Source organism: Nonomuraea wenchangensis, from assembly GCF_900111685.1.
Taxonomy (GTDB): domain Bacteria; phylum Actinomycetota; class Actinomycetes; order Streptosporangiales; family Streptosporangiaceae; genus Nonomuraea; species Nonomuraea wenchangensis.
In genome coordinates this window covers 1-112,988 of record NZ_FOHX01000009.1, presented here as the reverse complement: position 1 = coordinate 112,988, position 112,988 = coordinate 1, and the positions used below count along the sequence as shown (strand labels likewise).

The window sequence follows — 112,988 nt, the reverse complement described above, 5'->3', positions numbered from 1 at the left end:
GCCGAGGAGGGCGGGGAGCGGGGGCGGCGCGGTGGTGGGTGGCCGCGGTTGGCGCCCGTGGCGCCGGACGTGCCCGCCCCGGCGCACCGTGCCCCCGAGCGGCCCATCGCCCCCGCGGCGCACCGCGCTCCCGAACTGCCCGCTGCCCCTGCGGCGCACCGTGCTCCCGAACTGCCCCTCGCCCCGGCGGCGCACCGCGGGCCCGAGCTGCCCGCCGCCCCCGCGGCGCACCGCGGGCCCGAGCTGCCCGCCGCCCCCGCGGCGCACCGCGGGCCCGAGCGGCCGGTCGCGCCGCTCAGGGGGCGCCCGGGCGCGCCGGCGGACGGGCGGTCGGGTGATCTGGTGGCGCCCGTGCCGGGGCCGCGGCCCGGGGAGGGCCGGGTGCGGCGGGTGGAGTCCGTGGTCGGCCGGGACTCCGGAGGGTGGCGGCGGATCGCGCAGGTCGTGGTCGGCGGCTCCTCGGTACGCACCGACGGCTCCGAGATCGACGAGGCCCGCGCGAGGGCGGTGTTCGGCGGCAGCCGCAGGATCCTGGTCCTCGGCTGCACCGGCGGCGCGGGCCAGAGCACCACGGCCCTCATGCTGGGCCACACCTTCGCCCAATACCGTGACGACAGGGTCGTCGCCGTGGACGCCAACACCGGCGGCGACACCCTGACCAGCAGGATCGAACCCGAGACCCCCGAGACGCTCACCTCGCTGCTGTCCGGCCTCGACCGGGTCAGCGGCTATCTGACGATGCGCGGCTACACCACGAGGACGGCCTCCGGCCTTGAGGTGATCAGCGCCGACACCGACGCGGGCGCCGAGCAGCGCCTGGCGGACCGGTCGCTCTTCTCCGACCACCGCCTGGGCGAGTCCATGAGGCTGCTCGACCGCCACTACAAGCTGGCCGTCATCGACCCGGCCGCCGCGCTGGCGGCCCGCCTCCTGCCGTACGCCGACCAGCTCGTCCTGGTGGTCCCGGCGAGCGAGGAGGCGTCGGAGGCGGTGGCGATGACGTACGAGTGGCTCGACGGGCACGGCTGCGCGGAGCTGCGCAGGCGTGCGGTGATGGTCGTGAACGGCGTGAGCAGGCGTTCCATGGCCGACGTCGAGCAGGCTGAGTCGGTGGCCAGGGGCAGGTGCCGGGCCATCGTCAGGGTCCCCTGGGAGGACGACCTCGCCCCGGGCGGGGCGGAGGTCGTCGATCCCGGGCAGTTGCGCGCGGCCGGGCGACGGGCCTACCTCGCCCTCGCGGGCGTGGTGGTCGCGGGCTTCGCCGCCCAGTCGGCCCAGACGGCGCGGACAGCGCAGTCGGCGCAGAGCGTACGACCGAGCGATGAGGAGTTGGCGAGTGACCCCCCGGGCACGAGAATCGGTGAGCGTTAAGTGAACAAGCGAGCAGGTCTGGCCCGTTCATGCGCCGAGGGGGCGGCATGAGCAGGGCGTCCCGAGCGCACCAGCGCCTCGCGGTCCGCTACTTCGACGACCGCATCCTGCTCACAGACACCTGCGCATGGGCGTATTTCCGCCTTCCGACGGTCAGCTACGAGTTCGTCACTCCCGAGGAACGGGAGGCGCTGGCCACCAACATCACGATCGCGCTGGCCGCGATCCGGATGCCCGACGCCGAGGTCCATCTGCGGGTGGCGCACCGCACCTACCCGGCGGCCGAGTGGGCGATGGCGCTCAACGCCACCTCGGACGAGGGTCCGGGCTGGCGCGACTACCTGGAGGAGATGTACCGCCACGTCTGGGCGAAGGACTTCTGGACGAAGGAGGTCTATCTCGGCGTACGCCTGGGCCCGCGCGGCAAGCAGCTCGGCAGCGGCGTGCTCGCCCAGCTCCTCGGCTTCTACCAGAAGACCGAGAAGTCGCTCGGCATGACGGACGACCACGTTCCCGACAGCGAGATCGGCCGCTGGACCGAGCAGGCGGAGCGCCTCGGCCGGGCGCTCGCGTCGAGCGCCCTCTACGCCCGCCACGCCACCTCCGTCGAGGTGGCGTGGCTGTTCCAGCACGCGGCGGCGGGCGCGTCTGGCGACGCGCCGCCGTCGGCGAGCCCGCGCAGGCGGTGGGGGCGGGGCGAGATCGAGACGCTGGTCGAGGGCGAGATCCACAACGGCAGGAGCCTGCTGCGGATCGTGCAGCCGCAGGGCGACTCGTACGTGGCCAACCTGTCGTTCGCCCGCTTCCCCGACCTGATGCCGTTCCCCGACGGCGAGCCGTGGATGCACTTCGCCGACCAGCTCCCGTTCCCGGTGGAGATCTCCTCCAGGATGCGGCTGATCCCGCCGGTGAAGGCGTCGAAGGACGTGGCGCGCAAGCTGGCGCACGCCCGCGACATGGACCACCACATCCGTGAGGCGGGCGCGGAGGCCCCGCTGGCGCTGGCCGAGCAGATCGACGCGGCCCGCATGCTGGAGCACGGCATCACCAAGGAGCGCCTGCCCTTCGTGTACGGCTGGCACCGGCTGATCGTCTCGGCCCCGACCGAGGACATCTGCGTGCAGCGGGTGGAGGCGGTGGTCGAGCACTACCGGGACATGGGCATCGACGTGGTCAACTCGACCGGCGACCAGTTCTCGCTGTTCTGCGAGTCGCTGCCGGGCGAGAAGGTACGCGTCAACGCCTACGCCCAGCGCCAGCCGCTGCGCACGATCGCGGGCGGCATGGCCACGGCCACCGTCGATCTCGGCGACCGGCTGGGGGAGGGCAGCGAGGGCTGGCTGGGCCCGTACATCGGGGAGACCGTCGGCAGGGCCCGCAGCATCGTGCACTTCGACCCGCTGGTGGCGGCCACCCGCAACCGGCCGACGGCCATCGCGATCACCGGCGAGCCGGGCGGCGGCAAGACCACGCTCGCGCTGCTGATGATCTACCAGATGGCGCTGCGCGGGGTCACTGTCGCGGTGATCGACCCCAAGGGCGACGCCGAGTCGCTGGTGCGGCTGCTGGACAAGCGCGGGCGCAAGGCCCGGGTCATCCCGCTGGGCTCGGCGGCGCCGGGCCTGCTGGACCCGTTCTCGTTCGGGGACGACATCGCGGCGAAGAAGACGATGGCCACCGAGACGCTGCGGCTGCTGCTGCCGCGCATGTCGGAGGAGCGCGAGTCGGCGATGATCCAGGCGGTCGCCGCGATCTCCAACCAGCCCGACCCGTCGCTCGGCAAGGTCGTCGACCACCTGGAGCAGGCCGACGACCCGGCGTCGAAGAACCTGGGCGCGGTGCTGCGCTCGATGTCGGAGATGCACCTGGCCCGGCTCTGCTTCGACCCCTCGGGCGGCGACCAGATCGACACCGAGGGGTGGACGACCGTCTTCACGCTGGGCGGCCTGACCCTCCCCGACGTGGCCACGACCAGGGAGGACTACTCGTACGAGCAGCGGCTGTCGGTGGCCCTGCTCTACCTGGTGTCGCAGTTCGCGCGCAGGCTGATGAACGGCCTCGACCGGCGCGCCCCCAAGGCGATCTTCCTGGACGAGGCGTGGGCGATCACCTCCACGCCCGAGGGCGCCAAGCTGGTGCCCGAGGTCAGCCGGATGGGCCGCTCCCGCAACACCGCGCTCGTGCTGGTCTCGCAGAACGCGGGGGACCTGCTGAACGAGCAGGTGACCAACTGCCTGTCGTCCGTGTTCGCGTTCCGGTCCACCGAACGGGTGGAGGTGACCCACGTGATGTCCCTCCTGGGGGTGGAGGCGTCGGAGGAGCACAAGGCCGTGCTGCGCTCGCTCGGCAACGGCGAATGCATTTTCCGCGATCTGGATGGCAGGGCCGGCCGTATCGGAGTAGACCTGGTTTCCGACGAGCTTCTTCGCTGGCTCGACACGAACCCGACACACGACAAACCCGATCGCGACGGGCATGATGATCTTCAAGGGGGCGTGGGCAGGCCGCAGGAGGTACGGTCATGAAGATCCGGCTATCCCGACGACTGGCGCTGGCGCTGGCGCTGGTCACCGGCATCCTCGTGGTGCCGCTGGTCGTGGGCGGGCTGTCCGCGCCGGCCGCGGCGGCACCGTGCGACCTTTCCGGGCCGCTCACCCCCGAGGTGGTGGGCGGCGGCACCGACGGGCTCATCCAGGCCCCGACGCCGGCCGGCGCCCAGGCGGGCGCCCCGGTCACCAACTACGGCCAGTTCGGCATGAGCGGCCAGTTCTGGCACACGCACGAGCTGGGCTGCGGCGACTACGTCGCGGTGCTCGGCAACATGTGGGCCAACGGCATCTTCACCGCGGCCAAGGCCATCGACCGGCTGACGATCACCACTTACCAGGCGGCGGCCACCGAGGGACCGCTCCAGGCCATCAAGGACGTCGTCGACGACATCGTCACCAACCTGGCCAACGCCATGTACTGGCCGTTCCTTCGGCCGATCGTGATCCTCGGCGCGATCTGGCTCGCCTGGTACGGCCTGATCCGCAAGCGCGCCACCACGACCGCCGAGGGCGTCATCTGGATGGTGCTCGCGGTCACCGTCGCGACCTGGTTCTTCAGCCGTCCCGGCGACTTCACCGGCCTCGGCAAGGTCGTCACCGACAAGACCGGCGAGGTCGTCAACTCCGCCTTCTCCGGTCTGCCCGGCGCGGGCGGCGCGTCCTGCCTGCCGCCGCCCGGCCAGACGAGCGCCGAGCTCAAGCCCGGCGGCTACGGCCAGGTCGGCACGCCCGGCGTCGAGCAGAACGCCGACGCGCTGTGGTCCACGCTGGTCTGCAAGCCGTGGCTGGTGGGCCTGTTCGGCACCGCCGACCCGCAGCAGCCGATCGTGCGCGACTGGGGCCGCAAGGTCCTGGAGATGCAGTCGATCCCGCCCGCCGTGGCCGGGCAGGCGGCCCCCGACGTGGGGGCGCGCCAGCAGGAGTACGCCTCGCTGGCCGACAAGCTCAGGAACGACCCCCGCTACACGGTCTTCTCCGGCCGCGACTGGTCCAACCGGCTCGGCGTGGCGGTCGGCGCGTTCATCGCCGCCATCGTGGCGGGCCTGCTCATCTTCCTGGTGGCGGTCTCGCTGCTGGTGCTCAAGGTGGGCTTCCTGCTGCTGCTGATCATGGGGCCGGTGTTCCTGCTCATCGGCGTGCATCCGGGCAGCGGCCGGATCATCGCCATGCGCTGGGTGGAGATGCTCGTCGGCACGCTGCTCCGGCAGGCGGTGCTGACACTGGTGCTCGGCGTGCTCGTGTACGGCTACGCGCTGATCATCTCCACGACCATGCCTTGGGGCATGCAGGTGCTGTTCATGGCCCTGCTGACGATCGCGGTGTTCTTCTACCGGCGTCCGTTCCAGCATCTGTTCGCCTCGCTCAACGGTCACACGGTCGCCACCCGGATGCTCGGCGAGGCCGCCAGCTCGTCGGTGCTGGAGCGGTCGGCGGCCGTGCTGCCGCCGGTCGCCTCGGCCCGCATCGGCCGATGGGGGCTGCGCAAGGCCGAGCCCGCCATCCGCGCGGCCGCCGCGGCGAGCGGCGCGGGCGCGGGCGCGGCAGCGGTGGCCTCGACGGCGGGGCAGGCGCGCGTACGGGCTGAGGAGGGCGACGCCGCCGCGGCGGGCACCCGCATCCCGGCCACGGCCGCGCCGCTCGACACCGACGCCCAGGGCGGCAAGGCGGGCGCGCGGGCGCCGCTGGAGCCGCGCCGCGGCACCGCGCCGCCGCTCAACCTGGGCGGCGCGGCCCGCTCCGGCGGCGCCGCCGCGGGGCCGCGCGTGAGCGGCGCGGGCGGGCCCCGGGTGGGCGGCGCGAGCGGCCCGCCCAGAGCGGCCTCCGGGGCGCCCTCGGGCGGCTCAGGCGGCTCTTCGGGCGGCTCCGGCAGCTCGGGTGGCTCCGGCGGTGGCGGCTGGTTCGGCGGCGGGTCGGGCGGGGGCTGGGCCTCGCGCGGCGGCTCGTCAGGCGTACGCAACGGCTCCGCCCGCAGCTCCAGGTTCGGTGGCTCCGGCGGCTCCGGCTCCGGCGGCGCCCGGTCGCGCGGCTCCGGCGGCGGCCTCTTCGGCGGGTCAGGCGGATCGGGCGGATCAGGCGGGTCAGGCGGATCGCGCGGGTCGGGCGGCGGCTCGAACGGCGGGGGCGGCAGCCTGTTCGGCGGCGGCTCGCGCAACGGAGCCCGGCCGAGCGGCGGCTCACGCGGCTCCGGCGGCCCCGCCCGCCCCTCCGGCGGCTCGCGGATCTTCGGCGGCTCCGACGAGCCGGCCTCGCGCGCGTCCGAGGCCCCGCCTCTGTGGCTGCGCGGCAGCGGCCGCAACGGCGGTTCCGAGGAGACGTCCGTGCCGTTCTGGCTCAAGCCGAACAGCTCCGACAAGGACTAACAAGGACGGAACATGGCGCAGCCAGGTGACAGGCGGGGTGCCGCCTTCGCCGTCATCGTCGTGATCATCGCCGCGGTCGGCATCTACCTCATGTGGGCGGACTGGGGTGACCCGCCCGAGCAGCAGCCGCAGGCCGCACCGCCCACGCGGGTGGCGATCGTCACCCCGACGCCGCTGGCGACCGCGAGCAACGCGCCGTTCGACGTCTACGACTACCTGCCGATGAAGAAGGAGCAGCTCGCCGCGGCGGCGGACCTCGCCGAGCGCTTCACCGCCGTGTACGGCACCTTCCGCTACGACGAGGACGCGGCGGCCTACGCCGCCCGGCTGAAGGCGTACACGACGCCCGAGCTCGGCGCCCTGCTGACCCGCACGGTGACGTCGGCGGGCGCCGTCGAGCAGAACCGCGCCGACGAGCTCGTCTCCCGGGCGACGGCCAAGCTGAAGGAGATCAGGCAGGTCGGCAAGGGCTCGATCGTCTTCGTCGTGACCGGCAACCGCCAGGTCACGGCGAAGAGCGGCGACAAGCTGCTCACCGAGGAGTACGCGGTGACCGTGAGCGAGTCCGGCAGCGACTGGTGGGTCTTCGACATCATGCCCGCCGACGAGGGCCAGGACGGTGACACCGGGTGAACGTCTCGCGCACGCGCCTCGTCCTCCTGCTCGGGCTGGCCGGGGCGCTCCTGCTGGTGGCGGTCATCGTCTCGCCGATGCTGCTGATGTCGCTGCCCTCGTTCATCAGCGACGGCCGCACCTCGATCGACTGCACCGACGACGCCCAGGTCGAGGAGGTCTCCGACACCGCCACCTCGGACATCCCCGACGACTACCTGAAGCTCTACAAGGAGTACGGCAAGAAGATCGGTGTCCAGTGGAACATCCTGGCCGCCGTGGGCAAGCGTGAGACCGACCACGGCCGCTCCACGCTGCCCGGCGTCCGCAGCGGCACCAACTCGGCCGGCGCGGCCGGGCCCATGCAGTTCCTCATCTCCACCTGGGGCGGCAAGGCCAGGGTGCCGGTGGAGACGCCGTTCACCGGGTACGCCTCCGACGGCGACGGCGACGGCATCGGCGACGTCTACAACCCGGCCGACGCGATCCTCGGCGCGGCGCGCATGCTCAAGCGCAACGGCGCGCCGGAGAACGTGCGGCAGGCGCTGTTCGTCTACAACCGCGCCTGGTGGTACGTGGACCAGGTCGAGGAGATCGCCAGGAAATACGCCAAGTCCGGCGACGTGAAGGTGCCGCCGCAGGCGGAGGAGGAGTGCGACGAGCCGCTGATCGAGGCCGCGCCGACCACCGTGGTCGCCAAGATCCTGGCGTACGCGCTGGCGCAGCGCGGCAAGCCCTACCTGTGGGGCGGCACGGGGCCGGACGCCTTCGACTGCTCGGGGGTGATCTACGCGGCGTACCGGTCGGCGGGGCTGCAGATCCCGCGTACGACCTTCGGGCAGTGGCCGTTCGGCGTCCGCGTGTTAGAGGGCCAGGAGCAGCCCGGTGACCTGGTGTTCTTCAACGCCGGGCCGGGCACCTCGGCGAACAACCCGGGGCACGTCGGACTCGTCGTCTCGAAGGGCAAGATGCTGGAGGCCCGGTGCACGCTGTGCGGCCCCATCAAGGTGACCAGCTACTCCGCCCGCGGCAACCGCATCGGCTTCACCCGTCCGCTGCAGAACCCCGCCGTCCTCGACCAGCTCCAGAAGCTGCAGAATCCTGCCCTGTGAGGTACCTCAACGCATGAGCGTGATCGTGGTCGTGGCCGCCGTGATCGTCGACCCGGCCGGCCGGGTGCTGGCCGCCCAGCGGGCCGAGCCGCCGACGCTCGCCGGCGGGTGGGAGTTCCCCGGCGGGAAGGTGGACCCCGGCGAGGGCGAGGAGGAGGCGCTGGTCCGTGAGTGCCGTGAGGAGCTCGGCGTGGAGATCACGGTCGGTGAGCGCGTCGGCGGTGACTGGCCGCTCTCCCCTGGGTACGTGATGCGGGTCTGGCTGGCCACCCTCGCCTCCGGCACGCCCGAGCCGAGGGAGCACCTGGCGCTGCGCTGGCTGGCGCGGGACGAGTACTACGACGTCGAATGGCTCGGGGCGGACCTGCCCGTCATGAAGACCGTGGAGAGCATGCTCCCGGCTGATTGAGCCCTCTCTCTCTGTGACACAATGGTTACTAGGCGTGATTACGGGTCATGTGTCACAGCGGGGGAGTTGGGCGATGCGTCGTGGCTGGATGCTGGCCGGGGTGGTGATCCTGGCCGCCGCGCCCGCCGTGCCGGTGGCGGCGAGCGGGGTGTCGCTGGTGCTGGAACGGGTGGACGCGGTCCAGGACGGCGTGGGCAAGTGGATCCGTACGGGGGACACGCAGCGGTTCCGGGTCCGCGTCAACGGGATGTCCTTGGGCGGTGGGCGGGTAGCCGTGGCGGCCAGTCCCGTCGCGGCGCTGTCGGTCAGCTGCGGGAGTCTGCCGATCACGGAAAGTGACGCGCTCGCTCCGGCTCCGGCTCCGGGGGCGGGGTGGCTCGCCGACCGCGCGCTCACCTTGGCGGGGGTCAGCGAACGGGATGACGCGGCGGTGGTGCCCGCGGCGCGGGTGTGCCGGCTCGGGAACGCGACGGAGGCGCGTTCGGTGGACGTGACGGTGACGGCTCCGGAAGGGGTCGGGGAGGTGGTGGTGGCCGCCGTCGCCAAGGTGCGTCCTGAGGCGGCCGGCTCCGCCGCTGAGATGCTGGAGAAGACGGTCATCACGCCTGTCGTGAACGCTGATGGGTCGGGGGTTGGAGCGCCGGCGGCCGAGGGTGCGGCGCCGGGAGTGGCTGACGAGGGTCGCCGGAGCCTGTTGGTCCCGGCCGGTTCGGACCAGGTGGCGGTCGCCGCCGCCACTTCCCGATGCGCGCCGGCGGACCGCTGCCCGTCGCTCGGCCCCGACCAGCCCGCACAACCGAACGCCGAGCTCGCCACGGGCAATGCCGTGCCGGGCCGGCCGAGCGGTGAGCAGTCGCTGCTGCCGGGCGGAGAGCAAACGGTCAGCTCGGGGGCTGAGCAGCCGGTTCGGCCCGTGGTGGGGCGGCAGACGGCGCAGACCAGGCACACCAGGCAGGCGACGCGGAACGGGCGCGTCAGGCAGGCCAGGCAAGTGGGGCACGGGCAGCAAGTCAGCACGGAATCCCGCGCCCTCCCACAGGCGCAGGCCGGCTCGCTGGCGCTGGGTATCCCGCCTGCGCAGGCTGTCCCACCGGCGCAGGCTGTCCCGCCGGCGCAGGGTGTCCCATCCGCGCAGGCTGTCCCGCCCGCTGGGGCCGTGCCGCAAATTCGGACCGCGCCACAGAGGCGCACAGGGGCAAGAGGGCGGGCCGTTCAGTCCGCGCAGACGGCACCAGGAGCGCCGGCCGTGCCTTCCGTGGAGGCTGCCCCGAGAGCGCAGGCCGCGATTCCCGTGCAGGCCGTGCCGCCCGTGCAGGTGCCCGGAGCTCAGGGTGTAGGCGGGCTTGGAGGGGCGCAGCAGGTTCAGGGTGGGCAGGTGCCGCAGGGGTCTGGGCAGACGCTTTCTGGTCTGCGGTTGCCGGAGGTGGCAGGGGGCGACGCGATGTTGGACGTTCCGCCGGGCGTGGCCGGGGAGCTTCCCGGGGACGGCCCGTTCGTGCCGCCGGCGGGCGGCGGTGGGCTCGCGGCGCCTCTGCCCATCGAGGTACGAATGGCGCATGACCGGCCACAGCCGGTGGCCGCTGTGGTCAATCCGTTGAAGGGAAGCTTCGGACACGTGCTCGCCGTGACAGCTGTTGCTACTCTCCTAGCAGGGCTCTGGGGAATTGTCACGGTACAAAGGCGTAGCAAGCGCAAGATACTGCGGTAAAACGGGCTTTACTGTTACTTTGACCCGACTAGTATTCCCTTGACCATGGTTCCGGGACTACGCGGAGGGCACTGGTGGCACGCACGCGAGCGACAGCCGTCTCCGCCATCGTCTTGGCGCTCGGCCTCGCCGGGGTCGGCGCGACGCCGTTCATCGTGCAGAGCGCCAGCGCCTCCGTGGCGTTCGACCCGGTCGAGCCCTGCGACGCGGGCGACACCACGTGCCAGAACGACCCCCAGACCACGGTCACGGTGACCACCACGTTAGGCACGCCGGAGCCGACCGACGTGCCGGAGACGACGATCACCAAGACGGTGACGGCGTCCCCGACGAAGAAGACCACCGCCCCCACCAAGAAGCCCACGACGGCGCCCGCGACCACGCAGGCGCCGGAGCTGCCCACCCAGGCCGTCGCGCCCCCGACCACCACTCAGGCCGAAGAGCCGCCGGTGATGCCCACCGCGACCACCGCGACGGAGGAGTCCCCGGTCGCGATCCCGTCCGTCGCCCAGGACACGCCGACGACCGCGCCGAGCGAGACGCAGGTCGCCTCCTCGGAGGAGGTGCCGCTGGAGCTGCGGGCCGCCGCGCCGGAGTTCGATGAGAAGACGCTGACGCAGAAGCTCAGCATCCCGGCGCTGGTGCTGGTGCTGCTCGCGCTGTTCGCGGTGCTGATCTTCGAGGGGCGGCTGCGGCGGATGGCCCACGCGGCCGCCGTGCGCAAGGCGGGCCCGCCGACCGGCGCGGCCGGCTATCCGCCCCCGCCGGGCGGCCCTGGCTACCCGCCTCCGCCGGGTGGCCCCGGCTATCCGGCCGGCCCCGGGTACGCGACCGCGGGCTTCACCGCTCCCGGTTATCCGGGCGGTACGGCGTACGCGCCGATCATCAGTTTCGTGCCGGTGCAGACGTATTCGAGCGGCCCGGTGCAGTACGCCCCGGTGTACCAGGATCCCGGGCACCCCTACCCGCCGCAGGGCTACGAGCAGGAGCCGCCCGTGGCTCCGTCCGAGCCGCCGCCCGTGGTGCTGCACCCGGACGACTACAGCCACGAGCCCGTCCAGGAGACCCAGGAGGTCGAGGAGGCCGGGGCGGCGAAGGACTACCGCGACCCGTTCGAGCCGCTGGTCCCGCCCGCTCCGCCGGCGGACATCCCGCCGGGCGGGGGCGCCCCGGTGGACGACGGCCACGAGCACCCGCTCGGCCCGGCCGCGGCGGCCGAGTCCGGCGACTCCGAGCCGTGGCAGCAGGCGCCCGCCGGGTCGCTGTTCCAGCCGGCCCAACCGTACGTGCCCGCCGACGGGGAGACGACGATGGTCCAGCCGGAGCCGACCAGGGAGCTGCCGGAGGAGACGCGCAAGCGCTTCGGCCGCCACGCCAAGGACTGAACGCATGAAGAAGGGGGCCGGTGCGGAAACCGGCCCCCTTCTTCATGCGCGGGTCACGACTTGGCGCGACGGAAGATCTTGTCGCCCAGCCACACCAGCGGGTCGTACTTCCGGTCCACCACGCGCTCCTTCATCGGGATGAGCGCGTTGTCGGTGATCTTGATGTGCTCGGGGCAGACCTCGGTGCAGCACTTGGTGATGTTGCAGTAGCCGAGCCCGTGCTCGGACTGCGCCGCCTCCTGCCGGTCGGCCACGTCGTACGGGTGCATGTCCAGCTCGGCGATCCGCATGAGGAAACGCGGCCCGGAGAAGTTGGCCTTGTTCTCCTCGTGGTCACGGATGACGTGGCAGACGTTGTTGCACATGAAGCACTCGATGCACTTGCGGAACTCCTGGGACCGCTCGACGTCGACCTGCTTCATCCGGTATTCGCCCGGCCGTACGTCGGCGGGCGGCGTGAAGGAGGGGACCTCCCTGGCCTTCTGGTAGTTATAGGACACGTCGGTGACGAGGTCCTTGATGACCGGGAACGTCCGCATCGGCGTGACCGTGATGGTCTCGTCCTCCGAGAAGGTGGACATCCGGGTCATGCAGCCCAGCCGCGGCTTGCCGTTGATCTCCATGCTGCACGAGCCGCACTTGCCGGCCTTGCAGTTCCACCGTACGGCGAGGTCGGGCGCCTGCGTCGCCTGGAGGCGGTGGATGATGTCGAGGACGACCTCGCCCTCGTTGACCTCCACGGTGAAGTCCTCGAGTTTGCCTTCGCCGCCCTCACCGCGCCAGACCTTGAACTTTGCCTTGTAGCTCATGACTTCTTCGCTATCCCGTCGAACTCGGCCATCTCTTCGTCGGTGAGGTACTTCTTCAGCTCGTCCCGGTCGAACAGGGTGATCAGGTCGTCCCGCATGGGGGGCTGTTCCTTCTCGACCACCTGCACCGAGGAACCGTCCTCGCTGGAGCAGACGAGCAGCTTGCGCCGCCACTCCGGGCTCATGCCGGGGAAGTCGTCGCGGGTGTGCCCGCCGCGGCTCTCCTCGCGCAGCAGCGCGGCCCGCGCCACGCACTCCGACACGAGCACCATGTTGCGCAGGTCGAGCGCGAGGTGCCAGCCGGGGTTGTAGATGCGGGTCCCGCCCGCCCCGACCAGGCGTACGCGCTCCTTGAGCTTCTCCACGGTCTGCAGCGCCTCGGCGACCTCGTCGGCCTTGCGGATGATGCCGACCAGCTCGTTCATCGTCCGCTGCAGCTCGTGGTGCACCTCGTACGGGTTCTCGCCGCTGCGGCCCAGAGGGGCGAGCGCCTCCTCGCGGGCCGACTCGACGGCCTCCGGGCTGACCTTGGGCCGGGCGGGAAGCCCGTCCACGTACGCCGCCGCGCCCGCGCCCGCCCGCCGCCCGAACACCAGCAGGTCGGACAGCGAGTTGCCGCCCAGCCGGTTGGAGCCGTGCATGCCGCCGGACACCTCGCCGGCCGCGAACAGCCCGGGGACGTCGGCCGCGCCGGTGTCGGCGTCCACCTCGACGCCGCCCATGACGTAGTGGCAGGTCGGGCCCACCTGCATGGGCTCGGCGGTGATGTCGACGTCGGCCAGCTCCTTGAACTGGTGGTGCATCGACGGCAGCCGCTTCTTGATCTCCTCGGCGGGCAGCCGGGTGGACACGTCGAGGAACACGCCGCCCTGCGGTGACCCGCGACCGGCCTTGACCTCGGCGTTGATCGCGCGGGCCACCTCGTCACGGGGCAGCAGCTCGGGCGGGCGCCGGTTGTTGGCCTGGTCGGTGTACCAGCGGTCGCCCTCCTCCTCGGAGGTCGCGTACTTGTCCTTGAAGACGTCGGGGATGTAGTCGAACATGAAGCGCTTGCCCTCGGAGTTGCGCAGCACGCCGCCGTCGCCACGGACGGATTCGGTGACGAGGATGCCGCGCACGGACGGCGGCCAGACCATCCCCGTGGGGTGGAACTGGATGAACTCCATGTTGATGAGCTTCGCGCCGGCCAGCAGGGCCAGGGCGTGCCCGTCGCCGGTGTACTCCCAGGAGTTGGAGGTGACGACGTACGACTTGCCGATGCCGCCGGTGGCGAGGACCACGGCCGGGGTGTCGAAGAGGACGAGGTTGCCGGTCTCGCGCCAGTAGCCGAACGCGCCGGAGATGCGCTCGCCGTCCTTGAGCAGCCGGGTGACCGTGCACTCGGCGAAGACCTTGATGTAGGCCTCGTAGTCGCCGTGGTTCTCGTAGTCCTCCTGCTGCAGCGCCACCACGCGCTGCTGGAGGGTGCGGATCAGCTCCAGGCCGGTACGGTCGCCCACGTGTGCGAGCCGCGGGTACTCGTGACCGCCGAAGTTCCGCTGGCTGATCTTGCCGTCCTTGGTGCGGTCGAACAGCGCGCCCCAGGCCTCCAGCTCCCAGACCCGGTCCGGAGCCTCCTTGGCGTGCAGTTCGGCCATGCGCCAGTTGTTGAGGAACTTGCCGCCGCGCATGGTGTCGCGGAAGTGCACCATCCAGTTGTCGTCCGGGTTGACGTTGCCCATCGCGGCGGCGGCGCCGCCCTCGGCCATGACGGTGTGCGCCTTGCCGAACAGCGACTTGCAGACGATCGCCGTCCTCTTGCCCTGCTGCCGGGCCTCGATCGCGGCGCGCAGGCCCGCTCCGCCCGCGCCGATGACGACGACGTCGTATTCGTGACGTTCGATTTCCACTGGTTGATCCTTTTAGGCGAACGGGAAGGCGATGATGCCCTTGGCGACCATGCGGACGTAGAAGTCCGCGATCATGACCGAGAACATCGAGGCCCATGCGAGCTGCTGGTGCTTGGCGTTGAGCTTGGAGACGAACGTCCAGGCCCGGTAGCGCAGCGGATGACGGGAGAAGTGGTTGAGCCTGCCCGCGGTGATGTGCCGGCACGAGTGGCACGACAGCGTGTAGGTGTTGATGAGGACCGCGTTGATGACCAGGATCCAGGTGCCGAGGCCGAGAGGCTTGTGGACGAGCGCCAGCACGGCGTCGTAGGCCAGGACGAGGCCGATCAGGATGGCCGCGTAGAAGAAGTAGCGGTGGATGTTCTGCAGGATCAGCGGGAAGCGGCGCTCACCGGTGTACTTGCCGTGCGGCTCCTGCACCGCGCACGCGGGAGGCGACAACCAGAACGAGCGGTAGTACGACTTGCGGTAGTAGTAGCAGGTGAGCCGGAACCCGCCGGGCAGCCCGAGGATGAGCAGGCCGGGCGGCAGGGTGTACCAGTCACCGATCGGCGCCCACCCGAACAGCCGCGCGCCCTCGACACAGGAGGACGACAGGCAGGGTGAGGCGAACGGTGCGATGTACGGATCGACGAAATAGCTGTTGTCGATGATCGCCCATACACCGTAGACAAGAAACGAGCTGAGCCCGAGAAATGTGAGCAGTGGGGCCAGCCACCATCTGTCGGTGCGCAGGGTGCGCACCTTGACTTGCGCACGCTGCCTTCTGACCGGTGCTTCGGGCGTCGTCTGGGTCATCGCGGACCTCTCCACCTCCCGCGGACCCGTCGCGCTGGGGGGTCCGTGGTTCGTTTCACTGGGCGCGCGTGCCGGCGGTGCTCGCCGCTCCAGGCGCGCATTGGTGGGGGATACGTTACGACGGTCGCATCTCGATTTGTGAGCGGGGTCACTCACTTTTTCGATGACCGGCTGTGATTCCTGTCACGTAGCCCGTCAGGGCCGCTACCCGTGAGCCGGCAACTTAACCACAGTTACGAAAAAATCGTCTATCTGGCGCACAACCCGGATGAACTGGTCAAAATCGACAGGCTTGGTGACGTACGCGTTGGCGTGCAACCGGTAGCTGTGCAGGATGTCCTCCTCCGCCTCCGACGTGGTCAGGACCACCACCGGGATCGTGGCCAGCACCGGGTCCGCCTTGATCTCGCTCAGCACCTCCAGCCCGCTCATCCGCGGCAGGTTGAGGTCGAGCAGGATGAGGTCGGGGCACGGCACGTCCGCGTAGCTCCCCTCCCGCCGCAGGAACGCGACCGCCTGCTCGCCGTCGTTGACCACGTGCAGCCGGTTGCGCACCTTGTTGAGGTCGAACGCCTCGCGGGTCAGCAGGATGTCGCCCTGGTCGTCCTCGACCAGCAGCACCTCGATCGCGCGTCCTTCACTCATCGGGCCTCACTCATCGGGGCCTCCCGCCGGCGGCAGCGTCCATCGGAACGTCGAGCCCCCGCTCTCCCCGGCCGCGTCCAGCCAGAGCTGCCCGCCGTGGAACTCGACGATCTTGCGGCAAAGCGCCAGCCCGATGCCGGTGCCCGGGTACACGTCGCGGGCGTGCAGGCGCTGGAAGATCAGGAAGATGCGGTCGGCGTACTTGGGCTCGACGCCGATGCCGTTGTCGGCGCAGCTGAACTCCCACATCCCGCCGTCCCGCCGGGCCTCGATGTGCACCCGCGGCGGCTCCTCGGAGCGGAACTTCACCGCGTTCTCGACGAGGTTCTGGAAGAGCTGGGTGAGCTGCACCCGGTTGCCGTGGATCGCGGGCAGCTCGCCCCTCGTCACCGTGGCACCGGTGTCCTCGATCGCCGCCGAGAGGTTGTCCAGCGCCTGGTCGAGGGCCGCGCCGGAGTCGACGGTGGTGCGCGACCCTGTGACCCGGCCGACCCGGGAGAAGTCCAGCAGGTCGTTGATCAGGAGCTGCATGCGCTTGGCGCCGTCCACGGCGTAGTGGATGTATTGGCGGGCCCGGTCGTCGAGCTGCGGGCCGTAGCGCTGCTCCAGCATCTGCGTGAAGCTCGCGACCTTGCGCAGCGGCTCCTGGAGGTCGTGGCTGGCCACGTACGCGAACTGCTCCAGCTCGCCGTTGGAGCGGCGCAGCTCCTCCGCCTGGTCGCTGGCCGTCCGCCAGGCCGAGACGATGCGCCCGCGCATGGCGTCGACATGGCTGGACAGCTCCGCCAGCTCGGCCGGGCGGTCCACGTGCAGGGCGTGGTCGAAGTCGCCGGCCGCCACCGTACGCACCTGCTCGGTGAGCTGGCGGATCGGCTTCAGCACGGCATAACGCACCATGAACGCGAGCCCCACCCCGCAGGCCAGCAGCACTGCGAACAGCACGATCAGCGCCACGTTGAGCCGCTGGACCTGGGCGTCCACCTCGGGACTCGCGGACAGGGCCCGGGTGTCGGCGATCAGCACCATGGTGGCCCCGACGCCGGCGGCGAAGGCCGTGCCCGCCACCGCGCCGGTGAACAGGAACCAGCGGGAGAGCGGCAGCCGGCCGAGCCCGGTCGGCTCCCTGGGCGGCGGCAGAGGATTGATGATCATGTGGCTCTCCTGCTCACGACGACGACGGCGAGGTCGTCGCTCAGCGTGCCCGCGTGCCGGATCAGCCGGTCGAGGTCGACCGCGCCGTGCTCGCGTACGAGGCCGACCAGGCCGTCCACCCCCAGCAGCTCGTCGCGGTCGCCCACGGCCGCCTCGATCAGGCCGTCCGTGTAGAACATGATCGACCACTTGTCGCCCAGCGGCACGTCGAGCACCGACCACTCGGCGTCGGGGAAGATACCGAGCGGCGGCCCGGACGGCCCGCCCTCCAGCGCCTCGACCGTGCCGTCGCGCACCAGCACCGGCGGCGGGTGCCCGACCACCCGCATCCGCGCGCTGCGCAGGTCGGGGGCGATCGTCGCGGTGCACAGCGTGGTGAAGATCTCCGGCGCCTTGCGCTCGGCCCGCAGCAGCGTGTCGAGCGTGCGCAGCAGCGTGTCGCCGGTCTGCCCGGCCAGCACCAGCGTGCGCCAGGCGATGCGCAGGGCCACGCCCAGCGCCGCCTCGTCGGGGCCGTGCCCGCACACGTCGCCCACCACCACGTGGAACGCGCCGTCCGGCGTCTGCACCGCGTCGAGGAAGTCGCCCGCCAGCGTGCCGCCGCTGCCCGGCAGATAGCGCGTCAGGTGCTCGATCGCGTCGGACGCGATCAGGGGGCTCGGCAGCAGGCCGCGCTGCGTGCGGGCGTTCTCCTTGGCGATCAGCTCCGTCTGCACCAGCCTGAGCTGGGTCTGGTCGGCGCGTTTGCGCTCCATCGCGTAGCGGATGGCGCGGGTCAGCAGGGGCGCGTCTATGTCCTGCTTGACCAGGTAGTCCTGGGCGCCCGCCGAGACGGCGGCGACGCCGACGTGCGCGTCGCGCAGCCCCGTGAGGACCAGCACGGCGGCGTGCGGCGCCATGGCCAGGACCTCCTCAAGCGCCTCCAGCCGGGTGGCGTCGGGGAGCGACAGGTCGACCAGCACGCACTGGATCCCGGGTGTCAGCTTCGCCCGCGCCTCCTGAAGACTGCGCGCACGGAAGATCCGCGGCGGCGCCGCGGCCTCCTGGAGCAGCTCCTCGACGAGGAAGGCGTCGCCGTCGTCGTCCTCCACGAGGAGCAGCGTCAGCGTCTCGCTGAGATGTGCCGTCAACCTTCCGCCTCACCGCGCGATCGGGATCGTTGCTGCTCATTCTGCGATGAGCTCCACCCCTTGCGGAAGCGTGCCCTCGACCCCGGCCTCCACCACGAACGACAGCAGCACGCCGCGGAACGCCTGCGCCGCCGTGGTCGGCTCGACGTCCTTGCGGTGCGCGAGCGCGATCGTCCTGCTGAGGCCCGGTGGCGCGAGCGGGGTGCCGGCCAGCCCCGGCCGGCCGTCGAGCACCATGGACGGCACCACGGCCACCCCCAGCCCCGCCTCCACGAACCGCAGCACGGCGTCCATCTCGCCGCCCTGCACCGCGAAGCGCGGCTCGAAGCCCGCGTGCCGGCAGGCGGCCAGCGTCGCCTCGCGCAGGTCGTAGCCGCGCCGGAACATCACCATCGGCCGCCCGCGCAGCTCGCCGATCTCCATGTAAGGCCGCCTCGTCGGCTCGTGCGAGGGCGAGACGACCACGAGGTTCTCCCGCAGGATCTCTTCGGTCACGAGGGCCGGGTCGTCGCTCTGCAACGGCATGATGATCAGCGACAGGTCGAGCTGCCCGCGGGCCAGCGCCCGCACCAGGTCGCGCGAGCCGCCCTCCTCGACCAGCAGCTCGATCCCCGGATAGGCCCGGTGGAAGCGGGCCAGCGCGTCGGCGAGCAGCCCGGCGCAGAGCGACGGCGTGGCCCCGAGCCGCACCCGGCCCCGGCGCAGCCCGGCGAGCTGGGCGACCTCCTGCCGGGCGGTGTCGGCGTCGGCGAGCATGCGGCGGGCGAGCGGCAGCAGCGCCTCGCCTGCCGGGGTGAGCGTGACGTTGCCCCGGGCGCGGGAGAACAGCGGCGCGCCGAGGTCGGTCTCCAGGGCCTTGATCTGCTTGCTGAGTGAGGGCTGGGCGACTCGCATGCGCTCGGCGGCCTGGGTGAAGTGCCTGGTCTCGGCGACGGCCACGAAGTAGGCGAGTTGTTGCAACTGCATGTGATTTTCCTCGCACCGGCCGACCGTATGGTGATGAAAAGACCGGCCTTACCAGCATCATAGCTGACGGCTATCGAAACCAGATCGTTGATGACTTGGACGGATCGTACCTGCGTACCTACCGTTCGAAAGTGTGACTGCCACGATTGAGCGCGGCGCAGCCACCGCGCCAGTACCCGCTCCCAAGAGCACTCCAACGCGTAAGCGGCCCGGAGGGTTCCTCCGCTCGTCGAACGGCAAGAAAGTCGTCATGGCCGTCACGGGCGCCGTGATGGTGCTGTTCCTCGTCGCCCACATGGCGGGGAACCTCAAGATCTTCCTCGGCAAGGACTCCTTCAACGAGTACGCGCACGCGCTGCGCACGCTGTTCGAGCCGCTGCTGCCGTACCGGACCGCGCTGACCATCCTCGAGATCGTGCTGGTCGTCTCGGTCCTCGCGCACATGTGGGCGGCGATCTCGCTGGCCCGCCGCGCCGGCCACGCGCGGCCCGTCAAGTACGTCGCCAAGAAGTCGCAGGCGAACGGCTACGCCACGCACATCATGCGCTTCGGCGGCCTGACCATCGCGCTCTTCGTCGTCTGGCACCTGCTCGACCTCACCTTCGGCGTCGTCAACCCCAAGGGCTTCGACTCCGCGCCCGCAGACCGCATGGTCGCCGGGTTCGACCCGTCGCGCTGGTGGGTGACGCTCATCTACATCGTGGCCGTCGTCATGGTCGGCCTGCACCTGCGGCACGGCATCTGGAGCGCCGTGCAGACGCTCGGCTGGGCCAACCGCGCCCGCTACAAGGCGCTCAAGGGCACCGCCGCGCTGGTCTCCGTCGTCCTGGTGATCGGTTTCCTGGCCCCGCCCCTCGCGATCACGTTCGGAGTTGTGAAGTGAAGTACACCGAAGGCGCGCCGATCCAGGACACCAAGGCGCCCGCCGGGCCCATCGAGGAGCGGTGGGAGAAGCGCAAGTTCTCCGCCCGCCTGGTCAACCCGGCCAACAAGCGCAAGCTCGACGTGATCGTGGTCGGCACCGGCCTGGCCGGCGGCTCGGCCGCCGCGACGCTGGGCGAGCTCGGCTACAACGTCACGTCCTTCTGCTACCAGGACTCCCCGCGCCGCGCCCACTCCATCGCCGCCCAGGGCGGCATCAACGCCGCCAAGAACTACCGCGGCGACGGCGACTCGATCTACCGGCTCTTCTACGACACGGTGAAGGGCGGCGACTTCCGCGCCCGCGAGTCCAACGTCTACCGCCTCGCCCAGGTCTCGGTGAACATCATCGACCAGGCGGTGGCGCAGGGCGTGCCGTTCGCCCGCGAGTACGGCGGCCTGCTCGACACCCGCTCCTTCGGCGGCGCGCAGGTCTCCCGTACGTTCTACGCCCGCGGCCAGACGGGCCAGCAGCTCCTGCTGGGCGCCTACCAGGCGCTGGAGCGGCAGATCGCGGCCGGCACGGTGACCATGCACACCCGGCACGAGATGCTCGACGTGATCGTCTCCGAGGGGCGGGCGCGCGGCGTCATCGTGCGCGACATGGTGACCGGCGAGATCGAGCGGCACCTGGCCGACGCCGTGGTGCTCGCCACCGGCGGCTACGGCAACGTGTTCTTCCTGTCCACGAACGCCAAGGGCTGCAACACCACCGCCATCTGGCGGGCGCACGAGCGGGGCGCGTACTTCGCCAACCCCTGCTACACGCAGATCCACCCGACCTGCATCCCGGTCTCCGGCGACTACCAGTCGAAGCTGACCCTGATGTCGGAGTCGCTGCGCAACGACGGCCGCGTCTGGGTGCCGCTGCGCAAGAACGACGAGCGCGCCCCCGGCGACATCCCCGAGGACGAGCGCGACTACTACCTGGAGCGCATCTACCCGGCGTTCGGCAACCTGGTGCCCCGCGACATCGCCTCCCGGGCCGCCAAGAACGTCTGCGACGAGGGCCGCGGCGTCGGCCCCGGTGGCCTCGGCGTCTACCTGGACTTCCGTGACGCCATCGACCGCCTCGGCCGCGACGCCGTCGAGAAGAAGTACGGCAACCTCTTCGAGATGTACGAGCGCATCACCGGCGAGAACCCGTACGACGTGCCGATGCGCATCTACCCCGCCGTGCACTACACGATGGGCGGCCTGTGGGTGGACTACGACCTGCAGTCCACGATCCCCGGCCTGTTCGTCATCGGCGAGGCCAACTTCTCCGACCACGGCGCGAACCGCCTCGGCGCCTCGGCCCTCATGCAGGGCCTGGCCGACGGCTACTTCGTGCTGCCGACCACCATCGGCGACTACCTGGCCGACGGCCCGTTCGGCGAGGTGGACGAGGAGGCGGTCGCCGAGGCGGAGATCAAGGTCCGCTCGAAGATCGACCGGCTGCTGGCCGTGAACGGCACCCGCACGCCCGACTCCTTCCACCGCGAGCTCGGCAAGCTCATGTGGGACTACTGCGGCATGGAGCGCACCGAGGAGTCGCTGCGCAAGGCCCTGGAGCGCATCCCCGAGCTGCGCCAGGAGTTCTGGGAGAACGTCAAGGTCAGCGGCACCGCAGAGGAGCTGAACCAGGTGCTGGAGCGGGCCGGCCGGGTGGCCGACTTCTTCGACCTGGCCGAGCTCATGTGCCTGGACGCCCTGGTCCGCACCGAGTCCTGTGGCGGCCACTTCCGCGCCGAGTCGCAGGACGCCGACGGCGAGGCCCTGCGCGACGACGAGAAGTTCGCGCACGTCTCGGCGTGGGAGCGCACCCCGGACGGCCCGGTGCTGCACAAGGAACCGCTCGAGTACGAGTACGTCAAGATGACCCAGCGGAGCTACAAGTGAACCTGACCCTCAAGGTCTGGCGTCAGAGCGGTCCCCAGGACAAGGGACGGATGGTGACGTACCGGGTGGAGGACATCTCCCCGGACATGTCCTTCCTGGAGATGCTCGACGTCCTCAACGAGCGCCTGATCCTGGAGGGCGACGACCCGATCGCCTTCGACCACGACTGCCGCGAGGGCATCTGCGGCATGTGCGGCATGGTGATCAACGGTGTCGCCCACGGCGAGCAGCGCGCGACCACCACGTGCCAGCTCCACATGCGCCACTTCGAGGACGGCGCCGAGATCACCATCGAGCCGTGGCGGGCGGCCCCGTTCCCGGTCGTCAAGGACCTGGTCGTGGACCGCAGCTCCTTCGACCGCATCATCCAGGCGGGCGGCTTCGTCTCGGTGCCGGCCGGCTCGGCCCCGGACGCGCACAGCGTCCCGGTGCGCAAGGAGGACGCCGACTCCGCCTTCGACGCGGCCACCTGCATCGGCTGCGGCGCCTGCGTGGCCGCCTGCCCGAACGGCTCGGCCTCGCTCTTCACCGCCGCCAAGATCACCCACCTGAGCCTGCTGCCCCAGGGCCAGCCCGAGCGGCTGAACCGCGCCAAGGCCATGGTGGACCAGATGGACAGCGAGGGCTTCGGCGGCTGCACGAACACCGGCGAGTGCACCGCGGTCTGTCCGAAGGGCATCCCGCTGGACACGATCGCCCAGATGAACGCGGACTACCTGAAGGCCAACTCCAAGTAGTCGGGCGGCCTTTGATAGCTGCAACTATGATAGTTGCAGCTATCATTCTCGTCCGCCCTTGGAGAGCGCGTGCTGCCGAAGCCTGATCGTCTCTTCCGTCGTGACCCCGAGTGGGAAGAGCTCGCCGACTTCGCCACCAACCCGGCTAACGGCGCCACGCTGGGTCTCGTCTACGGGCGCCGTCGCCAGGGCAAGACCCTCATGCTCGAACTGCTCGCCGAGGCGACCGGCGGCATGATGTACGCGGCCACCCAGCAGAGCGAGGCCCAGAACCTGGCCGACCTCGGCTCCGCGTACGCCGCCTACCGCGGGCTGCGGCAGCCGGTGACGTTCCGGGACTGGCGCGAAGGGCTGGAGGAGCTGCTGCGGCTGGGCGAGGAGCGGGCGACACCGGTCATCATCGACGAGTTCCCCTACCTGGTCTCCTCGACCCCCGCGCTGCCGTCCTACCTGCAGCACGCGTTGAGCCCGACGGGACACGCGAAGGAACGCACCCGTACCCGGCTGATCCTTTGCGGCAGTGCCCTGACCACGATGGCTCAGCTGCTCGGCGGCGGCGCGCCCCTGCGCGGCCGGGCCGTGCTCGAACTGGTCGTACGGCCCTTCGGCTTTCGCGACGCCGCGTCCTTCTGGAATCTGACGGACGATCCGGAGCTGGCCTTCCGGGTCCACGCGCTGGTCGGCGGCACCCCTGCCTATCTCGAGATGTGCGGCGGATCGGGTCCCGCCGCCCGCGACGACTTCGACCGCTGGGTGCGGCGACGACTGCTCAACCCCGCCTCGGCGATGTTCCGGGAGGGCGGCCTTCTCCTGCGGGAAGAGCCGTCGATCTCCGATCCCACGTCCTACACCGCCGTGCTGAGCGCCATCAGCGCGGGCAGTCACCGGCGTTCCGAGATCGCCGCCGCACTCGGCCGCCCTTCCGGCGGGCTGGCGCACCTGTTGCAGGGTCTTCGCGACATCGGCCTGGTCGAGCAGGTCGATGACGCGCTCCGGGACAAGCGGAGCGTCTTCAAGGTCGCCGAGCCGATCGTCCGCCTCCACCAGCTCATCCTTCAGCGCCGTGAGCCTGAGCTCGTCGCCGGCCGGGCGGAGCGGGTCTGGCGGACCAGCGCCGACACGGTGGCCTCCAGGATCTACGGCCCGCACTTCGAGGACCTCGCCCGCGAGTGGTGCTTCCTGCACGCCTCCAGCGAGACGCTGGGCGGCATCGCCACCGCCGTACGTCCCAGCGACATCCCCTGCCGCGCCCATCGTCAGGGCCACGAGCTGGACCTGGTGATCACCGAGTCGGACTCCTTCGCCGCCGATCGGATCATCGCGATCGGCGAGGCCAAGGCGACGTCCGGGCCCATGGACGCCGGGCAGCTCCACCGTCTGGAGCATCTGCGGGCGCTGCTCCCCGACGCCAGGATCGGGCGGCAGCCCAAGCTGCTGCTGTTCGCCCGCTCGGGCTTCACCGCCGAACTGACGGACTTGGCCCGCGGACGGCCGGACGTGGAACTGGTCGACCTGGCCCGTATGTACACGGGGGAGTAGGCGGCGTACCGTGACTATTTAGTACGTCGCCCGGCATACTAATTAGGTGACATCCGTCCCCGTCGAAGCGGCGGCGAGGGGCCCGGTGTGCTCGTGATCGACGAGCTGCCGTACTGGATGGCCCACTCGCCGGAGCTGCCCGGCCTGCTGCAGCTTCTCTACGACCGGTCCCAGACCGAGGAGGGTGCGCCCGGCGGCCGCGTCATCGTCTGCGGATCGGCCATGTCCGTGATGAACGAACTGCTGTCCGGGACGAAGGCACTGCGCGGGCGGGCAGCGATCGACCTTCGCCTGCACCCGTTCGACCTGAGCACGACGGCGCGGCACTGGGAGATCGGCGACCCGGCGGCGGCCCTGCGGGTGCACGCCATCCTCGGCGGCGCGCCGGGCTACCGCAATCTCGCCAATGTCGATCCGCCACAGAGCGCGGCCGAGGTGGACGTCTGGGCTCCGGCCACTGTGCTGGACCCGCGGCAGGCGTTGTTCTCCGGCAGCGAGGCGGAGTACCTCCTGCGGGAGGACCCCAAGTTCACCGGCAGCGCTCTGCACTACGCCATCATCAACGCGGTGGCGAACGGCGCCACCAGCCCCTCGAAGATCGGCGGGTTGCTGGAGCAGCAGCGCTCGTCACTGACACGTCCCCTGGAGGCGCTGACAAGCGCCGGCCACCTGCGTTACGACACCGACCCCCTGTGGGAACGGCGGCCGATGATCACTGTGGCCGACCCCGTCATCCGGTTCCACAACCTCATCACCGTGGCGCAGCGCGATCTCGTCGAGACCGGGCAGTCGGCGGAGGCCTGGCGCCGGTCCCGGCCCACGTTCGTCGCCCGCGTCCTGGGGCCGCACTTCGAGAGCTGCGCCAGATCCTGGCTCAGGGCGCGGGCCGATCCCGCCCTGCGGGGGCACGCCGGTCTGGTGACCTCGACCGTCGTGAACGACCGTAAGGGGCAGGCCAAACACGAGATCGACGTCGTCGCCCTCGACAAGCGGGCGGGGCGGGCCGAGATCGCCCTTGTGGGGGAGGCGAAGGCCACGCTGCTCCGCCGGAGCGTCGGGGACCTCGACCGGCTCGACCGGCTGAAGGCGCTGCTGGCCGAGCAGGGGCACGACGCTGGGAAGGCGCTGCTGGCGCTGTTCTCGATGGAGGGGTTCCAGCCGGACCTCGTGGACCTGGCGCGGCGCAGAGGAGACGTCCTGCTGGTCGATCTGGCCGCCGTCGCGGGCTGCGGTGACCCGGTTGTCGTGCCCGGCGTGACGGGCGGGGTGTAACAAAGGGGCCGTCCGGACCACTTCGTGGTGTCAGTGGAACGCATCCGAACGAAGGGGCTGGGCGGTGGCGGATGATGCGGACCGGTTCACCGGCATGTACGACGAATGCCGGCAACGCGTCTGGGCCTACGTGGTCAGCCGCGCGGGCCGGCAGGTGGCCGACGAGGTGGTGAGCGAGACGTTCGCGATCGCCTGGCGGCGGTTCGGCGACGTGCCGGAGCCGGCGTTGCCGTGGCTGCTCGGCGTGGCGAGGAACGTCCTGCGCGACAACGTACGGGCCGAGGCCCGCAGGGAGGCGCTGGCGGCCGAGCTGCGCTCCTGGGCCGAAGGGGACGTGGCCGAGCAGGTGACCGAGCGCCTGGGCGTGCTGCGGGCGCTGGCCGAGCTGTCCGACGACGACAGGGAGATCCTGCTGCTGGTGGCCTGGCAGGGGTTGTCGCCGAAGGAGGCGGCCCGGGTCGTGGGCTGCTCGTCGGCGGCCTTCCGGGTGCGCCTGCACCGGGCCCGAAAACGGCTGGAGCGTGCCGTCCAGCATCCCGCACCAGCGCCCCTGCCCCCCCGTACGGAACCTCAGTCAGGAGTGGTCATGAACCCGATCGACGAGCTCAGGGCCGCCCGGCCCGCCCATCTCGGCGACCGTCCGGTGGACGAGCGCACGCGGGCGGCCGAGCTGGCGTACGCGATGTCCCGGCCGCGCCAGGGGGAGCGGCGGCGACGCCCGGCCTTCCGCCCCGCGTGGGGGCTGGCGCTGGCCGGGGGAGCGGCGGCGGCCGTCACGGCGGCGGCGGTCGTCCTGCCGGGCGGCGGCGCGACCCCACCGCCGCGGGCGCCCGCCGTCGCGGAGACGGGGCACTCGCCGGCCGTCACGGAGAACGGGACCGCCGTGACGCGGAAGACGCACCTGTCGGCGCGGGAGGTGCTGCTCGCCGCCGCCGCGAACGCCGGCCGGCAGGCCGAGGCCACGGGCGACTGGTGGCACACCGCCACCGTGAGCCGCACCCTGTTCGCCGTGGCCGGCGGCGGCTACCGGGTCGAGTCGCGCAGCCGCGACGAGATGTGGACACCCCGGGCGCCGGGGGGCGAGCAGTGGAGCCGCGGCCGGTCACTCGGCGCCGCGCCCGCCACCGAGGCGGACCGTCAGGCGTGGGAGGCGGCCGGGTCGCCGGCCGAGTTCGAGATCAAGATGCCGGGCAAGCGGGGGTCGCTCTCGATGCCGGCCGCTCCGGGGAAGGTCAGGGCCGACCACAGTCCGCTCGTGGACGGGGACAAGGTGTTCTGGCTGGGCCGCAACGTCACGATGAAGGACCTGCGCGGGCTGCCGGACGAGCCGGAGGCGCTGCGCGCGTGGCTGCTGCGCTCGTACGAGGGGCACGACACCGAGTCGGCCGGCGTGCCGATGGCCTCGGACGTGTGGCTGTTCAAGGTCAGCGCCGGGCTGATCAACGACATGCCGGTGACGCCGCAGGTGCGCGGCGCGGCGTTCCGGATGCTGGCCGGGCTGGACACGGTCGAGGTCACCGAGGACGTCACGGACGCCGAGGGCCGCACCGGCACCGCCGTCTCGATCGAGGAACGGGTGAAGGGCGGCGCGGTGCTGCGCAACCGGCTGGTCTTCGACGAGGCGACCGGCCGCGGGCTCGCCAACGAGAACGTCGTGGTCGAGCCCGGCGGGCTCCAGGCGGGTCTGGAGCCCGGCTCGGTGTTCAGCTCGGTCGCCGTGCTTGAGGCGGGCTGGACGGACACCGCGCCGCGCCGCTGACCCTCACCCCCAGGCGATGAGGAACGTCCGCACGGCCGACTCGGCCAGCTCGCGCAGCTCGGCGTCCTCCAGGTCGCGGGTGCCGAGCCGGGTCCTGGCCTCCAGGGGCCCGAGCAGCAGGGACGTGAACTGCTCGGCGGCCAGGTCGGGATCGGCGGCGCGCAGCCGGCCGGCGAGCGTGAGCCTGGCCAGCCGGTCGGCGAGCGCCTGGTTGAGCCGGTCGGGGCCGTACTGGTCGGTGATCTCCAGCAGGTCGGGGAAGTGGGTGATCTCGGCGTAGAGGAGGCGGCGCAGCGCGCACCAGCGCCCGCCGGCGTGCAGGCGCAGCAGTGCGTGGCCGACGTCCGTCAGCACGGCGGCGAGGTCGTCCCCCGGCTGCGCCAGCGGCTCCAGCGCGGCCAGCCGCTCCTCCAGCGCCGTGCGGGCGCTCGCCTTCATCGCGTGCCTGAACAGCGTGGCCTTGTCGGTCAGGTGGTTGTAGACCGTCGGCTTGGCCACGCCCGCCTCGGCGGCGATCTCCTGGACGCAGGCCTGCGCGTAGCCCTGGCGGGCGAACACCGTGAACGCCCCCTCCAGGATCGCCTGCCGCTTGTCGATCCGGCCCCGCGTGGTGCTGCCCATAGCGCTGATTGTACTGCCCGGTTCAACTCAATGGACCGGGCTGTTGCATGCATACGCATTAGATCACTATGTTGAACCCATGAGTTCAAATTCTGCCGACCGCCTGGACGGCCGGCTGCTCGCCCTGATCGGCGTCGTGCTGCTCGGCGGCCTGCTGGGCATCCTCAACAGCACGATGGCCGCCGTCGCCACCGGCACTTTCGCGCGGATCTTCGGTACGTCGCTCAGCACGGTCGGCTGGACGTCCACCGGATTCCTGCTGGCGGTGACCGCGACGATCCCGTTCGCGACCTGGGCCGTCGACCGGTTCGGCGGGCGGAGGCTGTGGCTGGCCGGGCTGGCGCTGTTCGCGGCCGGCTCGCTCGGGGCCGGGCTGGCCTGGGACGTCGGCGCGCTGATCGCCTTCCGCGTGCTCCAGGGGTTCGGCGCCGGGCTGCTCGACCCGCTCGTGCTGATCCTGCTGGCCCGCGCCGCCGGACCGCACCGGGCCGGGCGGGTTATGGGGCTGATGGGCGTGGTCCTGTCCCTCGGTCCCGTCCTGGGGCCGATCGCGGGCGGAGTGGTGCTGGACGGGCTGTCGTGGCGGTGGATGTTCCTGCTCAGCGTGCTGCTGGCAGCGGTCGCGTACGTGCTGGCGCGGCGGGTGCTCCCCGCCGACGATGCTCAGTCGGGTGCGGCGGCGGGGCGGCTCGACGTGCTCGGGCTGGCGCTGCTCGCCCCGGGCTTCGCGGCGGTCGTGCTGGCGCTGTCGCAGACCGCCGAGCAGGGCGGCTTCGCGGCCTGGCAGGCGCTGCTGCCGCTCGCGCTCGGGGCCGCGCTGCTGCTCGGCTACGGGCTGCACGCCCGGCGGACGGCCGCGCCGCTGATCGAGTTGCGGTTGTTCGCCGGGCGGGGGTTCAGCGCGAGCGTCGCGATCATGGGGATCGGCGGTCTCGGCCTGTACGCCGCGCTGTTCGCCCTGCCGTTGTACTACCAGCAGGCCCACGGCCACGGCGTGCTCGCCGCCGGGCTGCTCATGACCCCGATCGGGCTCGGCGGCTCGCTCGCCATGCCGCTGGCCGGGCGGCTGTCCGACCGGATCGGCGCGCGCGGCCTGGCCACGGCCGGCGCGATTGGGGCCATGCTCAGCGCGTTCGCCCTCACCCAGGTCGGAGCGGACACTCCCGAGGTGTGGCCGGTGCTCGCGGCCTTCACGTTCGGCCTCGGGAGCGGCTGCTTCAGCGCGCCGACGATGGGCTCCCTCTACCGGACGCTGCCCGCGCCGCTCGTGGCGCAGGGCAGCTCCGTGCTCTACATGCTCAACCAGCTCGGCGCGGCCCTCGGCGTCGCCCTCGTCACGCTCGTCCTGCAGACCGCCGGCGACGCGATGACCGGCTTCCACCGCGTCGCCTGGCTCTCCGTCGTCATGATCGCACTCGTCCTGGCCGCCGTCCCGCTCCTGCCCGGCCGCCCTTCCGCCGTCCCCGCCGACGGTCAGCTCGTGTAGCCGCGCGCCGCGTAGTCGTAGGCGTCGTTGAAGCGGACGTACGCCTTCTTGCCGACCAGCGGCTCGAACGGGTCGGGCTGGAACTTCTTCTTGTTCTTCAGGAAGTAGTTGTCGTCAGGGCAGGTGCCGCGCGCCCAGAACGACGAGACCCGGTCCCGCCAGGGCTTCGTGAACTCGAACTTCTTGCAGTTCTTGGCCGAGGCGCGCCACGCCCCCATGGCGCCGCGCCAGTACTGGTGCTCGTACACGCAGTAGTAGCCCTTCGGGCAGGCCTTGACGGTCGCGCCGAGCACCACGCGCACGTCGCCGCCGTTCCAGACGATCTCGTTGCTGCTCACCCGCGTCCCGCCGGGCAGCGCGGCCATGTACGCGTCGACCGTGGCGCTGTCGGCGGTGGCCGCCTGGGCGGGCAGCGCGCCGAAAACGATGATCGCGGCGCCGGCGGCGACGCCGGCCGTCCTGAGTGCCGTGGCGAGGTGGCGGCGGTTCTTGTTCATGTCGGATCCTCTCGGCGTGGTGGACGAGAGGAACGTAGGCAGCCGGCTGTTGAGCCGGTGTTGAGTCCCTGTTGACCGCGGCTAATTCGGTTGCGGCGGGTATGGGATGTCTGGCCTGATAGATCGCGTTCCATGTTGGACCTGCGAGAGGAGGCGACACGATGACGTACCACGAGGTGACCGGGACCAAGCATCCGCTCAGGATGTGGGCGGAGCCAGAGGCCGTCGATCCCCAGGCGATGCAGCAGCTACGCAACGTCGCGAACCTCCCCTGGGTCCACGGTGTCGCCGTCATGCCCGACGTCCACCACGGCAAGGGCGCGACCGTCGGGTCGGTCATCGCCATGCGCGAGGCCGTCTCCCCGGCCGCCGTCGGCGTGGACATCGGCTGCGGGATGAGCGCGGTCAAGACCTCGTACAAGGCGTCGCGGCTCCCGGACAACCTCCCCTACCTGCGCGGGAAGCTGGAGCAGGCGGTGCCGGTCGGCTTCGCGCACCACAAGCGCCCGGTCGACCCCGGCAAGATCTTCGGGATGCGTACGGCCGGCTGGGCCGAGTTCTGGAAGAGCTTCGACGACCTCGCCCCGGCGGTGCGAGCCCGCCGCGAGCGGGCCGAGGCGCAGATGGGCACCCTCGGCGGCGGCAACCACTTCCTGGAGATCTGCGCCGACGACGAGGGCACCGTCTGGGTCGTCCTCCACTCCGGCTCCCGCAACATCGGCAAGGAGCTGGCCGAGCACCACATCGGCGTCGCCCGCGGCCTGTCGCACAACCAGGACCTGGTGGACCGCGACCTCGCGGTCTTCCTCGGCGGCACGCCGGAGATGGACGCCTACCGCCGCGACCTCTACTGGGCCCAGGACTACGCCCGCCGCAACCGGGCGCTCATGATGGGCCTGGTCTGCGACGTCCTCCGCCGCCACCTGCCCGGCATCACCTTCGACCAGCCGATCTCCTGCCACCACAACTACGTGGCGGAGGAGCGCTACGAGGGCGCGGACGTGCTCGTCACCCGCAAGGGCGCGATCCGGGCCGGCGCGGGCGACCTCGGCATCATCCCGGGCTCGATGGCCACCGGGACGTACATCGTCAAGGGACTGGGGAACGGGCTGGCGTACAACTCAGCCTCGCACGGGGCCGGCCGGAAGATGAGCAGGAACAAGGCGAAGAAGACGTTCACCCTGAAGGACCTGCAGGAGCAGACGTTCGGGGTGGAGTGCAGGAAGGACGCGGGGGTGCTGGACGAGATCCCGGGGGCTTACAAGGACCTGGAGTCGGTGATGGCGGCCCAGACCGACCTGGTCCAGGTCGTCGCCCACCTGCGCCAGCTCATCTGCATCAAGGGCTGACCCGGGCCGTCCTTCGTTTGAGAGAGCGCTCCCTCTAGGGGGTGGGCCGGTCGAGGGTCGCACCGCTGATGCGTGCGCGGTTTTCGGAAGGGTTAACCAGAACCTTGACAGCGGTCAAGTGGGCGAGCAGTCTTCGTGTCAAGGGAGCGCTCTCTCGAAGCGATCGCCGCCCACCCCCCAAGGGAGCCGCCATGCGTGTCACGCGACTGCTCGCCCTCCTGTCCGTGCTGCTCGCCACGTTCGCCGTCGCCCCGCGGCCGGCGGACGCGCAGGTCGTCCGGGTCGCGGAGTTCCTCGCCGACTGCCCGTTCAGCCATCGGCTGCCGGACGATCCGATCGTCTTCCCCGGGCTGCCCGGGGCCTCGCACATGCACAGCTTCTTCGGCAGCCGGGTCACCAACGCCTACACCACGCTCGCCGACCTGCAGAACGGCGGGACCAACTGCAACCCGGCCGTGGACAAGTCGTCGTACTGGGTGCCGACCTTCTACCGGGACGGAGCGCCGGTCGAGCCGGCCATCATCACGTTCTACTACCTGGGGGAGGGCGTCCGGGACGACATCGTCGCGCAGACGCAGCCCCTCCCGCTGGGGCTGCGGATCGTCGCCGGGAACGCCAAGGCGACCGGGCCGGGGGACGGGTCGTCCATCGCGCGGTGGTCGTGCCTGCACGCCGGGCAGGTGCCGCCGTCCAAGGACTTCGTGACGTGCCCGAGTGGGACGATGCTGGAGTCGTACCTGGACTTCCCGCAGTGCTGGAACGGGCGGGACCTCGACTCCGCCGACCACAAGAGCCACATGGCGTACCCGGTGGCGGGGGCGTGCCCGAGCACGCATCCGGTGCCGGTGCCGAAGTTGCGGCAGGTCATCCGCTATCCGGTCAGTGGCGACCCGTCGCACTTCCGGCTGGCTTCCGGCGGCGGGTACACGATGCACGGCGACTTCTTCAACGCCTGGCCGCAGGCGGAGATGGAGCGCCGGGTGCGTGACTGCATCCGTCCGGTCGTGAAGTGCGGCGCGGACGGGCGGCCGGTCTAGGTGCCGTGTTCCTCATGGTGAGGGCGTGGGTGTCGGTGGTGTGCGTGCTGTCGCTGCTGCTGGTCGGTGGCTGCGGCGCCACAGCCGGTACGGTGGCGAGCTCCGGCTCACCCTTCAACGCCACCGACCTCGCCTGGTTGCAGCTCGCCGAGGCGCTGCACACGCGGGCGTTGCCGATGCTCGCGCTCGCACCCGGCCGTTCCGCCGCTCCCGCGCTCGTGGAGCTGGCGGAACGGCTGGCGAAGGAGCACGAGGAGGGGCGGGAGCGGCTGCGGGCGCTGCTCGTGCGAACCGGAGCGGGTTCGGTGGAGAATCCGCATGCCGGGCATGACATGCCTGGTATGCCGACCGCCGACGATCTGAAGGCGCTGCGGGGGCTACGGGGTAAAGGGTTCGACCGGCGGTTCGTCCCGCTGGTGCGGGCGTACCTCGATCAGCTCGTGCTGGTCGCCGAGGGGGAGCGGCGTTCGGGGGCGTCCGAGGAGGTGCGGGGGCTGGCCACCACGATGGCCCGCGCGCACGAGGCCGAGCTGGCCCGGCTGGCCGCTGCGGGGTGAGAGGGGGTCACTCCGACCAGGCGGTGGTGGTGTCGAGGCGGTGGAGCCACAGTTTCTCGCCGTCGCCGCCCGGCTCCCATCGCGCGCAGAAGTCCAGCAGCGCCCGGCAGCGTGCCACCATGGCCGCCTGCCGCTCCGTCCAGTCGGGGACGAGCCCGTCGTAGGCGGCGAAGAAGTGCTCCAGCAGGGGCACGTGCTCGGGGTGGTGGCTGCGGATGATCCACTCGCACCAGGCGAGGTCCTCGACCGGCCGGCCCGGGTGCGCCCACTCCCAGTCGAGGATCGCGGTGGTGCGGAAGGTGGCCGGGTCGAAGAGCATGTTCTGGGGGCCGTAGTCGCCGTGCACGATCCCCAGGCGGTGGATGCCGCCGAGGATCCGGCCGCACTCGGTGAGCACCTCGACGGCGTGGCCGTCGTCCAGGAGGTCCTGGCCGTGCTCGCCGGAGACGAAGCGGGTGGTCAGGCTGTCGGCGGTGATCTTGTGAACGCGCGGGACCGGGATGCGGCCGCGCAGGCGGCGCAGGTATCTGCTCTCCGTGCTCAGCCTGAACGCCGCCTCGGGGCCCTGGTAGCACTTCACGACCAGGGCGCCGTCGCCGAATGTGCTGTTGGTGTACCCGTGCTTCACAAGGGACGATTCTGGCGTACCCGGACCCCTCCCGGGACCCGCGCCACGCTACCTCGCCCGGCTCCGATACACGATGTAAGGACGGAACAAATACCCCACAGGGGCGGAAAGTGCGTGGACCAAGCGGCTGAACGGGAAGAGTACGACCAGTCCCATCCCCACGACCGTGTGCAGTTTGTAAAGACCGTTCGCCCCACCCATCGCGGTCGTGTCGGGACGGAACGTGAGCACCCCGCGAAACCACGGCGCGACCGTCGTCCGGTAGCTCTCCTCGCTCGGCGCGTACCCCGCGACCGTCGTCACCACGCCGGTGACGATCGCCGCCGCGAGCACCACGTACATCGTTTTGTCGTTGGCCGTCGTCGCGAGGAACACCGGCCCCCGCGTACGCCGCCGGTAGATCAGCAGGACCAGCCCCACGAGCGTGGCCACCCCGGCGATCCCGCCCCAGACCAGGGCGTTCGCGTGATAGGTGGCGTTGCTCACGCCGATCGCGTCGGTCCAGGTCAGCGGGATGAGCAGGCCGGTGACGTGGCCGATGATCACGAAGATCAGCGCGTAGTGGAACAGCGGGCTCGCCACCCGGAGCAGCCGCCGCTCGTAGAGCTGGGAGGAGCGGGTGGTCCAGCCGAACTGGTCGTAGCGGTAGCGCCAGATCAGCCCGCCGATGAAGATCACCGCGGTGACGTAGGGCGCCACGATCCAGAGCAGGCTCTCGCCCCCGTTCATGTCTGCCTCCCGACGCTCTCGGCCGGCGGCCCGCCGGCCGCCAGCCGCCGCACCTCCGCCCGCTGCTCCGCGGTCGCGGGCGGCAGCGTGCCGCACACGGCCCCGACCACCAGCGCGTACGGCGACCCGCGCCGCTCCAGCGCCGCCCGCAGCAGCTCCAGCCCCACCCGGTGCTCCCGCAGCACCTCCGCCCCCGTCGCGTCGAGCGCGGCGAACTCCAGCACCACCGGCAGGAAGTCGGGCAGCTCGTCCTCCATCAGCTCCCACCCGGCGGCCCGGTAGCGGCGCTTCAGCGCGGCCAGCGACGCGCCCCGGCGGCGGGTGTCGCCGTCGGCGTAGTAGGTCAGGTAGCCGTGGCCGAGGTCGACGCGCTCCTGCCGCAGCACCTCGCGCACGGTCCTGGCGGTGGTGCGGGCGACCAGGCGGGTGGCCCCGGCGACCACGTACACCTTGCGCCGGGTGTAGACGGTCAGCGCCATCCCGGACAGCGGCACGGCCTCGTCGGGGGGCGCGGAGACCTGGCCGGCGGCGGCGGGGATGGCCAGCTCGGCGAGGGCGCCGGCCACGTCGGTGCTGGTGACCAGATGCTCGCTGGTGCGGCCGTCGAGCGTCAGCTTGATGGGGCGGGCGCGGCGCACCTCGATCGTGGCCCCGTCGGCGAGCGGCTGCTGGGCGGGCGGGCGCACCACGTCGCCGTAGCCGAGTGCCACGCCGGCGTCGCCGAGCGCGTCACGTACGGACGCGGCGAAGCTCCGGACCGCCGTCCGCTTGCCGTCCACGACCACGACCACGTCCTTGGCCATGGCCGAGGTGACCGCGATCGCCGCCACCACCGCGCCGCCCGCCAGGCACACAACGAACGTCCAGGGGGAGCGCCACGGGATCGGCGGGCGCGGCTTGCGCCTTCTGCCACGCACGTACCACCTCCGGTCACGCGCCACCTCCGCCTACTCGACGGAGAGTGACCGCCCGAACGCTAACGGTGGCGCCGCGCCGGTCTCCACCACTTCACCGAAAAATGGTCACCAGTCGCCGAAGACCTTGACTCCGTTGGCGTTGACGGCCGCGCAGAGGTCGGCGAGCGGGACTCCCTTGACCTCGGCCAGGCAGCGGAGGGTGAGCGGGATGAGGTAGGGGGCGTTGGGCTTGCCCCGGTGCGGGACCGGCGGCAGGTAGGGCGCGTCGGTCTCGACCAGCACGAGCTCCAGCGGCGCGGCGGCGGCGGCCGCGCGCAGGTGGTCGGCGTTCTTGTACGTCACCGGCCCGGAAAAAGACATGAAATATCCGGCGTCGGCGCACTTTTTCGCCATCTCGGCGTCACCGGAGTAGCTGTGGAAGACCACCTTGTCCGGCGCGCCCTCCTCCGCCAGCACCCTGAGCACGTCGTCGTGCGCGTTGCGATCGTGGATCACCAGGGCCTTGCCGGTGCGCTTGGCGATCTCGATGTGCGCGCGGAAGCTCGCGTGCTGGTCGTCCTTGCTGGCCCAGTCGCGGAAGTAGTCGAGCCCGGTCTCCCCCACGGCCCGCACCTCGGGCCGCCCGGCCAGCGCCTCGATCTCGGCCAGCGCCTCGGGCGTCGCGGCGTGCGCCTCGTTGGGGTGGATGGCGACGCCCGCGACGACGTCCTCGTGCTCGGCGGCCGTCCGGGCGCACCAGCGGGAGGAGGCGAGGTCGTAGCCGATCGTGACGAGCCGGGTGACGCCGACGGACCGGGCGTCCTCCAGAATGCTCCGCACGCTCGCCGAGGCCGCCTGCGCGGCCTGGGCGACGGGATCTCCGGAGGACGCCTGCCGGGTGCCCACCATGACGTCGAGATGGCAGTGGCTGTCGAAGACGGGCTCCGGCAGCGGCTCGGGCGGGGCGGGAAGCTTGCTCACGCCTCCTAAACTAGTGCGCCCCGCACGGTCAGCCCTCCAGCCGGGCCAGCTCCTCGTCCACGACCTTGGGGTCGAGCTTCTTGAACAGCGGCACCGGCGCGGTGAGCGGCGTGCCCGGCTTGATCGGGCGGTGCTCCCAGCGGGCCGCGCCGTCGTAGTCGCCGGTGATGACCGGGTAGGGGCGGCCGCCGTCCTCGTCGACCTCGCGGATCTCCGGCATGCCGGCCCAGACGCCCTCGCCGCCCAGCATGGCGTGGACCTTGTTGGAGGAGGACGGCAGGAACGGCGTGAGCATGGTCTTGGCGTCGTCGACGACCTGGAGCGCGACGTGCAGGATCGACTTCTGCCGCTCCGGGTCGTCCTTGAGCTTCCACGGCTCCTGCTCGGCGAGGTAGCGGTTGGCCTCGCGGACGACGTCGAACGCCTCGGTGATGGCGTTCTTGAAGCGGGACCTGTTGAGCTCCTGGCCCACCGGCCCGAACGCGCCCCGCGAGCGCTCCAGCAGCGCCCGGTCGGCGTCGGTCAGGTCGCCCGGCTCGGGGACGGCCCCGAAGTTTTTGGCCGCCATCGAGATGGACCGGTTGACCAGGTTGCCCCAGGCCGCGACCAGCTCGCCGTTGTTGCGGTTGACGAACTCCTGCCAGGTGAAGTCGGTGTCCTGGTTTTCCGGGCCGGCCACGGCGATGTAGTAGCGCAGCGCGTCGGCGTCGTAGCGCGCCAGGAAGTCGCGCACGTAGATGACGACCTGCCGGGAGGAGGAGAACTTGCGGCCCTCCATCGTCAGGAACTCGCTGGAGACCACCTCGGACGGCACGTCGAGCGCGCCCAGCGAGCCGGGCCGGCCGTCTCGGGCGCCCTGGCCGTTGTAGCCGAACAGCATCGCCGGCCAGATCTCGGCGTGGAAGACGATGTTGTCCTTGCCCATGAAGTAGTAGCCGCGGGCGTCGGGGTTCTGCCACCACTGGCGCCAGGCGTCGGGGTCGCCGGAGCGGCGGGCCCACTCGACGGAGGCCGACAGGTAGCCGATCACCGCGTCGAACCACACGTAGAGGCGCTTGTTGGGCTGGTCGCGCCAGCCGTCCAGCGGGATGGGCACGCCCCAGTCGAGGTCGCGGCTGATGGCCCGCGGCTGCAGGTCGCCGAGCAGGTTGAGGGCGAACTTCAGCACGTTGGGCCGCCACTCGCCCTGCTTGGACTGCAGGTAGCCGCCGAGCACCTCGGCGAAGGCGGGCAGGTCGAGCATGAAGTGCTCGGTCTCGACGAAGACCGGCGTCTCGCCGTTGATGCGGCTCTTGGGGTTGACGAGCTGGATCGGGTCGAGCTGGTTGCCGCAGTTGTCGCACTGGTCGCCGCGTGCCCCGTCGTAGCCGCAGATGGGGCAGGTGCCCTCGATGTAGCGGTCGGGCAGGGTGCGGCCGGTCGAGGGCGAGATGGCGCCCATCGTGGTCTTCGGGAAGATGTAGCCGTTGGCGTGCAGGCCCTTGAAGATCTCCTGCGTGATCGCGTAGTGGTTGTTGGTGGTGGTCCTGGTGAACAGGTCGTAGGACAGGCCGAGGCCGGTCAGGTCCTCGGCGATGACGCGGTTGTAGCGGTCGGCCAGCTCCCTGGCGGTGACGCCTTCCTTGTCGGCCTGCACCTGGATGGGCGTGCCGTGCTCGTCGGTGCCTGACACCATCAGCACCTTGTTGCCCGCCATCCGCTGGTAGCGGCTGAAGACGTCGGACGGCACGCCGAACCCGGAGACGTGCCCGATGTGGCGGGGGCCGTTCGCGTACGGCCACGCGACGGCGGTCAAGATGTGCTGGGACATGTTCCTAAGCCTACGGCGATCCCCGTCCGGCTCGGACCCGTTCCCCCGTCACAGCGCGACGCGCCGGGGCGGCCCGCCCCGGCGCGTCGTACGGCAAAAGAAAACTAGGCCGGGCTTTCCTCGCGGGTGACCGCTTGGGCGGCCTCCTCTGCCACGGCGGCGACGTGGTCGACCGGCGTCTCACGGGTGCGGCGGATGCCGAGGATGCTGACGAACAGCGCGGCGAAGATCGTCTGGAAGCTCATGATCAACGCGGTGGCGGACGGCACGACCAGGCGCAGCGACTCGCGCGGGTCGAGCTCGCCGAAGCTGCGCACCTGCCAGTGGACCAGCGACATGACCAGGCCGACCACACCGGCGAGCGCCAGCAGACCGCCGACCACGAGGCCCTTCTCCAGGGTCACGATGTCGATGATCCTGCGGATGCGCCGCGACTCGGGCAGGAAGCCCTCCTCGGCCGCGTAGACCTTCGTGAACAGCGCGAACAGCGCCGCCTGGAAGCCGATGACCACCAGCGCCGACGATCCGACCAGGGTGTCGACGTCGAAGGCCAGCTCGCCGATCTCGACAGGACCGAACGTCAGCAGAGTGCCCGCCACCAGACCGATGATCATCATCGCGACGCCGGGGTAGAAGAACAGCCACTTGGGGCTGTAGAGCAGCAGGAAGCGCAGGTGACGCCAGCCGTCGCGCCAGGAGCGCAGGTGCGGCGGGCGGGAGCGGCCGTCGGGCGAGAGCGTCGTCGGCACCTCGCGCACGTCGAGCCCGGACAGCGTGGCCCGCACCACCATCTCGGAGGCGAACTCCATGCCGCCTGTCTGCAGGTGCAGCTTCAGGATCGAGTCGCGGCGGAAACCGCGCAGGCCGCAGTGGAAGTCGCCGATGGCGGACGGGAAGAACAGCCGCCCGATGAACGACAGCACCGGGTTGCCGAGGTAGCGGTGGAGCGGTGGCATGGCTCCGGGGGCGATGCCGCCCTTGAACCGGTTGCCCATGACCAGATCGGCGCCGTCACGGAGCTGCTCCACGAACGGCAACAAGGCCGTGAAGTCGTAGGAGTCGTCAGCGTCGCCCATGATGACGAATTTGCCGCGGGCTGCCCTGATGCCGCCCATGAGGGCGTTGCCATAACCCTTGGCGTCGACGTGCACCACCCGCGCGCCGGCATCGCGGGCAAGCTGTTGCGAGCCGTCCGTGCTGCCGTTGTCGGCGATCAGCACCTCGCCCTCGATGCCGTGCTCCTCCATGCACGCCAGGGCTTTGCGCACACAGACTTCCACGGTCTCCGCCTCGTTGAGGCAGGGCATGACCACCGTCAGTTCCACGTGTCTACCCTTCAAGATAAGACTCATCCAGTGGACCATCATGCACTCTGCCCGAGCATGCTCGGGTCAAGTCCGAGAAACGACTGGCATTCTTTACAGCATGGTGAGCGTCGCGGAGATTACTCCTGTGAACCACTCCGCTCCAGGCCGGGCAGCGCGCCTGCTGTCCTTCGTGCGTCGGCATCGGGTGTTCGCCGCGGCTTTCGGCGTCGGCGCCGTGCTGCGGCTCATCACCATGCTCGGCTACGGGCCGGCGATGTGGTTCAACGACTCCTACGAGTACGTCTCGGTGGCGCTGCACCCGCGCCCGCACCCGATCAGGCCCGACGGCTACAGCTTCTGGCTGATGCTGCTCAAACCGTTCCACAGCTTCGCGTTGGTCACGTTCGCGCAGCATCTGATGGGGCTGGCCACGGCCTGCCTGATCTACGCCCTGCTGCGCATCAAGTTCCGGCTGCCGAAGTGGGGGGCGACGCTGGCCGCCGCGCCCGTGCTGTTCGACGCCTACCAGATCCAGCTCGAACAGCTCGTCATGTCCGACACGCAGTTCACGCTGCTCGTGGTGGGCGTCATCACGCTGGTGCTGTGGAAGCGGCGGCTGACGTGGCAGGCCGGGGCGGTGATCGGGTTCCTGCTCGCGCTGACCTGGCTGACGCGCTCGATCGGGCTGCCGATCCTGGCGCTGGTCGTGCTCTACCTGCTGGTCAAGCGGACGGGCTGGCGGCCGATCACGGCGCTGGTCACCGCGTGCGCGATCCCGGTGCTGGCTTACATGGGGTGGTTCGCCTCCGCGTACGGCAAGTTCGCGATGACCAACAGCGACGGCCTCATCCTCTACATGCGCACGGCGATCTTCGCCGACTGCGAGAAGATGACCTTCGACAAGTACAAAGAGGTCCAGCTCCTGCTGCTGTGCATCAACGACCCGGTCGACCAGCGCAAGGACTACGCGCAGTGGTACCTCTGGGGCCAGGGCAACGGCGACGGCCAGGGCACGGGCGAGGTCCTGCACCGCTGGGGCGTCAACAAGAAGTGGAGCGAGATCACCAACGACGCGGCCAGCGCCTTCGCCACCCGGGCGATCCTGTCGCAGCCGGGCGACTACCTCAAGGTCGTGGCGCGCGACTTCTTCCGCTCCTTCCACTGGTCGCGCCCGCGTTTCCCCGACGAGTCGACCTACAACATGTACCAGTTCAAGCCGTACGTCGAGCTCGACGAGAACGGCCAGCCGAAGCGGCTGCCGAAGTGGTCGTCGTACGCGGGCGGACGCACCGACACCGACGCCTTCAGCTACGAGCAGGGCCCGCCGGAGACCAGGATCACGCACCCGTGGGCCGACATCATGGCCGGCTACCAGAAGGTGTTCTACCTGCCCGGCATCGTGCTCGGCGGCGTCCTGCTGGTCGGCCTGTACGGCGTGGTGGTGCGCTGGCGCACGTTCGGCGGCCCGGTGGTGCTGCCGTGGCTGGGCGCGGTGGGCCTGCTGCTGGCCCCGGCGGCGACGGCGGAGTTCGACTACCGCTACGTCCTGCCGGCCGTCCCGCTGGCCTGCGTCGCGGCGGCGATCACGCTGCGCAAGGGCGTCACTTGGGGGCGGAGGTCACCCAGGAACGCATCAGCATCCGAGCCCACCACTCTGCGTGTGTGATCGTCTCGGCGGTCAGCACCGGTTGGAGCCACCAGAAGTTGATGAGCACGACGAGCGCGAACGCCCCGGCGACGGCGGCTCCGACGGCCCGCCGCGCGGGCGGCGCGTCCTCCCTGCCGAGCACGAGCCCGGCGGCCAGCGTGGCCGCCAGCACCATGAACGGCACCACGGGCAGCATGTAGAACAGGTACATCGTGCGGTCGTCGGCGATGGCGTAGTAGAACCACGGCAGCCAGCCGGCCGCCACGGCGAGCAGCACGGCGCCGGCCCGCCAGTCGCGGACGGCGGCATACCTGACGACCATGGCGAGGACGGCGAGGATGGCGCCGTACCAGAGCGCCGGGGTGCCGACGCCGAGCACGGCCTGCGAGCAGGCGCTCGCGCCGCAGGCCGACGGCGGCAGGCCGGCCGGATAGTGGAACGAGACCGGCCGTAACAGCAGCGGCCACGACCACGGCTCCGACATGTACGGGTGATAGTCGTCCAGCCCGCTGTGGAAGCCGAGCACCTGGCTCTGGTAGCCGAGCCAGGACCGTAACGAGGCCACGACGAAGTGGACCGGCCCGGCGGAGGTGGCCCCCTCCCAGTCGCGCCCCCAGCCGAGCGGGGACGCGAACCACCCGGTCCAGCTCGCCAGGAACACCACGGCGGGCAGCAGCCCCATCGCGGCCAGTCCTCCGGGCAGGTCGTACGTCAGCGTCCCCCGGTAGGCCCGCCGCGCCCCCGTCGCCCGCCTGGCCCCGGCGTCCCACACCAGCGACAGCACCGCGAACGCGATGAGGAAGAAGATCCCCGACCATTTGACCGCGCAGGCCGCCCCCAGGCAGGCCCCGGCCGCGAGCCGCCACGGCCGCGCGCCGAGCCGGGGGCCGACCTCGCCGAGCGGCCCGCGCTCGGCGTGGCCGGCCAGCAGCCCCCGCGTACGGTCACGGTCCACGACCAGGCAGGCGAACCCGGCGAGCACCCAGAAGGTGAGGAAGACGTCCAGCAGCGCCGTACGGGAGAAGACCAAGTGGAGGCCGTCGAGCGCGAGCAGCAGCCCGGCGAGGCAGCCGAGCAGGGTGGAGCGGGTCATCCGGCGCGCGAGCCTGGCGAGCACCAGGATCGACAGCGTGCCGGCCAGCGCCGCGGCGAACCGCCAGCCGAAGGGGTTCATCCCGAACAGCCACTCGCCGGCGGCGATCATCCACTTGCCGAGCGGCGGGTGGGCGACGAACGAGGCGCAGTCGGCCGGCTCGCCGCACTGGCGGAAGATGTCGAGGTTCCCCGCGATGATCCTGCGGTCGGCGACGGGGTTCTTGGCGTCGCCCAGCGTGGCCCGCTCGACCCCGAACCTGAGCAGCGAGTACGCGTCCTTCATGTAGTACGTCTCGTCGAAGACGACCGCGTGCGGCACGCCGAGCCGGACGAAGCGGAGCACTCCGCCGAAGACGGCGACGAGGAGCGGGCCGAGCCATCCCACGAGGGGGGAGCCCTGCATCGGCGGGACCAGCCGTTGCCGCGAGACACCCCAATTGCTCACGAAGCGCACTATAGGCGCTTGTGAACCAGGTCATACAGCTCGCGCTTCTGGACGCCCGCCTCCTTCGCGACCTCGGCGACGGCGAGCTTGCGCTGCGCGCCCTCGGCGACCCTGCGCTCGACCTCCGCGACCAGCTCGTCCGGGTCCGGCTCGACCGCGCCCGGCACGTGCCCGGCCACCACGACGGTGATCTCGCCCTTCACACCGCCCGCCGCCCACTCGGCCAGCTCGCCGAGCCCGCCGCGGCGGACCTCCTCGTAGGTCTTGGTCAGCTCGCGGCACACGGCGGCCGGCCGCTCGGCGCCGAACGCCTCCGCCATCGCCTTCAGCGACTCCGCCAGCCGGTGCGGCGCCTCGAAGAAGACCATCGTGCGCTCCTCGCGGGCCAGCGCGCCGAGACGGCGGGAACGCTCGCCGGACTTGCGCGGCGGGAAACCCTCGAAGCAGAACCGGTCGCTCGGCAGCCCGGACACGGCCAGGGCGGTCGTGACGGCGCTCGGCCCCGGCAGCGCGGTGACCGTGATGCCGGCCTCGACGGCGAGGCTGGTCAGGCGGTAGCCGGGATCGGAGACGCCGGGCATGCCGGCGTCGGTGATGACGACGACCGTGCGGCCCTCCTTCAGGCTCTCCAGCAGCTCCTGGGCCCGGCCGGCCTCGTTCTGGTCGTAGTAGGAGACCACCCGGCCGGTGATCTCCACCTCCAGCTCGGCCGCCAGCCGGCGCAGCCGCCGGGTGTCCTCGGCCGCCACGACGTCGGCCTCGCCGAGCAGGTCACGCAGCCGGGGCGAGACGTCGCCCGCCCTGCCGATGGGAGCTCCGGCCAGCACCAGCCTGCCTTCTTCAGTCACTCGACCATTGTGGCAGGGCATCCGTATTAGACCGTGTTTCTACGTACCTACCGGCTTGGGCCCCGTACGATGTCCGAATGGCGGTGACCGATTCCCCGTATCAGGCCTTCGACGAGCGGGAGGCCGGCGAGAGCCTTCCCGCGACGCGGTCCGTGCGCGATCGGATGATCCCTCCCATGCGCGGCAGCGTCATGTGGGGGTGGATCGGCCCGCTGCTGGTCACCCTCTTCGGCGGCATCCTGCGTTTCTGGGACCTCGCGCATCCCAAGGGCGTGGTGTTCGACGAGACCTATTACATGAAGGACGCCTTCTCGCTCATCACCTGGGGGGTCGAGCGGGTCGCGGTCAAGGACGCCGACAAGGCGATCCTGGCCGGGCGGACCGACATCTGGGAGAGCTGCGCCCCCGACGCGCTCGACAAGTGCGCCTCCTACGTCGTGCACCCGCCGCTCGGCAAGTGGATGATCGGCGCCGGCGAGTGGCTGTTCGGGCTCACGCCGTTCGGCTGGCGGTTCGCCGCGGCGCTGGTCGGCACGCTGTCGATCCTGGTGCTCGCCCGGGTGGCGCGGCGAATGACCCGCTCGACGCTGCTCGGCTGCTTCGCCGGGCTGCTGCTGGCGCTGGACGGCCTGCACTACGTGCTGTCGCGCACGGCGCTGCTCGACATCTTCCTCATGTTCTGGGTGCTCGCCGCGTTCGCCTGCCTGGTGGTCGACCGCGACCAGGCGCGGGAGCGGCTGGTCGCCTGGTACGAGAGCTCGCCGCTGTCCCCGTACGGGCCGCGGCTCGGCGCCCGGCCGTGGCGGCTCGCGGCCGGGGTGTGCCTGGCCTTCGCGATGTCGGTCAAGTGGTCGGGGATCTTCTTCCTGGCCGCGTTCGCGGTGCTGTCGCTGCTGTGGGACTTCGGGGCGCGGCGGGCGCTGGGGCTGCGGCAGCCGTACGTGGGGGCGTTCAACAAGGACGTGCCGCAGGGGATCCTGTCCTTCGCGGTGGTGCCGTTCGTGACCTACATGCTGACCTGGACCGGCTGGTTCGCCTCGGCCAACGGCTACGGGCGCAACTGGGCGCAGGCCACCTCGGCGGGCAATCCGCTGTTCTTCCTGTTCGACTCGATGCGCTCGTGGATCAAGTACCAGTGGCAGGTGTTCACCTTCCACAGCGGGCTGGAGAGCACGCACCCCTACATGTCGGAGCCGTGGTCGTGGCCGCTGCTGCTGCGCCCGGTCGCCTTCTGGTACGAGGGACGGCAGAACACCTGCGGCGTCAAGGACTGCTCGGAGGCGGTGCTCGGCGTCGGCACGCCGGTGATCTGGTTCGGCGCGCTGGCCGCGCTGGTGGCGCTCATCGCCTTCTACGTCTCCAGCCGGGACTGGCGGGCCGGGGCGGTGCTGCTGGCCTACGCGATGGGCTGGCTGCCGTGGTTCTACTTCGCCATCGCCGACAACCGGACGATGTTCCTGTTCTACGCGATCCCGATGGTGCCGTTCATGGTGCTGGCCATCACGCTCTGCGCCGGGCTGCTCATCGGCCCCGCCCGGCCGACCGCCACCGGCGCGACGCCGGTGCGCCGTACCGTGGGGGCCGCCGTCGTGGGGGCCTTCGCCCTGCTAGCGTTGATCAACTTCTGGTGGTTGCACCCGATTCTGTCCGCTGAGCTGCTGCCGTACACCGAGTGGAAGGCCCGTATGTTGTTCGAGAACCGATGGATCTGATCCGCTTACAGTCCGGTCAATAGCGCTTTTTTAGGGTAGTCACTGTGCAAGACCCAATACGCACCGGATTCGGCCATCGTCAGGCCAGGGGTCGATACGGCAAACTTCGAGGCATGAGTGCACCGGATGTCACCGCCCTGCTCGCCGAGTTGGAGCGCTCTGAGCCGGAGATCGCCGAGGAGGCCAGGACCGCCGTCGAATGGCTGACCGGCGGTGAGCCGCTGGAGAGCGTGACTCAGCTCGACGTTTGCGAGTTCCTCTGGTACACGTTGCCGCTCAAGGTGGGGCCGCTGCGCGCGGACGGCGACCACGAGCGGCTGGCCCGCTCGCTCGGCCGGCTGCTCCAGCTGGGCGGCTTGGAACGATACGCGGCGCTGTGCGTGTCGCCTACGACGGCCCAGATCCTGCGTACGTACGCGCGGGAGGGCGAGGACGCCGGCACCAGCGCCTACCAGAAGGCGCTCGAGTCCACGGGCGTGCTCCCGCCCGACGTGCCGGAGCTGCAGTGGAGCATGATCATGGGGCCGGAGGAGCTGGGCGCCCACCTCGCCTGCTCGGCCGCTCTAGAGCTGGCCATCCTGGCCGGCGAGCAGGTCGACCGGGTCGCGCTCACCCGCCGCTGGCTCACCGAGGCGCGGGCCGACCTGGGCGGCGACAGCTGGCTCAACCGGGTGCACGGCGAGCGGCTCAACCGCTGGGTGCTCGGACGCGGCCCGGCCCGGCGGGAGCTGGCCCAGCCGTTCGAGGTGCGCCTGCACGCGCCCGTGTCACCGCAGCCGCTGCCCGCGCTGCACAAGCTGCTCTCGCTGGCCGCGAGGGAGGGGACGCTGCCCCTGCGGCTCGCCCCGTCGCCGGCGGCGCTGCGCCTGCGGGAGCTGGCCGAGCGCGAGCTGGGCGCGATCCGGCGCGACGGCGCGCGCCTGGTCATCACCGACCACGGCCGGCGGTTGCTGGCCTCGCCCGAGGTCATGTGGACGGCGGTGACCCGGCTGCTGCTGGCCAAGGGCGATCACGAGTTCGAGGTGTCGGCCAGGGAGGCGGCGCTCATGCTGCTGGCCGACGGCACCCTGATGTCCCCCGCCAAGCTGCACGAGCGGGTGGCCGAGGTCGTCGGCGGCGAGGGGTGGCATCCGGCCACGGGCGTCGAGAACGTCGCCGGCCCGGTGAGCGACCTGGTCGCCCAGCTCACCGCGCTCGGCCTGGCCTACAGCGACGAGCTGGTGGTGCGCATGGACCGGCCCGGCCAGCTCGCCGCCCTGGCCGCGCTGCGGGCCCACGCCCTGCGCCCGCGCAAGTACGTCAGCTCGGGCCGCCCCGGCCTGACCCCTTAGAAACGCGACGAGCGCCCACCCTCTGGGAGGGCGGGCGCTCGACGCGATTGTGTACCGGTGTGCAGGTCGCCTCTCGGCGAAAGGCACAACACGGCTCCAGCCGAACGGTATTCCGTGAAGGCGATAGGTGAGGCCCGGGGACACTGGACACACCGGCCACGATCTATGTAACCACACCCACCCCCCATCCATTCCCCACCCGCGCCCACATTTTTCGCCAGGAGCCCGGGCCGGCTAGCCGCTCGTGAGCGCGCCGTGCAGGAACAGGTCCACCAGCTCGGCGGTGGTGAGCGCGCCGGGATGGCGGCCGGCCGACAGGACCAGCATCTGGAACGCGAGGGCGAGCCGGTCCGGGGGCAGCTTGAGCGCGTCGCGCTCCGGCTCGAACAGGCCCGCCAGCACCTCCTGGTGCGCGGCCATCGAGGCCTGCCGGGCGTCGGCGCCCCGGCGCAGGTGCTCCTCCCGGCTCTCGCCCTCCCTCGCGGCGGGGGCGGTCGGGTCGCCGCGCCGCAGTCCACCGGAGGCCGCCAGGGCCCCGGCGACGGCGCCCATCCTGGACAGATAGCCACGCATGGCCTCGGCCGCCTCGATCAGGCGCTCGGCGAGCGGCAGCTCCAGCGAGACGGACTCGATGTGGGCGAGGGTGTCGTCGGGGCGCAGCGCCTCGGCCATGCAGGCGTCGAGCAGGGCGTCCTTGTCGCCGAAGGCGCGGAAGACGGTGCCCTCGCCGATGCCGGCCGCGCGGGCGACCTGCGCGGTGGTGACGGAGGTGCCGTACTCCACGACGAGGGGGAGCGCGGCGCGGACGATCATCTCGCGGCGCTGCTCGGGGGTCATCGCCGGCGCTCGTCGCCGGCCTGTCTCGTTTGTCATGTCTTCGACAGTACGGAGTGAGGGCTCACTCCGTCAATAGGGAGTGAGAACTCACTCCGTGACCGGTCGCAGGCCTCCGGACAAGCCACCGGCCGGGAGCGCGATGCGCTCCCGGCCGGATTCATCCGACGGCACTCATGGCCGAAGGATGGGGAAGTGAATCGCTAGGCCCTGATGAGGGCGTAGTGCTTGACCCCGCCGACCTTCCTCGTGTCGCAGTAGTACCCGGGACCCGCGGCATTGGCGTCGGCGTTGCACCTCTGACCGCCCGAGGTGGTGAACGGGTAGAGCTTGACGAGCGCCGGCGTCGCGGAGGCGGGCGCCGGCGCGAGAATCAGGGCCAGGGAAGTAGCGGCGATGGCGGTCGACATTCCCAGAGATATGCGCTTCAGGGCGGTATTCATGCGCCAATCCTTTCGAGGTAGGAGCCGGTCCGGAATCAGTGACGCGCGACGTGCCTTCCGGTGGCTCTGTCCGTGGAACTGTGGTCGATCGTAGGAATCGGGTGCCTGATTTCCGCCTGTTTTCCGCACAGGGCAGGGGCCGGCGGCGTCGATCTTGTCGCGCCGCCGGCACTACACTCGTGCGGTGTCGGGGGGCCGGGGGGAGCGGGAGCCGTTGATGGGGAGTGAGGACGGCGCCGCGCCGGCGATGCTGTTCCGCCTCCTCGGTCCTGTTCAGCTGGAGGCGGGCGCCGAGCGGGTCACCTTCTCCGGCAAGCAGGGAGCCCTTCTCGCGGCCCTGCTGCTGGACGCCGATCGGGTGGTCTCGACGCAGCGGCTGGCGGAGGCGATCTGGGGTGACCCGTTGCCCAGCGGGTCGGCCTCCAGGGTCAGGATGCTGGTCTCCGAGGCGCGTCGTGCCTGCGCGGCGGTGGGCGCCCACGTCATCGACACGCAGCGGCCCGGCTACGTCCTGCGGCCGGCCCCCGGCAGGCTCGACCTCGTCTGTTTCAACTCCCGGGTGGCGCTGGCCCGTGAAGCCGTGGCCGAGGGCCGGTTCGAGGAGGCGCTCGGACGCTACGACGAGGCGCTGAGCTGGTGGCAGGGCGCCCCGCTCGCCGGGGTCACGGGCACGTTCGCCGAGGCGCAGGCCGAGTGGCTGGAGGGGCTGCGGCTCGACGCGCTGGAGGAGCGGCTGTCCGTGCTGCTGTCACTGGGCAGGAACACCGACGTCGTCACGGAGGCGCGCGCGCTGACCGGCGCGGCCCCGCTCAGGGAGCGCCTCCACGGGCAGCTCATGCGGGCACTGTACGAGCACGGAAGGCGCAGCGAGGCGCTGGAGGTCTACCGGCAGTTCCGGAGCCGGCTGGTGGACGAGCTGGGCCTGGAACCCACCAGCGAGCTCCAGCAGCTGCAGCAGCGGATCCTCGAGTCCGACGCGTTCTCCCCGCGGCCTGGCCGACCGGTGCCCGAGACGTTCCTGCCCGTGCCGAGCCAGCTTCCCGCCGCGCCCGCCTCGTTCACGAACAGGAGGGCCGAGCTGCGGGAACTCGACCGGCAGCTCGGCGCCGACAACGTCGGCGTCGCCGTGATCAGCGGACCCGGCGGCATCGGCAAGACCTGGCTGGCGCTTCATTGGGCGCACACCCACCGCGACCGCTATCCCGACGGACAGTTGTACGCGAACCTCCGCGGCTTCGACGACGCCGAGGAGCCGGTGCCGCCGGGCACCGTGCTTCGGCACTTCCTGGGAGCGCTGGGCGTGCCGCCGACGGTCATCCCCGTGGAGCAGGAGGCGCAGGCCGCGCTGTACCGGTCCGTCCTGGCGGACCGCCGGCTGCTCGTCATCCTCGACAACGCGAGGGACAGCGCCCAGGTGACGCCGCTCATCCCCGGGCGTCCGGGCTGCACCGTGCTGGTGACCAGCCGCAACCGCCTCGTGAGCCTGCATGCCACGCATTCAGCCCGGCTGCTGGAGGTCGGCGCCTTCTCCGACGAGGAGGCCCACCACATGCTCTCCCACCACTTCGGCCCGGAGACCATGGCCGCGGACCCCGCCTCCGTCGGCGTGCTGCTGGAGCACAGCGGCGGCCTGCCCTTGGCGCTGGGCGTGCTGGCCGCCCGCGTCAGCGCGCATCCGGGCTTTCCCCTGGCCGTTCTCGCGCAGGAGTTACGCGATCCGGCCACCAGGCTCGACGCGCTGCAGACCGGGGATCTCGGCGCGGGCCTGCGCGCCGTGTTCGCCTCGTCGTACGCGGCGCTGGACGCGCGGGCCGCGCGGCTGTTCCTCCTGCTCGGGACGGCTCCTGGGCCCGAGATCGGCCTGCCCGCCGCGACCGCGCTCGTCGGGTTGCCGCCCGCCGAGACCCGCGCCCTGATCTCCATGCTCGAGACCGCCAGCCTGGTCCGGCAGCTGTCTCCCGGCCGCTACTGGATGCACGACCTGGTCCGGCTCTACGCCGCCGAACGGGCCGAGGCCGACCTGCCCGGGGAGACCCGTCACCAGGCTCTCGTCCGCCTGCTCGAAACGTACACAGCCCTGGCCTTCTCCGCGGACCGGGCGCTCTACCCGCACCGCCCCGGCATCCCCGCCCCTTCCGGGCACGGGGACGTCCCCGGCTTCGAGGACGCCGGCGCCGCGCTGGCCTGGTTCGAGACCGAGCTGCCGTGCCTGCTGGCCGCCCAGCACCTGGCCCCCGAGCTGGGCATGGATGTGGCGGCCTGGCAGCTCGCCTGGAGTCTGAACACGTTCCTGCTGCGCCGCTCCTACACCCGGGAGCGGCTCGGCTGCTGGAAGATCGCGATCGCGGCCGCGGACCGGCTGGACGACCCGCACACCACCGCCGTCGTCCACTGGCACGCCGGGTCCGCGCACGCGGGGGCCGGCCAGATGGACGAGGCGACCGTACACCTCGACCGGGCGATGGAGCTGTTCGAGAAGGCGGCGGACCGGTCCTGGCTGGCCCAGGTCCACCACACGATCGGCTGGATGTGGAGCGTCCGCGGGCAGCCGCGGCGCGGGCTCGGCCACGCGCAGGCGGCGCTGCGCCTCCAGCGCGAGGCGGGCGACCCCATCTGGGAGGCCAACGCCCTCAGCGCCGTCGGCTGGATCCGCCTGCAGCTCGGCGAGTACGACGCGGCGCGCGACGCCTGCGAGCAGGCCCTCACGCTGTTCCGCCGCCACCACGACCGCGGCGGTGAGGCCGCCACGCTCGACAGCCTCGGCAAGCTCGCCTTCCACCAGGGCGAGTACGAGCGAGCGCTGGATCATTACGGGCACTGTCTCGACCTGCGCAAGGGCACCGGCAACGCCTGGCAGAGCGCCGACACCATGGTGGGCCTGGGCGACGCCCACCACGCCCTCGGCAACGACGCCGAGGCGAGAGCCGCCTGGCAGGACGCGCTGGCACTCTACGACTCCCAGCACCGCCGGGCCGAGGCCGAGCGGGTGCGGGAGAAATTGAAGCTCTAGCCGACCCGCGTCAGCGCCTCGGCCATGCGCCCGGACGCGAGCACGGCCACGAATGCGGCACCATCGAAGGCGTGCCATACGCGACCACCGACGGCGGAGTGAAGCTGTCCTACCAGGTCAGGGGCGACGGGCCGGCGCTCGTGCTGCTCCAGGGCCAGGCCAACGACCACCGCTGGTGGGATCCGGTCCGCGACGACTTCGCGGCCTCCCACCTCACCGTCACCCTCGACTGGCGGGGCACCGGCGACAGCGACAAGCCGGACGAGCCGTACACGACCCGGGGTTTCGCCACCGACGTCGTGACCGTGCTGGACGCGCTGGGCATCGGGCGGGCCCACGTGTACGGCACGTCCATGGGCGGCCGGGTGGCCCAGTGGCTCGCCGCCGACCATCCCGGACGGGTGGGCGGGCTGGTGATCGGCTGCAGCTCGCCCGGCGGCGCGCACGGCGTCGAGCGGAGCAACGAGGTCCGCAGGTCGCTCGCCCAACGGGACCGAGCGGCGGCGGAGCGGGCGCTGCTGGAGCTCATGTACACCCCGGCCTGGCTGGCGGCGCACCCCGGCCCCCATCACACGACCGGCGATCCCGGCATGCCCGCGCACGCCCGCCGCCGCCACCTGGCCGCGAGCGCCGGGCACGACGCCTGGGACGCGCTGCCCTCGATCACCGCCCCCACGCTCGTCGTGCACGGCACCGACGACGTGTTCAACCCGGCCGCCAACGCGCCGCTGCTGGCCGGGCGCATCCCGGGGGCGGAGCTGCGGCTGATCGAGGGGGCCAGGCACGCGTACTTCGAGGAGTTCCGCGAGATCGCGAGCCCGATGGTGCTGGAGTTCCTGGCCACGGCATGACTCAGCGCAGCAGCGGCAGCCGCCCGGTGAGCCGCTCCACGACGCCGCGCGGCCCGAACAGGCTGACCGCGTAGTACGACGGCTCCTCGGCGCGCGCGAGCGCGGCCAGGTAGTCGTTGTAGACGGAGGCCCGCTGGGCGAGGTCCGCCATGTCGGCCATGACGAGGTCCGGCTCGGCCGCCGCGTCGTCCCTGATGCGCCGGACGATCGCGGCGGGCGCGGCCAGCACGGTGCAGCCCGTCCAGGGCAGCCCCGCGTGCGCGGCCCCGGCCGCGTCCACCCCGCCCTCCCCCACGATGTCCGGCACCGCGACGCCCACGGACGCGGCCAGGCAGGCGGCGGCGTTCGCCTGCAGCCCGCGCGGCAGGTCGCGGTCCAGGACGATCACCCACTTGACCGGCAGCTCCCTGGTGGGCAGGTCGCCGCGGCGCTCCAGTCCGGCCGTCACGCTCATTCCCGATCCCCTCTCGCCGAAGTTCCGACAGCAGGCTCACATTGCTGCCGTCATTCCACCAAGCGAGAGAGCGGTTTTCCGAAGAAGATTCGGCGATCCGTGCCACGATGGACGGGTGGACGAACTTGATACGGCGATACTCGCCGAGCTGCAGCGCGACGGCCGCCAGACCAACCGCGAGCTGGCCGAGCGCATCGGCATCGCGCCCTCGACCTGCCTGGAGCGGGTGCGTTCGCTGCGCGCCACCGGCGTCATCGAGGGTTTCCACGCCGAGGTCAACCTGGACGCCGTCGGCCGGCCCGTGCAGGCGCTCATCAACGTGCGGCTGCATCCCAAGATCCGCGAGGCCGTCGAGGGCTTCCGCGACTACGTCGCCGCCCTGCCCGAGACGCTGGCCGTCTTCGTCGTCTCGGGCGGGGACGACTTCATCATCCAGGTGGGCGTGCGCGACGCCGGTCACCTGCGCGACTTCGTGCTCGACCACGTGGCGCGCCACCGCAACATCGCCGACGTACGCACCTCGCTGGTCTACGACCACATCCGCAAGACGTCGGTGGAGGTGCTGCCGCCGCAGGCGCCGTCCCGCCCGCGCACCGGGCGCAAACGGTGAACGACGTCCGCCGCCTCCTCTAGCGGCGGGAGGCGAAGGCGTCCTGGGCGGCGAACAGCTCCTTGCGCAGCGTCTCGCTGCCGGTGTGACCGGAGTCGTCCACGACGACCAGCCGGGCGTCGGGCCACGCCTGGGCCAGCTCCCAGGCGGTGTCGGCCGGGCCGCTCAGGTCGAGCCGGCCGTGGATGAGCACGGCGGGGATGCCGGCCAGCCGGTGCGCCTCGCGCAGCAGCACGCCCTCCTCCAGCCAGGCGGCGTTGGAGAAGTAGTGCGAGCAGATGCGGACGAGCGCCAGCTTGGCGTCGTCGGGGCGGTCGCTGTAGGCGTTGCGCTTGCCGTTGGGCTCGGCGGAGATGACCGCGTCCTCCCAGGCGCACCAGTCGAGGGTGGCCTTCTCGCGCACCTCGGGGTCGGGGTCGGCGACCAGCCGCGCATACGCCGCCAGCAGGTCGAACGTGTCGCCGCCGCGCTCGCTCTCCGGCACGCCCTGCCGGAAGCGCTCCAGCGCCTCGGGGAAGAAGCGGCCGGCGCCCCGGTAGAGCCAGTCGATCTCGTAGCGGCGGGTGGTGGTCACCGCGATGATGATCACCTCCGACACCCGCTCCGGGTACGCCTCGGCGTAGGCCAGCGTCAGCGTCGAGCCCCACGAGCCGCCGTACAGCAGCCACTTGTCCACACCCAGGTGCTCGCGCAACCGCTCCATGTCGGCGATCAGGTGGTGGGTGGTGTTGGCGCTCAGATCGGTCGCGGGGTCGGCGGCGTGCGGGCGGCTGCGACCGCAGTTGCGCTGGTCGAACAGGATGATCCGGTAACGCTCCGGGTCGAACGTGCGCCGCATGCCGACCGAGCAGCCGGAGCCGGGGCCGCCGTGCACCACGACGGCGGGCTTGCCCTCGGGGTTGCCGCAGACCTCCCAGTAGACGAGGTTGCCGTCGCCGACGTCCAGCATGCCGTGGTCGTACGGCTCGATCGGGGGATACAAGCGCGGCTCCTTCCGCTCAGAAATATAACAGCGCTTGTATATCAGCGCTGACCACAGCACTCCACCCGTTTTCGCCCCCGCGGTTAAAGAGCGTTAGAACCAACCATGAAGTAATTCAAACATCACTAAGGGTAATGATCACTGCGGATGATCGGATAAGCACTCGCAGGGAGCATCATGCACAAGCACGCCATCCTGGCACTCGCCGCCGCCTCGGGCCTCCTCATCGCCGCCGAGCCGGCCACGGCGGAGAGCCTGCCCGTCCAGGTCACGTACTGCGGGCGTGAGGACGCCATCAGGGTCGAGGTCCCGCCGCCGGCGGACGACATGACCATCGGGGAGCTCCGCGAGCGGCTGGTGGTGATGTCCGCCCGGAGCTTTGCGTCGCGCGGTCCGGCCGCCCCGGCCTCCGTTCAGGCCCCCGCGAACGCGCAGGCGCTGTCGGGGACGTCGCTCTACGCGATCCTGCTCGACGGCCTGCGCGCCTGCCGGGGCACCCGGACCGAGCAGAATGCCGCCGACGCGGTGGACACGACCGACGACGGCACGCAGGCGGCCGAGTTCGGCATGTTCGGCTCGCCCGACCTCGCGACGATGCTCGACGCCCTGGTCGCGGACCCGCCGGCCTGCTGGCCCACCGCCCAGGCGGAGACCGACGACGAGACGGACACCGAGGAGGAGACGGACGCCGACGACGAGACAGACGTGGACGAAGAGACGGACGTGGACGAAGAGACGGAGACCGAGGACGAGACGGACGCCGACGAGACAGAGGTCGACGAGGAGACGGGCGCCGACGACGAGACAGACGTCGACGAGACGGACGCCGACGAGCAGGCGGAGGCCAAGACCGCCGGGGCGCGCCAGGCGGCTCTGCTCGACGCGATCGGCCTGCGGCAGCTCCTGGACTCCGTGCTCGCCGGGCCGGTCACGTGCGCCCCCGGCACCGCGCCCACTACGCCCCTCTCCGCCGCGCCCAAGGCGTCGGGAGGCCCGGGAGCGCTGGAGGTCGCGTACGCGCCCTCCTTCATTGACAGGCTCGGGCTCAGCCACGCGCTCGACCGCGTCCTGGGCGGGTGAGCACGACCGGCAGGGTCGCCGGTCCAGGACAAACAGAGCAGGCCAGGCGCTGACACAATGGCCGCCATGACGACATCAGATCCGAAAACGGACCTCCATGACTACCTCAAGAGCGTGCGCGACACCCTGCTGTGGAAGCTCGACGGCCTGTCCGAGTACGACGTACGCCGTCCGCTCACCCCGACGGGCACCAACCTCCTCGGCCTGGTCAAGCACCTGGCCGGCATCGAGTACGGCTACTTCGGCGACACCTTCGGCCGCCCGCCCGCCGAGCAGCCGCCCGGGTTCGAGGAGGGCGCCGAGCCGAACGCCGACCTCTGGGCCACCCCCGAGGAGTCCCGCGAGGAGATCGTGGGCCTCTACCGCCGCGCCTCGGCGCACGCGGACGCCACGATCGAGGATTTGCCCCTCGACGCCGTCGGCCACGTCCCCTGGTGGCCGTCCGGCCGCGACGCCGTCTCGCTGCACCGCATCCTCGTCCACGTCATCGCCGAGACCAACCGGCACGCCGGCCACGCGGACATCGTGCGGGAGCTGATCGACGGCGCCGCGGGCCTGCGCCGCGACAACGACAACCTGTGGGGCGGGGACGAGTCCTGGTGGGCGGAGCACCACAAGCGGGTCGAGCAGGCCGCCCAGGAGGCCGGCAAGGGGTGACACTGGTACTCCGACGATCCAGGAGGAGGTCCGGTGTCCGACGAGGTGAGGTTCGAGAGGGTGGCGCCCGTGCTGCCGGTGCGGGACCTGGACGCGGCGCTCGACCGCTACCGCAGGCTCGGTTTCGCCGTCCGCGCCTACGCGGGCCCCGCCCGCTACGGGTACGCCGACCGCGGCGAGGTCTCGCTGCACCTGAGTGAATGGGACGAGCACGACCCGGCGCGCACCGGAGGGGTCGTCTACCTGTACGTCTCGGACGCCGACGCCCTGCACGCCGAGTGGACGGCGGCCGGCCTCCCGGGGCGCTTCCACCCGCCGCACGACACCGACTACGGGCTTCGCGAGTTCGCCTATGTCGATCCCGACGGCACCCTGCACCGCGTCGGCTCCCGCCTCACGTCATGAAAGCTTCCCTGGCACCGAAACATTTCAACCCGCTCACCAGCGAATAATCAACAGCGCCTCACAAGCATCCCGAAACATTTCTTGCTGTCGTTGACACGTTTCTGACCCGTCCCCACAATGACCGGAGGTGAGTCCGCCCCCAACGATCAAGGACACGACATGATCGACCGGAAACGCCGTCCCACCCTCCTCGCCGCGCTCCTCGCCGTCTGCCTGGCCACCGCCGTCACCACCGCGCTGGCCGCCGGCCGCGCCTTCGCCGCCGACTGCAGCGCGGGCTACGTCGGCCTGACCTACGACGACGGCCCCAACTCCGCCAACACCACGAACCTGCTCAACACGCTGCGCGCGAACGGCCTGCGCGCCACGATGTTCAACATCGGCCAGAACGCCCAGAACAACCAGGCCCTGGTCCGGGCGCAGCGCGACGCGGGCATGTGGATCGGCAACCACAGCTACACCCACCCGCACCTCACCCAGCTCGGCAGCTCCCAGATGCTCTCCGAGCTGCAGCGCACCCAGCAGGCGATCCAGGGGGCGACGGGGACCGCGCCCCGCCTGTTCCGGCCGCCGTACGGGGAGACCAACGCCACGCTGAAGTCCGTCGAGCAGCAGCTCGGCCTCACCGAGGTCATCTGGGACGTCGACTCCCAGGACTGGAACGGCGCGAGCACGGCGCAGATCGTCCAGGCCGCCGGCCGTCTGCAGAACGGCCAGGTCATCCTCATGCACGACCAGTACGCCACGACCGTGGCCGCCATCCCCCAGATCGCCGCGAACCTGCGCAGCCGCAACCTGTGCGCCGGCATGATCTCCCCCACCACGGGCCGCGCGGTCGCCCCTGACGGCGGCGGCGACCCCACGGGCGGGCCGACGACACCGCCGCCCGGCGGCGGCACCTGCACCGCCACCGTCCAGCAGGGCCAGCAGTGGAGCGACCGCTTCAACCTGTCGGTCACCGTCTCCGGCTCGTCCTCGTGGATCGTCACGGTCACCGTGACGCCGCCCCAGAAGGTGATCAACACCTGGAACGGCACCCCGTCCTGGGACTCCAGCGGCAACGTGATGACGATGCGCCCGAACGGCAGCGGCAACACCTTCGGCTTCACGATCCAGCACAACGGCAACTGGACCTGGCCGTCGGTCTCCTGCCGGACGAGCTGAGGCCGCCGCTCAGAAGCGGAACAGCTCGGCGAACCTCTCGAACAACGCGCGATCCCCCTCCACCCGTACGCTTCCGTCGCGCAGCACGTCGTCCACGGTCCTGGCGCCGCTCATCAGGTCGCGGACGGGCTGGCCCGCCAGGCGCTCGATCACCAGATCGGGCGCCGGGTGCGGCCCTCGGCCGACCGTCAGCCGCCCGTCATCGACCTGCGCGTGGAGGGTGAACTCGGCCAGGCGGACCTCGTAGCCCACGCTGACCCCGGACGCCGCCTCCGGCCGGAACGCCGTGCGGAAGGACATGGCGACCCCCTCGGCCGTGACGAGCTCGCCGGGGCGCGGCCCGCCCATCGTCCGGGCGCCCCAGCGGCCCAGCGCGACCAGCGCGGGTTCGAGGTCGCGTCCGTGGTCGGTCAGCTCGTAGACGACCGCCCGCTCGGGATGCGCCAGCGCGCGCCGGGTGGCCACGCCCTCCTGCTCAAGCTGCTTGAGCCGGGCCGACAGGATGTTGGTCGGGATGGCGGGCAGGCCCTTGCGCAGGTCGGTGAAGCGCTGGGGCCCGGCCAGCAGGTTGCGGACGATCAGCACGGTCCACCGCTCGCCGACGATCTCCAGGGCGCGGGCCAGGCCGCAGAACTGGCCGTACTCACGAGAAGTCACGGTTCGGATCGTAGCTCAAGATGCAGTTGACAAACCATGCTTGCAAAAACAAGCTGCTGTGCGCCGGGACAGTCCGCTCCGGCAGAACGGAGACCCCCACATGTCGTTCCAGGCGTACCTCGACAACATCGAGGAGAAGACCGGCCTGACCCCGCGCGCATTCATCGCCCTGGCGAAGGAGCGCGGCTTCGACGAGCCGTCCACCAAGGCCGGCGTGATCATCGACTGGCTGAAGCAGGACTACAGCCTCGGCCGCGGCCACGCGATGGCGCTCGTGCACGTCATCAAGAAGGGCCCGAAGATCGACGCCAAGCACGTCGGCAGCTCGGGTTCGCACCGTGACGAGAGCGACACCCTCTGGCTCGACGGCAAGGACAACCGCCCCTGAAACCGGACGATCGCCCCTGAACAGTCGCGTTGATCTTGCTCACTCCGCCCGTATCGCCATAATCGACAGTTGCCGAAACGGGTATGAGGAGAGCATTTTGGACGACGTGACCGAAACGGACGCAGCCGCCCCGTGGGCGCTGCCGTCGCCGTGGCGGGATGCGCGCGTCGCCGTCGTGGTGCCGACCTACAACGAGGCCGGCAACATCGGCGACCTGACGGCGCGCGTGCTCGCGCTCGACCTGCCCAACCTGCGCCTGGTCATCGCCGACGACGACTCCCCCGACGGCACCGGCCTGCTCGCCGACGACCTCGCCAAGCACGCGAACGAGGACGGCCGCGACCGCATGGTGGTGCTGCACCGTACGGTCAAGGAGGGCATCGGCCGGGCCCACATCGCCGGCATGAAGGAGGCGCTCGGCCGCGGCGACGAGTACGTCGTGCAGATGGACGGCGACCTCAGCCACCGCCCCGAGTACATCCCGCACCTGCTCGGCACCATCCTGGCCACCCGGGCGGGGCTGGTGATCGGCAGCAGGTACGTCGTCGGCGGCTCCCTGTCCACCCAGTGGGGCCGGCACCGGCGCCTGCTGAGCCGCTTCGCCGGCCGCTACGTCAACGCCATACTCAACCTGTCCGTACGCGACCCCACCGGCGGCTTCAAGATCTGGCGCCGCGAGGTGCTCGAAGGCATCGGCCTCGACGCGATCCGCAGCGACGGATACAGCTTCCAGGTCGAGATGAACTACCGGTGCAAGCAGCTCGGCCACGCGATCGTCGAGCTGCCCATCCACTTCGAGGAACGCGCCGCCGGCTCCAGCAAGATCAGCTTCGCCGTGCAGCTGGAGTCCATGCTCACCCCACTGGCTCTCCGCTTCGGCCGAGCCGGCCGACGATGAGCACCGCGACCGGGTACGCGATCAGCCCGCTGGCCAGGGCGAGAAGGAAGCCGAACCCCCACGCCCACAGCGGCAGCACCTCCACGACCAGCCAGATCACCACCAGCAGAGGCACGGCCACGGCCGCCACGGGCCAGGCGGGCCGCACGCCCACCAGCCGGAGCAGCGGCCAGGCCACCACGGCCGCGACCCAGCGCCCCACCTCCCACGCCTGCTGGAGGTAGCCGAGACATCCGGTGTACTCCCCGCACGAGTCGGAGTCGGGGAAGAGCGCGGTCATGGCCACCGCCCACGCGACAAGGGCGAGAGGCAGGATGATCCCGACCCCGCAGGCTAGAACGACGCGCTTGGCGATCATCTCCGTATGGTGACACGCGCTATACCCGCCTGTGGAGGGCCCGCGGGTACGTCCTGAGGCATGAAGACCATCAACGTCTGCTTCGGCGTCGACGTGGACGCCGTCGCCGGCTGGATCGGCTCGTACGGCGGCCAGGAGTCCCCGAACGACATCCAGCGCGGCGTGTTCGCCGCCGAGGTGGGCACCCCGCGCCTGCTGCGGCTGTTCGAGCGGGAGGGCATCCGGACGAGCTGGTTCCTGCCGGGGCACTCGGCGGAGTCGTTCCCGGAGCAGATGGGCATGGTCGTCGAGGCCGGGCACGACGTCGGCGCGCACGGCTACATGCACGAGAACCCGGTCGCGATGTCGGCCCAGCAGGAGGAGGACGTGCTGGCCCGCAGCCTGGAGGTGCTCGACCGGGTGCTGGGCGTGCGGCCACGCGGCTACGTCGCGCCCTGGTGGGAGATGTCGGAGCGGACGATCGACCTGCTGCTGCGCTACGGCTTCACCTACGACCATTCGCAGTCGTACCACGACTTCCTGCCCTTCTACGCGCGCAAGGGCGAGCAGTGGACCCGCATCGACTATGAGCAGGACGCCTCGACCTGGATGCGGCCGCTCGTCCACGGGCAGGAGGTGAACCTGGTGGAGTTCGCCGCGAGCTGGTATCTCGACGACCTGCCGCCGATGATGTTCATCAAGGCCTCGCCGAACAGCCACGGCTTCGTCAACCCGCGCGACCTCGAACAGCAGTGGCGCGACCAGTTCGACTGGGTCCACCGCGAGCTCGACTACGCGGTCTTCCCCATCACCCTGCACCCCGACGTGAGCGGCCGGCCCCAGGTGCTGCTGATGCTGGAACGGCTCATCGGGCACATCCGTGGCCACGAGGGCGTACGGTTCATGTCGCTGGCCGAGGCCGAGGACGACTTCCGCGCCCGTTTCCCCTTCGACGGCGAGGCCCGCCCGGCGGACGTGCGGTGACCTCCGGGCGCTGGCGGCCGCTGCTCGACGGCGCGCTCGCCGAGGCGGCCACGGTGCGGGGCGGGCGGGTCGTCTCGTACATCCCCGCGCTGGCCAGCGCCGATCCCGGCCTGCTGGCCGTGGCGATGGTCGCCCCGGACGGCGAGGCCGACGCCGCCGGCGACCGGAACGTCTTCTTCCCGCTGATGTCGGCGGCCAAGCCGTTCGTGTACGCGCTCGCGCTGGCCGAGCACGGCTTCGCGAAGGTGCAGGAGCACGTGGGGACCGAGCCCAGCGGAGCCCCGTTCGACTCCACGGTGGTGCGGGGCGGGTCGGGCACCCCGTTCAACGCGATGACCAACATCGGGGCCATCGTCACGACGTCGCTCGTCCGTGGCGGGGTGCTGGAGTTCCTGGGCCGCTGCGCCGGGCGTCCCCTGGAGGTGGACGCCGCCGTGCTCGACAGCCAGCGCCGCACCGGCGACCGCAACAAGGCCCTCGCCTACCTGGCGCACGGCCACGGCTCCCTGGTCGGCGATCCGGCCGAGGCCGTGGACCGCTACTTCACGCAGTGCGCGGCCCGCGTGACGGTGACGGACCTGGCCAGGATGGCCGCCACGCTGGCCGGCGGGGGAAAGCTCCCGGGCACCGGCGAGCGCCTGATCGAGGCGCGGGTGGCCCGTACGGTGCTGGCGGTGATGACGACCTGCGGGATGTACCAGGCGTCGGGGGCCTGGCTGGTGCACGCCGGGCTGCCGGCGAAGAGCGGCGTGTCCGGCTGCCTGGCCGCCGCGCTCCCGGGGCGGCTCGGCATCGCCGCCTACAGCCCGCCGGTGGACGAGCACGGCAACAGCGTGCGCGCGATGGCCGCCTGCGCGTACCTGGCCCAGCGGCTCGACCTCCACCTGCTCGACGTCCCCGGCTGATCAGGATTCGAGAAGCGGTGATCATCGACCGGCGCGTACCTTGAGATCGAAGTGGCGACCGGCTGGAGACCATATGTGCCATCCTTCGTGGACGCGGGCGCTCAACGAGGCGCACCGCCTCGGCGAGCTCGCGCGGCTGCGCCGGGTCCGGGACCGGATCGACCGTGAGTACGCGCGCCCCCTGGACGTCGAGGTGCTGGCCCGCGCGGCGGGCCTGCCGCCCGCGCAGCTCAGCCGCGGCTTCCGCCTCGCCTACGGCCGTTCGCCGGACGACTACCTGATGGCCCGCAGGGTCGACCACGCGGCGGCGCTGCTGCGCCAGGGCGACGTCAGCGTGGCCGAGGCGTGCCGCGCGGTCGGCTGCCCGTCCCCCGCCGCCTTCGCCGCCCGCTTCACCGAACGCCTCGGCGTGCCGCCGCACCGCTACCTGCTCCGGGCCGCGCCCACGGGCACGGGCTAGCGTGGCCGTATGGACCTCACCATTCACACGACCGTCCTGCCGCACGACGACCCGGACGCCTCCCTGGCCTTCTGGCGCGACACGCTCGGCTTCGAGGTGCGCACCGACGTCGGCCAGGGCAGGATGCGCTGGATCACGGTCGGCCCCGCGGGACAGCCCGGCACGTCCGTCCTGCTGGCGCCGCCCGGCGCCGACCCCGGCATCACCGACGACGAGCGCCGGACCATCGCCGAGATGATGGCCAAGGGCACCTACGGCTGGATCATGCTGGCCACCGCCGACCTCGACGGCACCTTCGCGAAGGTGCGGGACGGCGGCGCGGAGGTGGTCCAGGAGCCCACCGAGCAGCCGTACGGCGCCCGCGACTGCGCCTTCCGCGACCCCTCGGGCAACCTGGTCCGCATCCAGGAGCTGCGCTGACCGCCGCCCCCGCCATGCGGGTCACCACGGTCAGCGCCGCCGGGCACCCCGGCCGCCCGAACGAGGACTTCACCGGCGCCGTGCCGGGCGCGGCCGTCCTCATCGACGGCGCCGGCATCCCCGGCGCGGAGTCCGTCTGCCGCCACGGCGTCGCCTGGTACGCGCGCCGCCTCGGCGGCACGCTCCTCGCCCTCCTGACGCCCGAGCCGGGCCCCCCGCCCCTTCCCGCGCTCCTCGCCGAGGCCATCGGGCAGGTGACGGATGCCCACCGCGGCACCTGCGACGTCGCCGACCCCATCAGCCCGTCGGCGACGGTGGCCGTCCTGCGCCTGAACGGCGACCTCGCCGACTACCTGGTGCTCGGCGACTGCTTCCTCGCCCTCGACCTGGCCGGCGCCGCCCCGCTCGTCGTCACCGACCCCCGTGAGGTGGTCGTCAGCGGCTCGTACGAGCCCGCCCTGGAAGCCGCCGCCGACGCCGACGCGTACGGACGGATCCTGCGCGACCTGCGCGCCCGCCGCAACGCGCCCGGCGGCTTCTGGGTGGCCAAGGACGACCCAAGAGCGGCGGACGAGGCCGTCACCGGCAGCGTGCCGATCGCCGGGCTGACCGCCGCCGCCCTGCTCAGCAACGGAGCGGCCCGCTTCGTCGAGCGCTTCCGGCTCGCCGGCTGGCCGGAGGTCATGTCCGTCCTGGCGTCGGCCGGCCCCGCCGGCGTCATCCACGGCGTCCGCCGGGCCGAGGCGTCTCACGGCGTTCCTTCCGACGACGCCACCATCACCCACTGCACCGCCTTCGCAGCGCCCTGACCCCGCCGTCACGCCCGGGCGACAGCCCGCTCAGGCGTTCAGCGCCCTGCGCACGGCCGCCTCCACCAGCTCCCGCACCTCCTGCTCGGTGAAGATGTCCGGCAACGTCAGCCGCTCCACGATGAGCCAGTTCAGCGCCAGGTAGAGGAGCACCACCGAGGTCGAGTCGCCCGGCAGGCCCGAAGCGGCGCGGTAGGCGATGTTGGCGTCGATGTCCTCGCGGATGCGCTTGGTCAGCACTGCCCGCAGCTCAGGACGCCGGGTGGACTCCAGCCGGAGCTCCAGCAGGGCCAGGTAGCCGGAGTTGAAGGCGGAGATGCGGGCCACCAGCTCGTGCATGAGCTCGGCGTAGCGGGTCTCGTCCTGCACGCCCTCCCGGCCCCGGGCGATCGTGGCCTCGTCGGGCAGCAGGCGCTCGTAGATCCGGCCGCCGACCTGGGTGAACAGGTCGTCGCGGTTGGCGAAGTAGTTGGAGGCCGTCCCTGGGGGCACGGCCGCCTCCTTGTCGACGGCGCGGAAGGTCAGCCCCCGCGCTCCCTCCTTGGCCAGCACCTCGATGGCCGCGTCGATCAACGCCAGCCGCCGCTCGGGATTGCTCCGCACTTGACACCACTCCGCCTGTAGTACTACGTTCTGACTACTCCAAGCAGAGTACTACATCGGGAGTCGCTCGATATGCGAAAGCTTGTCTACTACATCGCCGTCTCGCTCGACGGCTACATCGCCGGTCCCGGCCACGAGTTCGACTTCTACCCCGTGTCCGACCAGTTGGCCGCCTGGATCAACGACCGTTACCCCGAGACCGTCCCCACCCATGTCCGCGGGCCGGCCGGCCTCGACGGCGTGCCCAACCAGGTCTTCGACACCGTGGTGATGGGCCGCGGCACCTACGAGCCGGCCCTGGGCGTCACCACCAGCCCGTACGCCCACCTGCGCCAGTACGTCGTCTCCAGCACGCTGACGATCGACGACCCCACCGTCCAGGTGGAGAAGGGCGACCCCGTCGAGCTCGTACGGCGGTTGAAGTCCGAGGACACCGGCAAGGACATCTACCTCTGCGGCGGCGGCAGACTGGCCGCCTCCCTGCTCCCGGAGATCGACGAGATCATCCTCAAGAGCTACCCCGTGGTGGCGGGCAACGGCATCCCCGTGTTCTCCGGAACGTTCCGCCCCACCCTGTTCACCCCCACCAGGCGCGAGTCCTTCGACAACGGCGCCCAGATCACCTGGCTCACCAGGGCCTGACCCCCACAAGGAGGAACATGCACATCAAACTCCCCCTCTCGCTCACCCCGAAGCGCGACACCGAACCACCGGCGCGCGACCCCAGACCCACGACGCGCGACCTCAAGCCCACCCACCGCACGAACCTCTCCCGCCGCCCGACCGCCGCCCCGCGCCGCACCGGCTACTGACCTCCGGCATAGCGGCCGGCCACCGCGACGGCGCGATCGTGCAGGTAGTCACGCAACCACTGCGGGGCCAGAACCTCCGCGTACGTGGCCAGCTGCCACAAAGCCCATCGGGCGTGCCGGTGGTCCTGGAAGGACACCTCCATCCGTAACCGGCCGTCCGCGCCCGTTTCCTCGGTGATGACGGCCAGCGCGGTGCCGACCAGGTCCTCCCGCCGCGCCGGGTCCACCCGTACCAGCACGGTGACCTGGTCCCCACCGGTACGGAACCGCGTGCTGCGCTCCTGCCAGGCCCGGTCGAGATCGACCCGGTCCGGCCGCTGCGCGGGCTCGGCGAGCTCCCTGGCGGCCAGGATCCTGGACAGCCGGTAGGTGCGGTCCTCCCCCGACCGCGTGGCCAGCAGGTAACCCCGGTCGCGTACGGTGACCAGGCCCACCGGGTCCACCGTGCGCCACTCCGGCGCCCGGCCCTCGGCCGCGTAGTGAATGTCCAGCTTGTGCCCGGCGAACACCGCCCGCAGGACCTCGGCCGCCACGACGCCGGGCACCTCCTCATCGGTCACCCGGCGCGAGAGGAGGTCGATCTCCGGCTCGATGAGCAGGCGCTCGGCCGCGCCGGCCGCGGTGTCCCGATAACTGTCGGGCAACGCGTCCACCACCTTGAGCATCGCCGAGGCGAGCGCCGAGCCGAGACCGAACGCCTGCGCGCCCCTCCTCGACCCGGCGACCAGCAGGGCAAGGGCCTCGTCGTGGTTCAGCCCGGTGAGCTCGGTACGGAAGCCGGGCAACAACGCGAAACCGCCGTGCCTGCCGCGTTCGGCGTAGACCGGGACGCCGGCCGCGGACAGCGCCTCGATGTCGCGCAGCACCGTACGGGTGGACACCTCCAGCTCGCGGGCCAGCGCGGTCGCGGACAGCCGGCCGTACTGCCGCAGCAGGAGCACCAGCGAGACCAACCGGTCGGCACGCACTCAAGAACATTACCGAAATACACGACACAGGATGTCGTGCTTTGTTTGCGAGGCTCATCCCCGCGCCCGAAACGTGCGGGCGTGATGTCGACGAACCGAATGGAGCTGATGTGGCGATGGAGCGTACGGCGGTCAACCCGTGGCCTTGGTCCCTTGAGCTGGGCTACAACCAGGGCGAAGTCGTCTCCGGGCACACCCGGACCCTCTACTGCTCCGGGCAGACCGCGATGAACGGCGACGGCAAGCCCCAGCACGCCGACGACATGGCGGCACAGCTGGCGCTGAGCCTCGACAACCTGGAGGCCGTGCTCGGCGAGGCCGGCATGTCCCTCGCGAACCTCGTCCGGCTCAACGTTTACACCACGGACGTCGACCGGCTCTTCGAGCACTACGGCGTGCTGGCGGCCCGGTTGGGCGGCGCCGGGGTGGCCCCGTCCACCACGATGCTCGGAGTGACCCGGCTCGCGATCCCCGACCTGATGGTCGAGCTTGAGGGCACCGCCGTCGCGTAACGTGCCCCGAACTTCTCGGGATGGCCGTACATCTCATCATTCATGATCAGAAAGACGATGATCGTGGCGCTGGCGCTCGGCTCGGTCCTGGCGGGAACGAGCGCCGCCCACGCCACCACCCCCCGGATTCCCAAGAACTTCCTGCTGACCGAGCGGGCAGCCGCCAAGGGGCCGGTCGTCGAGGGCGAGGAGTGGTGGGAGATCAGCGACAGCCTGTCCCGGCAGCTCGAGTTCAACCCCTGCCGCTCGAAGGCGAAGCCCCGCGACGGCCGGGTGGCGATGCGCACCATCACCTTCACCACCAGCGCACCGTCGGGCACCAGCGAACAACTCGTCCTGTACAGGAACGCCGCGGCCGCCCAGACCGCCTTCCGCAAGCTCCGGGCCGACCTGGCCAGGTGCTCGAAGCCTGCGGTGGTGAAGCGCGACCGGTCCGGCTACGTGGGCAAGCCGTTGCACCTCGGTGACGAGGCCCTGTCGGTGACGGGTTACGAGTACGCCGCGAGCGGCAGGCGGCTGTCCCAGTCCGACGATCTGGCGGTCGTCGGACGCCAGGGCGCCGCCCTGTTCCTCTACACCGCCATCGCCAGGGGCAGCGGAGCGAAGAAGGAGATCACCGGTCAGGCCAGGAAGATGGCGAGGAAGGTCTGCGGACTTCCTGGGGTGTGCGGCAGGAAGACCGCCTCGGGCTGACGCGGGCGGGCGACCGCCGCTACCCGGCGGCGGGCCGCTCGTGGCCGCCACGGGCGAGCGCGACGATCTTCTCCAGCGCCGCCGCGTGCCGTACGAACGCCTCCCGGCCCTGCGAAGTGAGCCGCACGAACGTACGGCGCGCCCGTTTATCCTGACTTTTCCGCACATCGACGTATCCGGCGCCGGCGAGCGCGGAGACCTGTTTGGACAGGGCCGAGTCGCTGGTGCCGATCGAGTCCCGGAGGAAGCCGAACTCCACCCAGTCGGCCGGCGCCAGCACCGCCACGATCGACAGCCTGGCCGGTACGTGCAGGAACTCGTCGAACTGCGAATCCATCAGCTCCGCCCGCCGCTCTGCCTGACGAGCGACCTCATGACGCGGCGGTTGACGGGCGTGGCCGCGACGTAGGCGAGGGCCGCCAGGACGGCGCCGGCCATGGCCTGCGACATCAGACCGTGCGCGGGCGCGTCGAAGAGCGCGAAGGCGAGAATGCGCCCGGCGACGAAGACCATGAAGATGCCGATCAGCACCATCACGTGGTAGCTCGCCTCCCGGAAGGTGGGCTGCCTCCGGACCGCGGCCCGGTATTCGTAGAGGACGCCAACCCCCACGAACAGGCCGAACCCGACCGCCAGCCCGATGAACTGCCACGGCGATCTCAGATCGATCAGGGCGAAGTTGATGAAGAGGCCGAGCGCGACGACGATCACGCGGGGCATCGCGAAGCTGCGGCGGACGATCTCGTTCCTGGTCGTGTCCTGGAGCCGGCGGATGTCGTCGAGCGCGGACTGGGCGTCATGGGGGTTCAAAGGCCACCTCCGAGGTCGGCATGACTACTTTCCCACAAGGAAAGTAGCACGTGTTTTCCTCTGAGGAAAGTCGTCGCGCGAGGCGCGCTCCCCACGGCCCGAGGGGAGCGCGCGAACGCGGATCAGCTGCCGGGCGGCGGCGTGGCGTCGCCGATGTGGTCGGCCGAACGATCCGCCACGACCTCGCACGGCTGGATCGGCCCGGTCGTCAGCCGCCCCATGAACTGCCAGGCGACCCCGGGACGCGCCGCCGAGGGCGTGACCGAGCTCTCCATGACCTCGATCATCGCGATCTGGCCCTGCTTGATGTGGCGGGGATAGATGGTGATGCCGTTCTGCGGGCGAATCGCCTGGTAGGAGACCGCGCCCGCGTCGTCCCCCTTGACGAACGGCGCCCGGACGTTCCCGCAGCGCTTGCCGAGAGGCAGGTAGGTGATGTCAGCCTCCACACCCCACTCGCCCAGCTCCTCCTCGACCTGCTCGGGGTCCCGGAAGTCGTAGACCTTGAGGTTGATCGATCCGTCCTGGTTCTTCGTCAGGGCGTACGCCGGCTTGGCGGTGCCGACCAGAGAAGGCACGGCCACGCCCGCCGCGACGGCCGCCGCCACGGCAGCGCCCACCGCCAGCCGCCGCCCGCTCAGGAACGGCCGTCCCAGCCGGGTCTGCCCACTGAACGGAAGCAGCCTTCCCCAGCGCCGATCGCGCGGCCCCGCGGCCGCCTCCTGAGTGAGCCGGAGCCGCTGCCGAGCCAGGGAGTGCGGCGGCTCGTGCTCCAGCTCCTTGATGAGCGTCTTCAGTTCATCCATGACCGTGCTCCTCCAACGGGTTGACCCCACCCAGGGTGTGGCGGACCTTGCGCCGGGCCCGATTGAGTCGTGACTTGACCGTGCCGACCGGTATGCCGAGCGCGCGGGCCGCTTCCTCGTACGTCATGTCGCTCCAGGCGACCAGCAGCAGAACGTCCCGGTCGCCGCGTGACAGCAGCGCGAGCGCGTTCAGCAGAACTGTCCGCGACCCTTGAGCGGTCAGCTCACGGGTGATCGCCTCTTCCGGCCCTTCGACGGGCTGGGCCGGGCTCTGCCGCTCCAGCGCGCGGTAGCGGCTGACCTCGGTCCTACGGTGACCGGTGATGAGCTTGGTCGCGATGCCCAGCAGCCAGGGCCGGGCATCGCGGTAGGAGACGTCGTACGCGTCGCGCCTGCGGAACGCGATCAGGAACGTCTCCCCGACGAGGTCCTCGGCGAGCTCCGGACCGAGCCGGAAGGAGATGTACCTGTAGAGCGTCCCGGCGTAGCGGTCGAACAGGGCGGCGAACGTCTCCGGATCATCCAGGGAACGCGCGATGATCTCGGAGTCCACCACCACTGGTGACGTGTCGGTCACCATAGACGATCTGTCTTCAACACTGGACCCCCTTCGAGATGTCACCTGTGTCTTGTCACAGGAGCCTCGAATGTTCACGCACCCGCCTACGGCGCCGGCCGCGACCGGATCACTCGCGGTCCACGCCGCCGAACTCGGCAGGGACGAGCTCGCAGGGCGCGACCGCCCCGCGGATCACTCCGACACTGCCTCCGTTGCTCTTGGCCGGGTCGCCGTCGGCCGAGTGCATGACGACGACGAGCGTCTCGTCCGGCCCGAAGTCCTTCGGATCGATCCAGAAGTCGGGGCCGTCCAGCCGCCTGAGCGGCATCCGTTGCGGCTGGGGCACGATCTCCCCCCGCGGCTCGCGGCAGGTCTGCCCGTAGGGGACGTAATCGATCACCGCGCGCACGCCCTCCTCCCGCAGCCTCCTCTCCAGCTCCTTGGGCCTGACGAACTCGTTGATCCGCACGGTGACGGTCCCGTCGGGATTCCTGACGACCGCGAACGCCGGCGTCTCCGACACCAGCGGCACGGCGACCATCACCACCGCGACCACCGCCGCGGCCAGCCCCGCCGCAGCCACCAGCCGGCGCGTTGTCGGCCGGGGCGCCGGCCGGGACTCCCAGGAGACGACCGTGGCGGCCTCCGCACGCAGTTCCTGAAGCAGCTTGTCCCTGAACGACACCACCATCACAGTCCTTCCGTCACGAGAGCCGCCGCCGCCACTCCAGGCACCTTCCGCAGAGCCCGCCGGGCGCGATGCAGCCGCACCCTGGCCGTCCCGACCCTGATCCCCAGCGCCTGGGCCGCCTCCGCCACCGTCAACTGGTCGATGACCACGAGCTCCAGCAACGCCCGCTCCCCCTCCGGCAGGTCGGCCATGGCCGACAGCGCCCGGCGGGCGGGCTCCTCGGCGTCGATGCGGTCCGTCAGATCGGCGATGTCGTCACCGTCCAGCAGCCGGCGCGCGACGATCCGTTCGACGGCCCGCGCCTCGCGCTCGCTCCGGCGTCGCTGGGCCAGCAGCACGTTACGCGCCACCCCGTACAGCCACCCGGTCTCGCTGCCTCGTCCCGGCCGGTAGGTGTGCCGGGAGTGCAGCGCCGCAAGAAATATCTCCGCCGTGAGGTCGGCCACCGCGTGCGGATCGGCTGTCCGCCGCGCGACGAACCGCCATCAGGTCGAAGTGCCGCAGGTAGAAGTCCTCGAAAGCCTGCGTCCGCGTTAACGGGTCCGCCGGTTCTTCCTGTTCGGGCCGCACGAGCTGGGCTCCCTTCGGTCAACAGTGCTTACACCCTGTACTTGACCGAAGCCCCCGATGCATTACGAGACAGGCACCGGGTGATCGGGCACGATGTGCGGGTGACGCAGACTTCGCCGACCATTTGGCGGGGCAAGACCTGCTGGTACGTCGCCGCGTACGTGGCCATGATCGCGGTGACGGGCAGCGCGGCCGTCCTGCTCGCAGAGCTCAATCTCGACGTGGGGCAGAGCATGTGGCCCGACGCGCAACCTGAGGACCAGATGGTGGCGAAGTGGCGTACCGCCGCCGTCCTGGCCTACACCTCCGGCAGTGCCGTCGGGCACGTGTGCGCCCTGGTGGCCGGCCTGCTGGCCGCACGATGGGCCAGGGACAAGACGTGGCGGACCGGCCTCGTCATGGCTGCCCTCGCCGGGGCCGGGCTGGGCCTGGCGGACCTGGCGGCGGCATCGTGGAAGGCGACTCCCCTCCTGCACGAGTTCGCAACCTCACCTGTCCTGACGGACAACGACGGCACGCAGATCGTCGACACCGGGCTGCAGCATCATGGCTGCGTACCGGTCGCCATGGCCGTGGTCTTCGCGACGCTCCTGATCGTCGCGAGCATTGGGTTCGCCGTCGCTCATTTGAGACCGCTCTACAAATCCTCCTTGATAGTGGCATCTCTCGCGCTCGTACCTGTCGCCCATTTCTTCATACCGGCCGTCGCGCTGATCACATCGGCATAAGAATCCCTTAGTGCGCACATGTACCATTTGCTTCCCTTCGCAGCATATATCGCACATCACCTCCATTAAGATAAATTTATCCGCCACGCTCTCCAAGTGGCGAAAACAATGCAATTCCTCCGTTGTTTGAGCCCTTCCCGCTCGCGGGAGGATATCGATGCCACAGAAAACTAGTCTGTGTCCTTACGGGGGAATTCCATGCTTTCAAAGACTCTGCTCGCCTGCGGCCTGGGCAGCATCGCGCTCGCCTGCGCGCTGCCAACGCCCACCTGGGCGCTGGACGGCAGCCACACGAGCGAGACCAACGTTCGCTGCGGACAGGTCATCTACAGATCCATCAAGCTCGCCAACGACCTGCACAACTGCGGCGGCAACGGGCTCGAAGTCGGCGCGTCCAACATCACCATCGATCTCAACGGCCACACCATCGACGGCTCCGGGACCGCCAGCGGGATCGACAACACCTCGGAAGGGCTGTCCCGCACCGGTCACTCCCGGGTGACGATCAAGAACGGCACCGTCACCGGCTTCGCGAGCGGGGTCAGCCTCGCGAACGGGGCCGACCGCAACCTCGTCCAGCGCATCCTCGCCACCGCCAACGGCGGCGCCGGGATCTCCGCTCGAAACGTGGACCGCCCATACATCAGCGACAGCGCCGCCATCGGCGACCTCGTCGGGTTCAGGCTCGACTCCGTCACCAACGCGCACATCGAACGCAGCACCGCCCTGAACAACACCGGAAACGGGATCCTGCTCACAGGAACAAGCAGAGGGACCGTGCTGCACCGCAACAGCGTGGTGAACAACAACGGCGACGGCATCCTCGTCACGGCCACCGTGACCGGCACCCGCATCGACAACAACGACGCCAACGGCAACGGCACCCGCATCCCCAGGGAAGACGGCATCGACGTCGACGCCACCGATGCGGCCACCGTGATCAGGGACAACCGCGCCCGCAACAACGGCGACTACGGCATCGAAGCCACACCGGGCGTCACCGACGGTGGCGGCAACCGGGCCAGCGGCAACGGCAACTCGGCCCAGTGCCTCAACATCACCTGCACTCCCTGAACCGAGAAGAGTGACAGACCGGCGCGGGTTCCCCGCCCTTTGACGGGGCGGGGGATCCGACGTCGGCTCATTGTGTGTGGGCACCCAAGTCCCACATCCGCACCACGCCATGACGACACCACGCCTTCAAGCTCAATCGGGCAGAAGGGTCCCCCGCCGTGCCCGGCGCGTGGCGGCCAGACCTCCGGCCAGGCCGCTGACGGCGCAGACCAGCACCAACCCGGCGTACTGCGGCAGAGAGTAGGCGAACCACGGCTCGCCGGTCGCCGCCTTCCCGAGCATGGTGAGCGAAGCAGCGGCGATGCCCGTTCCGAGCACCGTACCGACGCACGTCACGATCAATGTCTCCCAGCACACCGCTCTCGCGAGCTGCCGCGGCTTGGTCCCACTGTGCGCAACAGCCGGATCTCCCCGGCGCGTTCGGCCTGACCTCCGGCCTGCCGAGCAGAGCGCGGGCGATCGCCACCCGCTGCTGCTGGCCGCCGGACAACTGCGCCGGGCGATGCCCCTCACGCCCTGCCAGTCCAACCCGGTGCAGCAACTCACGCACCCGCGACGGTTCCGGCCGGCGCCTGGCCAGGCTGCTGGGCAGGATCACGTTCTGCCAGGCGGTCAGCGACGGCACCAGGTTGAACGCCTGAAAGACGACGCCGACCCGGTCGCGGCGCAGCACCGCCAGTTCCTTCTCCCCGAAGCGGGTGATGTCCTCTCCGCCGATATGGACCGCCCCTGAATCCGGCCGGTCCAGCCCCGACGCGCACTGCAGCAGCGTGCTCTTGCCCGCCCCTGACGGACCATCACCGCGGTGAAACTGCCGCGCGAGAACCCGACGCTGACCCGCCGGAGCGCGGCCACCTCGGTGGCGCCTTTCCCATATGTCCTGGTCACTTCCTCAAGGAGGACCACATGATCAACAGCGTGCCGGAATGCCTGCGCCCCGCCCATCCGGCGTCTCCCTGGCCCACCCCTGAAACTCACCGCTCACCCCTGACACTCCACTGCCCGGAAGCAGAGGCAGCCTCTCAGCAGTAGTGCTTTGCTCGTGCCACGAACTCGGCGGAGGAAAGCGGCACATCGACGCCGTCGGGCTGCTCGCCGCTGTGATCCTGGACAAGGATGCGGCCCGCCGTCGGTTTCGTCTTGTACGCGGTTGTGAAGGAGACGCGGAACGTTCCCCCAGGCTTCTTGGCGTTGTACGCGCTTGCAACGTACTTACGACCTGGCTGGAAATTGAGATCGCCTTCGACAAGAGACCAGCCCAGCGGAATCTTCTCCAAGTCCAGGAAGACCGGCGATCCGGATAACTTCGGGGCTTTTAGTTCAGCCTGGTCCTCAAGCCGATCATTGACCCTCTGGTAGACGACCACCCGGTCCGGGGGCTGCTGGCACCAGGCCACGACCAGTGTCAACCGTCCTTCGGCGTTGACCGTGATGCCGGTCAGCCCGGTCAACGCCGGGCTGGTCGGAACGCAGCCCATCAGCGCGGCAAGCGCGAGAGCGCCCAGGCCATACCGGAGGGGGAGCTTGAAGTCACGCGTTCTCACTGATCGCACATCCCTCGTCTGAGTGCCATGGGGCGCCTCCCGAATCGACGTTTTCTGCCCAATGAGATGCGTTGAGCGCGAAGATCGTTCGCCTGACATGGGCGTCCGCGCCATCCTTCAGGATGTTCTTTCGGCCTGGACTGAGAGCGGAGACGGCCGGCCAGCGCCGGGAAGGCCGTCACCGAGACCGTCTACCGACACCAGATCCGCCCCGTGATCCGAACCGGCGCGCCGCCCATGGACCGCATCTTCGATGACCTCACGAACGCCCAGGGCTCCCTTGATCTTGTGACAAGATCGCTGGATGCTGCGACTCACCGATTTCATCATCGACTGCCCGGACACGATGAAGCTGGCGGCCTTCTACTCCGAGGTGACGGGCCGCCCGATCAAGGAAGGCAGCCACGAGCACTGGGCCGGCATCAAGTTCGGCGAGATTGAGCTGGCCTTCATCCGGGTGGATGACTACCGCGCTCCGCAGTGGCCCGACAGCGAGCACCCCAAGCAGTTCCACCTCGACTTCGAAGTGGACGACATCGAGTCCGAGCAGCGCCGCGTCCTCGGCCTCGGCGCGACGCTGCAGCAGGACTTCATCGGCCCTGAAGGCTACGGCTGGCGGGTCTACACCGACCCGATCGGCCACCCCTTCTGCCTGTGCCGCAACAAGGGCGTCACCTGGACCGACGAGGGCCCGGTCTGGCCCTAGCAGCCCACACCGTACGTCACTGAGAAGATCAAAAAGGCCACTTCCGATCACTGGAAGTGGCCTTTGACCTAGGTGGAGATGAGGGGATTCGAACCCCTGACCCCTTCGATGCGAAGCCACTTGCCCAATGCGCTCAACACCAGACAAGCGCCATCTGACCAGCGAGGGACTCCTCAACCGTTTCGGAACGTCCGAGAGCGTCCACCGCGATTGTCACCCACTTCGTCACTCACTCGACGTCGTGACCCCCTTCTTCTCTCCAGGCTTGATCCTGTTCGAGTACGGACCGAGCACCATGGACACGGCACCAACGACAAGCGGCGCCTCCCCACCATGGCCAGTCACTATGAGTACCGTTACAAGGGCTGCGACTACGGCAGCTATGACGAGTGGCCCACTTCCAAGCGGTAGTGTTTGCATCGAGTACTCCTTGACGGATGCTCACGCCCGCCACAGGAGAGCTTGCAGGCACCTGTGGCGGGACTATTTCAGGGCACGATGCTACAGCCGAGAGATTGCGCGAGAAGCAGGTACCGGCACAAGCTAGATGCTGTTATCTAAATAACAGAGGCGAGTAAATAACCTGTAGTATGCGCAGGTAGAGCAACGGATTGCGGCTTCCGGCACTCAAACCGCAGGTGAGAGAGCAGTCGCCTCAAATACACATCGGACTCGCCAGACATAACCAACTTGCAAATAGCGAGTGCAACAGTTTAATAACGGCAGTGCATTCGTCCTCATGTCTACGGCCCAAGGGCTTCACTCCTGATCACCTCGTACGCCGTCGACTCACCGCGTAGCGGCAGCGGGCCGGGGACGGAGTGTCAAGCTCGGCTTCGCGTGTACGATCACCGGTCGCCGTTCCTCGATCATGCGTTGCCCTGCGGTCAGAGCCGGGCTTGATACGGAGGAGCCGGTCTGCTGGGCTTGCCTGAGTCGATGGTGTGCGAGGTGATCAGCCCCCAGCCACCCATCTACGTGCAGGTCCGTGTGGCGATCACCTCGGTGCCGGAGTGCTCCCGCCGGAGGCATGCTTTGACCTCGTCGGCTCAGTCCGGGAGTCGGCATCTCGCTTGGTGCTGGTGGACCTCCTGCACGTCTTCTGCGCGCGTTCGTTGGTGCGGCGGGGTGGCCGGGCGGGACCGGCCCGGAGAGGCCGCACGCCCGCCCGGACCGCCCGGCCGCCCGCCGCCCATCGGGCGGCGGCTTGATGACGTAGGGAAGGTTTGAATCATGCACCGCCCTGCAAGCTTGCCGATCTTGCTCTGCTACTGCTGCTCGATCAGTTCGGCGATGCTGCCGGTCACCGCATCGGCTCCCGCCTGCGTGAGCCTGTCGGCCTTTCCTGGTGCCTTGGCATAGGCGATGCTGCGGGTTCCGGCGTGGCGCGCGGCCTGCATGTCGAAGTCGGAATCCCCGATCAGCACGGCCCGGTTCGGTTCGACGCCCAGCGCCTTGCATGCCCACAGCACTGACTGCGGGTGTGGCTTCATCTGCTCCGGCGCCCCGATCGGTCGCCCGGAAACCGCGGTGACCCACTCGCCCAAGTCGGCCAGAGCAAGGAACGTCTCGATGGCGGGTGCGGAGTTGTTGCTCACGATGGCGACCGGCTTGCCGGCCTCTGCGCACGCTTCGAGAAAGTCGCGGACGCCGGGTGTGATCTCGGCGCTAGTTGCGGCCTCGACCTCGTTGCCCATGAGGGCGGTCTCCACCTTGTCGACCAGTTCCGGTGCGATGTCGGCGGTACGGCGTAGCACCTTGAGCGGGTCGTCCAGCGCCTCGACATCCTCCGGAAGTTCCGCGCCCTCCTTGACGAGCGCTTGCTTGAGTCGGGCCGCGACCACGGGCGCGGGCAGTCCGGCGAAGATGCTGCACACGGGGCCGTCGAAGTCGAGCAGGATGGCGTGGGCCTGGCGGACGAGTTCGGCGGCGCTGGTCATAGGTCGATCTCGCGGCTGATGGTGGTCCACATGCTGTCGAACCAGCGGCGGGTCTCGGTGACGTACTGCGAGGCCATCGAGGTGGGGTCTTCGGTGATCTCGTAGTGGAAGAGCAGGGCGTCCTTGCCCATGACGTCGTACAGCTCGTGGGGTTCGCCCTTGATGCGGACGGTGTGCTTGACGACGGGGTAGAAGCCGAAGAACACCCGCTGGCGGTTGATCACGTAGAACTTGAACGCGGGTGCGGTCTGGTGGACGCGTACCTGCACGGCGGCGGTCTTGACCAGGCCGAGGTCCGCCAGTTCGTGTACGGCGTCGGCGATGGCCTGGACGCTGCGCTGCTGGATGCGCAGGGCGCGGGTGCGGATCACCGGGTCGTCGCTCAGGTCCTCCGCGCGGCAGGGCAGGGACATGGGGTGTTCCATGTCGGGGACCAGGATGCGGATGGCGATGGACTCGGGGGTGAGCCGTCCGAGGCGGATCTTGTCAAGAGGTTCTTGAAGCATCCCGTTGAGGGTCTCGCCGGAGAAGCCGGCGAAGTCGATGGAGACGTTCGGCTCCTCGAAGGCCCGCTCGACGTGGGGGCGCAGCTCGACCGGCCGTTCGGTGCGTTCGCGGACGAAGACGCCGCTGCCTTGGCGGGAGACGACCAGGCCCTCGTCACGTAGCAGGCGGATGGCCTGCTGGACGGTCATGCGCGCCACGCCGTACGTCTTCGCCAGGTCGTGGCCTGAGGGGAGCTTCTCGCCCGGCTCGAACTTCTTGGTGAGGATCGCGGCGCGCAAGGCGTTGGCGACCTGCTGGTACGGCGGGCGGGGGTCGTCAGGATCGAGACTCATCACGCAAAACAGCCTAGTTCTCCTAGGTTGCCTAGTCCAGTTACTCGCAGATGCTTGACATGGCTAGCCATGCTGGGCAACATGATTCTCGTCAGCAAGATGCCTAGCCAAGTTAGGCAACCTTCAAAGGAGATCATCATGCGTAACATCCCCGTCGACATCACCGGCCTGGCCTTCATCGTCGCAGGTGAGCCCGAGCCGAAGATCGTCGACCGCGCCACCGGCGAGGTCAAGCGAGACGCCGAGGGCCGCGAGCTCTACACCATCCCGCTGCTGCCCAAGCCGAACGACGACCGGCGCAACCCGGTGATCGTGGTGACGTTCCCCAGCGCGACGTTCCCGCAGATCCCCGAGGGCGTGCAGGTCCGCCCGGTCGGCCTAGCGGCCTTCTTCTGGTCCATGAACGGCCGCTCCGGCCTCGGCTTTCGCGCCGAGACCATCGCCCCGGCCACCGCAGCGAAGGCGGCCTGACCGCTGCACCGGCTCCCAAGGGCGGGCGTACCGCCTGCCGGCCAATCGCCCGCCCCTGGGAGCCGATCTCTCGCGGTACAAAAGGAACGTTCCAAACATGTCCGACTGGCTGATCCCGCTGACCGTGATCCTCGTCGCGGTCTGCACGGTCCTGGTGGTGTGGCACGCGCTGCACCCCGTCTCCTTCTGGCTCTGCGTCGGCTACCCCCTCAAGACCGCACACGTGTACGCCACCTGGGGCAACGTCGCCCTCGGCTGCACCCTGACCCGCAAACGGCGCCGCTGGCGCTACACCTTCGACGGCCTGCCGGTCGTCGGCCACGCCACCATCTCACTCGCACAACGGCGGAAGGTCCGCCGGGTGCAGATCGACAAGCCGCCCCGGCTCGGCCTCATCCGTCCGCACCGCCTCGGCTTCCGGGTGAACGTGACGCTCATGGACGGCCAGACGCCGGACGACTACACCGCCCGCCTGTCCAACCTCGCACATGCCTGGCGGGTCCACTCCGTCCGGCTCGTCAGCTCTCGGCCGGGCCGGGTGACACTGCTGGCCACCCGTGGTGATCCGCTGTCCGAGATCCGAATCCCGCTGTTGTCGGAAGGGCTGCTGAGGGTGCGGGTCGGGCTGCTGGAGACCGGCGTGCCGTGGCTGGTCGACTTCCGTACGGTGCCGCACTGGCTCATCACCGGCGCGACCCAGTCCGGCAAGTCCACCCTGCTCAACGCCCTGATCACCGGCCTCTCCGCGCAACCGGTCGCGCTGGTCGGTTTCGACCTCAAGGGCGGCGTGGAGCTGACCGCCTACGGGGCGCGCCTGTCGGCCATCGCGACCGAACGGGCCGAATGCGTCGGCCTGCTCAACGACCTGATCTGCCTGGTCAAGACCCGCATGGCCCTGTGCCGGGCGAATAAGGCGCGCAACGTCTGGAAGCTGCCCGAAGACTTGCGGCCGACACCGGTCGTAGTCCTGGTGGACGAGGTGGCCGAGCTGTTCCTGATGGCCCACAAGGGCGAGAAGGACGAGATCGCCACCACCGCCACCGCGCTCCTCAGACTGGCCCAGCTCGGCCGGGCGTTCGGGGTCTACCTGGTGGTGTGCGGGCAACGGGTCGGCTCCGACCTCGGCCCCGGCGTCACCGCCCTGCGCTCCCAGCTCTCCGGCCGGATCTGCCACCGGGTCAACGACCCGGAGACCGCCACCATGACCCTCGGCGACACTGACCCGGCCGCCCTCGACGCGGCCCGCCAGATCCCCGCCAGCATGCCCGGAACCGCCATCGTGGTCAGCGATGACGGCCGCTGGTATCGCGCCCGCTCCGTCTACGTCAGCGAAGAAGCGGCCGAAGCCGCCGCCTCCCAACATGCCCAGCTCGCGCCCGCCTGGGCCGACCTGCTCACCGGCGCCGACACCGTGACCGTCACGGACGCCGAACTGGAAGCCCTCGCCCGCGAAGGCGAACCCACCTGACCCCTTCACCCACCGGCCGGCGCGGGCCTCATCGCGCCAGGTCCCTACCCGCCCCATGCCCGAACCCGAAAGGAGGTGCCCTCATGGGACGCATCCGCGCCCGCCTGCTCGACACCGGCCCCATCGTCGTCCTGGCGGTCATCGCCGCTGTCGGGTCCTTCACTCACATCAGCAACCTGGCCAACCGCCACGGGCAGCACGGCTGGCAGTCCTGGGCGGTCGCCGTGTGCATCGACCTGATGTGCGTCATGGCCGCCCGCGAACTCCAGCGCGACAAACGCACCGGCCGCCGCCGCCACGGCCCGCTCTCCTGGCCGGCACTTGTGCTGACCAGCGGCATCGTCCTGACCCTGGCCGCCAACCTGGCCACCGCTCACCCGAGCGTGTGGGGCTGGATCACCGCCGCCACACCCGCCGTCGCCTTCCTTGTCGCGGTCTCCATGCTGGAGCGCCGCGCCTCCCACCGATCCACGTCGAGCCACGCACCCGGACCGATGGACGACGAACAGCCCGGCCCCGCCGAAGCCGTGGCGGCCGTCGAGGTGCCACAGCTAGACCCGGCCCCGCTGACCGCTCCCGGTCCTGCCGAATCAGCGGCGGTCGAGTCCGGTCCGTCGCCCGCGCTGCTCGCCTACGCCCGCCGCCTGGCCGACGACCACCACGCCACCCACCAACGGCCCATCACCGGTGACCTGCTCGCCACCCGCATGCACGTCTCGCCCGACCTAGCCGCCGACCTGCTTACCCACCTCCGGAAGGAACCCGTCGCATGACTCACGAACTGACGCTCCCCCACCTGATCGACGCCGCCCGCGCCTGGGCGCGAGGCTCCTTCGCCCTGGAGGCCGCCGTCGAACTGCTCATCCACCACGGCGTGTGGCTCCAGCGACGGGAGTTCCACCGCTACGCCATGGACTACATCACCGCCACGTACAACCGCGTCCCGTTCGTGATCATCGACTGGCAGTCCGCTCACCACGCCCTCTCCCGGGGCCGCATGCCCTGCTCCCGCAGCGAGGCCGCCGTCCTGCGCATCGCCCTGTCGATCGCCGACGCGTTGCCGGTCGAACTCGGCCCCACCATCACCGGCCTGGACTCCATCAACTTCGTCCGCGTCCTGGCCGCGATGAACCACGCCCACGGCGACCGCACCGCCTGGACCTCCATGAGAGGAGACACCACGTCGTGAAGCGGCTCTACTGCCGCCGCTGCCTCGGCTTCGGCACCATCACCGCCTATCGCAGCCAGCCTCAGCCCACCGGCCAGACATGGATCATCGAGGTCTCGGAGACCTGCCCGACCTGCCGAGGAAAGGGCACCCGGTGATCTCCGAGCACCCTCCCACCCGATCATGACCCGCTTGCCGTGCCCGTTCTGCGCCTGCTGCGCCCGGTACGGCTGCGACTTCGACGGCGACCCGCCCGACTGCGACACCACCACACCCGACGAGCCATGCCCCTGCACCCGCCAAGGAGGTGAACCCGAATCATCCAGTTCTACGCCTGCGCCACCTGCAACGGCACCGGCCTTCACGACGACGACACCTGCCGCGACTGCTCTGGCACCGGCATCGACCTCGACAGCCGCGACTAGCTCCGGCAACGCCACCACGGGACGGCTCAAGCCTGGCAGCCCGCCGTCCCTGTGGGGCGTCACCCTCCGCACTCAACGAAGGAACTCCAGTATGCGCGACCGGCCCTGTCCGGAATGCGACGGCCACGGCTCCGTCCGCGTCCGCTCGCCCCGTACCCACCAACTGTTCGTCATCTACTGCCCGTGCTGCGAAGGCAGCGGAGAGGAGGCTCAGTGACCGAAGCACCCGCCCAGCTCAGCGACCTCATTGGTTCGGCCATTCGGGACCTGGCCCGCCACTCCAACCAGGACGTCACCCGCTGGCTTCACCAGGTCGACCGGCTCCGCGGCTGCACCGACCCGATCCGCCTCACCGGCGAATCCACCACCCTGAACAGCACCACCGGCGAACTCCTGCACACCTTCACCACCCGCGACCAACCACACGGCCAACTCCTGATCCGCTGCGGCAACCGCCGCGCCTCCCGCTGCCCGGCCTGCGCCGAGACCTACCGCCAAGACACCTTCCACCTCATCCGCGCGGGCCTGCTCGGCGGAGACAAGGGCGTCCCGGAGATCGTCCGCACCCACCCACGCGTCCTCGCCACACTCACCGCCCCGTCCTTCGGCCCCGTTCACCGAGGCCCCGACAAGGACGGCACGCTCAACCTCTGCCACCCGCGCCGGACCGGCCCGGCCTGCTTCACCCGCCACCAGAAGGGAGACCCGACCATAGGCCAACCACTCGACCCCGACACCTACGACCACACCGGCCACATCCTGTGGAACGCCCACGCCGCCGTCCTCTGGCACCGCTTCACCATCTACCTCCGTCAGCACCTGGCCGCCGCCACCGGCCTGACCCGAAAGGAGTTCGCCCACACCGCCCGCCTGTCCTTCGCCAAGGTCGCCGAGTACCAGGCCCGGGGCATCGTCCACTTCCACGCCGTCATCCGCCTCGACGGCCGCGAGGGCGACACGCTCACCAACCCGCCCGCCTGGGCCACCCTCGACCTGCTCACCACCACCATCACGTCTGCCGCCGAAGCCGTCCGCCTGCCCGCCCCGGAAACCGGGCAACCGCTCACCTGGGGCGCCATCGACGTACGCCCGATCCAAACCGCCGGCCTCGACGCCGACGCCCTGTCCGAGGCCACCGTCGCGGGCTACATCGCCAAGTACGCCACCAAGGCCGCCGAGACCTCCGGCACCCTGGACCGCCGCGTCACCCGGCAAGACCTCGCCCACCTGCACACCCATGGCGTCACCGAACACGCCGCCCGCCTGATCCGCACCGCCTGGGACCTCGGCGACACCGACACCCACCCGGACCTGGCCCCGCTCCGGCTGCGCCGATGGGCCCACATGCTCGGCTTCCGTGGCCACTTCTCCACCAAGAGCCGCGCCTACTCCACCACCCTGACCGCCCTGCGCCGAGTCCGCGTGGAGTACCGCGAGGCCCAAGAGCTGCAACGCCTGAGACACGACCCGACCAGCACTCTCGTCCTCGCCCACTGGAAGTACGCCGGACAAGGCTTCACACCCGGCGAATCCGCCCTGGCCGCCACCGTCAACGAAGGAGGCAAGCATGGCCGATGACGTCCAGCTCTACCGCGTTCCTGACGCCATGCTGAAGCTCCGCATGAGCCGCAGCGTCATCTACGAGCAGTTGCGCTCCGGTCGCCTCCGCTCGGTCAAGCAGGGCCGCTGCCGCCTGATCCCGGAGAGCGCCCTCCGCGAGTACATCGCCCTGTTGCAGCAGGAGGCGTCATGACGAAACGCCGCAGCCGCGGGGACGGCGGCCTGCACTGGGACGAGTCCCGCCAGCGCTGGATCGCCTCGGTCACGGTCGGCTACACCCCGGCCGGGAAGCGCATCGTCAAGAAGGCCAGCGGCAAGACCAAGACCGCCGCCAAGGACAAGCTCAAGCAGATCATCCGCGACTACGAAGACGGCCTGGTGGTCTCCGGGGCCGGCTACACCGTGGCGGACGCCGTACAGAACTGGCTGGACTACGGGCTCAGCGGGCGAGACGCCGCGACGGTGGAGAAGTGCAAGATCCTCGCGAACAAGCACGTCATCTCCGGCCTGGGCGCCCGCAAGCTCGTGGACCTGACGGCGGACGACGTTGACCGCTGGCTGGCCGACAAGTCGAAGGACCTCAGCACCCGTACCCTGCGCGAACTGCGATCCATCCTCGTCCGCTCGATCTCAAGGGCTCAGGCCCGCGACAAGGTGAAGCGCAACGTCGTGCTCCTGTGCGAGATCCCGAAGGGGAAGGAGGGCCGCCCGTCCAAGTCGCTGACCCTGGCCCAGGCCGAAGCCGTTCTCAAGGCGTCGGAGGGCACAGCCCTGCATACGTACGTCGTCCTGTCGCTGCTCCTCGGTGCTCGCACGGAGGAACTCCGCGCGCTCACCTGGTCGCACGTCAACCTGGATGGCACACCGCCGTCCATCATGGTCTGGCGCTCCGTCCGTGAAGGAGGCGACACCAAGACCAAGAAGTCCCGCCGCACCCTGGCGATGCCGAGGCGCTGCGTGGATGCCCTCAAGCTCCACCGCGAGCGCCAGGACGTGGCCAAGAAGGCGGCGGGCGACCGCTGGCAGGACAACGACCTCGTGTTCGCGTCCAAGGTCGGCACGGAGCTCGACGCGCACAACGTCCGCCGTTCCTTCCGAGCCATCGTCAAAAAGGCCGGCCTCGACCCGAAGGACTGGACACCTCGCGAGATGCGGCACAGCTTCGTCTCGCTGCTCTCCGACTCCGGCATGCCCATCGAAGCCATCTCACGCCTGGTCGGCCACCGCAACACCAGCGTGACGGAGACCGTCTACCGGAAACAACTCCGCCCAGTGTTGCTAGAGGGAGCCGAGGCGATGGACAACATCTTCAGACCTAAATCCGATACCGCCCACAAAGATCATGGGGACTCACACACCATGCCCTCATGAGTAGCGACCTTGGGAACCTCCTGGCGTCCAGACGGCAGGAATTGGGCCTGAACCAGCGCGTGATTGCCGATCACCTCGGCCTGTCTCAATCCGCCATCTCCGACTTCGAGCAAGGTAAGAGACTTCCGACCCATGCTCAGATGATCAAGTTGACGGAGATACTTAAGATTCGTCTGGGCCAGCTCTACGACCGTAGCCCCAACGATCGAGACGAGTCAGACAGTGATGATGTGGAACGAGCGATTGCAGAGTCCAAACTAGATCGAAAACAACAGGACGCCCTGCTCATGTTCTACGGGTGCCTCCGGCAACGGGACTCCATAGGCAACGTGGCCTGGCTCCGCTACCGGTTGCCAGCGGAACGCGACGAGGCACAGTCACCCAGTTAGTCACCCGGCAACGCGAAAGGCCGCTTCCAACGCCCTGGAAGCGGCCTTTGACCTGGGTGGAGATGAGGGGATTCGAACCCCTGACCCCTTCGATGCGAACGAAGTGCGCTACCGGACTGCGCTACATCCCCAAGGACTCGTTTAGGTTAGCATCCCCCCGAGGGTTCTCGCGCCACCTATTCAGTCCCCCACCGCGCGTCTGGGCGGCTCCGCGTACTGGTCGAACAGCACGTCCTCGTGCAGTGCCGTCAGGTCGATCACCTCGGCGGGCGGCTCCTCGGCGAGCGCCTGGCGGCGCGGGCGGGCGCGGCGCCGGCGTTCGGCGAGGGCCTGGCGGGCGCGTTCGCGGCGTTCCTTGTCCACGTGTACGGCGACCCGCAGGAAGCACAGGTAGCCCACCGTGACCAGTACGGACGGCGCCACGCCCCACCACGGGATCATCTCGACCGCCGCCGTGACCACGGACGCCACCACCAGCAGCACGCAGAAGAACAGCAGCCGGCGTCGCCGGGCCACGATGATCGCCCGTCGCCGCAGCCGGAACTGCCGGACGTCGACCTTCTCGAACTCGCCGGTGGGCGGCCCGGTGAGCAGCGCGATGCCGTCGTCCTCGTAGCCCTCGGCCGCCGCGGCGGCGGCCAGGTTGTCAAGGTCGGGGAGCTGGTGCTCGCCGGTGTAGTACTCCTCGAGCTCGGCCAGCTCGGCGAGGTTGGTCTTGTCCTTGCGCAGCCACATCGGGATGAGGACGCACAGCCACATCACGACGATGGCGAGATAGAGGAGGACGCTGCTCACGACCACCTCCGGGCAGCATGAAGACGCGGGTCGGTTCGTTGCGTCTTCAATCTGCTCACGTCACGCACCGTAAGACCGCGTGTCACTGATTGACGAGCATTCGGTGCGGTGTGTCGCGAGATCGTCAAACCTCTTCGACAGAGGACCCCCCGCGAGCCGCTGACTCGCGCGCGCGACGCCACTGCACGAGCAGCCCGCCGGGGACGTCCTCGACGGTCAACGCGTAGCAGATGTGGTCGCGCCAGGCTCCGTCGATGTGGAGTTGGCGACGCCGAATGCCTTCTTCCCTGAATCCGAGCTTCTCAACCACCCTACGACTGGCGGAGTTCTCGGGGCGGATGTTCGCCTCCAGCCGATGCAAACCGGTGGTGAAGAAGCAGTGGTCGACGGCCATGGCGAGGGCGGTGGGGGTGATGCCGTGGCCGGCCAGCTTGCCGTCGATCCAGTAGCCGACCTGGGCGGAACGGGCGGATCCCCACACGATGGCGCCGACGGTGAGCTGTCCGGCGAAGTGCCCCTCGTACGTGACCACCCAGGGCAGCGCGAGCCCCTGCCTGGCCTCCCGCCGCAGGGTGCCGACCATGGACACGTACGGGCCGAGCCCGGTCCTGAACAGAGGCGTCTCGGGGTTGCTCGGCTCCCAGGGCCGCAGCCAGTCGGCGTTGCGCAGCCTGGTCTCGCGCCACACGCGCACGTCACCCAACCGCAGCGGCCTGAGGCCGACCGGCCCTTCGTTGAGGCTCACCGGCCAGCCGCGAAGTCGATCCACAACTCTCATCATCCCCCCAACGGGCACGATGCCGCCACGCGCGGATCGAAGTAGTGCTCAGCGCGGGTGATCGCCGCCGCGGATCTGCTCGACGGCGTGCCGCAGGATGGGCGCGAGTACGGCGACGCCGTCGCGTACTCCGCCGGACGAACCGGGCAGATTGACGATCAGGGTGTCGCCGGCCTGCCCCGCGAGCCCCCGGGACAGGATCGACGTCGGGACCTTCTCGCGGTTGGCCTGCCGGATCGCCTCCGCGATGCCCGGGATCTCCCGGGAGATCACGCGGGCGGTCATCTCCGGTGTGAGGTCCATCGGCGTCAGCCCGGTGCCTCCGGTCGTGACCACGACCTCGTAGCCGCCGAGGACGCCGTCACTCAGCGCCATCTCCACCGGCTCGCCGTCGGGGACGACCACGGGGCCGTCGACGACGTCGCAGCCGGCCTCGTCGCGCAGCAACCGTACGAGCAACGGCCCGGATTTATCCTCATAAATCCCGGCCGACGCCCGGTTCGACACCGTGATCACCAGCGCCCGCAACATCATGATCGCGCCCACCGCCCGGTCTTGCCGCCCAGTTTCTCCTCCACCCGCACGTCGGTGATCACCGCGCCCGGATCGACCGCCTTGACCATGTCGATGAGCGCGAGCGCCGCCACCGACACCGCCGTCAGCGCCTCCATCTCCACGCCGGTGCGGTCGGCCGTCTTCACCCGGCAGGTGATCGCCACGCCCCAGTCCTCGACGTCCAGCGTCACTTTGACGCCGTGCAACGCGATCGGATGGCAGAGCGGGATCAGGTCCGGCGTACGTTTCGCGCCCATGATGCCGGCGATCCGCGCCACCCCCAGCGCGTCGCCCTTGGGCACCGCACCCGTACGCAGCAGCGCGACGGTCTCCGCCGACAGCAGCACCCGCCCGGTGGCGACGGCGCTGCGCGCGGAGACGTCCTTGGCGGAGACGTCCACCATGCGGGCGGCGCCGGTCTCGTCGATGTGCGTGAGCCCGCCCGCGTCCGGTCCGGTCACAGCCGGATCACCTCCACCTCCGCCCCTGCGGGCACCTCGGTCACGTCCTCGGGAACCACGATCAGCGCGTTGGCCGAAGCCAGCGCGGCAAGCTGATGGGAGCCCTGCCCGTGCACCGGCGACACCGTGCCGTCAGCGGCCAGGACGCCCCGCAGATAGGACCGCCGCCCCCGGGTCGAGCGCAACGACCCGGTGACGCACGCGGTGACGGACTCCGGCATGCCGGACGGCAGCCCGCGCATCTTGGCCAGCGCCGGACGGACGAACAGCACGAACGACACGAACGACGACACCGGATTGCCGGGCAGCGCGAAGATCGGCACCTGGTCGTCCCCCAGCACGCCGAACCCCTGCGGCATCCCGGGCTGCATGGCCACCTTCTCGAACCGTACGGTCCCGAGCGGCGACAGGGCCTCCTTGACCGGTTCGTACGCGCCCATCGACACGCCGCCGCTGGTGATGATGGCGTCGGCGCGTACGAGGTCGGTGTCGAGCCGGTCGAGCAGCACGGCCGGATCGTCCCCGACCGCTCCGGTCCGGAACCCCTCCCCGCCCGCCTCCCGCACCGCGGCGGTCAGCGCGAAGCTGTTGGAGTCCCAGATCTGGCCGGGCCCGAGCTGCCCCCCCGGCTCCACGAGCTCGGCGCCCGTGGCGATGACGACCACCCGGGGCCGCGGCCGCGCGAGCACCCGCCGCCGCCCCACCCCGGCGATGATGCCGAGCTGCGCGGCCCCGATCAGGGTGCCCGGCTTGAGCACGACGTCGCCGGACTGGACGTCCTCGCCGGCCCGGCGGATCGCGTTGCCCGGCCCGGTGGAACGCCCGATGCGTACGGAGACCGTCCCGCCGTCCGTCCACTCGACCGGGACCACGGTGTCGGCCCCGGCCGGCAGCGGCGCGCCGGTCATGATGCGGACGGCGTGGCCGGGCCCGACGGCCCGCAGCTCGTCGGAGCCGGCCGCGACGTCGTCGACCACCGGCAGGGTCACCGGCACCTCGGCGATGTCAGCGGCCCGTACGGCATAACCGTCCATGGCGGAGTTGTCGAACGGCGGGAGCGGCACCGGCGCGGAGACCTCCTCCGCCAGCGTCGCCCCCAGCGACTGCTCCAGGTCGAGCTCGATGGGCGCGAGCGGGCGCACGGTGGCCAGGATGTCGGCCAGGTGCGCCTCGACCGGCTTCAGCGCGCTCGACGCCGATCCCGCCGGATCAGCCGACCTCATCGAGGAACTCCCGCAGCCACGGGACGAACTCGCCCGCCAGATCCTCCCGATCCGCCGCGAACTTCACCACCGTGCGCAGGTAGTCCAGCTTGTCGCCGGTGTCGTAGCGCCGCCCGCGGAACAGCACCCCGTGCACGGGGCCGCCCGCCTCGGAGCCGCGCCCGGCCAGCGTGCGCAGCGCGTCGGTGAGCTGGATCTCGCCGCCGCGCCCCGGCGGGGTGTTCTCCAGGACCTCGAACACCGCCGGGTCGATCACGTAGCGCCCGATGATGGCCCAGTTGGAGGGCGCCTCGTCGGCCGGAGGCTTCTCCACGAGGTCGGTCACCTTGACGACGTCGTCCTCGGCGGTCGCCTCGATCGTCGCCACGCCGTACAGGGAGACCTGCTCCTTCGGCACCTCCATCAGAGCGATCACGCTGCCGCCGTAGGTGTCGCGCACCTCGATCATGCGCTTGAGCAGCGGGTCACGGTAGTCAATGAGGTCGTCACCGAGCAGGCAGGCGAACGGGTGGTCGCCCACATGCTGCTTGGCGCAGAGCACGGCGTGGCCGAGTCCCTTGGGCTCGCCCTGCCGCACGTAGTGCAGCGTGGCCAGGGACGCGGGCTCGCGGACCTGGGACAGCCGGTGCTCGTCGCCCTTGGCCTCAAGGACCTCCTCAAGCTCGAACGCGCGGTCGAAGTGGTCCTCGATCGATCGCTTGTTCTTGCCGGTGACCATCAAGACGTCCAGGAGACCGGCGGACGCGGCCTCCTCGACGACATACTGGATCGCGGGCTTGTCGACGATGGGCAACATCTCCTTGGGTGTCGCCTTGGTCGCCGGAAGGAACCGGGTGCCCAGACCCGCGGCGGGCACGACGGCTTTCGTCACAGGGTCGAAGTCAGCCATGAGTAGACCCTAGTGGAGGGACCTATGGACAAGATGAACCTCCGTCGTCAGCTGAACGCGGCGCGCGCCTCCCTCTCCCCGGAGCAACTACGCGCAAACGCCATCAAGACCCGCGAAACGCTGCTCGACCAGCCGTGGGTCCAGATGGCCGGATTGGTGGCCTGCTACTGGTCGGCGGGGGTGGAGCCGGAGACACACGGGCTCGTGTTCGCTCTGTGGAAACATGGAGCCACCGTCATGCTGCCGGTGCTGCGCAACGACAATGATCTCGACTGGGCGGTCTACGACGGGCCGGACACCCTCGCGCCCGGCCGCCACGGCATCATGGAGCCGGTCGACACCCGCCGCGGCGTCGACGCCATCCGCACCGCTGCGCTGGTGATCGTGCCCGCGCTCGCCGTCGACCGCAAGACCGGCGTACGTCTCGGCCGCGGCGGCGGATCCTACGACCGCGCACTCGCCCGCGTCGGCCCCAACGTCCCGACCGTGGCCCTGCTGCACGCCGGCGAACTGCTCGACGACGTGCCCGCCGAGCCCCATGACCAGCAGGTCCGCTTCGCGATGACGCCGGAGGGACTCACTAGTCTTATGTGACCGGACGAGAGGGGGCCGGATGACGCATGATGTCTGGCTGCTCGCCGGCGCGGCCATCGTCATCGCGGCCATCGTGTCCGTACGGGTGGCGCACTTCAGCGGTCTGCCCAGCCTCCTCATCTTCCTCGGATTCGGCCTCGTGCTGGGCGACTTCGGGCTCGGGCTGTCGTTCGCGTACCCGATGCTCGCCCAGCAGATCGGCCTCACCGCGCTCGCGCTGATCCTGGCCGAGGGCGGCCTGACCACGACCTGGTCACACGTACGCAAATCCGTGCCGATGGCGTTGATCATGGCGCTGGTCGGCGTGACGGTCAGCATCGTCGTGGTCGCGCTGGCCGTCCAGGGCATCCTCGGCCTCGACGTCAACACCGCGCTGCTCCTCGGCGCGGTGCTGGCCTCCACGGACGCGGCCGCGGTCTTCTCCGTCCTGCGCCGCCTGCCGCTGCCGCCGCGGCTGGCCGGCATCCTGGAGGCCGAGTCCGGGTTCAACGACGCCCCCACCGTCATCGCCGTGACCCTGCTCAGCACCGCCGCCCGCCAGGCGCCGGACGTCGGGACGTTCCTCTTCGAGACCGGGCTCGAACTCGTCATCGGCGCCGCGATCGGCCTGGCCGTCGGGCCCGCGGGCGCCTACGCCCTCCGCCGCATCGCACTCCCCGCCTCCGGCCTCTACCCGCTCGCCGTGCTCGCGCTCACCTTCGTCTCGTACGGCGGCGCCGTGCTCCTGCACGGCTCGGGCTTCCTGGCCGTCTACCTGACGGCGCTGATCCTCGGCAACTCGCGTCTGCCGCACCGGGCCGCCACCCGCGGGTTCGCGGAGGGCGCGGCCTGGCTGGCGCAGATCGGGCTGTTCGTCATGCTCGGCATGATGGCCAGCCACGAGGAGATGCCGTCCGCGGTCGTACCCGGACTGATCACCGGGACCGTCCTCGTGCTCCTCGCCCGGCCGCTGTCGGTGCTGGTCAGCTCGGCGTTCGCATGGGCGCTGCGGCTGGGCTGGGTGAACTGGCGCGACCAGGCGTTCCTGTCCTGGGCGGGCCTGCGGGGCGCGATCCCCATCGTGCTCGCGACGATCCCCTGGGCGGCCGGCGTCGAGGGCTCCAAAGACATCTTCAACCAGGTCTTCGTGATCGTCATCGTGTTCACGCTGGTCCAGGGGCCGACGCTGCCGTTCGTGGCCCGCGTGCTCGGCGTGACCGCGCCGGGGGAGGCGCAGGACCTGTCGGTGGAGTCCGCGCCGCTGGAGGAGCTCAAGGCCGACCTGCTGCAGGTCAAGGTGCCGCCCGGCTCCCGCCTGCACGGCGTGGAGATCTTCGAGCTGCGACTGCCCTCCGACGCCCAGGTGACCCTCGTGGTCCGGGACGGCAAATCGTTCGTACCAGGCAGCTCCACCCGCATCAGATCCGACGACCAACTCCTCATCGTCAGCACGGCCGCCTGCCGTGACCAGGTCGAACGCCGCCTGCGCGCCGTCAGCCGCAGCGGCAAACTGGCCGGCTGGTACGGAGAACGAGGTTTGGAATAGCTGTTTGACCGGATCGGTTACCATTAGCAGTCGCAACGCTCGAGTGCCAGAGTCTGTAGGAGGAGCCGCGTGCCGACTTACCAGTACGCCTGTAACGACTGCGGTGAGCAGCTCGAGGTCGTCCAGAAGTTCACGGACGACGCTCTGACGGTGTGCCCGGAGTGCGAAGGCAACCTGCGGAAGGTCTACTCCGCGGTGGGCATCGTGTTCAAGGGCTCCGGCTTCTACCGGACCGACAACCGCACGTCGTCCTCGTCTTCGTCGACCTCCTCGTCGAACGGATCCTCCAACGGGTCGTCCGGCGGATCCTCCAACGGGTCGTCCTCGGACGGAGGGTCGAAGTCCTCGGAGAGCAAGTCCTCCTCGGGCTCCTCCAGCTCGTCCTCCTCCACCCCGGCCCCGGCCGCCGCCTCCAACTGACGCGCGCCCGCCGGACGGCCCCACGGCCGTACCGGCCGGCCGCCCCCGTACGCGCGCCCTCCGCAGGTGCGTACGATCAGCCACGCACGATCGGCACCCACGGCAGATACGTCAGGCAACCGGTGAACCCACAACGGCATGGGCAGACGCCATATGTCAGGCGCAACCAAGCACACGGGGCAGACCCCACGCGCTAGGCCAGACTCCGCTGCATACGGCCAGGCCCCACGGGGTACGGACAGGCGCCAAGGCGCATGGACAGACCCCACCGCGCAAGGGCAGATTTCACGCCCTGGATCACAACAAAGTCGGGGTCACCAATCGGGGATCCGCTGCGCCGGCCACCTCCCGTTCACCACACTGTTGTCCGCGGCCATCACGTGCCCACCTTCGATCTGGTTTGCGCCTTGAAGGGCCACGCGATGGCCGTCACCATGTCTCAACGCCCGCCCGCACCCCTGGCCGCCGCCCCCAACTGACGCGTGCCCGCCGGACGGCCCCAGCCGTACCAGCCGGCCGCCTCCACACGTGTACCCGGCCTCCGTTCCGCCCAGCCCTCGCGCCCCCGGCCTCCGCTCGGCCCGCGCTCGCCAGCACTCATGCCCCCACCAACCCCCACACTCCCGCCACCCCCCGTATGGCGCGAACGCGACCCCGCAAGCCACCTCCGCAACCCGCAACCCGCCAACCCGCAACGGCCATGCCACATGCCGCTCCTCAAGGAGGGGGCTGATCACCTCGCGCCCCCAACAACTCCGGCGCCACCTCATCCACCATCCGCTCAAGCTCCGGATCCTCCCCCCAATCCGCGACCAGCCGCCTCAACCCCTCCCGTGAACACCCCACCAACCGCGTCACCGCCCGCTGTCCCTCCTCCGTCAGCCGCAGCGCCTCCTCGTCCTCCGACCTCCGTACCAGCCCCACCGCCACAAGCTGATCGACGTAAGGACGCTCCCACTCCTTACTCTTATGAGCGCGTTCCGCCAGTGCATCCCCCCGCACCCACCCTCCCCCGGCCAACCGCGCCAGCACCCACACCCCCTGTGGCGAGATCGCGTCGAGCCCCGCCGCCGCTCCGAGCCGCTCGTAATAGCCCCGCCGCAGCTCGATGTCCGCCAGCCGCATCAGCCCTCGCTCCACCTCCGCCAGCGACGACCGCTCCGCCGACGTGGCTCCCAGCCCTTCCCCCAGGTCCGCCGCCTTGGTCGTCTCCCGCAGCCGCGTCTGCGGGATGAACCAGCTCAGCACGAACGCCCCGAACACGACCGGCGCCGCCACCCGGAACACCGCCGCGATCGCGTCCGCGTACACATGCAGGAAGTCCGCGGCAAGCTCCCGAGGCAGTTGCTGGATGGCGGTCGGATCCTCCTGGACCCGCCGCGGCTCGAACCCCGGCGGCAGCCGCGCGCCCCGCAACGCCTCCCGCAGGTCGCTGTTGAGCGTCGCCGCGAACACCGCCCCCAGCGCCGCCACCCCGAACGACCCCCCGATCGAGCGGAAGAACGTCGCCCCGGACGTCGCCACCCCGAGATCCTTGAAGTCGACCGCGTTCTGCACCACGATCACCAGCACCTGCATGGTCATCCCGAGCCCGACCCCGAAGACCAGCAGGTAGACCCCCATCGTCAGCAGGCTGCTGTGCTCCGTCATCGTCGACAGCAGAGCCAGCCCGGCCGACGCGAGGAACGTCCCCGCGATCGGCAGGAACCGATATTTCCCCGTCCGGGAGATGACCTGCCCGCTCACGATGGACATGGTCAGCATCCCCGCCATCATCGGCAGCAGGTAGACCCCCGACAGCGTCGGACTGACCCCGTGCACCACCTGCAGGTAGAGCGGCAGGTAGGTGAGCGCCCCGAACATCCCGAACCCCACCACGAACCCCACCGCCGACGCCATGGAGAACGTACGCAGCCCGAACAGCCCGAGCGGCAGCACCGGCTCGGCCGCCCGCCGCTCCGCGAACACCCACATGACCAGTAACGCCACCGCCGCCACGGCCAGCCCCACCACCACGGGCGACGTCCAGGCGTACGTCGTCCCGCCCCACGTGGTGACCAGCACCAGACAGGACGTGGCCCCGCCGAGCAGCACCACGCCCGCGTAGTCGATCGTGTGCCTGGCCCGCGCGAGGTCCCCCGGCAGCACCGTCGCGATCACGAACAGCGCGACCGCGCCCAGCGGCAGGTTCACGTAGAAGACCCAGTGCCACGACAGCCGGTCCACGAACACCCCGCCCAGCAGCGGCCCCACGATGCTCGAAACGGCGAACACCGCCCCGAAGAACCCCTGGTAGCGCCCCCGCTCGCGGACCGACACCACATCACCCACGATCGCCTGCGCGAGCACCATGAGCCCGCCGCCCCCGAGCCCCTGGAGCCCCCGGAACGCGATGAGCTCCCCCATGTTCCGGCTGAGCCCGCAGAGCGCCGATCCCACCAGGAAGATGACGACGGCCCCGATGAACAGGCGCTTACGCCCGTACTGGTCGCCCAGTTTGCCCCAGAGCGGCGTGGAGACGGTGGAGGCGAGCATGTATCCCGTCACCACCCAGGCCAGCTGCTCCAGCCCGCCCAGGTCGCTCACGATCGTCGGCAGGGCCGTGGACACGATCGTCTGGTCGAGCGCCGCCAGCAACATGCCGAGCATGAGCGCGACGATGATGAGGCCGAGACCCTGTTGTCGCATGCGGCGATACTACTCTTCGTACTGATGTTCTCACGCACCGCGACGAAGCCGCGTTATCCACAGAACGCCGCTCGGCCGAACCGGGCCCCGCACCGATCCGGCTACTCTCTGCGCCATGGTCACTCGCGCAGACATCGGCGTCATCGGCGGCTCCGGCTTCTACTCCCTCCTCGACGACGCGGAGGAGATCGAGCTCGCCACTCCCTACGGCCCCCCGAGCGACGTCGTCACCGTCGGGCGCATCGGCTCCCGTTCGGTGGCGTTCATCCCCCGGCACGGCCGCGATCATCGCTTTCCGCCCCACCGCATCCCCTACCGCGCCAACCTGTGGGCGCTGCGCTCCCTCGGCGTCCGCCAGGTGCTCGCGCCGAGCGCCGTAGGGTCCCTGCGGGCCGATTACGGCCCCGGCACCATGGTCATCCCCGACCAGCTCGTCGATCGCACCTCAGGGCGCGTCCAGACTTACTACGACACCGGCGGCGCCGTCCACGTCTCCTTCGCCGACCCTTACTGCCCCTCCGGCCGGGCGACGGCCGCGGACACCGCCCGGGCCACCGACTGGCACACCGCCGACGCCGGCACCCTCGTGGTCATCGAGGGCCCCCGCTTCTCGACCCGCGCCGAGTCCCAGTGGTTCGCCGCCAACGGCTGGTCCATCGTCGGCATGACCGGCTTCCCCGAGGCGATCCTGGCCCGCGAGCTGGCCCTCTGCTACACGTCCCTCTGCCTGGTGACCGATCTCGACGCCGGCGTCGAGGCGGGGCAGGGCGTGACCCACGACGAGGTCCTGGAGTTCTTCGCCCAAAACGTCACCCGCATGCGCTCCCTGGTCTCCGCCACCGTCCAGGCCCTCCCCGAGGAGCGCACCTGCCCGTGCGGCAGCGCGCTCGACGGCCTCAAGCTCCCGTTCGACCTGCCGTGACCAGGAGCTGGCTGGTCCGCTACGGCCGTCGCCGCCGCCTCATCGCGGCGGCGCTCGCCGCCCTGGCCGTCCTGTCCGCCTACGCGGCGACCCGCCCCACCCCGCCCACGACGGTCCTGGTGGCCGCCCACGACCTCCCCGCCGGCCCCCTGACCGCCGCCGACCTGACCCCCGTCCCCCTCGACCACCCGCCCGCCGGCGCGATCCGCCGCCTCACCCCCGGCACCACCCACCATCTGACGTTCCCCATGCGCCGCGGCGAGCCCTTGACCGACGCCCGCCTCCTGAAAACGGCCTACGCCCGCCTCCCGCAGGGCATGGTCGCCACCCCCGTACGCGTCAACGACCCCGACGCCGCGGCCCTGCTCTCCCCGGGCGCGACCGTCAACATCCTGGCCACCTGGCCGCAAGCCACCGCCCCCACGCCTGCCCGCACGATCGCCGAAGCCGTAACCGTCATCACCATCCCGCCACCACGCACCCAGCGGGACCTCTCGTCGTCCCCGCCACGCGGCACCCTGCTCCTCCTGGCAACGACCACCACGCAGGCGGCAGAGCTGGCAGCGGCCCAGGCCACCGCCCACCTGTCGATCACCCTGCCGCCACCTACATAGCGAGGCGTAATCATCCAGCTACGATCTGCTCATGAGCGGTTTCAAGAAGTTCCTCATGCAAGGGAACGTCATCGACCTGGCCGTCGCGGTCGTCATCGGCGCGGCCTTCAACGCGATCGTGCAGTCCTTCGTGGCCGACCTGCTGACCCCGCTGATCTCAGCGTTCGGCGGCCTCCCCGACTTCTCCTCCCTCAAGGTCACCGTCGGCCAGTCGAACTTCATGTACGGCAACTTCATCAACGCGATCATCTCGTTCCTGATGGTCGCCGCGGTCGTCTACTTCTTCGTCGTGAAGCCCTACACCCACGTCAAGGAACGCGCCGCGGCCAAGATCGAGTCGACCACCCACGACTGCCCCGCGTGCCTGTCGGAGATCCCGAAGAACGCCTCCCGCTGCGCCTTCTGCACCACCGAACTGGCGGCGGTCTGACCCCGGCCGACGTCAATCGAGCAGTGACCCCAGCTGGGGGTCATACTCCCAGTGCCACGGCTCGAACGGGCTGCTGTAGGCCCACGAAGGATGGAACCACCCATACTTCTTGGAGTTCCTCTCCATCCACACGAACTCCGCGGACCCTGACCGTTCCACGCCGCCGCACAGGTCCACAGCCAGCCCGAGCCCGTGGTTGCTCCGCCCCGGCACCGCCGCGAACCCGGGCCGCCGATAGTAGACGGCCTGCTGCTCGGCCAGGCTCCGATAGGCGTCGGTCACGCACATCTGCTTGCCGAACCGCTGCTTGAACGCCTCGTTCAGACTGACGAACGCGATCGTGGCGTCCGCCCGCAGGCTGAACCCCTTCTGCTGCAAGGGGCAGAGCATGCCCCTGGGGATGAGCCCGTTGGGATACTCGCCGGCGGTGGCTGCCCGCAACGGATCGCAGCCGAGCGCCGCCCTCCCCACCTTGTCGATCTTGATGCCCAGCTTCACCAGCGCCGCGGTCAACGACTTCACGATCTTGTCCGACCGCTGCCGCAACGTGTCGATCTCGGCCGCGAGCTGCGCCTCCGCCAGCAGGTTCCCCGCCCGCAGCTCCTGCGCCTCGCTCGCCAGCTGTTCGGCCTGCGCGTACAGCGCGCTCGTCTGCTGTACGGCCTGCTGCCGCGTCGCCACGATCTGGTTGGCGTCGCTGAGCGCCCGAAGAGTGTTCTCGTCAGCGCCGCCGGCCAGGAAGGGCAGCACTCCGCCGCCGTTGAGCGGCTGCACGTACAACAACTCAGCCATCTGCGAAACGGGCTGCCGCATCACCGCGAGCCGCCGTTCCAGCTCCTGCAGCGCCGTAAGCTTGCCCTTGAGCTGCTTCTCGGAGGCGGCGATCGTACTCCGCCGTTTCTCCAGCGCCTTGGTGGCCTCTTCCAGCTCCTTGGCCGACCGCTCCGCCTCTTTCCTCAGCTCGGTCAGATTGCCAGGATCCTGCCGCTCCTGCCCCCGCCGCTCAACCTGCGCCGAAGCCTCCGCCACCACCACCTGCGCCGAGGACACCAACAGAGAAGCCACCATCGCCACGACAGCCGCGATCAGACCCGCTGATCGAGGGGCTGGCACGTTCGACTCCTCCGTATGCAAACTCGTTACCCGGGTCAGGGACGCACGTTACTACAGCCCTCCAGGTGTCCGGACCGAATGCCGAAGAGCCGTTATGAGACATAAAGCCCACTTTGCTCAACCACCCCGTCCTACCAGCCCCGAAACCCTTCGCGGCAGGCAAGGAACAGACACTCCCGCACTCAGATCCCAGGCAACAGCCCATCGGCGAACCCCTGCGCATCCTCCCGCTCCCCAGCCCGGCACACCTCCCACAACCACGTCTCCTCCCACTCCCCCGGACACCCCTCACGAGGCCGAACCGGCACCGGCGCGTAAGGCTCCTCCACCTCCACCCCACGACGCCTGCCACCTCTCCCGACCGCCGCCGAATCCGGAGCCCCCGCCCCATCAACCTCGGCCCGCCGCCGCCGAACACCACTCCCGTCAGGACGGGCCGCACCCACCACCGCCTTCTCGCCCTCGCTGGCCAGCACAGCCTCGGCCCGCAGCACGACATCACGCGGCACCCCGGGCACGAACCCCTCGTAAGCCCACTGCGGCCGGACCGGAGCAGACACGTACAGCGGCTCGAACGCCATCACCGCGACCCGCCCACCGCCCCCCAAAGCGCCGACATGGTCCGACCGCTCCCCGAACCCCCGCGCCTGCCCCGCCAGCAACCCCCCGGCCAGAATCCCCGGCGCCAGCAACGCCCCGAACAACACCACAGGCCGCCGCCGCGCCTGCCTACACCGCCTCATGGTCACCCGCAGAAGCTAGCCACGCCGAACCACCAGGCCCCCGACCACTTGTCAGGCCTTTACCGCAGCTCAGACCACCCATAACCAACCCCGCCGAACTGCTCCCGGCCCCATGTCCCACGCAGTGCCATACTTTCGCTAGGCTTACGAGAGTCCGCCTCCGTAGCTCAGGGGATAGAGCACCGCTCTCCTAAAGCGGGTGCCGCAGGTTCGAATCCTGCCGGGGGCACTCACCTAGATCGGCGTTTCAGGCCACTGACCTGCGGTTTCACAGCCGCAGGTCCTTTGCTTTCCGGACCTCGATAGGCAGCCAACGGTGCCCGCATGCGGCCGTAAGACCATGATCGGGGGACATACGAGGGATGATCTTGAAGGCATTCCCCCAGGTCAGCCCCTAATTCCGGGTCATCCGTGCAGCCGACAACCCGCTACGACCGCCCCCGCATGCGGGCAACACAGCCGTCGATCGCGCCAAACATGTACATGCAGCCCGGAGCGTCATCCGGCCATCGCTCTTGAGGACATCGGCATCCTCCTGCCCTTGGCCGGGCAAGGCTTAGATGTCGGCAGCGCGCGGTGTTGTATCGCGGAGAGCAAGCCCAAGGACTTGCCGGCCCTGCCGCCACAGTTGCAGGGCGCGCTCACGGGGGCAGCCATCCTCGGAGGCATCGCCCTGTCCATCCTGAGCTTCGGCCCTGAGCCCGAGAAGGCGGCGGATCCGCTCGGGCCATCGCTGGGGCGGCAAACGTTGTGGCCCGGTGAGGGGTTCGCCAATGAGCCCGCCTCCGAACCGGAGCGGTACTCCGGATCTCCAGAACGACCGCGCCTGCCTGGAAGCACCGGGTTCAATGTCTTGGAAACATATTCGATCTGCTCGGCGGGGGACCAAGCGAGGCGTGAGAGCGACTCGACGATCCTCCCGGTCGCCACCGAGGGGGTGATCGAAAGATCATCCATGCCGAAGCGGCGCGCTGGAGGTCGCCCGGTCGATCGGGACTGTAAGAGCTGTCGACCGGGCCCACCCTGTTAAATGTGATCATGAGCCTGAAACAGCCACGACTGTGGCGCAAGGCGCAACGACGACGCCTGGGGTTGCCACAGCAGCTCGGGCATGTGCGGCTCTGCAGTAGAGCCGTTGAGGAAGAAGCCCTCCCATTCTGTACCGGTGTCCGGAAGACGGCTGTCGACGACCAGTCCCAGTGAGGCGGTGTCGGTGACCGCCAGCCAAAGGACGGCGGCCACGGCGCGGTGGGCCTCATCCGTGGTCAGGCCATCCAGGTCGAACTCGACCACGACCATGCCGCCGTGGGTCGACACCGACGTCAGGACGTCGGTATCGACGTTGATCCACAGCTGCAGTGTGAGTGGCCGAGGCAGGTTCACCTCGGTCAGGAGAGCATCGAGGGTGGTCTCCATCGGGCCGCACTCGGCCAGATACCGTACCCCACCTGTCTGCGGATGCGTGAGCCGCAAACCGTAGGACGTCAGCCGGCCGAGTGAGCCGAGTAGGACTGCCAGGGACTCGGATCGCCGAACCCACAACACTTCTCCGAATCCCATGGCCTTCCTAGCGGGTGAATTGCACGACGTTCTTGGCGCCGAGGATCCGCATCGCCGCCTGGATCACCGACAACGGAGTGCCCACTTCGAAGTAGGCAATGGCGCGGACCCCTTCCGCGTCGGCAGCGTACTTGAGGATGGAGAGCTTCTGGCGGAGCTTGTTGATGTTCTTGGCCTTGGCCGGCCCGCCCACGGCGATCCATTCGCCGTTAGGGCCGATCACATCCACGTCGGTGGAGCCCACACCGGGGCGGACGACCTTCATGCCCTGTTTGCCCGCCGCGCCGGAGACGTGTCCTCCCGTCAGTTCGGCAACGGCCTGCTCACGAGCTGCGCCGATGTCGACGCCGCAGTGGTTCGTGGGGTTGTTGTCGTTGTGGACGAGAATGTCGGTCTTACCTGCTGCAACGTGATATGTGTGAGGACCGGCGACGGTGAGGTTGTGGACCCGTTGCCTGCCGGAGGTCCACTTCTCGATCGCCGTCACTTGGACTCGCGTGCCGGCACTGGTCCGGAGCCAGGTCCCTGGGCGCAGTTGGGAGGCTTGCGCCCAGGTTCTCGCATCATCGATCCAGAACGGGTGCTCAGCGGTCGCGATCAGCACACCAGCCGTACTGTCCCGGTCGCCGTCGGAGACGGTGATCCTCACCAGGTTCTTGGCGCCGGAGCTGGTGATCAGGGCCAGCACCGGCACCGATTCTGTCCGGCCGGTCACAGGGTCGGTGGCGATGACTTGGTCACCGACTTTAACCTCTTCTATTGGTTTTTCCCGATTGTCGGCCATCACCACCTTGGTTCCAGGTACGAAGCTGCTACAGGCCTTACGCAGGACATCCTCCGCAGCCCGCGCCCTGGATCTCGCGGCCTGAAGACGGTCCTTGGCTCGAAGCCAATTCTTGAAGGCACTGATGGCATCACCTGCGTGCTTCCAGATGGCCTTGCCTAATTCGTAGGCTTTTTTCCACTTCCACGGCAACGAGTACTTGACCGCCAGCTTCCCGGCCAATCCGCCCGCCAGAGACCCGAGAATGTTGAGCGCCGTTTCTCCGCAGGCGCCTAGATCTCCGGAGGTGAAGCACTTGATGCCGGCTGTGATGCCCAACTCGTCAGCCGCGATCTTGGCAATGGCCAACAGCGAGTCCAGCAGGGCCTTGACCTGACGGTCCACCTCCGCCTGCGCCGCGCGGGCATCGGCGTCGGCCTGCTGCTTGCGCTTGAGCTTGCAGGCGACGCTCTTGGGCTGAGCGCAGACGTCTGCCGGACGAGCATCGGTGATCGGTCTCAGACCGCTGGGGTCGGACAAGCCGACGGGGTTGCTCGCGGCGTAGGAATAGGGGTTGATCCATTGGGGCTTGTCAAGATTAAGCACGGGATCGGTGGTGATGAACCGGCCGATGGAGGGGTCGTAGTAGCGGGCGGACAGATAGTCGAGTCCGGTCGAGGCGTCCTCGACCTTGCCGAGGAAACCTCGATCGGTGAACGGCAGATCGTCGATGCCACGGCGCTGCCCGTATGGTTTGTACCGCTCTCGGGTGACCTGACCGGTGCTCGCGTCGATGGCCATCTGGGTGGTGCCGTGCAGGCCTGAGGCCATGTAGGTGACGCCCGTGCCGTTCCGCACGGCCACTACGGCGCCGTCAGGCCCGCTGTAGTAGCGGGTGGCCTTGACCACCGCGCCGGTGGCCTTCACCTCCATCGACCCGAGGTACAGCGTCCGGGAGCCGTCGGGATCGCGGCGGATCAGTCGCTCTCCCTCGGCGTCGTAGACCATGGAGGTTTCCTGGCCCTCCGTCACGACCTTGTCGAGTTGGCCCAGAGCGTCCCAGGTGAAGGCGGACTGCTTGTTGTCGACAGTGCGGGCGGTCAATCGGCCTGCCGCGTCGTAACCGTAGGAGTCCGTACGGCCCTGCCTGGTGATCGAAGTGACCGCATTAGGACGAACCGCTGACGCGCCTGCGGCCGGATAGCCATAGGTGGCGGTGATCCCGTCGTCTGTGACCGATGTCAGGTTGCCGAGTGCGTCGTAGGCGAACGACTGACTGTAGGGCTCTGTTCCTTGGTTGTCGGGGCCTGCCGTACACGAGGAACTGGTCATGGTGAACGCAGCGGTCAGCCGGTCCAGCCCGTCGTAGGCGAAACATTCGGACTGGCCACCGACAGAGTCCTCGATACGGGTGATCTGACCACCGGTGTCGTAGGTGACGCGATCATCTTGGGCGAGTTGAGAGCCGGAAACCGTCGTCATGCGGCTGAGCCAGCCAGTGCCCTCGTCCCACGCGAAGGTGCGCTTGATCTGGGCGCTGGCGTTGTAGGAACGTTCGTTGAGTCGGCCGGTGGCTGAGTAGCTGCTTTCCTTGACGTACGTGGCGCCGCCCCCGTAATCGGAGGTCAGCGAGTGCGGCATGCCCAGGTCGGTATAGCCGAAGGTGAGCGTCTCCGCCGCCAGGTCGCCCTTGGCCGGCATACGCTGCTCGATCAGGTGTCCCGCGCCGTCGTAGCGAGCGGTGAAGGTGTACTCGCCGGCCAGCGGCCCCTCGGTCTGCGGGATGGTCAGCTTGGTCTCGGTGGCCTGATAGAACTCGTCGTAGGCGACCACCGCGTCCACGTACGGCTGACTGCCGTTGAACCTGGTTGACGACGTCAGATAGCCCTTGGCGACGCTGTCGAAGGACCATTCCGCGAGCTTCGTCCCGGTCTGAGGTTCTCCGGCCCACTGACTGATGCGGCGGCCGAGATCGTCGTAAACGTTCGACACCTTGGCACCTTTGCCGTCCAGTCCCCACAAAAGGCGGCTCGCGGCGTCGTAGCCGTAGGTGGAGGAGCCCGCATCAGGATCGGTCGCGGCAGTACGGCGGCCGAGCCAGTCGTAGGTGAAGGTGCGGACGTTGCCTTTCGCATCAGTGATGTTCGTGAGCTGACCGGAGGCGTTATAGGTGTAGGTGGTGTCGTGGTGAGTGGAGGAATCCTTCCACTCCTCGGTCTTGACCGTACGGTCGAAGACGTCAGTGACAGTAGCGGTCTTGCCGCCGACCGGTGGCGTCACCTCCACACGGTCCAGTCCCGGATAGGCCGTGGTCGTACGCCGGAGCTCCGCGGCGAGATGGTGATCGATGACCGCGGTCGGACGCTCCATGCTGTCGTACACCGTCTTGGTCCACGACGGGAGCGCGGTGAGGGCGGGGTTGAGCAGGCCACTGCCGGGAGCCGCGCCGTTGTGCGTCGGCTGGGACGTGGTGGCGGTCAGCCCTCTGGCGTCGTAAGTGGTCGCCACTACGATTCGCCCACCAATCGGTGAGGCGGTCTGCGTCTCGCGGGGACGTCCGAAACCGTCGTCGTAGGTGTAGGTCGACACGTATGTCGTGCCACGCAGCAGGCGTCGCATGGTGGTCTTGGCCGCGGCGGTGGGCTGGCTCAGGTTGCCGTCGAAGGGGATCTCGTAGCCGACCGTGGCGGTCGGCACGCCGCCGCCACGTGACTGGCCCGGCTGCCACAACGTGACGGTCCTGCCCAGTGCGTCGTAGTCGATCTCGGTGGTCTTGTTGTTGGCGTCCACGACCTTCGTGGGCAGGCCGTTGCGGTGGGAGGAGTACGTGGTGACCGCGTGGCCCAGCGGGTTGGTGACCTTGGCTCCCTGGTGGGGCCAGCCGACGGCCGGGGTGTAGGTCGTGGTGGTGACCTTGCCCATCGGGTCGGTGGCGGTCAGCGGGCGGCCGTAGTCGTCGAAGGTGTTCTTGGTGACCGAGATCGACGTGGCGGCGGCGTAGGAGCGGGTCTCGGTGATGTTGCCGTCGGACGGGGTGTTGGTGGCGGGGTCGGTGCCGCCGTCGTACAGGGCGACGGTCTTGCCGATCAGCGTCCCTGAGGTGCAGCTGTCGCCGGAGCGTTTCTCCACCGTGGAGGGCAGGCTGGTGATGCCGTTGGCCGGGTTGCGGGCGTAGGTGGTGCTGGTGCAGGTGTTGTCGGTGGTGACGGCGGTGTCGCCGTAGTCGTTGACCGTGGTGGGCTGGCCGTCGCTGTTGTAGGCGGTGCGCTGGTCGCTCCAGCGCCAGGTGCCGCCGGTGACCAGCTCGCGGGTGCGTTCGCGGGTGCGGTGCACGAAGGCCGGGTCCAGGACGCCGGGGCCGGTGCCGGTGGAGACGACCTGGTACTCGTACCGGGTGGATTCGGCCTCGGTGTAGGCGCGCGGTTCGGTGGCCGTCAGTTTCCAGGTCTGCTCCTGCAGGAGCTGGCCTTGCAGGGCGCGGGAGTCGGTGGCGGTGGTGCCCTCGAACGTGGTGATGGTGGCGCCGTCGATGCCGCGGTAGAAGGTGTCGGAGGTGACGGTGTAGCCGTTGGGGTCACTGCCGGAGCCGCGGGTGGTGCGGACGGTGCTGTAGCCGCGCCAGTCGCTGCCGACCGGGGCGAGGTCGGGCTGGGCGAAGGCGACCGGGTTGGTCCAGCGCGGGGCGCCGAGGTAGTCGTAGCTGGTGACCATGTCGGGCGAGGCGCCGACCAGGTCGCGTTCGGTCACCTTCATGGCCAGTTGCTTGAAGAAGCGGCCCCAGCTCTCGTAGCCGATCTCCGGGTTGGCGTCGTAGTCGACGCGGTAGCAGTCGCCGGTGGCGTCGGATAAGTAGTTGGTGCCGTCGCGGCCCTTGCCGCCGCCGCACGGGTCGGCCTGGCCGTAGGTGACCTCGATCCGGCCGCCCATGCCGTTGCCGATCCCCGTGACGCGGGGCACCATGCGCCAGGACAGGAAGTCGGTCCAGTCCGACCAGTTGTCGTAGTCCATGCGGCCCGCGACCATCGTCGCGTCGAAGCTGACCGGCGGCAGCTTCTGCGAGCTCGTGCCGGCCAGGCCGGTCTGCTGCACGCTGTCCAGCCACAGCACCGGGTCGTAGGCGGGGCCGAAGTCGGTGCGGGTGTAGATCCAGCGGTAGCGGAAGTCGGTGCGGGTGTCCGGCTCCCACGCCCCGGAGGTGGGATTCTTGGACTCGGTGAGGATCGAGTCGAGCTTGCGGGTGGAGTAGAACGCGACCGCGTCGTTGGTGGCGCAGGTCGGGCCGCAGTTCAGGTCGGTCGGCACGTCCAGGCCGCCGCGGTCGGAGGTGGTGAACGTCATCCGCGAGGTCGGCGTGCTGCCGGCCACCTGGGTGTTGTGGCCGTAGCTGATCTGCTTGAGGAAGCCGCCCCGGTCGTACGGCAGGACCTTGTAGGTCTCGTAGTCACAGCCGGGCATGCAGAAGTAGTTGGTCTCGCGCTCGTAGGTGTAGTCGATGACGTTCTCGTTGGCGTCGATCGACTGGTCCAGGTTCCACCGCCACACCCCGGTGCAGGTCGGGGGGATCATGTCGTTGAAGTACCGGTCCGCGCACGGCTCGGCGCGCTGGTTGCCGATGTACTGCAACTGCCACTGGGCGTCCTTGTTGTAGCCGAAGCGGTGCACCTGGCCGTCGGAGGAGGTGACCTTCCAGTACTCCAGGCCGTCGGCGCCGCCGGTCAGCTGCTCGATCTTCCAGCCGAAGTCCGGCACCGTCTTCCACAGTCCGCTGGTGCGGTCCTTGACGATCGAGGCCGAGCGGCCGGCCAGGTTCAGCACCAGCTCCGACTGGGTGTAGTCCTTGGTGACGTCGGTGGCCAGCTCGTCGGGCGACTCCCAGCAGACGGCCGGGCCGTAGGGGCCGTTCTCGTCGGCGTACCAGATCAGATCGGCCGTGTTGGGGTCGTACTCGTTCCAGGCCGTGCAGCGGCGGTACTTGCGTTCGATGAAGCCGGCCGACAGGTTCCAGCCGAGACCGACCACGCCGGACTGGTTGTTGGTCCAGTGGCCCTCGCCGTCCACGGAGGAGGCGTCGTACTGCAGTGACAGGTTCGGCCCGTTGCCCACCGGCGACGGCGCCTCCGGCAGCGGGTAGTCGTAGGAGAAGCCGCCGCCGGAGGTACCGGCCTGCCAGGTGCCGGACGGCTTGAGGTCCGTGGCGCCGAAGTTCCCGTCCGGGCCGGTCATGCCGGCCGCCAGCACGTACACCGACCCAGAGGTGAACGCCTGTGCCGCGTTGGACGTGGCGTCCTTGCCCGTCTGGCTCTTGGGCAGCGTCAGCGAGGCCGCCTTGCCGGTGGCGGGGTCGACATCTACGTCGGCGGTCAGGGTGCCGGTCTTGACGTCGTTGTGCGCCTTGACCTGCTGCGGGCGCACTGCGCAGTCGCGCGGGCGCGGGGTCGTCAGCGCACAGGCCGGCATTCGCAGAAGCTGCAGGCGGGTGGCGAAGTTGCCGCCGTAGGCGTCGCGGAAGCTCGCGTACGAGAACTCCGCCCGTACCTTGCCCGCCTTGTCGGCCGTCAGCCGGGCCGCGACGCCCACTCCGCCGAGCTTGCGTACGGTGTCGGCGGGCAGCGTCTCCACCTTCACCGGGCCGGCACCGGTGCCTTTGACCTCGGAGAGCCGGACCGGCAGTTGGCCCGCCGCGATCGCCTTCTCGCCAGGATCCACCTCGGCGGTTCCCGGGCTCGGCCAGACCGGCTCCTTACGCTCGACCTTCGGCTGGGACTCCTCCGCCCCCTTGGCCACCTTGGTCTTCGTCACCGGCCGGCCGTCCACCGACGTCTCGGGATCAGGCCCGGACACCGACGCCGCCGCCGGAACCACGAGATTGTCAGGAATCCCCAAGCCGGAGATCACCAATGCCATCGCCGTCGCGATGGCCAGCACCATCGTCCGTAACCGCCGCCGGACCCGCATGTCGCCACCTCTTCAGGGCACGCTGACGCAGGCCTCGGGAAGAGGCCGCCTCGCGTCATAAGGAGTTGATAAAGACGAGCAGTCCGGATCCTGATCGACGATCACGGCACGGTCAATGTCCAGATGGCCGCTCGAAACGTCACGGAATGCCGCTTTCAGGATTCACAGCGAGGCATACTGCATGTCAACCGCTCCGTAAAAACCGCCCTTACCAGATCAAGAGGCGCCTGTGACATAAGCCACATTGACGCACCCAAGCCAGTCATGCAGAGCGCAGGTCACTCGGAACGACAGCGCCACGAACCAGGGAAGATGACCTCATGCCCACCGCGCCGGAACCAACCACGTCCTTCTTGCTCGAACGCCTGCACGCGGTCGGCCTGACCGACGTCGTCGCGGTCGAGCCGGTCACCGGTGGCCTCGCCGCGACCTCGGGGCTCGCGCGCCGCAGTGACGGCACGTCGGTATTCGTCAAAGCGTTACGCGAGCCGCCATCGGGCGACGTCTTCGCCGCAGAGGCAGAAGGGCTCACCGTGCTGCGCGAGGCGGGCGGCGCCGCCACGCCCGAGATCATCCTCGCGGACCGCGCCCTGCTCGTGCTGCCCACACTGCAACCCCGGCCGGCGACCGAGGCCTTCTGGGAGCAGTTCGCTCACGCGCTCGCCCACCTGCACACCACCACACGGCACTCCCGATTCGGATGGCACCGAGACAACTGGCTAGGCCGTCGCCAGCAGATCAACACCTGGAACGACGACGGCTACGAGTTCTTCGCCCAGCATCGCCTGCTGCGCTGGCTCGGCGAGCCTCCCGTCCGGGAGGCGCTCGACGCCACGGACCGAGCGGCACTCGAGCGGCTGTGCGACCGGCTACCTGAGCTCCTGCCGGTCAGGCCCGCGTGCCTGACACACGGCGACCTGTGGGCGCAGAACATCATGGCCACCCCCGACGGGCAACCCGCGCTCATCGATCCGGCCGTGTCGTACACATGGGCAGAGGTCGACCTGGCCCACCTATGGACCACGGCACCGCCACCCGAGGCACACGTGTTCTTCGACCGGTACGCCGAGCTGACCGGACTTGATCGCGACTGGCGCAGACGCATGCCGATCCTCCAACTACGCCAGCACCTGGCAGTGATCGCCCAATTCGACCCCGACTGGGGCGCCGCCGACATCGTCCGCGCCACACTCGCCCCCTTCAGGCAACGGCCCGAAGTTCGGTCAAGCAGACGCCACACGACACCAATTACGGATCCAGCCCCCGAAGAACTCCCGAAGCCGACCGACTAGCCATCCCAGCAGGGCAGGGGGCAGCACGCTTGGGACTGGGCGCCGGGGCCGTGACTACGCTGGGCCGGTGCCCCCGACGCATCGCTGTCCCGTTCGCCAGGACTGTCCCAGCTTCTGGTCGCTCCTGCCCGGACTGCCTCGACGCCCGGGAGATGGCGATGAGCGCGACCGGTGATGTCGTCTTCGCCGTGTCCGACGGTGTTCTGCTGCTCGACGTGGCCGGGCCCCTTCAGGTCTTCGACAGCGCCGGTGGATACCGGGTCCGGCTGGCCTCGGTGGACGGGCGGCCCGTTCGCGCCGACGTCGGCATCTCGCTGAGCGTCGACCTCGCGCTATCGGAGTTGGACGGCGACGTGGACACCTTGGTGGTGCCGGGATACCCGCGGGACGAGTACGCCGGCGTTGCCCCGGAGCTGGTGGACGCCGTGCGGCGGGTGGCGGCCGGCGCCCGGCGGGTGGTCTCGGTGTGCACGGGCGCGTTCCTCCTGGCACGAGCGGGGCTGCTCGATGGTCGGCGGGCCACGACGCACTGGGACGCCTGTGCGGCGTTGGCGGAGACATTTCCCGAAGTGCAGGTAGAACCTGACGCCATCTACGTGCGGGACGGTCCGATCGTCACCTCGGCGGGGGTGACCGCCGGGATCGACGTCGCCCTCGCGCTCGTCGGCGAGGACCGGGGCGAGGAGCGGGCCCGTGCGGTCGCGAAGTACCTGGTCGTGTTCCTGCAACGTCCTGGCGGCCAGTCGCAGTTTCGTGCCCGCGACGCCGTGGCCGGTCCGCGCACCGCGACGCTACGTCGGGCGCTGGACCTCGTGGCCGCCGACCCGTCCGGCGATCACCGCCTCACCACGATGGCCGACGCGCTCGCGGTCAGCGAGCGCCACCTGAGCCGCCTGTTCCGCCGCGAGCTCGCGATGACGTGCGGCCAGTTCGTCGAACGCCTCCGGGTCGAAGCCGCGCAGGCCCTCCTGGAGTCCGGCGAGGATACGGTGCCGGACGTCGCCCGCGCCTGCGGGTTCGGCTCGGGCGAGACGATGCGGCGGGCGTTCCTGCGCGTGCTCGGCGTCCCGCCGTCGGCCTACCGGCACCGCTTCCGGCTCGCCGACCAGAGAACCGCACCATGACGACCGGCGGTCAGCTGACGAATCCGAGAACGATGAGCCCGAGGCCCAGAGGCACGTCGAGGAAGATGCAGGCCTCGGCCAGCGACGGCGCCACGACCAGCTTGCGCCGGAGGTGGATCACGTCCCAGATCGCGTGGCTCGCGAGCGCGAGGCCGGCCACGATCACGCCTACCTGAGGTGAGCTGAACACCGCGATCATGGCGGCACCGCCGAACCCGACCAGGGCGAGGGCCTGGGCGAGGAGCGCGGACCGTGACACCCGCAGGGCAAGGCCGACGCCGACGAGGACGACGGCCGTGCCGCCGAGGCCGGCCCACCAAGCCATCCCGATCAGCTCGCTGGCGACGACGACCAGGCTGACACCAAGGGCGGCCGGCCACACGGTCCAGGGTTCGCCCAGCGCCGCTGCGGCGAGATAGCACGTGGCGGCGACGGCCAGGGGGATGGCCAGGGACTCCTGGTTGCTGCCGGTCACCAGGGAGAGGGTGGCGACCGCCAGTCCCAGCGCGGTGGGCCAGCGGTGCAGGACGAAGTGTCGGCGGCTGACGGTCGGCGAAGGGGCGCTCATGACGGGGACAGTACGAGAGCGCGATGCGACCGTGAACAGAATGACCAGAGATGTGGAATTGATGTCCGTAAGCGTGGAGTCGTACGCATTGTGCAGGCGCTCACGGGTGATGCATCACCCCGGCTGACCTTCCGAGCGACTTTGTCGGTCGTTCTCGCCATACTCGCCGCTGTCGATCAAGAGGGCGACGGGATGCAGGGTGGAGGCATCGGTATGAGCGTGGAGCGCACGCTGACGTTCGTCGGCGGGGGTTCGACCAAGTTCTGGGCAGTTCGCCAGGACGGCGCGGAGCTGCACATCCGGTATGGACGGCTGGGCGCGGCCGGTCAGACGCAGGTCAAGTCGTTCGGCTCGGCCGCCGCCGCCACGGCGGCCGCGGACAAGCTGGTGGCCGAGAAGTTAGGCAAGGGCTACACGGAGGACGAAACGGCCTCCGCGCCGCAGGCGGCTTCGCCTGCAGCCGCCGGCGGTGTTGAGGACGAGGACCGGCTGACGTTGCCGCCCGCCTGGTTGCGCGCTCTCCACCCGCGGCGGGGCGGAGCGAAGGTCTCCGTGCAGCGGCCGGACGCCGGCGCGCCCGAGAAACTGGCCGCCGAGCTGGACAAACGCCGGAAAGTGCTCGCCGACATGGTGGCGAAGTGCCCGGATCCGGAGCTCGCGTCCGCGGGCGCGGCGTACCTGGCAGGGGATCCCGCCGGCACGCCGCTGGGCGCAGCGGTGGTCGCCGAGGCGGTGGCCGTGTCCCTGTCATGGGCCGAGCGCGAGATGCTGTCCCTGTTCGCCGAGACCTGGCTGACCGAACGCGGCCTGGTGTTCGCGGCGGTGGCCGTGACCGAGCTGGCCTCGCTGGATTACGTCCACGACGGGGACACCTCGATGATCCGGCAACTGGCCGGCGGCGAGGCCCCCGACCGGTGGCACGGCTGGGCCTTCACTCAGCAGATCGACGCCCGGGTCCGCGCCGCGCTGGCCGCCGCGTCCGACGCCGAGTACGCCGAGGTCGTCGCCGCGCTGGCGGTGAGCCGCGAAAGCGGGCTCCACCACCGCCTGGCGGCCTCCTATTTGGCGCCCACCGAGACCGGCTGGGTCACGGCCGACTGCGCCGAGGTGAGCCAGAACCTCCCGGCTCTCGCCTACCGCCTGATCGCCGCCATCAGCACGCCGGAGCACGCCGAGCTGATCATGGACCAGGTGCGCGGTTACTACACAGGGGACTCCCTCACCCTGCCCGCCACGGTCGTCGACGGCATGGGCGAGGCAGCCGTGCCGCTGCTGGCCGTCTGGGTGGACCACGCCTACGGCGCGGACAGCCGGAAGCGGCTGCTCAACGTGCTCGCCGACCTGCCGTACGACACGGCGATGCGGGCGCTCCTCGACCGCATCGAGCAGAAGTACACCCAGCCGGCCTTCCTGCGCGCGGCCTCCCGCTTCCCCCGTCGCGCGATGCGGATGCTGGCCGAGTCCGGCGGCAAGGTCGTGGACCTGCTGCTGCGCGCCCATGTGGCGGCCCATCCCGACCTGGTGGACGAGGTGCTCGCGAGCCTCGGCGACGGCGCCGCCGCCCATCGCGTCAACACGATCGTGACCGCTGAGACCGTCGCCACCGCTCCGCCGGAGGCCCTGCCCGAGGTGCTGGTCAGCCCGCCCTGGACCCGCCCGCGCAAGGTACGCAAGGTGATCGTGGTGAACGGCCTGGCGTGCACCGACGAACCGGCCCTCGTGTGGGCGCCCGGCGAGCAGGACAACTGGCGTTCCCCTCGGGCGGGTGAAGGTTCATGGGATCGGACCTGGCGCCGGAGCTGGGAGGACACCGCCCGAGAGATCGCCAAGGGCCAGGACGGCTCCTGGCGTGACGAGATCGCTCTGTTCGTCGCCGGGCCCGAGGAACTGGCCGCGCCGCTGATCGAGAAGTGGCGCCCTCGCGACCTGTGGGGGGCGGGCGACTGGATGCCGAGGGTGGTGGCCAAGTTCGGGCCGGCGGCGCTGCCCATGGTGCTCGACAGCGCCCGGCGCGCTCCCAGCTCGGTCGCCGCGTCGCTGCTGCCGTACGCGGCGCCGGAGGTCGCCGTGCTGATGGCCGAGTGGCTGGCCAGGCTGAAGTCCGTACGCGCCACCGCCCTGGCCTGGCTGCACCGCCACCCCGGAGCGGCCGCCAGGGCACTGATCCCGGCGGCTCTCGGCAAGCCCGGCGTAGACAGGCTCCGGGCCGAGCAGGCGCTGGCGGCGCTGGTCGCGGACGGCCACCGCGACACCGTGGCCGAGGCTGCCACAGGGTACGGGCCCGCCGCCGAGGCCGCGATCGCCGACCTGCTCGTGGCCGACCCGCTCGACGCGCTGCCCACCAAGATGCCCGTACTGCCCGAGTGGACGGAGGTCGCGATCATGACCCCGATCCACCTACGCGGCGGCGCGGGCGCGCTGCCTCCCGAGGCGGTCCGCCACGTGATGACGATGCTGGCGATCTCCAAGCCCGGCGACCCGTACGCCGGGCTCGCCGTGGTCAAGGAGACCTGCGACGGCCGCAGCCTCGCCGACTTCGCATGGGCGCTGTTCCAGTGCTGGCAGGCGGCCGGCCACCCGTCCAAGGAGAGCTGGGTGATGGACGCGCAGGCGCTGCTCGGCGACGACGAGACCGTACGCCGGCTGACCCCGCTGATCAGGACCTGGCCGGGCGAGGGCGGGCACGCGCGCGCGGTCACCGGCCTGGACCTGCTGGCCTCCATCGGCTCCGAGGTCGCGCTGATGCATCTGCACGGCATCGCAGAGAAGGCCAAGTTCAGCGGGCTGAAGAACCGGGCCAAGCTGAAGATGGACGAGGTCGCCGCCGAGCTCGGCCTGACGCCGCAGGAACTGGCCGACCGGCTGGTGCCCGACTTCGGCCTGTCCGCCGACGGCAGCCTGACCCTCGACTACGGCCGCAGGCAGTTCGTGGTGGGCTTCGACGAGCAGCTCAAGCCGTACGTGGCCGACGCCTCGGGCAAGCGGCTGAAGAACCTGCCCAAGCCGGGCGCCAACGACGATCCGGAGCTCGCGCCCGCCGCCTACCGGCGCCTCGCCGGGCTGAAGAAGGACGTACGCTCCGTGGCAGGGGACGCCATCCACCGCCTGGAGCAGGCCATGGTGAACCGGCGTCGCTGGAGCGCCGGCGACTTCGGCCGACTGCTCGTCGGCCACCCGCTGCTCTGGCACATCGTACGGCGGCTCGTATGGGGGCTGTACGACCCGTCGGGCCAGCTCACGGGCACCCTGCGAGTGGCCGAGGACCGCAGCTTCGCCGACGTCGAGGACGACACGCTGACGTTGCCCGAAGACGCCCTCGTCGGCGTGGTGCACCCGCTGGAGCTGGGAGAGGGCCTGGCCGCCTGGTCCGAGGTGTTCGCCGACTACGAGATCCTGCAGCCGTTCCCGCAGTTGGGCAGGGAGACGTACGAGCTGGATCCGGCGCTGGTGGCCGAGATCGAAGCCGCCAAGATCCCCACCCGCGCGGTCATCGGCCTCGAGCGGCGCGGCTGGCGGCGCGGCGCGCCTCAGGACGCCGGCTGGCAGGGCTGGATCGAGCGGGACGTACCCGGCGGCAGAACCATCACGATCGGCCTCGACCCGGGCATCGCGATCGGCTACCTCGACTTCGCCGACGAGCAGACCCTGGTGGAGCTGGGGCTCGACGGCCTCGACCCGATCACCACCTCCGAGATCCTTCGAGACCTGAAGGACATCACCCGATGAACGACCACGCCCAGCGGCCCCCCGCCGAGATCCGCTACGCCGGCGAGCCGGCCAGGCTGCGGGAGCACGACACCGGTCGACGCCCCGAAGACCTGGACGCCTACGACTCCTACCTGCGCAAGCGGCGGAAGGAGGAGTGCACCAAACGCCGAAACCCTCTACCGAGAACTGCAGACACTGGGCAATCGTGGCAGCCGCACCACCATCCGCCAGTACATCCACCCCTGGCGCACCGCAACGCCTCCCCCGCCGACCCCAGTGCCATGTCAACCGGACCAAGATGCTCAAGCGGCAGATGTACGGCCACGCCCGCCCCGATCTCCTGCGCAAACGCATCCTGCTGACCGAATGACCGGGCCCGATCACGAAATATGTGCCTGATCCAGAATTCGAGTGTCGTTGACAGCCCGGGTCTTTCGGGTCCGTCGCTTTGGCCCCCGTTTCCGCTGGCACGAGCCCTGCGCGGGCAGCCGCCTCGGGAGCGCGATCCTCCTTCCTGAGGAGAAAGAACCTGAGCGTGGGTATAGAGAACTACACCGTGGTCAGGAGTGATGCTCAGCACGGGAATCAACAATCTGTCACTGTGTGCTCACACAGCGGGATCTCGGCAGCCCATCGCCAGGGATCCCTTCCTTCGCTGCCACAAGGTAGGGAAACGTGGACACAGAAGCACACCTCCTCGACCTGATATCGCGGGTGCGGGCACTCGAAGCAGGCGTGCAGATCAGCGACGCCCTCATCGCCACGATGATTGGCATCGCCCAAGTGATGACCGACATCACCGAGCTCCGGACCGAGACCAGACAAGATTTCGCAGCTCTTGTCGACGAAGTGGAGGGGCTCCGGCGACACCTGAACGAGTACCTCGGCCCCACCCGATCCGAGATACCGCACCAGCCCGGCTCCCCCTAGAACCAAGCCGAACGATCGCTAGACAGCCAGAGGCTCAGCCGAAGCCGCCGATCTACACTCGAAGGCTCAGGCTGAGCCCAGCCCATTTGAAACACGGCCCAAGAGGCTCTCGCCGAAGTGCCCAATCCACATCGAGCAGCACCGCATATCGCCCCATCAGCGGACAAACTGGACTCGTAGTTGCTGGAGCTCTCCTAAAGCGGGTGCCGCAGACATCCGATCTGCGTAAGTTGTCAAGCCATGGCCTTCGATGGTGGCTGGAAGGCGACATCTTCGTTGTAGGTCACGCCCTTTTGCAGGCA

The 112,988-nt window shown here is 70.1% G+C and carries 107 protein-coding genes, 2 tRNA genes and 2 pseudogenes (1 of these 111 running past the window's edge); 61 read left to right on the top strand and 50 right to left on the bottom strand.

All coding sequences use genetic code 11. The features are described 5' to 3' along the window. The 6 genes in view from BMW85_RS26800 to BMW85_RS26775 are tightly spaced (at most 47 nt apart) and all read left to right on the top strand, a layout consistent with a single transcriptional unit that may run on beyond the window. Positions 1–1,371 carry the 3' portion of a TcpE family conjugal transfer membrane protein gene (locus BMW85_RS26800; RefSeq protein ID WP_143082415.1) on the top strand. Its footprint begins 2,184 nt before the window's first position, so only the last 1,371 of its 3,555 coding nucleotides appear in the window; its start codon lies off the left edge, out of view; it ends in the stop codon at positions 1,369–1,371. A 47-nt stretch (positions 1,372–1,418) separates the two neighbouring features. Beyond that, entirely contained in the window at positions 1,419–3,896 is a 2,478-nt protein-coding gene (locus BMW85_RS26795) for an ATP-binding protein (protein WP_091086615.1), read from the top strand. Continuing rightward, on the top strand, positions 3,893–6,280 hold the full coding sequence (locus tag BMW85_RS26790) for a type IV secretion system protein (RefSeq protein ID WP_091086613.1): 2,388 nt from the start codon (positions 3,893–3,895) through the stop codon (positions 6,278–6,280). Before BMW85_RS26795 ends, BMW85_RS26790 begins: the two co-directional genes overlap by 4 nt. Positions 6,281–6,292: 12 nt before the next feature. Next, positions 6,293–6,913 (top strand): hypothetical protein, encoded by a 621-nt coding sequence (locus BMW85_RS26785; RefSeq protein WP_091086610.1) that lies wholly within the window; start codon positions 6,293–6,295, stop codon positions 6,911–6,913. After that, entirely contained in the window at positions 6,910–8,004 is a 1,095-nt protein-coding gene (locus BMW85_RS26780) for a C40 family peptidase (RefSeq protein ID WP_091086608.1), read from the top strand. Before BMW85_RS26785 ends, BMW85_RS26780 begins: the two co-directional genes overlap by 4 nt. A gap of 13 nt (positions 8,005–8,017) precedes the next feature. Further along, entirely contained in the window at positions 8,018–8,413 is a 396-nt protein-coding gene (locus BMW85_RS26775; protein WP_091086606.1) for a (deoxy)nucleoside triphosphate pyrophosphohydrolase, read from the top strand. A gap of 45 nt (positions 8,414–8,458) precedes the next feature. Here the strand turns inward: BMW85_RS26775 and BMW85_RS26770 are convergent, their stop codons facing one another. Next, positions 8,459–9,013, bottom strand: a complete 555-nt coding sequence (locus BMW85_RS26770) for a hypothetical protein (protein WP_091086604.1) — start codon at positions 9,011–9,013, stop codon at positions 8,459–8,461. Between the two features lie 1,182 nt (positions 9,014–10,195). Between BMW85_RS26770 and BMW85_RS26760 the strand changes: the two genes are divergently transcribed. Next, on the top strand, positions 10,196–11,506 hold the full coding sequence (locus BMW85_RS26760; protein WP_091086599.1) for a hypothetical protein: 1,311 nt from the start codon (positions 10,196–10,198) through the stop codon (positions 11,504–11,506). A gap of 53 nt (positions 11,507–11,559) precedes the next feature. On the opposite strand, the gene BMW85_RS26755 is transcribed toward BMW85_RS26760, so the two are convergent. The 7 genes from BMW85_RS26755 to BMW85_RS26725 form a co-directional block, all read right to left on the bottom strand. After that, positions 11,560–12,315, bottom strand: a complete 756-nt coding sequence (locus BMW85_RS26755) for a succinate dehydrogenase/fumarate reductase iron-sulfur subunit (RefSeq protein WP_091086596.1) — start codon at positions 12,313–12,315, stop codon at positions 11,560–11,562. After that, positions 12,312–14,204 (bottom strand): fumarate reductase/succinate dehydrogenase flavoprotein subunit, encoded by a 1,893-nt coding sequence (locus BMW85_RS26750; protein ID WP_091086594.1) that lies wholly within the window; start codon positions 14,202–14,204, stop codon positions 12,312–12,314. The genes BMW85_RS26755 and BMW85_RS26750 overlap by 4 nt, the downstream gene beginning before the upstream one ends. Positions 14,205–14,216: 12 nt before the next feature. Continuing rightward, a complete protein-coding gene (locus tag BMW85_RS26745; protein WP_091086592.1) occupies positions 14,217–15,002 on the bottom strand; it encodes a succinate dehydrogenase subunit SdhC in 786 nt (261 codons plus the stop codon). Positions 15,003–15,206: 204 nt separating this feature from the next. Further along, on the bottom strand, positions 15,207–15,647 hold the full coding sequence (locus BMW85_RS26740) for a response regulator (protein ID WP_091086590.1): 441 nt from the start codon (positions 15,645–15,647) through the stop codon (positions 15,207–15,209). Between the two features lie 6 nt (positions 15,648–15,653). After that, on the bottom strand, positions 15,654–16,799 hold the full coding sequence (locus BMW85_RS26735) for an ATP-binding protein (protein ID WP_091086587.1): 1,146 nt from the start codon (positions 16,797–16,799) through the stop codon (positions 15,654–15,656). After that, positions 16,796–17,929, bottom strand: a complete 1,134-nt coding sequence (locus tag BMW85_RS26730) for a PP2C family protein-serine/threonine phosphatase (RefSeq protein ID WP_091086585.1) — start codon at positions 17,927–17,929, stop codon at positions 16,796–16,798. The genes BMW85_RS26735 and BMW85_RS26730 overlap by 4 nt, the downstream gene beginning before the upstream one ends. A gap of 36 nt (positions 17,930–17,965) precedes the next feature. Beyond that, entirely contained in the window at positions 17,966–18,895 is a 930-nt protein-coding gene (locus BMW85_RS26725; RefSeq protein ID WP_091086583.1) for a LysR family transcriptional regulator, read from the bottom strand. 250 nt (positions 18,896–19,145) lie between these two features. On the opposite strand from BMW85_RS26725, the gene BMW85_RS26720 reads away from it, so the two are divergent. The 6 genes from BMW85_RS26720 (at position 19,146) to BMW85_RS49750 (ending at position 27,004) form a co-directional block, all read left to right on the top strand. Further along, a complete protein-coding gene (locus BMW85_RS26720; protein ID WP_245775085.1) occupies positions 19,146–19,778 on the top strand; it encodes a succinate dehydrogenase cytochrome b subunit in 633 nt (210 codons plus the stop codon). Then, a complete protein-coding gene (locus BMW85_RS26715) occupies positions 19,775–21,697 on the top strand; it encodes a fumarate reductase/succinate dehydrogenase flavoprotein subunit (RefSeq protein ID WP_091086579.1) in 1,923 nt (640 codons plus the stop codon). The genes BMW85_RS26720 and BMW85_RS26715 overlap by 4 nt, the downstream gene beginning before the upstream one ends. Next, positions 21,694–22,434 (top strand): succinate dehydrogenase/fumarate reductase iron-sulfur subunit, encoded by a 741-nt coding sequence (locus tag BMW85_RS26710; RefSeq protein ID WP_091086576.1) that lies wholly within the window; start codon positions 21,694–21,696, stop codon positions 22,432–22,434. Before BMW85_RS26715 ends, BMW85_RS26710 begins: the two co-directional genes overlap by 4 nt. Positions 22,435–22,503: 69 nt before the next feature. Further along, positions 22,504–23,973: an AAA family ATPase gene (locus tag BMW85_RS26705; protein ID WP_091086574.1), complete on the top strand. Its 1,470-nt coding sequence runs from the start codon at positions 22,504–22,506 to the stop codon at positions 23,971–23,973. Between the two features lie 87 nt (positions 23,974–24,060). Continuing rightward, positions 24,061–25,245, top strand: a complete 1,185-nt coding sequence (locus tag BMW85_RS26700; RefSeq protein ID WP_245775084.1) for an ATP-binding protein — start codon at positions 24,061–24,063, stop codon at positions 25,243–25,245. Between the two features lie 64 nt (positions 25,246–25,309). Continuing rightward, entirely contained in the window at positions 25,310–27,004 is a 1,695-nt protein-coding gene (locus BMW85_RS49750) for a CU044_5270 family protein (RefSeq protein WP_177240901.1), read from the top strand. A 3-nt stretch (positions 27,005–27,007) separates the two neighbouring features. Here BMW85_RS49750 and BMW85_RS26690 read toward each other — a convergent pair whose 3' ends face one another. Further along, positions 27,008–27,625, bottom strand: coding sequence for a TetR/AcrR family transcriptional regulator (locus tag BMW85_RS26690; protein WP_091086571.1), 618 nt, complete (start codon positions 27,623–27,625; stop codon positions 27,008–27,010). 79 nt (positions 27,626–27,704) lie between these two features. On the opposite strand from BMW85_RS26690, the gene BMW85_RS26685 reads away from it, so the two are divergent. Beyond that, positions 27,705–29,111 carry a DHA2 family efflux MFS transporter permease subunit gene (locus BMW85_RS26685; protein WP_091086568.1) on the top strand — a complete coding sequence of 469 codons (1,407 nt, stop codon included), beginning with the start codon at positions 27,705–27,707 and terminating at the stop codon, positions 29,109–29,111. Here the strand turns inward: BMW85_RS26685 and BMW85_RS26680 are convergent. Then, positions 29,099–29,608 carry a peptidase inhibitor family I36 protein gene (locus tag BMW85_RS26680; RefSeq protein ID WP_091086566.1) on the bottom strand — a complete coding sequence of 170 codons (510 nt, stop codon included), beginning with the start codon at positions 29,606–29,608 and terminating at the stop codon, positions 29,099–29,101. The genes BMW85_RS26685 and BMW85_RS26680 overlap by 13 nt on opposite strands. A gap of 161 nt (positions 29,609–29,769) precedes the next feature. Between BMW85_RS26680 and BMW85_RS26675 the strand changes: the two genes are divergently transcribed. The 3 genes from BMW85_RS26675 to BMW85_RS26665 all read left to right on the top strand — a co-directional run bounded on the left by BMW85_RS26675 (position 29,770) and on the right by BMW85_RS26665 (position 32,551). Then, the gene (locus BMW85_RS26675) at positions 29,770–30,957 is read left to right on the top strand and encodes an RtcB family protein (RefSeq protein ID WP_091086564.1); all 1,188 of its coding nucleotides are present in this window, start codon (positions 29,770–29,772) and stop codon (positions 30,955–30,957) included. 191 nt (positions 30,958–31,148) lie between these two features. After that, positions 31,149–31,994, top strand: coding sequence for a DUF1996 domain-containing protein (locus tag BMW85_RS26670; RefSeq protein WP_091086561.1), 846 nt, complete (start codon positions 31,149–31,151; stop codon positions 31,992–31,994). A 14-nt stretch (positions 31,995–32,008) separates the two neighbouring features. Beyond that, entirely contained in the window at positions 32,009–32,551 is a 543-nt protein-coding gene (locus BMW85_RS26665; protein WP_143082414.1) for a DUF305 domain-containing protein, read from the top strand. Between the two features lie 7 nt (positions 32,552–32,558). Here the strand turns inward: BMW85_RS26665 and BMW85_RS26660 are convergent, their stop codons facing one another. The 6 genes from BMW85_RS26660 to BMW85_RS26635 form a co-directional block, all read right to left on the bottom strand. Then, on the bottom strand, positions 32,559–33,179 hold the full coding sequence (locus BMW85_RS26660) for a phosphotransferase (protein WP_091086555.1): 621 nt from the start codon (positions 33,177–33,179) through the stop codon (positions 32,559–32,561). A gap of 48 nt (positions 33,180–33,227) precedes the next feature. After that, a complete protein-coding gene (gene narI / locus BMW85_RS26655) occupies positions 33,228–33,908 on the bottom strand; it encodes a respiratory nitrate reductase subunit gamma (protein ID WP_091086553.1) in 681 nt (226 codons plus the stop codon). Further along, positions 33,905–34,825 carry a nitrate reductase molybdenum cofactor assembly chaperone gene (narJ, locus tag BMW85_RS26650; RefSeq protein WP_143082413.1) on the bottom strand — a complete coding sequence of 307 codons (921 nt, stop codon included), beginning with the start codon at positions 34,823–34,825 and terminating at the stop codon, positions 33,905–33,907. The genes narI and narJ overlap by 4 nt, the downstream gene beginning before the upstream one ends. A 105-nt stretch (positions 34,826–34,930) precedes the next feature. Further along, positions 34,931–35,785, bottom strand: coding sequence for a TatD family hydrolase (locus BMW85_RS26645; protein WP_091086548.1), 855 nt, complete (start codon positions 35,783–35,785; stop codon positions 34,931–34,933). 28 nt (positions 35,786–35,813) lie between these two features. Next, positions 35,814–37,595 carry a methionine--tRNA ligase gene (gene metG, locus BMW85_RS26640; protein ID WP_091086546.1) on the bottom strand — a complete coding sequence of 594 codons (1,782 nt, stop codon included), beginning with the start codon at positions 37,593–37,595 and terminating at the stop codon, positions 35,814–35,816. 104 nt (positions 37,596–37,699) lie between these two features. Beyond that, entirely contained in the window at positions 37,700–38,920 is a 1,221-nt protein-coding gene (locus BMW85_RS26635; RefSeq protein ID WP_177240900.1) for a glycosyltransferase family 2 protein, read from the bottom strand. 172 nt (positions 38,921–39,092) lie between these two features. On the opposite strand from BMW85_RS26635, the gene BMW85_RS26630 reads away from it, so the two are divergent. After that, positions 39,093–40,568: a hypothetical protein gene (locus BMW85_RS26630; protein WP_245775083.1), complete on the top strand. Its 1,476-nt coding sequence runs from the start codon at positions 39,093–39,095 to the stop codon at positions 40,566–40,568. Here BMW85_RS26630 and BMW85_RS26625 read toward each other — a convergent pair. Both BMW85_RS26625 and rsmI read right to left on the bottom strand, forming a co-directional pair. After that, positions 40,504–42,048 carry a dolichyl-phosphate-mannose--protein mannosyltransferase gene (locus BMW85_RS26625; protein ID WP_091087085.1) on the bottom strand — a complete coding sequence of 515 codons (1,545 nt, stop codon included), beginning with the start codon at positions 42,046–42,048 and terminating at the stop codon, positions 40,504–40,506. The genes BMW85_RS26630 and BMW85_RS26625 overlap by 65 nt on opposite strands. Positions 42,049–42,098: 50 nt before the next feature. Then, on the bottom strand, positions 42,099–42,938 hold the full coding sequence (rsmI, locus tag BMW85_RS26620) for a 16S rRNA (cytidine(1402)-2'-O)-methyltransferase (protein ID WP_245775082.1): 840 nt from the start codon (positions 42,936–42,938) through the stop codon (positions 42,099–42,101). Positions 42,939–43,015: 77 nt separating this feature from the next. Here rsmI and BMW85_RS26615 point away from each other — a divergent pair, with 77 nt between their 5' ends. Together BMW85_RS26615 and BMW85_RS26610 are read left to right on the top strand one after the other, a co-directional pair. After that, the gene (locus BMW85_RS26615; protein ID WP_091086540.1) at positions 43,016–44,650 is read left to right on the top strand and encodes a dolichyl-phosphate-mannose--protein mannosyltransferase; all 1,635 of its coding nucleotides are present in this window, start codon (positions 43,016–43,018) and stop codon (positions 44,648–44,650) included. 113 nt (positions 44,651–44,763) lie between these two features. Further along, positions 44,764–45,981: a hypothetical protein gene (locus BMW85_RS26610; protein ID WP_177240899.1), complete on the top strand. Its 1,218-nt coding sequence runs from the start codon at positions 44,764–44,766 to the stop codon at positions 45,979–45,981. Positions 45,982–46,215: 234 nt separating this feature from the next. On the opposite strand, the gene BMW85_RS26605 is transcribed toward BMW85_RS26610, so the two are convergent. Both BMW85_RS26605 and BMW85_RS26600 read right to left on the bottom strand, forming a co-directional pair. After that, a complete protein-coding gene (locus BMW85_RS26605) occupies positions 46,216–46,854 on the bottom strand; it encodes a TetR/AcrR family transcriptional regulator (RefSeq protein WP_245775081.1) in 639 nt (212 codons plus the stop codon). 164 nt (positions 46,855–47,018) lie between these two features. Further along, on the bottom strand, positions 47,019–47,258 hold the full coding sequence (locus BMW85_RS26600; protein ID WP_091086534.1) for a hypothetical protein: 240 nt from the start codon (positions 47,256–47,258) through the stop codon (positions 47,019–47,021). A gap of 217 nt (positions 47,259–47,475) precedes the next feature. Between BMW85_RS26600 and BMW85_RS26595 the strand changes: the two genes are divergently transcribed. Both BMW85_RS26595 and BMW85_RS26590 read left to right on the top strand, forming a co-directional pair. After that, complete coding sequence (locus BMW85_RS26595; protein WP_091086531.1) at positions 47,476–50,268, top strand: AfsR/SARP family transcriptional regulator; 2,793 nt, start codon at positions 47,476–47,478, stop codon at positions 50,266–50,268. Between the two features lie 71 nt (positions 50,269–50,339). Further along, on the top strand, positions 50,340–51,119 hold the full coding sequence (locus tag BMW85_RS26590; RefSeq protein WP_091086530.1) for an alpha/beta fold hydrolase: 780 nt from the start codon (positions 50,340–50,342) through the stop codon (positions 51,117–51,119). A 1-nt stretch (position 51,120) separates the two neighbouring features. On the opposite strand, the gene BMW85_RS26585 is transcribed toward BMW85_RS26590, so the two are convergent. Continuing rightward, positions 51,121–51,573 (bottom strand): DUF2000 domain-containing protein, encoded by a 453-nt coding sequence (locus tag BMW85_RS26585; protein WP_091086527.1) that lies wholly within the window; start codon positions 51,571–51,573, stop codon positions 51,121–51,123. Positions 51,574–51,688: 115 nt separating this feature from the next. On the opposite strand from BMW85_RS26585, the gene BMW85_RS26580 reads away from it, so the two are divergent. Further along, complete coding sequence (locus BMW85_RS26580) at positions 51,689–52,183, top strand: Lrp/AsnC family transcriptional regulator (protein WP_091086526.1); 495 nt, start codon at positions 51,689–51,691, stop codon at positions 52,181–52,183. 19 nt (positions 52,184–52,202) lie between these two features. On the opposite strand, the gene pip is transcribed toward BMW85_RS26580, so the two are convergent. Continuing rightward, complete coding sequence (gene pip, locus BMW85_RS26575; RefSeq protein WP_091086523.1) at positions 52,203–53,165, bottom strand: prolyl aminopeptidase; 963 nt, start codon at positions 53,163–53,165, stop codon at positions 52,203–52,205. A 177-nt stretch (positions 53,166–53,342) separates the two neighbouring features. Here pip and BMW85_RS26570 point away from each other — a divergent pair, with 177 nt between their 5' ends. The 4 genes from BMW85_RS26570 to BMW85_RS26555 all read left to right on the top strand — a co-directional run bounded on the left by BMW85_RS26570 (position 53,343) and on the right by BMW85_RS26555 (position 56,471). Continuing rightward, positions 53,343–54,245 (top strand): hypothetical protein, encoded by a 903-nt coding sequence (locus BMW85_RS26570; protein ID WP_091086520.1) that lies wholly within the window; start codon positions 53,343–53,345, stop codon positions 54,243–54,245. Positions 54,246–54,311: 66 nt separating this feature from the next. Next, a complete protein-coding gene (locus BMW85_RS26565; protein WP_091087082.1) occupies positions 54,312–54,902 on the top strand; it encodes a DinB family protein in 591 nt (196 codons plus the stop codon). A gap of 33 nt (positions 54,903–54,935) precedes the next feature. Then, entirely contained in the window at positions 54,936–55,307 is a 372-nt protein-coding gene (locus tag BMW85_RS26560) for a bleomycin resistance protein (RefSeq protein ID WP_218155941.1), read from the top strand. A gap of 159 nt (positions 55,308–55,466) precedes the next feature. After that, positions 55,467–56,471 carry a polysaccharide deacetylase family protein gene (locus BMW85_RS26555; RefSeq protein WP_091086519.1) on the top strand — a complete coding sequence of 335 codons (1,005 nt, stop codon included), beginning with the start codon at positions 55,467–55,469 and terminating at the stop codon, positions 56,469–56,471. Positions 56,472–56,480: 9 nt separating this feature from the next. On the opposite strand, the gene BMW85_RS26550 is transcribed toward BMW85_RS26555, so the two are convergent. Continuing rightward, positions 56,481–57,128 (bottom strand): winged helix-turn-helix transcriptional regulator, encoded by a 648-nt coding sequence (locus tag BMW85_RS26550; RefSeq protein WP_091086516.1) that lies wholly within the window; start codon positions 57,126–57,128, stop codon positions 56,481–56,483. A 100-nt stretch (positions 57,129–57,228) separates the two neighbouring features. Between BMW85_RS26550 and BMW85_RS26545 the strand changes: the two genes are divergently transcribed. Together BMW85_RS26545 and BMW85_RS26540 are read left to right on the top strand one after the other, a co-directional pair. Further along, positions 57,229–57,516 carry a DUF4287 domain-containing protein gene (locus BMW85_RS26545; RefSeq protein WP_091086515.1) on the top strand — a complete coding sequence of 96 codons (288 nt, stop codon included), beginning with the start codon at positions 57,229–57,231 and terminating at the stop codon, positions 57,514–57,516. A gap of 106 nt (positions 57,517–57,622) precedes the next feature. Continuing rightward, positions 57,623–58,414, top strand: a complete 792-nt coding sequence (locus tag BMW85_RS26540; protein ID WP_245775080.1) for a polyprenol monophosphomannose synthase — start codon at positions 57,623–57,625, stop codon at positions 58,412–58,414. On the opposite strand, the gene BMW85_RS26535 is transcribed toward BMW85_RS26540, so the two are convergent. Further along, on the bottom strand, positions 58,371–58,772 hold the full coding sequence (locus tag BMW85_RS26535; protein WP_143082412.1) for a hypothetical protein: 402 nt from the start codon (positions 58,770–58,772) through the stop codon (positions 58,371–58,373). The two genes, BMW85_RS26540 and BMW85_RS26535, sit on opposite strands and share 44 nt — an antisense overlap. Before the next feature lie 60 nt (positions 58,773–58,832). On the opposite strand from BMW85_RS26535, the gene BMW85_RS26530 reads away from it, so the two are divergent. The 5 genes from BMW85_RS26530 (at position 58,833) to BMW85_RS26510 (ending at position 62,329) form a co-directional block, all read left to right on the top strand. Continuing rightward, complete coding sequence (locus BMW85_RS26530) at positions 58,833–59,735, top strand: polysaccharide deacetylase family protein (protein WP_091086505.1); 903 nt, start codon at positions 58,833–58,835, stop codon at positions 59,733–59,735. Continuing rightward, positions 59,732–60,640, top strand: a complete 909-nt coding sequence (gene glsA, locus BMW85_RS26525; RefSeq protein WP_091086502.1) for a glutaminase A — start codon at positions 59,732–59,734, stop codon at positions 60,638–60,640. The genes BMW85_RS26530 and glsA overlap by 4 nt, the downstream gene beginning before the upstream one ends. 73 nt (positions 60,641–60,713) lie before the next feature. Further along, positions 60,714–61,100 (top strand): helix-turn-helix transcriptional regulator, encoded by a 387-nt coding sequence (locus BMW85_RS26520; RefSeq protein WP_091086499.1) that lies wholly within the window; start codon positions 60,714–60,716, stop codon positions 61,098–61,100. 9 nt (positions 61,101–61,109) lie between these two features. Beyond that, the gene (locus BMW85_RS26515; RefSeq protein WP_091086497.1) at positions 61,110–61,520 is read left to right on the top strand and encodes a VOC family protein; all 411 of its coding nucleotides are present in this window, start codon (positions 61,110–61,112) and stop codon (positions 61,518–61,520) included. A gap of 14 nt (positions 61,521–61,534) precedes the next feature. Continuing rightward, positions 61,535–62,329, top strand: a complete 795-nt coding sequence (locus BMW85_RS26510) for a hypothetical protein (protein WP_091086495.1) — start codon at positions 61,535–61,537, stop codon at positions 62,327–62,329. A gap of 30 nt (positions 62,330–62,359) precedes the next feature. Here BMW85_RS26510 and BMW85_RS26505 read toward each other — a convergent pair whose 3' ends face one another. Beyond that, positions 62,360–62,932, bottom strand: coding sequence for a TetR/AcrR family transcriptional regulator (locus BMW85_RS26505; protein WP_091086493.1), 573 nt, complete (start codon positions 62,930–62,932; stop codon positions 62,360–62,362). 72 nt (positions 62,933–63,004) lie between these two features. Between BMW85_RS26505 and BMW85_RS26500 the strand changes: the two genes are divergently transcribed. Together BMW85_RS26500 and BMW85_RS49745 are read left to right on the top strand one after the other, a co-directional pair. Further along, positions 63,005–63,574 (top strand): dihydrofolate reductase family protein, encoded by a 570-nt coding sequence (locus tag BMW85_RS26500; RefSeq protein ID WP_091086491.1) that lies wholly within the window; start codon positions 63,005–63,007, stop codon positions 63,572–63,574. 17 nt (positions 63,575–63,591) lie between these two features. Next, on the top strand, positions 63,592–63,744 hold the full coding sequence (locus BMW85_RS49745) for a hypothetical protein (RefSeq protein WP_177240898.1): 153 nt from the start codon (positions 63,592–63,594) through the stop codon (positions 63,742–63,744). On the opposite strand, the gene BMW85_RS26495 is transcribed toward BMW85_RS49745, so the two are convergent. Next, complete coding sequence (locus BMW85_RS26495) at positions 63,738–64,712, bottom strand: helix-turn-helix transcriptional regulator (RefSeq protein ID WP_091086488.1); 975 nt, start codon at positions 64,710–64,712, stop codon at positions 63,738–63,740. The two genes, BMW85_RS49745 and BMW85_RS26495, sit on opposite strands and share 7 nt — an antisense overlap. Positions 64,713–64,828: 116 nt before the next feature. Between BMW85_RS26495 and BMW85_RS26490 the strand changes: the two genes are divergently transcribed. Next, positions 64,829–65,224, top strand: a complete 396-nt coding sequence (locus BMW85_RS26490; protein ID WP_091086485.1) for a RidA family protein — start codon at positions 64,829–64,831, stop codon at positions 65,222–65,224. A gap of 42 nt (positions 65,225–65,266) precedes the next feature. Continuing rightward, positions 65,267–65,917: a hypothetical protein gene (locus tag BMW85_RS26485; protein WP_143082411.1), complete on the top strand. Its 651-nt coding sequence runs from the start codon at positions 65,267–65,269 to the stop codon at positions 65,915–65,917. A 19-nt stretch (positions 65,918–65,936) separates the two neighbouring features. Here BMW85_RS26485 and BMW85_RS26480 read toward each other — a convergent pair whose 3' ends face one another. The 6 genes from BMW85_RS26480 to BMW85_RS26455 all read right to left on the bottom strand — a co-directional run bounded on the left by BMW85_RS26480 (position 65,937) and on the right by BMW85_RS26455 (position 69,229). Further along, the gene (locus BMW85_RS26480) at positions 65,937–66,254 is read right to left on the bottom strand and encodes a winged helix-turn-helix domain-containing protein (RefSeq protein ID WP_091086480.1); all 318 of its coding nucleotides are present in this window, start codon (positions 66,252–66,254) and stop codon (positions 65,937–65,939) included. Continuing rightward, positions 66,254–66,727, bottom strand: a complete 474-nt coding sequence (locus BMW85_RS26475; protein ID WP_091086477.1) for a hypothetical protein — start codon at positions 66,725–66,727, stop codon at positions 66,254–66,256. Before BMW85_RS26475 ends, BMW85_RS26480 begins: the two co-directional genes overlap by 1 nt. Positions 66,728–66,849: 122 nt before the next feature. After that, positions 66,850–67,533 carry a hypothetical protein gene (locus tag BMW85_RS26470; protein ID WP_091086476.1) on the bottom strand — a complete coding sequence of 228 codons (684 nt, stop codon included), beginning with the start codon at positions 67,531–67,533 and terminating at the stop codon, positions 66,850–66,852. Beyond that, positions 67,526–68,113 carry an RNA polymerase sigma factor gene (locus BMW85_RS26465; protein WP_091086473.1) on the bottom strand — a complete coding sequence of 196 codons (588 nt, stop codon included), beginning with the start codon at positions 68,111–68,113 and terminating at the stop codon, positions 67,526–67,528. The genes BMW85_RS26470 and BMW85_RS26465 overlap by 8 nt, the downstream gene beginning before the upstream one ends. A 106-nt stretch (positions 68,114–68,219) precedes the next feature. Continuing rightward, entirely contained in the window at positions 68,220–68,783 is a 564-nt protein-coding gene (locus BMW85_RS26460) for a hypothetical protein (RefSeq protein WP_091086471.1), read from the bottom strand. Then, on the bottom strand, positions 68,783–69,229 hold the full coding sequence (locus tag BMW85_RS26455; protein ID WP_245775079.1) for an RNA polymerase sigma factor: 447 nt from the start codon (positions 69,227–69,229) through the stop codon (positions 68,783–68,785). Before BMW85_RS26455 ends, BMW85_RS26460 begins: the two co-directional genes overlap by 1 nt. A gap of 165 nt (positions 69,230–69,394) precedes the next feature. On the opposite strand from BMW85_RS26455, the gene BMW85_RS26450 reads away from it, so the two are divergent. Both BMW85_RS26450 and BMW85_RS26445 read left to right on the top strand, forming a co-directional pair. Next, on the top strand, positions 69,395–70,081 hold the full coding sequence (locus BMW85_RS26450) for a hypothetical protein (RefSeq protein ID WP_245775078.1): 687 nt from the start codon (positions 69,395–69,397) through the stop codon (positions 70,079–70,081). Between the two features lie 198 nt (positions 70,082–70,279). Next, a complete protein-coding gene (locus tag BMW85_RS26445) occupies positions 70,280–71,155 on the top strand; it encodes a right-handed parallel beta-helix repeat-containing protein (RefSeq protein WP_091086469.1) in 876 nt (291 codons plus the stop codon). Between the two features lie 132 nt (positions 71,156–71,287). On the opposite strand, the gene BMW85_RS52790 is transcribed toward BMW85_RS26445, so the two are convergent. The 3 genes and pseudogenes from BMW85_RS52790 to BMW85_RS26435 form a co-directional block, all read right to left on the bottom strand. Further along, a complete protein-coding gene (locus tag BMW85_RS52790) occupies positions 71,288–71,491 on the bottom strand; it encodes a hypothetical protein (RefSeq protein WP_245775077.1) in 204 nt (67 codons plus the stop codon). A 151-nt stretch (positions 71,492–71,642) separates the two neighbouring features. Next, a pseudogene (locus BMW85_RS52360) lies at positions 71,643–71,903 on the bottom strand (ATP-binding cassette domain-containing protein); the annotation flags it as partial. 274 nt (positions 71,904–72,177) lie between these two features. Then, a complete protein-coding gene (locus tag BMW85_RS26435) occupies positions 72,178–72,699 on the bottom strand; it encodes a hypothetical protein (protein ID WP_091086464.1) in 522 nt (173 codons plus the stop codon). 304 nt (positions 72,700–73,003) lie between these two features. On the opposite strand from BMW85_RS26435, the gene BMW85_RS26430 reads away from it, so the two are divergent. Beyond that, the gene (locus BMW85_RS26430) at positions 73,004–73,405 is read left to right on the top strand and encodes a VOC family protein (RefSeq protein ID WP_091086463.1); all 402 of its coding nucleotides are present in this window, start codon (positions 73,004–73,006) and stop codon (positions 73,403–73,405) included. A gap of 1,268 nt (positions 73,406–74,673) precedes the next feature. On the opposite strand, the gene BMW85_RS26425 is transcribed toward BMW85_RS26430, so the two are convergent. After that, a complete protein-coding gene (locus tag BMW85_RS26425) occupies positions 74,674–75,345 on the bottom strand; it encodes an HAD family hydrolase (RefSeq protein ID WP_091086460.1) in 672 nt (223 codons plus the stop codon). Continuing rightward, positions 75,342–76,184, bottom strand: a complete 843-nt coding sequence (locus tag BMW85_RS26420) for a GntR family transcriptional regulator (protein ID WP_091086459.1) — start codon at positions 76,182–76,184, stop codon at positions 75,342–75,344. Before BMW85_RS26420 ends, BMW85_RS26425 begins: the two co-directional genes overlap by 4 nt. 138 nt (positions 76,185–76,322) lie before the next feature. Between BMW85_RS26420 and BMW85_RS26415 the strand changes: the two genes are divergently transcribed. The 9 genes from BMW85_RS26415 (at position 76,323) to BMW85_RS26380 (ending at position 83,036) form a co-directional block, all read left to right on the top strand. Continuing rightward, positions 76,323–76,655, top strand: a complete 333-nt coding sequence (locus tag BMW85_RS26415) for an SCO3933 family regulatory protein (protein WP_091086456.1) — start codon at positions 76,323–76,325, stop codon at positions 76,653–76,655. Between the two features lie 97 nt (positions 76,656–76,752). Then, positions 76,753–78,123: an FtsK/SpoIIIE domain-containing protein gene (locus BMW85_RS26410; protein ID WP_091086454.1), complete on the top strand. Its 1,371-nt coding sequence runs from the start codon at positions 76,753–76,755 to the stop codon at positions 78,121–78,123. Between the two features lie 83 nt (positions 78,124–78,206). Then, positions 78,207–78,896, top strand: a complete 690-nt coding sequence (locus BMW85_RS26405) for a DUF2637 domain-containing protein (RefSeq protein WP_091086452.1) — start codon at positions 78,207–78,209, stop codon at positions 78,894–78,896. Beyond that, positions 78,893–79,312, top strand: coding sequence for a hypothetical protein (locus BMW85_RS26400; RefSeq protein WP_091086449.1), 420 nt, complete (start codon positions 78,893–78,895; stop codon positions 79,310–79,312). The genes BMW85_RS26405 and BMW85_RS26400 overlap by 4 nt, the downstream gene beginning before the upstream one ends. After that, on the top strand, positions 79,309–79,449 hold the full coding sequence (locus tag BMW85_RS49740; RefSeq protein ID WP_177240897.1) for a hypothetical protein: 141 nt from the start codon (positions 79,309–79,311) through the stop codon (positions 79,447–79,449). The genes BMW85_RS26400 and BMW85_RS49740 overlap by 4 nt, the downstream gene beginning before the upstream one ends. Positions 79,450–79,929: 480 nt before the next feature. Beyond that, positions 79,930–81,294, top strand: a complete 1,365-nt coding sequence (locus tag BMW85_RS26395) for a replication initiator (RefSeq protein WP_245775076.1) — start codon at positions 79,930–79,932, stop codon at positions 81,292–81,294. Continuing rightward, complete coding sequence (locus BMW85_RS26390) at positions 81,284–81,469, top strand: helix-turn-helix domain-containing protein (RefSeq protein ID WP_091086446.1); 186 nt, start codon at positions 81,284–81,286, stop codon at positions 81,467–81,469. Before BMW85_RS26395 ends, BMW85_RS26390 begins: the two co-directional genes overlap by 11 nt. Beyond that, on the top strand, positions 81,466–82,647 hold the full coding sequence (locus BMW85_RS26385) for a site-specific integrase (protein WP_091086445.1): 1,182 nt from the start codon (positions 81,466–81,468) through the stop codon (positions 82,645–82,647). Before BMW85_RS26390 ends, BMW85_RS26385 begins: the two co-directional genes overlap by 4 nt. Beyond that, on the top strand, positions 82,644–83,036 hold the full coding sequence (locus tag BMW85_RS26380) for a helix-turn-helix domain-containing protein (RefSeq protein ID WP_091086442.1): 393 nt from the start codon (positions 82,644–82,646) through the stop codon (positions 83,034–83,036). The genes BMW85_RS26385 and BMW85_RS26380 overlap by 4 nt, the downstream gene beginning before the upstream one ends. A gap of 57 nt (positions 83,037–83,093) precedes the next feature. On the opposite strand, the gene BMW85_RS26375 is transcribed toward BMW85_RS26380, so the two are convergent. From BMW85_RS26375 to galU, 7 genes are all read right to left on the bottom strand, one after another. Next, positions 83,094–83,167 (bottom strand) — tRNA-Ala (locus BMW85_RS26375). A 49-nt stretch (positions 83,168–83,216) separates the two neighbouring features. Then, a complete protein-coding gene (gene sepX / locus BMW85_RS26370; protein ID WP_143082410.1) occupies positions 83,217–83,831 on the bottom strand; it encodes a divisome protein SepX/GlpR in 615 nt (204 codons plus the stop codon). A 124-nt stretch (positions 83,832–83,955) separates the two neighbouring features. Further along, a complete protein-coding gene (locus BMW85_RS26365) occupies positions 83,956–84,609 on the bottom strand; it encodes a GNAT family N-acetyltransferase (RefSeq protein WP_091087072.1) in 654 nt (217 codons plus the stop codon). A 48-nt stretch (positions 84,610–84,657) separates the two neighbouring features. After that, positions 84,658–85,140, bottom strand: coding sequence for a MogA/MoaB family molybdenum cofactor biosynthesis protein (locus BMW85_RS26360; RefSeq protein WP_091087068.1), 483 nt, complete (start codon positions 85,138–85,140; stop codon positions 84,658–84,660). After that, a complete protein-coding gene (gene moaC / locus BMW85_RS26355) occupies positions 85,140–85,625 on the bottom strand; it encodes a cyclic pyranopterin monophosphate synthase MoaC (protein WP_177240896.1) in 486 nt (161 codons plus the stop codon). Before moaC ends, BMW85_RS26360 begins: the two co-directional genes overlap by 1 nt. After that, positions 85,622–86,848: a molybdotransferase-like divisome protein Glp gene (glp, locus tag BMW85_RS26350; protein ID WP_245775075.1), complete on the bottom strand. Its 1,227-nt coding sequence runs from the start codon at positions 86,846–86,848 to the stop codon at positions 85,622–85,624. The genes moaC and glp overlap by 4 nt, the downstream gene beginning before the upstream one ends. Next, positions 86,835–87,737, bottom strand: a complete 903-nt coding sequence (gene galU, locus BMW85_RS26345; protein ID WP_091086437.1) for a UTP--glucose-1-phosphate uridylyltransferase GalU — start codon at positions 87,735–87,737, stop codon at positions 86,835–86,837. Before galU ends, glp begins: the two co-directional genes overlap by 14 nt. Positions 87,738–87,761: 24 nt before the next feature. Here galU and BMW85_RS26340 point away from each other — a divergent pair, with 24 nt between their 5' ends. The 3 genes and pseudogenes from BMW85_RS26340 to BMW85_RS52595 all read left to right on the top strand — a co-directional run. Continuing rightward, a complete protein-coding gene (locus BMW85_RS26340; RefSeq protein WP_091086436.1) occupies positions 87,762–88,331 on the top strand; it encodes a 5-formyltetrahydrofolate cyclo-ligase in 570 nt (189 codons plus the stop codon). A gap of 19 nt (positions 88,332–88,350) precedes the next feature. Next, positions 88,351–89,856: a potassium/proton antiporter gene (locus tag BMW85_RS26335; protein ID WP_091086433.1), complete on the top strand. Its 1,506-nt coding sequence runs from the start codon at positions 88,351–88,353 to the stop codon at positions 89,854–89,856. 69 nt (positions 89,857–89,925) lie between these two features. Next, positions 89,926–90,066: pseudogene (locus BMW85_RS52595) on the top strand (FmdB family zinc ribbon protein); the annotation flags it as partial. Positions 90,067–90,080: 14 nt separating this feature from the next. Here the strand turns inward: BMW85_RS52595 and BMW85_RS52590 are convergent. Further along, positions 90,081–90,377, bottom strand: a complete 297-nt coding sequence (locus tag BMW85_RS52590; protein WP_425434379.1) for a hypothetical protein — start codon at positions 90,375–90,377, stop codon at positions 90,081–90,083. Between the two features lie 616 nt (positions 90,378–90,993). Next, positions 90,994–92,964 carry an MDR family MFS transporter gene (locus BMW85_RS26325; RefSeq protein ID WP_091086429.1) on the bottom strand — a complete coding sequence of 657 codons (1,971 nt, stop codon included), beginning with the start codon at positions 92,962–92,964 and terminating at the stop codon, positions 90,994–90,996. A 115-nt stretch (positions 92,965–93,079) separates the two neighbouring features. Between BMW85_RS26325 and BMW85_RS26320 the strand changes: the two genes are divergently transcribed. Genes BMW85_RS26320 through mscL form a run of 3 tightly spaced genes read left to right on the top strand, consistent with a single transcriptional unit; the run spans position 93,080 to position 94,930 of the window. After that, positions 93,080–93,886, top strand: a complete 807-nt coding sequence (locus BMW85_RS26320) for an S-methyl-5'-thioadenosine phosphorylase (RefSeq protein WP_091086428.1) — start codon at positions 93,080–93,082, stop codon at positions 93,884–93,886. Next, positions 93,883–94,500, top strand: a complete 618-nt coding sequence (locus tag BMW85_RS26315; protein WP_091086425.1) for an RcpC/CpaB family pilus assembly protein — start codon at positions 93,883–93,885, stop codon at positions 94,498–94,500. The genes BMW85_RS26320 and BMW85_RS26315 overlap by 4 nt, the downstream gene beginning before the upstream one ends. Before the next feature lie 31 nt (positions 94,501–94,531). Then, a complete protein-coding gene (mscL, locus tag BMW85_RS26310) occupies positions 94,532–94,930 on the top strand; it encodes a large conductance mechanosensitive channel protein MscL (protein WP_091086424.1) in 399 nt (132 codons plus the stop codon). A gap of 12 nt (positions 94,931–94,942) precedes the next feature. Here the strand turns inward: mscL and BMW85_RS52055 are convergent, their stop codons facing one another. Next, entirely contained in the window at positions 94,943–95,998 is a 1,056-nt protein-coding gene (locus BMW85_RS52055) for a M15 family metallopeptidase (protein ID WP_091087064.1), read from the bottom strand. Positions 95,999–96,942: 944 nt separating this feature from the next. On the opposite strand from BMW85_RS52055, the gene BMW85_RS26295 reads away from it, so the two are divergent. Then, positions 96,943–97,015: transfer RNA gene (locus BMW85_RS26295), tRNA-Arg, on the top strand. 797 nt (positions 97,016–97,812) lie between these two features. On the opposite strand, the gene BMW85_RS26290 is transcribed toward BMW85_RS26295, so the two are convergent. Both BMW85_RS26290 and BMW85_RS26285 read right to left on the bottom strand, forming a co-directional pair. Further along, positions 97,813–98,202: a hypothetical protein gene (locus tag BMW85_RS26290; protein WP_143082409.1), complete on the bottom strand. Its 390-nt coding sequence runs from the start codon at positions 98,200–98,202 to the stop codon at positions 97,813–97,815. A gap of 151 nt (positions 98,203–98,353) precedes the next feature. Continuing rightward, a complete protein-coding gene (locus BMW85_RS26285; protein ID WP_091086415.1) occupies positions 98,354–105,064 on the bottom strand; it encodes an RHS repeat-associated core domain-containing protein in 6,711 nt (2,236 codons plus the stop codon). Positions 105,065–105,384: 320 nt separating this feature from the next. Between BMW85_RS26285 and BMW85_RS26280 the strand changes: the two genes are divergently transcribed. Then, positions 105,385–106,356: a fructosamine kinase family protein gene (locus BMW85_RS26280; RefSeq protein WP_091086413.1), complete on the top strand. Its 972-nt coding sequence runs from the start codon at positions 105,385–105,387 to the stop codon at positions 106,354–106,356. A gap of 158 nt (positions 106,357–106,514) precedes the next feature. After that, positions 106,515–107,480, top strand: a complete 966-nt coding sequence (locus BMW85_RS26275; RefSeq protein ID WP_091086411.1) for a GlxA family transcriptional regulator — start codon at positions 106,515–106,517, stop codon at positions 107,478–107,480. Positions 107,481–107,490: 10 nt separating this feature from the next. Here BMW85_RS26275 and BMW85_RS26270 read toward each other — a convergent pair whose 3' ends face one another. Beyond that, entirely contained in the window at positions 107,491–108,048 is a 558-nt protein-coding gene (locus BMW85_RS26270) for a hypothetical protein (RefSeq protein WP_091086408.1), read from the bottom strand. Positions 108,049–108,261: 213 nt separating this feature from the next. On the opposite strand from BMW85_RS26270, the gene BMW85_RS26265 reads away from it, so the two are divergent. Together BMW85_RS26265 and BMW85_RS26260 are read left to right on the top strand one after the other, a co-directional pair. Then, positions 108,262–111,774: a DUF4132 domain-containing protein gene (locus BMW85_RS26265; protein ID WP_091086406.1), complete on the top strand. Its 3,513-nt coding sequence runs from the start codon at positions 108,262–108,264 to the stop codon at positions 111,772–111,774. Between the two features lie 657 nt (positions 111,775–112,431). Next, positions 112,432–112,686: a hypothetical protein gene (locus tag BMW85_RS26260; protein WP_091086404.1), complete on the top strand. Its 255-nt coding sequence runs from the start codon at positions 112,432–112,434 to the stop codon at positions 112,684–112,686. The last annotated feature ends 302 nt before the right edge of the window (positions 112,687–112,988 follow it).

Bases quoted from the DNA above. Each gene is read 5' to 3' on its own strand.
- BMW85_RS26795 (WP_091086615.1), top strand. From the start codon at position 1,419: ATGAGCAGGGCGTCCCGAGCGCACCAGCGCCTCGCGGTCCGCTACTTC.
- BMW85_RS26790 (WP_091086613.1), top strand. From the start codon at position 3,893: ATGAAGATCCGGCTATCCCGACGACTGGCGCTGGCGCTGGCGCTGGTC.
- BMW85_RS26785 (WP_091086610.1), top strand. From the start codon at position 6,293: ATGGCGCAGCCAGGTGACAGGCGGGGTGCCGCCTTCGCCGTCATCGTC.
- BMW85_RS26775 (WP_091086606.1), top strand. From the start codon at position 8,018: ATGAGCGTGATCGTGGTCGTGGCCGCCGTGATCGTCGACCCGGCCGGC.
- BMW85_RS26770 (WP_091086604.1), bottom strand. From the start codon at position 9,013: ATGACCGTCTTCTCCAGCATCTCAGCGGCGGAGCCGGCCGCCTCAGGA.
- BMW85_RS26755 (WP_091086596.1), bottom strand. From the start codon at position 12,315: ATGAGCTACAAGGCAAAGTTCAAGGTCTGGCGCGGTGAGGGCGGCGAA.
- BMW85_RS26745 (WP_091086592.1), bottom strand. From the start codon at position 15,002: ATGACCCAGACGACGCCCGAAGCACCGGTCAGAAGGCAGCGTGCGCAA.
- BMW85_RS26740 (WP_091086590.1), bottom strand. From the start codon at position 15,647: ATGAGTGAAGGACGCGCGATCGAGGTGCTGCTGGTCGAGGACGACCAG.
- BMW85_RS26735 (WP_091086587.1), bottom strand. From the start codon at position 16,799: ATGATCATCAATCCTCTGCCGCCGCCCAGGGAGCCGACCGGGCTCGGC.
- BMW85_RS26725 (WP_091086583.1), bottom strand. From the start codon at position 18,895: ATGCAGTTGCAACAACTCGCCTACTTCGTGGCCGTCGCCGAGACCAGG.
- BMW85_RS26720 (WP_245775085.1), top strand. From the start codon at position 19,146: ATGGCCGTCACGGGCGCCGTGATGGTGCTGTTCCTCGTCGCCCACATG.
- BMW85_RS26690 (WP_091086571.1), bottom strand. From the start codon at position 27,625: ATGGGCAGCACCACGCGGGGCCGGATCGACAAGCGGCAGGCGATCCTG.
- BMW85_RS26685 (WP_091086568.1), top strand. From the start codon at position 27,705: ATGAGTTCAAATTCTGCCGACCGCCTGGACGGCCGGCTGCTCGCCCTG.
- BMW85_RS26680 (WP_091086566.1), bottom strand. From the start codon at position 29,608: ATGAACAAGAACCGCCGCCACCTCGCCACGGCACTCAGGACGGCCGGC.
- BMW85_RS26675 (WP_091086564.1), top strand. From the start codon at position 29,770: ATGACGTACCACGAGGTGACCGGGACCAAGCATCCGCTCAGGATGTGG.
- BMW85_RS26670 (WP_091086561.1), top strand. From the start codon at position 31,149: ATGCGTGTCACGCGACTGCTCGCCCTCCTGTCCGTGCTGCTCGCCACG.
- BMW85_RS26665 (WP_143082414.1), top strand. From the start codon at position 32,009: ATGGTGAGGGCGTGGGTGTCGGTGGTGTGCGTGCTGTCGCTGCTGCTG.
- narI (WP_091086553.1), bottom strand. From the start codon at position 33,908: ATGAACGGGGGCGAGAGCCTGCTCTGGATCGTGGCGCCCTACGTCACC.
- metG (WP_091086546.1), bottom strand. From the start codon at position 37,595: ATGTCCCAGCACATCTTGACCGCCGTCGCGTGGCCGTACGCGAACGGC.
- BMW85_RS26625 (WP_091087085.1), bottom strand. From the start codon at position 42,048: ATGCAGGGCTCCCCCCTCGTGGGATGGCTCGGCCCGCTCCTCGTCGCC.
- BMW85_RS26615 (WP_091086540.1), top strand. From the start codon at position 43,016: ATGGCGGTGACCGATTCCCCGTATCAGGCCTTCGACGAGCGGGAGGCC.
- BMW85_RS26610 (WP_177240899.1), top strand. From the start codon at position 44,764: ATGAGTGCACCGGATGTCACCGCCCTGCTCGCCGAGTTGGAGCGCTCT.
- BMW85_RS26605 (WP_245775081.1), bottom strand. From the start codon at position 46,854: ATGACAAACGAGACAGGCCGGCGACGAGCGCCGGCGATGACCCCCGAG.
- BMW85_RS26600 (WP_091086534.1), bottom strand. From the start codon at position 47,258: ATGAATACCGCCCTGAAGCGCATATCTCTGGGAATGTCGACCGCCATC.
- BMW85_RS26595 (WP_091086531.1), top strand. From the start codon at position 47,476: ATGGGGAGTGAGGACGGCGCCGCGCCGGCGATGCTGTTCCGCCTCCTC.
- BMW85_RS26585 (WP_091086527.1), bottom strand. From the start codon at position 51,573: ATGAGCGTGACGGCCGGACTGGAGCGCCGCGGCGACCTGCCCACCAGG.
- BMW85_RS26570 (WP_091086520.1), top strand. From the start codon at position 53,343: ATGCACAAGCACGCCATCCTGGCACTCGCCGCCGCCTCGGGCCTCCTC.
- BMW85_RS26565 (WP_091087082.1), top strand. From the start codon at position 54,312: ATGACGACATCAGATCCGAAAACGGACCTCCATGACTACCTCAAGAGC.
- BMW85_RS26555 (WP_091086519.1), top strand. From the start codon at position 55,467: ATGATCGACCGGAAACGCCGTCCCACCCTCCTCGCCGCGCTCCTCGCC.
- BMW85_RS26545 (WP_091086515.1), top strand. From the start codon at position 57,229: ATGTCGTTCCAGGCGTACCTCGACAACATCGAGGAGAAGACCGGCCTG.
- BMW85_RS26535 (WP_143082412.1), bottom strand. From the start codon at position 58,772: ATGATCGCCAAGCGCGTCGTTCTAGCCTGCGGGGTCGGGATCATCCTG.
- BMW85_RS26530 (WP_091086505.1), top strand. From the start codon at position 58,833: ATGAAGACCATCAACGTCTGCTTCGGCGTCGACGTGGACGCCGTCGCC.
- BMW85_RS26520 (WP_091086499.1), top strand. From the start codon at position 60,714: ATGTGCCATCCTTCGTGGACGCGGGCGCTCAACGAGGCGCACCGCCTC.
- BMW85_RS26515 (WP_091086497.1), top strand. From the start codon at position 61,110: ATGGACCTCACCATTCACACGACCGTCCTGCCGCACGACGACCCGGAC.
- BMW85_RS26510 (WP_091086495.1), top strand. From the start codon at position 61,535: ATGCGGGTCACCACGGTCAGCGCCGCCGGGCACCCCGGCCGCCCGAAC.
- BMW85_RS26500 (WP_091086491.1), top strand. From the start codon at position 63,005: ATGCGAAAGCTTGTCTACTACATCGCCGTCTCGCTCGACGGCTACATC.
- BMW85_RS49745 (WP_177240898.1), top strand. From the start codon at position 63,592: ATGCACATCAAACTCCCCCTCTCGCTCACCCCGAAGCGCGACACCGAA.
- BMW85_RS26490 (WP_091086485.1), top strand. From the start codon at position 64,829: ATGGAGCGTACGGCGGTCAACCCGTGGCCTTGGTCCCTTGAGCTGGGC.
- BMW85_RS26485 (WP_143082411.1), top strand. From the start codon at position 65,267: ATGATCAGAAAGACGATGATCGTGGCGCTGGCGCTCGGCTCGGTCCTG.
- BMW85_RS26480 (WP_091086480.1), bottom strand. From the start codon at position 66,254: ATGGATTCGCAGTTCGACGAGTTCCTGCACGTACCGGCCAGGCTGTCG.
- BMW85_RS26470 (WP_091086476.1), bottom strand. From the start codon at position 67,533: ATGGATGAACTGAAGACGCTCATCAAGGAGCTGGAGCACGAGCCGCCG.
- BMW85_RS26465 (WP_091086473.1), bottom strand. From the start codon at position 68,113: ATGGTGACCGACACGTCACCAGTGGTGGTGGACTCCGAGATCATCGCG.
- BMW85_RS26460 (WP_091086471.1), bottom strand. From the start codon at position 68,783: ATGGTGGTGTCGTTCAGGGACAAGCTGCTTCAGGAACTGCGTGCGGAG.
- BMW85_RS26445 (WP_091086469.1), top strand. From the start codon at position 70,280: ATGCTTTCAAAGACTCTGCTCGCCTGCGGCCTGGGCAGCATCGCGCTC.
- BMW85_RS26430 (WP_091086463.1), top strand. From the start codon at position 73,004: ATGCTGCGACTCACCGATTTCATCATCGACTGCCCGGACACGATGAAG.
- BMW85_RS26425 (WP_091086460.1), bottom strand. From the start codon at position 75,345: ATGACCAGCGCCGCCGAACTCGTCCGCCAGGCCCACGCCATCCTGCTC.
- BMW85_RS26420 (WP_091086459.1), bottom strand. From the start codon at position 76,184: ATGAGTCTCGATCCTGACGACCCCCGCCCGCCGTACCAGCAGGTCGCC.
- BMW85_RS26415 (WP_091086456.1), top strand. From the start codon at position 76,323: ATGCGTAACATCCCCGTCGACATCACCGGCCTGGCCTTCATCGTCGCA.
- BMW85_RS26410 (WP_091086454.1), top strand. From the start codon at position 76,753: ATGTCCGACTGGCTGATCCCGCTGACCGTGATCCTCGTCGCGGTCTGC.
- BMW85_RS26405 (WP_091086452.1), top strand. From the start codon at position 78,207: ATGGGACGCATCCGCGCCCGCCTGCTCGACACCGGCCCCATCGTCGTC.
- BMW85_RS26400 (WP_091086449.1), top strand. From the start codon at position 78,893: ATGACTCACGAACTGACGCTCCCCCACCTGATCGACGCCGCCCGCGCC.
- BMW85_RS26390 (WP_091086446.1), top strand. From the start codon at position 81,284: ATGGCCGATGACGTCCAGCTCTACCGCGTTCCTGACGCCATGCTGAAG.
- BMW85_RS26385 (WP_091086445.1), top strand. From the start codon at position 81,466: ATGACGAAACGCCGCAGCCGCGGGGACGGCGGCCTGCACTGGGACGAG.
- BMW85_RS26380 (WP_091086442.1), top strand. From the start codon at position 82,644: ATGAGTAGCGACCTTGGGAACCTCCTGGCGTCCAGACGGCAGGAATTG.
- BMW85_RS26365 (WP_091087072.1), bottom strand. From the start codon at position 84,609: ATGAGAGTTGTGGATCGACTTCGCGGCTGGCCGGTGAGCCTCAACGAA.
- BMW85_RS26360 (WP_091087068.1), bottom strand. From the start codon at position 85,140: ATGTTGCGGGCGCTGGTGATCACGGTGTCGAACCGGGCGTCGGCCGGG.
- glp (WP_245775075.1), bottom strand. From the start codon at position 86,848: ATGAGGTCGGCTGATCCGGCGGGATCGGCGTCGAGCGCGCTGAAGCCG.
- galU (WP_091086437.1), bottom strand. From the start codon at position 87,737: ATGGCTGACTTCGACCCTGTGACGAAAGCCGTCGTGCCCGCCGCGGGT.
- BMW85_RS26340 (WP_091086436.1), top strand. From the start codon at position 87,762: ATGGACAAGATGAACCTCCGTCGTCAGCTGAACGCGGCGCGCGCCTCC.
- BMW85_RS26335 (WP_091086433.1), top strand. From the start codon at position 88,351: ATGACGCATGATGTCTGGCTGCTCGCCGGCGCGGCCATCGTCATCGCG.
- BMW85_RS26325 (WP_091086429.1), bottom strand. From the start codon at position 92,964: ATGCGACAACAGGGTCTCGGCCTCATCATCGTCGCGCTCATGCTCGGC.
- BMW85_RS26320 (WP_091086428.1), top strand. From the start codon at position 93,080: ATGGTCACTCGCGCAGACATCGGCGTCATCGGCGGCTCCGGCTTCTAC.
- mscL (WP_091086424.1), top strand. From the start codon at position 94,532: ATGAGCGGTTTCAAGAAGTTCCTCATGCAAGGGAACGTCATCGACCTG.
- BMW85_RS52055 (WP_091087064.1), bottom strand. From the start codon at position 95,998: ATGGTGGCTTCTCTGTTGGTGTCCTCGGCGCAGGTGGTGGTGGCGGAG.
- BMW85_RS26290 (WP_143082409.1), bottom strand. From the start codon at position 98,202: ATGGAGACCACCCTCGATGCTCTCCTGACCGAGGTGAACCTGCCTCGG.
- BMW85_RS26285 (WP_091086415.1), bottom strand. From the start codon at position 105,064: ATGCGGGTCCGGCGGCGGTTACGGACGATGGTGCTGGCCATCGCGACG.
- BMW85_RS26280 (WP_091086413.1), top strand. From the start codon at position 105,385: ATGCCCACCGCGCCGGAACCAACCACGTCCTTCTTGCTCGAACGCCTG.
- BMW85_RS26275 (WP_091086411.1), top strand. From the start codon at position 106,515: ATGAGCGCGACCGGTGATGTCGTCTTCGCCGTGTCCGACGGTGTTCTG.
- BMW85_RS26270 (WP_091086408.1), bottom strand. From the start codon at position 108,048: ATGAGCGCCCCTTCGCCGACCGTCAGCCGCCGACACTTCGTCCTGCAC.
- BMW85_RS26265 (WP_091086406.1), top strand. From the start codon at position 108,262: ATGAGCGTGGAGCGCACGCTGACGTTCGTCGGCGGGGGTTCGACCAAG.